Raw genomic sequence first — 85,044 nt, forward strand, 5'->3', positions numbered from 1 at the left:
GGCGGCCGCTCGCAGGCGCGCGCCACCGCACTGCGTCGTCGATTATAATCCGTCGTCGCCGTCTCCGTCGTCCGATCCCGCCACCTCGAAGTACCGGTCGCGGTGCTTCCGACAGCCGGGGTTGAACGCGGCACCGCACGCGGGGCACGTGTCGTCGCCGGACTGCGTCCGGCTGCCAGAGGCGCCTTGCGCCTCGCTGTCACAGTCGAGGTACGCCCTCGCGGTGAGTGTCGTCCCGCAGCCGCCGCACAGCACCGCCGGCTCGTCGAAGCGCTCGCGGGGCCACGGGACCGCCTCGTGGTCGGTCGCCGCGTCGTGACAGGCGTCGCAGGGGTAGTACGTCTCACAGCAGCCGAACCGGAGCGCGACCACGTCGACGGGGTCGTCCCAGTGTGCGCAGCGCGTCTCGGGGTCGACGTCGATTCCGCGCAGGGGGACCCCGAAGCGCGGATCGGTGTCGGGCGCGGTCGTCGTCTCTCGGTCGGACGAATTAGTCGACATCGAAATTGCGGTCAGTAAGCGGTGTACCCGTCGGTGTCGAGCCAGTTGTGGACCACCGTGATCGCGTGGTCAGCGTGGAGCAGTTCGGGGCCGACGCGTAGCCGGCGTTCGGATCGGTCGGCGACGGCGGCCGCCTCCTCACTCGTGAAGTCGTGATGGTCCGAGAGAACGAACACCGGATGGTCCGGGGGCTCGGCGTCGACGAGCGGGTCGCCCTCCTCGTGGAGCTGGACCAGCGTCCCGTCCGGGCCGCGGCCGTCCGCGCCGACGAGCCGGTCGAGCGTCGCGTCGAGGCCCATCCGGCGGAGTTCGACGCCCTGCGAGACGTCCGCGGGCATGTGCCCGATGGCGTCGTCTTTGGCGTCGAGCGCGTCGCGGACCCGCGCGGCGACGTTGCGCTCGTCGGGGTGGAGGTGGCGGAGCGTGTCGGAATCGAAGGTGACGGTGAACTCGTCGGCGATCACGAGGTGGATCCGAACCGACTCGCGGATGCCGTGCGAGAGGAAGACGCCCGCGCTCACGCACCGACAGCAGAGGTCGAGCCGCCCGGCCCCCGGGATGTCCGACAGCGAGACCGCGTCGGGGTCGGTGGGCACGTCGCGGCCGATGACGACGAACTGGCGCATATCCGGGGCTCGCCCCCGATCCTCATAAGGCGTGCGACCCGATCCGCCGCCGTGAGCCTCACCGGACTCTGCCAAGTCTGCGAGGCGGCGACCGCGAGTCACTCCTGCGACCGCTGCGGCCGCGCCGTCTGCGACGACCACTGGGACGAGACGGCCCGCGCCTGCTCCGGCTGCGCCGCCGGCCGCGGATGAGGGGCGCCGCTGGTCGCAGATGAGGAACGCCGCTGCCGCTCGACGGCGGCGCGCTGCCGCCGCTACCGGTGCCGGTTCAGCCGCTTCTTGAGCCGCTTCGCCGCGTCGCCGGCGGCGCCGAAGTACGTCGCCTCGTCGCCGGGTCGGCTCGACTCCTCGCCGGCGAAGATGATCCCGCGCGATGAGTTCACGAGCCCGACGTCGACCGGGAGGTCGGGGCGCTCGGCGAGCCCGTGTTCGACCGCGGCCTCCGCGTCGCCCCCCTGCGCGCCGACGCCGGGTACGAGGAATGGGATCTCGGGAACGATCTCGCGGACCGTCTCCAGCTCGTCGGGCGTCGTCGCGCCCACGACGAGCCCGACGTTGCCGTTCGCGTTCCACACGTCCGCGAGCGCGGCGACGCGCTCGTAGAGCGGTTCGCCGGAGGCGAGTTCGAGGTCTTGGAGGTCCGCGCCGCCCGGGTTCGAGGTGCGACAGAGCGCGAACACGCCCTTGTCCGCGCGGTCGAGGAACGGCTGGAGCGAGTCGCGGCCGAGGTAGGGGTTCACTGTGATCGCGTCGACGTGGTCGAGCACCTCGGCGTAGCGCCGCGCGGTGTTGCCGATGTCGCCGCGCTTCGCGTCGAGCAGGACGGGGACGCCCTTCCCCTCCGCGTACGCCGCGGTCTCGCGGAGCGCGCGCCAGCCGTCGGGGTCCTCGTAGAAGGCGGCGTTCGGCTTGTAGCAGGCGGCGTGTTCGTGGGTCGCGTCGATGATCCGGCGGTTGAACGCCCACCGCGGGAGGTCGGCGTCGGTCACGGTCTCGGGGAGCCGGCTCGGATCGGGGTCGAGTCCGACCGAGACGACGCTGTCGACGGCGTCGATCCGGTCCGCGAGCGTCTCGAAGAAGTCCATACGCGCACTGTGTCGAGGGGCGCACTAATCGTTGTGTTCCGCGTCGGTCGGGCCCCCTACCGGCCAGACGATCCGGTGTATGTGCCGATCGGGGGATCCCGTAATAACAGGATACTCCCCTCGGCTCCCCGTCGGTCGCCACACGCATGGCCGGTAGCACTGGCGGCGGCTTTCGGGCGTCGCTCTCCGGACCGATCCTGAAGTACTACGCCTACAAGGCGACGAAGGCGGTCGAGTTCTACCGGCCGATCATGTACCTCTTCTTCCTGGCGCAGGGGCTCTCGTTCACACAGATCGCCGTTCTGGAGGCACTGTATAACCTGACGACGCTGTTCGGCGAGATCCCGACCGGCTACGTCGGCGACCGGGTCGGGCGACGCAACAGCCTCCTCGTCGGGACCGCGCTCATCTCCGTGACGCTCCTCGGAATCGGGCTGTCGAGTTCGTTCCTCCCGCTGGCCGGCCTCTACGTCTGCTGGTCGCTGGGGTACAACTTCCGCTCCGGAAGCGAGGACGCGTGGCTCTACGACACCCTCACCGACGACCTCTCCGAGGACGAATTCGCCAGCGTTCGGGGACGCGGGGAGTCGGCGGCGTTGGCCGTCGGGGCCGTCGCGGCGGTCTCGGGCGGTTATCTCGGAAGCGTCGACCTCTCGTACCCGTGGTTCGTCGCGGCGGGCGTGACGAGCCTCGGCGTCCCGGTGCTGCTCACGCTCGACGAGCCGGAGACGTACGAGGAGACCGCCTCGGAGGACCTGAGCCTCCGACGGACGGTCCGCATCGTGCGGGACGTCCTCTCGCGTCGTCGGCTGCGGTCGCTGCTGCTGTACTACTACGTCCTGTACGCCGCGGTCACGTACCTCGTGTTCGTCTTCCTCCAGCCGATCTTCGAGACCGTCGTTCTCGACCTCGGGGTCCCGAAGCCCCAGGTCGAATCCCTGCTGGGGTGGTTCTACGCGGCGTACAGCCTCGTCGGCGCGGTGCTCACCTACTACACGGGAGCGATCCGGGAGCGGATCGGGCTGCGGACGTGGTTCCTCGTCCTCCCGTTCGCCGTCGGCGGCGCGCTGGTCGGCATGTACTTCGTCCCGGTGCTCGCCGTTCCGACGTTCCTCCTGATTCGGGGCGTGTCGGACGTCACGCGGTCGTTCGCCGGCCAGTACGTCAACGACCGGGTCGAGTCGCTCGGCCGCGCGACCGTCCTGAGCGCGATGGCGATGGTCAGCGGCCTCGCGGTCGTGCCGTTCCAGCTCGGGAGCGGCGTCGTGTCCGACGCCGTTTCTCCCCTGTTCGCGCTGGGCGTCGCCGGGGTCGTCCTCGTCGTCGGGGCCGCCGCTATCCTCGTCTGGGAAGCCCCCGTCGGGGACGACTCGGTCGGCGATCAGGTCTGACCAGCTCTCCCGTTCGGAACGCCGTCGCCTAACAGGAGCAGTAGTACTCGCGGTCGACGAACTCCGTCTCGAACAGCTTCGCCGCCGGTCCCGGGTCCGCGGGGCGGTAGACGCCCGTCGTCAGGTCCCCCTCGCGCTCGAACGCGCCGGAGACGAGCCGCCGCCAGTCGGCGGCCGACAGCTGGTCCCAGAAGGCGTCGTCGCCCGCGAGCAGCGAGAGGTAGTCGCGGAGGTACACCCACCGGGTCGGCTCGACGCCGTCGGACTCGTAGCTCGCGTCGGTGACCGCGGCGTAGGCGGCCATCGGGAGGTTCGCGCCCGCGGCGACCGGCATCGAGATCCACTTCCACGGCCGGGTGTTGACGTCGAGCAGCAGGAACTCCTCTCGGGCCTCGTCGTAGACGAACTCCGACTCGCTGATCCCGTGGTAGCCCGCGTCGTCGAGGACGGCGAGCGCGCGCTCCTCGATCGCCGGCTCGTCCGCGGTCTCCACGAGACAGGACGTACCGAAGTTGCGCGGGTACCGCACCGCGGCGTTGCCGACGACCGCGAGCGCGTCGTCGCGCCCGGACGGGGGGACGTAGGAGGCCAGCGAGTGGTCCTTCCCCGTCGCGATGTCGACGCGCTTCTGCGCCATCACCGCGATCCCCTCCTCGCTCGCGGCCGCGACGACGTCGGCGAACTCCTCGCGGTCGGCCACCTCGATCACGTTGGTGCCGAACGCCTCCTCGAAGTCGCGCTTGAGTTCGGGCTTGACCACCAGCGGGAAGCCGAGTTCCGCTGCGACCTCGTCGACCGACGCGTCCGCCTCGCGCGTCCCCGCCGCCGCGGTCTCCGCCAGCCGGTACGTCTCCGGGTAGGGTACGCCGAGCCGCTCGCAGGTCGCGTACAGCGCCGACTTGTTCAACACGTCGTCGAGCGTGTCGCTCCCGGCGAAGGGGAGCCGGACGCCGTCGGGGTCGGCCTCGGCGTACGAGAGCGCCCACTCGTCCATACAGCCGAACGCGACGGCCTCCGTGCCCGCGGCGTCGACGACCGCCTCCACGTCCTCGCGGAACCCGTCGAGGTCGTCGAGCGGGTACGTCACCGCCCCCGCGAAGTCGACCGCGTCCGACGGGGGCGCGAGCCCGTCGTGGGGGACGGCGTTCCCCGCCCCCGCGTCTCCCCCGCCTGCGCCGCCCGCCCCCGCGCCGCCAGCGCGGTCGAGCGCGATGACGGGCACGTCGTGGGCGTCGAGCGCGCGGGCGACGCCGAGGCCGGTGATGTGCGCGTTGCTGACGAGCGCCGGCGGCCGGTCGAACTCGGCGTCCGCGAGCGCGTCGATCAGTCCCTCCGTGGACCGAAACGTGTCTGCCATACCCGGTGTCGACGGTCGACGCACAAAAGCGTCCCACGTACCGGCCCCGAATGCCCGTATCGGTGACGGCTCTCTCGCGGAGATCGGTGACGACCGTCTCGCGGAGAAGAGAGCGGTCCCGGGGGCGACGCGAGCGGCTTTTCAGGCCGCGTCGCCTCCGGGTCGATATGAGCGAAACCGAAGACGACGCCGAGCGCGCCGACGGGGACGAGCCCGACCCGACCGACGAACTCCCCGACCGGGTCCGGCGGGCGTTCGCGGACCACGGCTCCTTCGAGCGCGACGGCGACGGCTGGGTCTCGACGACGACCGCGTTCGACGGGCGCGTCCGCGCCGAGTCGGCCGTCGAAGGACGAGTCCGGTTCGCCGTCACCGTCCGCGTGCCGACCCTCTCGGCGGTCACCGCCGACGAGGTCGCCGACGTGGTCGAGGACGGCTGGGCCGACACGTTCGAGCGCCGCGCGGTCGACGTCGGCGGCGTCACGCGAAAGGACCGGGAGTTCGACCCCGCGATCGAGCGCGGGGGCGACGAGATAGCGGTCACGTACGCGTTCGAGGATATCAACGAGCGGCGCGGCGTCGACGACGCGGGCGCGCTGATCGACTTCGTCGAGGGGACGTACGTCCAGGGCGTGATCCCCGGCTACGAGTACACGCCCCCGGTCTCCGACCTGCTCTCCGCGGCGCGACAGCAGGGCGGCGGCGGCCCGGTCTGAGAGGCGGCCCGGGCTGAGCGACGGGCCGGTCTGAAGGGCGGTCCGGTCCGAGGCCGATAGGGGCAAGTGTCGGCGGCCCGTACGGCGACCATGCTCGCGCTGTTCGGGTTCGGCAGCCTCCTCGCACTCGTCGCGTTCCACACGTTTCTCGCCGGGGTGGCGACCCGGTTCTTCCGGATTCAGCTCTCGACCTCGTGGGGGTCGGTCGTGTACACGGTCGTGTTGACCCCCCTGCTGCTGCTCGTCTCGACGCTCGTGTTCACCGGCGCGCTCGGCGTCGGGACCGGGATCGACGTCGGGAGTTCGACCATTCTGCTGGCGCTTTTGATCGCGCTCCCGCTGGCGCTCGGCGTCGCGATAGACTACCTCTACGTCCCGTCGCCCGACGAGTACGAACTGCCCGACACGCGCTGACGCGGTCCGGGCTCGGGCCCGAGTTCCGGGCGGACCGCGGCGGTCAGCGGTCGACGAGCCCGGCCACGATATCTTCGACCCGCGCCACCACGTCCTCCGGAGCGCGCGTCGCGTCGACGCGGTGGAACCGAGCGGGGTCCGCGTCGATCAGGCGCTCGTAGTTGTCGCCCACGGCCGCGAGGTAGCCGTCGCGCTCGAACTTGTCCGTTCGCCCGGCGCGCTCGGCCGCGGTCTCGGGGTCCAGATCGAGGTAGATCGTCGCGTCCGGCGGGCGCGAGAACGCGGCGTGGATCCCCCGGACGTACTCCAGCGGGCGCCGGATCCCGGCGTCGGCCCGCGCGAGCGTCGCCCCCTGATAGGCGAACCGCGAGTCCGAGTAGCGGTCGGAGATCACCAGCCCGTCGTCGGCGAGCGCCGGCCGGACCGTCTCCGAGAGGTGGTTCGCGTGGTCGGCGGTGTACAGGAACAGCTCCGCGAGCGGGTCGGCGTCCGGGTCGCCCATCGAGCGTCCCACCGCCTCCCCGTACCAGCTGTCGGTGGGTTCGCTGGTGAACGTCGCGTCGGGGTACACGTCGTGGAGCGCCTCCCAGACCGTCGTCTTGCCGCTGCCGTCGAGCCCCTCCAGCGTGATCAGCATGGTGGCGTTCCGCCGCCGCGAGGAATAAACGGCGCGGGTCCGGCCCGGGCGTCAGGGACTCCCTCGGTCCGAGCGCGGCTCCGCCCGCCCTTTTTAGTGACCCCTTCCCAAACGACGGCCATGGTCGTCGATTCGTCAGCCGCTCACGCGCGCCGAGGGGACGGATGGTAGCCGTCGCCGTCTCGCTCTCGCGGGTGGCGGCCGCCCTCGTGTTGGTCGCCCTGAACGGCTTCTTCGTCGCCTCGGAGTTCGCGTTCGTCAGGATCCGGGCCACCTCGGTCGAGCAGCTCGTCGAGGAGGGGAAAGCGGGCGCGGACACGCTCCAAGAGGTGATGACCAACCTCGACGACTACCTCGCGGCGACCCAGCTCGGAATCACGCTCGCGTCGCTCGGGCTCGGATGGATCGGCGAGCCCGCCGTCGCGGCGCTCATCGAACCCGTCCTCGGCCCGCTCCTGCCGGAGGGGCTGGTCCACCTCGTCGCGTTCGCGATCGGGTTCTCGTTCATCACCTTCCTCCACGTCGTCTTCGGCGAGCTGGCGCCGAAGACCATCGCCATCGCGCAGGCGGAGCGCATATCGCTGTTGCTCGCGCCGCCGATGAAGCTCTCGTACCTGCTCTTCAGGCCCGGCATCGCGGTGTTCAACGGCACCGCGAACGCCTTCACGAGCCTGATCGGCGTCCCGCCCGCCTCCGAGAGCGACGAGACGCTCGAAGAGCGGGAGATCCGGCGCGTGCTGGCGCGGGCCGGCGAGGCCGGCCACGTCGACGAGTCCGAGGTCGCGATGATCGAGGGGGTCTTCGAACTCGATGACACCGCGGCCCGAGAGCTGATGGTTCCCCGTCCGGACGTCGTCTCGCTGCCCGCGGACGCGTCGCTGGCGGCGATCCGCGAGACGGTCCTCGACGCCGGCCACACGCGGTATCCGGTCGTCGAGAACGACGACGCCGACCGCGTCGTCGGGTTCGTGGACGTGAAGGACGTGCTGCGCGCGACCGAGGCGGGCGACGACGGCACCACCGCGAGCGACCTGGCACGGGAGATACTCGTCGTCCCGGAGACGACGAGCGCCAGCGACCTCCTCGTCCAGTTCCGCGACGAGCGCCGGCAGATGGCGGCGGTGATCGACGAGTGGGGCGCCTTCGAGGGGATCGCGACCGTCGAGGACGTCGCCGAGGCGCTCGTCGGCGACCTCCGCGACGAGTTCGACGTCGTCGACCGCCGCCACACCATCCGGCGGACCGGCGACCGGACGCACGAGGCCGACGGGTCGGTCGCGCTCGACGGCGTCAACGACGCGCTCGGTACCGACCTCAGCGGCGACGGCTACGAGACGCTCGGCGGGTTCGTCCTCGACCGTATCGGGCGCTCTCCCGAGGTGGGCGACGTCGCGGAGACCGAGGCGTACGCCTTCGAGGTCACCGCGGTCGACAGAGCGCGCATCTCGACGGTACGCGTCACGCGGCGCGACGACTCGGACGAGTCGGGCGCCGACGGAGACGGCGCGGACGCCGGTGCGGGTTCGACCGACGACGCGGCGTGAGCCGCGCCGCCCGGGTTCTCCCATCAGCGGAACCGGACCGCCCCACGCCGCGACCGACGCGAGCGTTTTTCACCCGCGGCCGCGACCCGCCTGTATGTTCGACCGAATCTGCGTCCCCACCGACGGCAGCGACGCGGCAGCGGCGGCCTTCGAACACGTGCTGGCGATCGCCGCCGACCACGGCGCGACGGTCCACCTCCTCCACGTCGCGGACACGACCCGCGACAGCGTGACCCGGATCGGCGGCGACGTGGTCGACGTGCTGGAGCGCGAGGGCGAGTCCATCGTCGAGGCGGCGGCCGCCCGCGCCGCCGAGGCGGGCGTCGACGCGGAGACGGCGGTCCGACAGGGCGGCGTCCCGGAGACGGTCGCCGCCTACGCCGAAGAGGTCGACGCCGACCTCGTCGCGATGTCGACCAAGGGGCGGCAGGGCGTCGAGCATCTCGTCGGCAGCACGACGGAGCGCGTCGTCCGGGAGTCGCCGGTGCCGGTGCTGGCGCTCCGGCCGGGAGACGAGACCGTCCCGTACCCGTACGAGGACATCCTCGTTCCGACCGACGGGAGCCCGGCCGCGACCGCCGCGCTCGACCGCGCGCTTCCGATCGCGGAGCGGGCGGGCGCGACGGTCCACGTTCTCTCGGTCGTCGACACCGGCGGGATCGGTATCGGCGACCACGTCGAGGTGGACGTACTCTCGGAGTACGCCGACGACGCGGTCGCCGAGGGCGTCGAGCGCGTCGAGGCCGCCGGGCTGGAGGCGGTCGGCGCCGTCGAGGCCGCCCCCTCGGCCGCGCGCGGGATCCGGGCGTACGTCGACGACCCCGGCGCCGACCTCGTGGCGATGGGGACGCACGGCCGGACCGGCGTGGGGCGGTACCTGCTGGGGAGCGTCGCCGAGCGCACCCTCCGGACGGCCCCCGTGCCGGTGCTGACGGTTCCGGTTCCCGAGGAGGAGTGATCCCGAGCGACCGGGGGACGCCGACCGACGGGACGTGCGTCTGACGCCGCGGTAGGTTTACGGGGCTTCCACGCGACATAGTTCGCATGAAAGTGTTGGTAGCCGGGGGGACCGGCTTCATCGGATCGTACCTCTGTCGCGCGCTCGCCGACGACGGCCACGCGGTGACCGCGCTCTCCCGCTCGCCCGAGGAGGCGCCGGAGGGCGTGACGGGCGTCAGCGGCGACGTGACCGACTACGACTCCATCGCGTCGGCCGTCGACGGCCACGACGCGGTCGTGAACTTAGTCGCGCTCTCGCCGCTGTTCGAACCGGACGGCGGTAACCGCATGCACGACCGAATCCACCGCGGCGGGACCGAGAACCTCGTCCGCGCGGCCGAGGACGGCGGCGTCGACGGGTTCGTCCAGTTGAGCGCGCTCGGCGCGGACCCGAACGGCGACACCGCCTACATCCGGTCCAAGGGCGAGGCGGAGGGGATCGTCCGCGAGAGCGAGCTCGACTGGACGATCTTCCGCCCCTCGGTCGTCTTCGGCGACGGCGGGGAGTTCGTCTCGTTCACCAAGCGGCTGAAGGGGATGTTCGCGCCGGGCGTCCCGCTATACCCCCTCCCGGGCGGCGGGAAGACGCGGTTCCAGCCCATCCACGTCGAGGACCTCGTCCCGATGATCGCCGCCGCCGTGACCGACGACGAACACGCTGGCGAGACCTACGAGGTCGGCGGGCCGGAGGTGCTCACGCTCCGGCAGGTGACGGACCTCGTGTACGAGGCGGAGAAGAAGGGCGTCACCATCGTCCCGCTGCCGATGCCGCTCGCGAAGATCGGCCTCTCGGTCCTCGGGGCGGTCCCCGGGTTCCCGATGGGCGCGGACCAGTACCGCTCGCTGAAGTTCGACAACACGACCGCCGACAACGACGTCGGCGCGTTCGGGGCCGACCCGGCCGAGCTGACGACGCTCGGCGAACACCTCGGGATCCGATGACCGGGAACGCGGACGTGTCAACTGTGCTAATCTCAACGCTGGTAACGGCAACCGAAGGCTTATATATGAGATCGCGTTCTGTTCAGTTCAAACGCGGAGGGAGCACACGATGAAACTCGCAATGATCGGATTCGGACAGGCGGGGGGCAAAGTCGTTGACAAGTTCTTGGAGTATGATAAGCGGACGGGCTCCGAGATCGTTCGGGCCGCAGCAGCCGTCAACACGGCGAAGGCGGACCTCATGGGGCTCGAACACATCACCGAGGACCAGCGCGTCCTCATCGGCCAGTCGCGCGTGAAGGGCCACGGCGTCGGCGCGGACAACGAACTGGGCGCGGAGATCGCCGAGGAGGACATCGACGAGGTCCAGGGCGCGATCGACTCGATCCCGGTCCACGAGGTCGACGCGTTCCTCGTCGTCGCCGGGCTCGGCGGCGGCACGGGCTCCGGCGGCGCGCCGGTGCTCGCGAAACACCTCAAGCGGATCTACACCGAGCCGGTGTACGGGCTCGGCATCCTGCCGGGCAGCGACGAAGGAGGGATCTACACCCTCAACGCGGCCCGGTCGTTCCAGACGTTCGTCCGCGAGGTGGACAACCTGATGGTGTTCGACAACGACGCCTGGCGGAAGACGGGCGAGTCCGTGCAGGGCGGCTACGAGGAGATCAACGAGGAGATCGTCCGGCGGTTCGGCATCCTCTTCGGGGCCGGCGAGATCCAGCAGGGCCAAGAGGTCGCCGAGAGCGTCGTCGACTCCTCGGAGATCATCAACACGCTCTCGGGCGGCGGCGTCTCCACGGTCGGCTACGCCGAGGAGGAGGTCGAGGAGCGCTCCTCCGGCGGACTGCTCTCGCGGCTGCGCGACGACGGCGACGACGAGGAGCTCGACAGCGCCCACACCACGAACCGGATCACGAGCCTCGTCCGCAAGGCGGCGCTCGGCCGGCTCACGCTCCCCTGTGAGATCGAGGGCGCGGAGCGCGCGCTGCTCGTGCTCGCGGGCCCGCCGGAGTACCTCAACCGGAAGGGTATCGAGCGCGGCCGGAAGTGGCTCGAAGAGCAGACCGGATCGATGGAGGTCCGCGGCGGGGACTACCCGTACCGCGGCGCCGGCTTCGTCGCGACCGTCATCCTGCTCGCGGGCGTCACGAACGTCCCGCGGATCAAGGAGCTCCAGCAGGTCGCCATCGAGGCGCAGGACAACCTCGACGAGATCCGCGAGGAGAGCGACGAGAACCTCGACGAACTCGTCAGCGACGACAGCGACGAGCTGGAATCCCTGTTTTAGGGCCCGCCGTCGCTCGCGATGGAAGTCATCGTCCCCTTTTCGACCGACCGCCCGAAATCTCGACTCTCGGGCGTCCTTTCGCCCGACGAGCGCCGCGGATTCTCGCGCGCGATGCTCGACGACGTGCTCGACGCCGTCGTCGCCGCGGGCGGCGACCCCCGGGTCCTCGCCACCGACGCGGTCGACGTCGACCGGCCGGTCACCGTCGACGACCGCCCGCTGACGGAGGCCGTGAACGCGGCGCTCGACGCGCGGTTGGGAGCGGGCGGTGAGGCGGGGAACGGCGACACCCCCGAACCGGTCGCCGTCGTGATGGCGGACCTCGCGCTCGCCACTCCGGCCGCAGTGGAGCGCCTGTTCGCGGCCGGCCAGAACGCCGACGTCGCGATGGCGCCGGGTCGCGGCGGCGGGACGAACGCGTTCGTCGCCTCGCACCCGGAGTTCCGCGTGGACTACCACGGCGCGTCCTACCTCGACCACCGCGAGATAGCGAGCGAAATCGGCGCGGCGTTCGCCGCGGTCGACTCGCAGCGGCTCGGCACCGACGTCGACGAGCCCGCCGACCTCGCGGAGGTCCTGATCCACGGCGAGGGGCGGGCGGCGGCGTGGCTCCGGGAGGCCGGCTTCGCGCTCGACGCGTCCGAGGGTCGCGTGGCGGTCGTCCGAGAGTGAGCGCGCCGAAACCGACCGCTCGGCTATTCGATCGCCGACGTAACCAAATACGGGTTCATCGGGGGATCCGCAACCGCGATTCTTTTTAAACGTCGACCGCGAGTGACGGCCGTGTTCGCCGGGGCCGACGAGTACGACGTTGACGTCGCGGTCGACGAGCTGGCGGTCGAGCGACTGCTCTCGGTCCGCCCGAGCGACGTCGACGCCGCCGACCGGCTCACCTTCGCGCGAAACGTCTTCATCCCGCTCACCACCGCGTGCCGGTACACCTGTACGTACTGTACCTACTATGATGTCCCCGGCGAGGCGTCGCTTCTCTCGCCCGAGGAGGTGCGCGAGCAGTGCCGCGTCGGCGCCGACGCCGGCTGTACGGAGGCGCTGTTCACCTTCGGCGACGAGCCGGACGACCGGTACACCGAGGTCCACGAGACGCTCGCAGAGTGGGGGTTCGACTCGATCCACGAGTACCTCTATCGGGCCTGCGAAATCGCCTTGGAGGAGGGGCTGCTCCCGCACTCGAACCCGGGCGACCTGACCGAATCGCAGTTCGCCGGCCTCCGGGAGGTGAACGCGTCGATGGGCGTCATGCTGGAGACGACTGCCGACGTCGACGCGCACAGCGGCGGGCGACGGAAGACGCCCGGTCAGCGGCTCAACACGATCCGGGCGGCGGGCCGGCAGGGTGTCCCGTTCACGACCGGCATCCTGGTCGGTATCGGTGAGGACTGGCGCGACCGCGCCGAGAGCCTGCTCGCGATCCGCGAACTCCACGAGCGACACGGTCACGTCCAGGAGGTGATCGTACAGAACGTCGTCCCGAACGAGCGCTCCGACTTCCCGAAGCCGGACCTCGCGACGATGCGCCGGGTCGTCGCGATGGCCCGCGCGGCGCTTCCGCCGGAGGTGTCCGTTCAGGTGCCCCCGAACCTCTCGCCGGCGGCGGACCTCGTCGACTGCGGGATCGACGACCTCGGCGGCGTCTCGCCGGTGACGGACGACTACATCAACCCGGCGTACGAGTGGCCGGACCTCCGTGGGCTCGAAGCGGTCGCGGACGCCGGCGGCGTGCCGCTCCGCGAACGCCTCCCGACGTACGCCCGGTTCCTTCCCGAGGAGTTCCGACCCGCCGGCATCGACCCGGCGCCCGAACCCGACGGGCGCGACGCGTGGATCCCGCCCGCCGTCCGCGAGCGGATCGCGGCGGACGACGTCCACGGCCGACGGCTGCGCGCGGTCGCTCGCGGCGACGGACCGCTCGCGGTGCGGAGCGACTGACTCGGTTTCCCGCCGGGGACCAGTGCCCCGTGCGAGCGACCGGTTCCTCACGCGGCCGTCCGTCCACCGAACGTAAACAACCGCGCCGCCAGTAGCTTCTTTATATAGTCTCGTGAAGGGGCGGGTGGTGTATCCCTTACAGCTCGACGCGGTCACGAACGCGGTCGACGTCGCGGCGATAGCGACGTCGGTGGTCGGGTTCGTCGCCGGGTTCCTGGCCGTATTGCTGCTCGGCAAGTACGTCGTCATCCCGGGGCTTCGGCGGATCGGCAGGTCGCGCGGGTTCGACGAGGCGGTGGTGAGCCTCGGGACGAACGTGCTCAACGCCGTGGTCTGGGTGGCCGCGATCGCCATCGGCTTCGCCGTGGCCGGCTACGGCGGCTTCCTCTCGGCGTTCGCGGTGTTCGGCGGCGCCATCGCGCTCGCGGTCGGCTTCGCGGCGCAGGACCTCCTCGGCAACTTCGTCGCCGGCGTGTTCATCCTGAAGGACAAGCCGTTCGAGGTCGGCGACTGGATCCAGTGGGACGGTGAGTCCGGCCGCGTCGAGGAGATAGACCTCCGCGTGTCGCGCGTCCGGACCTTCGACAACGAGCTCGTCACCGTCCCGAACGGTGACCTCGCCAACAGCGCGGTGACGAACCCGGTCGCGTACGACACGCTCCGCCAGAAGTTCGTCTTCGGCATCGGCTACGACGACGACATCGCGGAGGCGACCGACATCATCGTCGAGAAGGCCGAGGCCCACGAGGAGGTTCTCGACGACCCGGGCGTCTCGGTCCGCCTCGTCGAGCTCGGTGACTCCGCGGTCGGGCTCCAGTCGCGCTGGTGGATCGCCGACCCCGACCGCGGCGACTTCGTCCGCGTGCGCTCCGAGTACGTCACCGCGGTGAAGGAGGCGTTCGACGACGCCGGCATCGACATGCCGTACGTCCACCGGCAGCTCACCGGGAGCGTCGAAGTGATCGAAGACGTCGCCGCCGACGAGTAGGCCGCACCCGCGTCCGCACGCCCCTATCCGACCTCTTCCTCCGCGTCCCCCGCGTCGGGCCGGTACTGCCGGCTGACGGCCTGCCACCGGTTCGACCGGAACCGGAACCCGTTCAGTCCGGCGGGCACGAGCTTCTCCGCCACCAGCGCCGCGTACAGCCCGCCCACCCCGAGCGGCGTGACGAGGCCGAGGAGCGCGACGGGGAGCGCGAAGACGTACAGCCCGACCATCGACGCGAGGAAGGGCCAGCGCGTGTCGCCAGCGCCGCGCAGCGACCCCGTGATCGACCCGTCGACGCCGAGCGGCACCGCCGAGACCGCTGCGGCGACGACGAACGCTGCGGTCGCGCTCACCGCGGCCGGGTCGTCGACGAAGGCGCCGGCGATCGGCGTGGCGGCGGCGATCACCGCGGCCGACGCGAGGACGTAGACGACCGCCGACAGCGCGATCACGTCGCGGCCGTACGCGGTCGCGAGCGACTCCTCGCCCGCGCCGAGCCGCTGGCCGACGAGCGTGCTTGCGGCGATGGAGAACCCCCAGCTGAAGCTCCCGAGCAGCGCCCGCACCCGGCGGCCGACCTCCAGGGCGGCGACCGTCGCGTCGCCGAACGACGACGCGATCCACAGGAGCGGGAAGACGACGACTCCCTCGGCGACCCGCCGCGCGATGAGCGGCGCGGAGACACGGAGCAGTTGCCGGCTCAGCCCGGGGTCGAACCACGGGCCGGAGCGCCCGACCGGGACCGGCGAGGCGCCGCGGCCGAAGTACGACCGCCCGGACATCCCCCACGCGAGGAGGAGCCCGACGGCGGCGATGGAGACGGCGGTGCCGAGCCCGGCGCCGAACACGCCGAGGCCCGCGCCGAGGACGAGCCAGACGGTGAGGACGACGTTCAACAGCGCGCCGCCGGCGCGCGCGACCATCGGGGTGCGGGTGTCGCCGACGCCGGCGTACGTCCGGCTGGCGATCATGTTGAAGAACTCGAAGGCGAGCGCGGGCGCCGTGACCGCGAGGTAGGTGGTCCCGGCGGACAGCGCGGCCCCGTCGCCGCCCACGAGGGCGATCAGCCGCTCCGCGCCGAGGACGTACCCCGCGACGATGGGGGCGACGAGCAGCGCGGACACGATCAGCGACTGCTTGACGACGAGCCCCGCCCGGCCACGCTCGTCGCCGCCGTAGTTCTGCGAGACGAGCGAGACGGTGCCGCCCGCGAGCCCGATGGAGACGAACTTCGCGAGCTGCCAGAACGCGAAGGCGTACCCCATCCCGGCGACCGCCGAGACGCCGACCGCGTAGCCGATCACCGCGAGGTCGACGGTGTTCTTCGACATGATCGCGAACCCAGTCACGATCCGGGGCCACGCGAGCCCCATCGTCTCGTCGAGCCGCGACCGGTCGATGACGCCGGCCCGGTCGAGCGCGCCCGCGACCGCCTCGCCGACGCGAGCGACGCCCTCCCGGAGCCGTGATAGCATTGGACTTCGATACGGGTTGAGTCGGCTTGTGTCTGTCCGTCCGCGTCACGGAAGAGGCGTCCGTCGACTCGGGGTCAGTCTCGTTCGAGCAGCGATCGCGCCCGCCGGACGTAGCTGTTCGCGTCCCAACTGCGAGCGTCGCTGACCGCGTCGAGTACCGCCGTCGCGTCGGCGGTCGAGAGCGCGCCGGGCCGGACGAACGCCGAGAGGAGCGTCGGCGTCGTGACGAGCCGGGTGTCGGCGAGCGACGCGTGAATCAGGCCGAGCTGATTGAACTCGTCACAGAGTAACAGCGCGGCGTCGAGGGCGTTCGCGAGGGCGACGGCGGCGTTCTCACCGTCGTCGAGCGGGAACGCCTCGTCGAGGTCGACCGACCGGGTCGAGATTGCTCCGGTTCGGTCGAGGACAGCGGTCGCGGCGCGACCGTGTACGTCGTCGTACGAAGCGGTCTCGCGGAGCTCTTCGACGACCACCGTCGGAACGACGACCTCGTACCGATCCACGCAGATCGAGAGGGGGTCGGGGTCGTCGCGGGCGGCGATCCCGAGGCTCACGAGGCCGGGGGTGTCGGCGACGAGCCGAGACATCTACGCGTCGGCGACCTCGTCGACGAACCCCTCGTCCAACTGCCGTTTCAGCACCCGGAGGTTCGCGGCCTCCTCGGCGCCGACGAGCGCTTTGAGCTGCTCGACGGAAATCTCGTCGTCGTAGTAGGCGGCGGCGATCTCCTGGGTGAGCGCGTCGTCGTGGGCCGCCTCTTGGAGGTACTCCCGCAGCGCCGTCACGAGGATGTCCGTCCGGTCTTCTCCGAGCACGTCCGCGAGCGCGTCGGTCCGGTCGATGAGCCGGTGCGGCGCCCGGAACTGGACACGCTTCTTGTCGCTGCTCATCATGTGTACGATGTGAGCCAACGCAATTATCGCTTGGCGTGTGTACAACGTGAGCCTCCGGGTCGGTTCGGGGAGCCGCCTCGGTGGACCGCTTCCGGAGCGCAATCGTTTTCACCGAACCACCGACGCATACCACGTATGAATACCAGTGAGTGGCGGACGTATCTCGTCACCGCGTCGAGCCGCTCCGCCGGGCGGACGACCCCCGAGGTCGTCGCGGCCGCGCTCGACGGGGGCGTCGACGTTGTCCAGCTTCGCGACAAGGGCGTGAGCGACCGCGAGCGCTACGAAACCGGGCTGCGGCTGCGCGAGCTGACCGCCGAGGCGGGGGTCCCCCTGATCGTGAACGACCGGATCGACCTCGCCGCCGCGGTCGACGCGGACGGCGTCCACCTCGGACAGACGGATCTCCCGGTCGCGGTCGCCCGCGAGCGACTGGGGGAAGACGCCGTCGTCGGCGTCTCCGCGTCGACGGTCGAGCAAGCCGAGGCGGCCGAGACCGCGGGCGCGGACTACCTCGGCGTCGGGGCCGTCTACGGCACCGACTCGAAGGCCGTGTCCGGCGACCGGGACGGGATCGGGACGGAGCGGATCGCCGCGGTCGCCGACGCTGTCGAGGTTCCGGTGATCGGAATCGGCGGCATCGACGCGGGAAACGCCGCGCCCGTGGTCGGGGCGGGCGCGACCGGCGTGGCGGCGCTGTCGGCGATCACGGCCGCCGACGACCCGGAAGCGGCGACCGCGGCGCTGCGAGCGGCGGTCGCGGAGTGAGGGGTGACGAGAAGGCGAGCCCTCAGACCTCGCGCTCGAACTCGGGCGCGAACAGCCGCGCCGACATCGGCGCCGGGTCGCCCTCGGTGACGTTGTACGCGGAGAAGTCGGTGACGCCCGCCTCGCGGAGCAGGTCCTCGTCGTAGAAGCTGTTGCCCGTACACTCCGCGGGGTCGCGTGCGAGAATTTCGAGCACCGCGTCGGAGACGACCTCGGGGGTCCGCCAGTCGTCCTCGGTCCCGAGCCCGAAGTAGCGCGTCGCGCGGGTGTCGATGGTCGTCACCGGCCAGAAGGTGTTACAGCCGACGTCGTCGCTCGCCAACTCCTCGGCGAGCGAGAGCGTGACGAACGACATCCCGAGCTTCGACCACGCGTACGGCGCCTTCCCCGGCGAGCGGTCGGTCACGATCGGCGGCGAGTTCGACAGCAGCCACGCCTCGTCTTGGTCCGCGAGGTGGTCGGCGAACGCGTGCGCGACGAGGTGGGTCCCGCGGACGTTCACGTCCGTCAGGAGGTCGAACCGGTCGGCCGGGAGGTCGGCGATATTGGCCAGTTGGATCGCGCTCGCGTTGTTGATGACGATGTCCACCTCGCCGAACTGTTCGATCGACTCCTCGACGACTTCTTCGACGCGGTCCTCGTCGCGGAGGTCGAGTTCGAGCGCGAGCGCCTCGGGCCCGCGCTCGCGCACCTCGCGGGCCGTCTGCTCGATCGACCCCGCAAGCTCGGAGTCGTCGCCGTCCGTCGTCTTCCCCGTCGAGACGACGTTACAGCCGCGGTCGGCGAGCGCGAGCGCTATCTGCTTACCGATGCCGCGAGTCGTCCCGGTGATGAACGCCGTCGAGCCCGAGAGGTCGAGATCCGCGAGTGCCATATCTCTCGTTCGACCGACCGAGGGATAATTCTCGGTGGTCGAGCGTGGAATCGATGATGCGATAGCACCGATCGTTCACAAGTGACGACTGCGGTGGCGCGTGCCGACGAGCGGCCGGAGGCCGCGAGTCGCACGCGCGAGGGAGTCGGCCGACCACAGGGAGGCCGACGAGGTTGGGGAGGCGTGAGGCTGTGGTGCGGTTGCGGTGGGTGGGACTCAAAGGGGCAGCCGCGAGGACGAAGCACGGCGACGCAAGCACTGGAGGGAGCGAACGGAGTGAGCGACCGAAGCGCGCAGCGAGCCGCGCGAGTCCTCGCGGCTGGGGCTTTGGAGTTGGTCCCCGCGGACGCAACGACATATAGCCGAGCAGTTGGGGATTTGGAGGTGTTCGCCGCCGATCCGAACTCAATCCAGTCTTATCGCGTCGCGGACTTCCACTCGCGCAACCCGATCCGGCCGCCGTTCAGGTCCTCGACGGGCGCCTCGGTGGCGGCCCAGACGAACAGCGGCGCGACGCTCTCGGGGTCGCGGGCGCGCTCCTTGCCGGTGAGGTCGGTGGCGACGAGACCGGGGTCGACGACGCCGACGGTCGCGTCGAGGTCGGCGGCGAAGCCGCGCGCGACCCCCTCAGCGGCCGCCTTCGAAACCGCGTACGCGCCCATCCCGGGCTTCGACTCGGCCGCGACCGCGCCCGACGGGACGACGACGCGCGCGTCGTCGGCCAGGTGGGGAACGGCCTCGGTGATCGTGGCGAACACGCCGCGCGCGTTCGTCCGCATCGTGTCGTCGAAGTCGGCGTACGTCACCTCGGTCGTCGGCTGCTCGCCGGGCGCGCCGTGGAACACGCCGGCGTTCGCGAACACGACGTCGACCGGCCCGGCCTCGCGGGCGACGCGCTCGAAGAAGCGTTCGAGGTCGAACTCGTCGCGCACGTCGACGCGGTCGCCCCACGCGGTGCCGCGCTCGGCGTCGTCGTCGGCCTCGGCGTCCTCGTCGCCGCCGGCCTCGGCATCGTCGTCCGTCTCGCTCTCGTCGCCCGCGCCGTTCAGCGCCGCGACGGTCCGATCGACCGCGTCGCCGTCCCGTCCGGAGACGGCGACGAACGCCCCCTCGTCGACGAACGCCTCGGCGACGGCTCGCCCGATCCCGCTCGTTGCCCCGGTGATCGCGACCGTCAGATCCATGTGGAAACGAGTACGCGCGTCGGCGACTTAGTGGTACCCACTCGGCGCGACCCCGCGCTTCGCCCGGCCGCATCTGACCGGATTTATACCGCCGCCGCCCCTACGATCGCGTATGGACGTGGTCCCGGACATCGGCGGTGTCGCCGGCGAGTCCGTCGTCGTGATCGGCGGCGGATTCGGCGGCCTCTCGACGGCCTGTTACCTCGCGGACGCCGGCGCGGACGTCACCCTGTTGGAGAAGAACGAGCAGCTCGGCGGCCGCGCCAGCCGGCTCGAAGTCGACGGCTTCAAATTCGATATGGGGCCGTCGTGGTACCTGATGCCGGACGTGTTCGAGCGGTTCTTCGGTCACTTCGGCCGGTCGCCCGACGAGTTCTACGAGCTGGAGCGGCTCGACCCGCACTACCGCGTGTTCTGGAAGGACGGGGACAAGGTCGACGTGCTGCCGGACCGCGAGAAGAACAAGGAGATATTCGAGTCGTACGAGCCGGGCGCGGGCGAGGCGTTCGACGCGTACCTCGAGGAATCCCAGCGCACCTACGAGATCGGGATGGAACACTTCGTGTACGAGGACCGCCCGCGGCTGCGCGACTACGTGGACAAAGACGTCCTCCGCTACTCGTGGGGCCTCTCGCTGCTGGGCAAGATGCAGGGGCACGTCGAGGACTACTTCGACCACCCGAAGCTCCAGCAGCTGATGCAGTACACGCTCGTGTTCCTCGGCGGCTCGCCGACGAATACGCCGGCGCTGTACAACCTGATGAGCCACGTCGACTACAACATGGGCGTCTACTACCCGGACGGTGGGATCGGCGCGGTCGTCGACGGCATCGTCGACCTCGCCGAGAAGCTCGGCGTGGAGTTCGTCACCGACGCCGAGGTGACGGGGATAGAGGGCCGGTACGGCGCGTTCGCGGTCGACACGGAGAACGGCGAGCGCTACCTCGCCGACCGCGTCGTCTCTGACGCCGACTACGCGCACACCGAACAGGCGCTCCTGCCCGAGCGCAAGCGGCAGTACACCGAGGAGTACTGGGAGTCGCGGACGTACGCCCCCTCCGCGTTCCTGCTGTACCTCGGCGTCGAGGGCGACGTGCCGAACCTCGAACACCACACGCTCGTCCTCCCGACCGACTGGGACGAGCACTTCGAGCAGATCTTCGACGACCCCGAGTGGCCCGACGACCCGGCCTACTACCTCTGTGTCCCCTCGGAGACCGACGACTCGGTCGCGCCCGAGGGGCACAGCAACCTCTTCGCGCTCGTCCCGATCGCGCCCGGGCTGGCCGACACCCCCGAGATCCGGAACCGCTACCGCGACCTCGTGATCGACGACATCGCAGAGAACACCGGCACCGACCTTCGCGGCCGGGTCGTCGTCGAGGAGACGTTCTCGGTCGACGACTTCTCCGACCGGTACAACAGCTACGCGGGCAGCGCGCTGGGGCTGGCGCACACGCTCACGCAGACGTCGCTGCTGCGCCCGTCGCACGTCTCTGACGCGGTCGACGGGCTCTACTTCACGGGGTCGACGACGACGCCCGGCATCGGCGTCCCGATGTGTCTCATCAGCGGACAGGTGACCGCGGAAGCGATGGCCGACGACGACGTGTGATCTCCGCCGTGAGCGACCAGAACCGATCCGCCGAGGACGGGCAGCCTCGATCCGCCGGCGACGAACAGCCCCGATCCGCCGGGAGCGGGAGCGAAGGGCTCCGCTACCTGCTGGTGCTGTCGCGGCCGCGCTTCTGGCTCTACCTCGCCGGCCCGGTCGCGGTCGGCGTCACCTACGGAATCGACGCCGTGAGCGGCCTGTTCACGCCTACGACGGTCGCGCTCGCGGCGTACTTCCTCGTGCCCGCCAACGTGTTCCTCTACGGCGTCAACGACGTGTTCGACGCCGACATCGACGAGCTGAACCCGAAGAAGGATGGCCGCGAGGCGCGGTGGCAGGGGAGCCGACTCGTGGTCGCTGCGGTCGTCGCGTCGGGGTTCCTCGGACTCGCGACGCTCGCGATCACTCCCCGGGTGGCGTGGCCGTACCTGCTCGGCTTCCTCGTCCTCGCGGTCGGGTACAGCGCGCCGCCGGCCCGGTTCAAGACGACGCCGTTCCTCGACTCGCTGTCAAACGGGCTGTACGCGCTCCCCGGCGCGGCGGCGTACGCGACGTTGGCGGGCACGCACCCGCCGCTCGCGGCGCTCGCCGGCGCGTGGCTCTGGACGATGGGGATGCACACGTTCTCCGCCATTCCGGACATCGAACCGGATCGCGCGGCGGGGATCGACACGACCGCGACGCTGCTCGGCGAGGCGCGCACGTACGGCTACTGCTTCGTGGCGTGGACCGCCGCGGCCGCGGCGTTCTGGCTGGTGGACGCCCGCCTCGGGGCGCTGCTCGGGGTGTACCCGCTGTTCGTCGCGTGGGTCGCCCGCTCGTCGATCTCGGTCGACCGCGCCTACTGGTGGTTCCCGGCGCTGAACACCGTCGTCGGCACGCTGCTGTCGATGGGCGGCCTCTGGCGGGTGTACCCGCTCTGGGAGGCGCTGCCGTGAGCGACGGCGACCGAGCGGGGTCGACGGGGACGACCGCGGCCGCGACGACCGGCTCCCGACTCGACGCGCTCCGCGAGCGCACGCCCGACACGCGCCGCGAGGCCGAGGCGCTGCTCGACCGCCTCGTCCGCGAGAACCGCTTCACCATCGCGGTCGTCTTCCCGCTCGTCGGGGCGATCGCGCTCGTCGGCAGCGCCGAAGGGTGGGTACCGGAGCCGTTCGCGTTCCACCCGTGGTTCGTGCTGTTCGGCGTGATCGTGATGCGCTCGCCGCTCGTCGTCGGCGTGCTGCCGACGATCGACCGCCGCGCGCTCGGCTGGATCGGCGCCCTGACGGCGTACACGTACCTCATCGAGGGCGTCGGCGTCGCGACCGGGTGGCCGTACGGCGAGTTCGCGTACACGGTCGACCTCGGGCCGATGCTCGCGGGCGTGCCGGTGGCGCTCCCCGTCTTCTTCATCCCGCTCGTGATGAACGCCTACCTGCTCTGTCTGCTCCTGCTCGGCCCGCGCGCCGACAGCGTCTGGGTCCGGCTGGCGACGGTGATCCCGGTCGTCGTCGCCATGGACGTGGTGTTGGACCCCGGCGCGGTGTCGCTCGGCTTCTGGAACTTCGGCGGCGGCGCGTTCTACGGCGTGCCGCTCTCGAACTACGCCGGGTGGGTGCTGTCCGCGGTGGTCGCCGTCGTCACCCTCGACCGCGCCTTCGCGGCGGTCGGGATCCGCGAGCGCCTCCGCGACTGCGAGTTCATGCTCGACGACATGGTGAGCTTCGTGATCCTCTGGGGCGGGATCAACGTCTGGTTCGGGAACCTGCTGCCCGCGGCGGTCGCGGCCGCGTTCGGCGTCGGCCTCGTCCGCGCCGACCGGTTCGACACGCGGCTGTTCACGGAGTGGCGGCGATAGCGAAGGACGAATCGACTCGGCTGCGCTTATATACCGGGCGGTCCTCTTTCCGACTGTGACTGACGGCGGCAATCGCAGCGGACGACCGGACCGGGAGGAGCGACGGCGATGAGCGACCTCGCCATCGAGTACGGCGACCACGAGCGGGTCCGCGAGGTGGTCGACCGGCTGACCTACTGCGTCGAACACGTCAGCGTCTCCTTCGACGGGTGGGAGGAGCCGCACGTGAAGGGGCCGGGGCTGTACTTCGCCGTCATCGGCGACAGCGACTACGGCACGTACGCGGACGCGATGGGCGACAACTGCTGGCCCCGCGACACCGCCCCCGCCGTCTTCGACGGGGACGCGCTCGCGGCCGCGGCCGAGTCGGTGAGCGTCGCGCAGGACGGCGGCGTCGTCGTCGCGGTCGACGGGGAGATCGAGAGCCAGATGGTCCGGTTCCGCGACCTCGGCACCCGCGACGAGGAGGCCGACCTCGTGGACGACGTGAGCTACGAGCCGTGGATGGGGTCGCGGCACATGAGCGCCATCGAGACGTCGATCCGGCCGGAGGTCGTCGCGACGGTGACCCTGAGCGAGGAGACCGGCCGCGTCAGCGTGTTCCGCGACGGCGAGGCGAACAGCATGCGGCGCGAGGAGATCGGCGGCCGCTGGCGCGGCGAGTAGCGCGCTTCGCGTCCAGCGGTTACAACGGTAGCGAAGCGAAAGCCCACGGCTTTAGCCGTGGGATGAAGCCGACAAATGGGAAGCAAACCACCGGGTATTAGCCCGCCCGATATTCCCACGTTTTAATCCGCTCCAATCGTTCATTACAACCGTAATCGTGGTCACGACGACTGTCACCACGACGTTCCATAATCCATCCCGCGACCGCCGCAGAGAGTGGCAACGCGCCACCCACTTGTACCGCGACACCAAGCAATTCTGTATCGACGGGTGGGAAACCGGCGAGTTCGGGATGAGTGTGACCACGGCCAGCATTGACAACGCCCTCTACTCGGCTATCCAGAATCAGGCAATCCGCGAAGCCAAATCCGACTAGAAGAAAGACGGCATCGTGGAGTATCACGCCAGCCAGCCGTTCGCGGTCAACAACCAGAACTGGGAGATCGACCGCACCGACAACGGCACGCTCGTCGTTGGCTTCCCCTGTATCTCGGGGTGGTGGTACACGCCGATCGACGTGTACGACGACATCGCCGACGACGTTGCCCGGCTCGTGGATGGTGAGGTGGACAGATCCCGGTTACAGGTGTACCGCCGGGGCGACGACTGGTACTGTACGTTCACCGTCGAGTACGATGCCGAGATGGGCGACGAGACAGTGATTGGTGTGGATATAGGCCACAACCAGCTGCTCGCTGCCGACGCCGAAACTGGCGAGTCGATGCTGATGTCCGGCCGTGAGGCGAAATACGTCCGACGCAAATATCGTTCCCTACGTGAGTCGCTTCAACAGGCGGGTGCGCTTCGCGCACGCAACCGCGTGGGTGACAAAGAGGAGCGTCGGATTCGTGACCTCAATCACACTGCCTCCCGTCGCCTCATCGACTGGGCCACACAATTCGAAAATCCTGTTCTGAAGATCGAGGATTTGGAGGGGATCAGGCAGGGAAGCGACTGGCGTGGCGTTCATTCGTGGCACTTCCACCAGTTACAGGAGTTCGTCACCTACAAAGCCGAGCAAGTAGGAATTCGCGTCGAGAAAGTAGATCCGTTTGAGACGAGTCAACGCTGTTCGGCCTGTGGTGGCGAGGGGACACGGGATGGCTACCACTTCTCGTGTGTTGAGTGCGACCGTGGCCGTCACGCCGACCTGAACGCCGCCGAGAACATCCGTCAACGGGAGGGAGAACCATGTACGGCCTAACGCTTCGGGCGAGGCGAACCGTGCGACCTCGTAGACTGAACACTCCACCGTCTGCTTCGCAGACGCCCGGCGTGACCGGGGAGGAAGGCCGCTTTGACCCGGCTGTATGCGCTGGAAAGCACGTCTGGGGTCGTAACCGGACGGCGACCGCTGACGTTCCACGCGAAAGCGTTCTTGAGAACCGAGGAAACGCGCAACCTGAATATCCCCGTCGGGGAATCCCACCCCTTTAGATGTGGGAGGAGGTCAACACGGGCGCGGCGCTCCCGGAGACCGACACCGAGGCCCCATCGTTAAGCCCCGGCCGGGCGAACGCAGACATATGTACGACGATATTCTGGTGCCGACCGACGGGAGCGAGGCCGTCGACCGCGCGCTCGACCACGCTACACGGCTCGCGACGGACCACGACGCGACGCTCCACGCGCTGTACGTCGTCGACCGGCGGGTCACGGCCGCCAACTCGGGCGACCTCCACGAAGAGGTCGTCGAGGACCTCGAATCGCAGGGCGAGGCGGCGGTCGGCGCGGTCGCCGACGCGGCGAGCGAGGCCGGCCTCGACGTCGAGACCCACATCGCACACGGAACCCCGGACACGGAGATCGTCGAGTACGCCGACGAGTTCGGTATCGACGTGATCGTGATGAGCCCGGAGGGGAAGTCGCCGCGCGAGCGGATCCGGTCGCTCGGGAGCGTCTCCGACCGCGTCGCCGACGACGCGTCCGTGCCGGTGTTCCTGATCAAGTAGCCCGGTCGTCGGGCGGCGCCGACCGGGCCCGCTCGCGGGCGATCGCGGTCGACCGCGACCATGCGACGCGCGTCCGAGCCAATTAGGTGGGCCCGGGTCCGACGCTCCGGCATGGAACTCACCGTGCTCGGGTCCGGCAGCGCGATGCCGGTCCCCGACCGCGCGCAGGCCGGGTACCTCCTCGACGACGGCGACCGGTCGCTGCTCGTCGACTGCGGCAGCGGCGTCCTCCAGCGCCTCGCCGGGACGGAAACGGGCTACGAGGGCGTCTCGACCGTCCTCCTCACCCACCACCACCTCGACCACGTCGCGGCGCTTCTTCCACTCCTGAAGGCGCGCTGGCTCGCTGGCGAGGAGCATCTGGAGGTCGTCGGCCCCGCGGGCACGAAATCGCTCGTCGACGGCCTGCTCGACGTCCACGACTACCTCGACGGGCGGATCGACCTGGCGGTCCGCGAGGTGTCGGCGTCGCGCTCGTTCGCCGCCGGCGGGTTCGGCGTGACCGCCCGCGAGGCGCGCCACTCGATGGACGGGTTCGCCTACCGGTTCTCGCCGCCGAGTTCGGACGCCGCGCCCGCCGACGGCCCGCTCGCGCTCTCGGGCGACACCGAGGCGTTCGCGGGGATGGCGCGGTTCGCGGACGGCGCCGACTGCCTCGTCCACGACTGCTCGTTCCCGGACGACGTCGACGTGTCGAACCACCCGAACCCGACGAGCCTCGGCGAGTCGCTCGCGGGCGCCGAGATCGGGACGCTCCTCCTCTCGCACCTCTACCCGCACACCGGCGGCCGCGAGCGCGAGATGGCCGAGAGCGTCCGTGAGGCGGGGTTCGACGGCGAGGTGAACGTCGCGGCCGACGGGCTCCGCGTGTCGCTGTAAATACGCTTTGGGGCGAGATCGTAACCGCCGTTCGCCCGGGTTTCGGTCGCGACGTAACCGTCTACTGTTACGCACTCGCACGATCGACCCGGATATTTAAACGCGCGTAGTCGCTGCGATCCCCTATGGCCGGCCCACTCGCGGACGACTTCGGACGGGAGGTGACGGGGGTTCGGATCTCGCTCACCGACCGGTGTAACTTCGACTGCGTCTACTGCCACAACGAGGGGCTCGGGGACACGCGCGGGCCGATGGAGCCGAGCGAGTCGGAGATGAGCGCGGACGACGTGGTCCGCTTCTTGGAGGTCGTAGAGGGGTACGGCGTCGACGCCGTGAAGTTCACCGGCGGCGAGCCGATGCTCCGGCAGGACTTGGAGGAGATCATCGAGCGCACGCCCGACTCGATGGAGGTGTCGATGACGACGAACGGCACGTTCCTCCCCGGGCGCGCCGAGGACCTGAAGGCCGCCGGCCTCGACCGCGTCAACGTCTCGCAGGACGCGCTCGACCCGGACGACTTCGCGGAGGTGACGAAGTCCGGCGCCTACGAGAAGGTCCTCGAAGGCGTGAAGGCCGCCGTCGACGCCGGGCTCGACCCCGTGAAGCTCAACATGGTCGTGTTCACGCACACCGCGGGCTACGTCGAGGAGATGGTCGAGCACGTCGCCGACAACGAGGGGCTCCAGCTCCAGCTCATCCAGTACATGCCGGAGCTGACCGGCAAGCCCGAGTGGAACGTCGACATCGGGCGCGTCCACGACTGGCTCGCGGAGAAGGCGGACCGCGTCGAGCGCCGCGAGATGCACGACCGGAAGCGCTACTTCGTCGGCGAGGCGAGCGACGACGGCACGGGCGGCATGGTCGAGATCGTCGACCCCGTCGAGAACGAGGAGTTCTGCGCCAACTGCGGCCGCGTCCGCGTCACCCACGAGGGGTACCTGAAGGGGTGTCTCAACCGCAACGACGACCTCCGGTCGATGGGCGAGATGAGCCGCGAGGAGATCGCGGAGACGTTCGAGGAAGTGGTCGCGAATCGGGTGCCCTACTACGGCGAGTACCTCGTCGAGAGCGAGGACGGCGAGTACGAACTGAACGAGAAGTACCTCGGGACGCCGAGCGCGGCGGACTGAATTGGAATTTTGAGAGGCAACTATATACGAGTCATTATCTGCCTCATTTTAGGCGTTGAATCCGATTGTTTCCTTGACATCTGACACAACACTTGGACAATTTGTTAAATAATATTTTATTTTTCTTCTCCAATTTTCTCTTTGGTTACTATCTTGGATGTGTGTGATATCTTCCAGAGATTGTTTAAATGCGATAAGATCAAAAGAGCCAGAATTTGTATTTTGGATTATAACATCAACAGAAAAGAAAACAAAATGCGGATTTTCAGATGTCTCATTATACTCCAAACGTAGATCTCCTCTATATTGTTCATCCAACTTTGCTTGAAGAGATGTTTCAAACGGGTTCTTTCCGTTCCCATCAAAATCAACGAGTAGTATAAGATTCAAATCATCAATTTCGGTTGCGATCGTGCGGAATTGTTTAATTACTTCTGACTTCCCACCTTCTGACTTATACAGGTAGTCAATCTGATCACCTACCTGATGCTGTCTGATACGAGTACTCTGGGATTCAGTGGCTAGTTGAGCATTAAAAGTATCATAATCGGAACCTCTATTATATTTATGTAAGAGTTTAAGAAACTCTAAGTCGTGTTTTCCCTCACTAAAAATTATAGTGGACATCCTATATCCCCCTGAGATCTGAATTAAGCTCTTGTACCTCTTCTTTACCTTGTTCATAGCCCAATTCTCTGTGGATTTTTCCGGTCATCTGTATTATTTGGAAGTTGGAACGGAGATATTCTCCATGTGACTCCTCTAAGGGATCGGATAGGAATCCTTCAATCATATCTAAATTATGCGTTGTTATGAATAATTGAATATTTTCTTCCTTGGCGAGTTTAATTAGCTGCCTAATTAATTTTTCAACATATCCTGGATGCATATGAACATCTGGTTCTTCCAAGAGCAGTACGTTCTCAGTCGTCCGATTGTCAAAAAGATGCCATAAACAACCAATGATGCTTTTAAACCCATCTCCCATAAATTCATATGGAACTTCGTGTTTTGAGCCATTCTCTGTGTATACGATCTTATTAAATGAAAAGTCATTCAGATTGTTTATTATATCTGATCTTTTGAGAAAGTCTTCAATGTCACTAGCTATTATAGCTGATCGATCTTCCGAAAGTGAAGTCTTGTGAGAATCCAGTTTGGGATCTCTAATTAATGAAACTCCTTCTACCTCTCTCGGATCATCCCCAACGAACTGATCACCACCAAAGCGCGGCGCAAGTAACCTTCTAAAATCATGTGAGAGTGTATTGCGTATATTCTTGTCATCCTCTTCTGAAAATGATTCAATCTGTATGTTTTGTATTGCCCGATCGATAGATCGGTCTACAGCCTTCCTCCGGATATTATGATATCCATTCCCAAGGTGAATATATGGATACATATCTCCATCAATCTCAAGAACAATCATACTATCTTTCATATTAGATATTATTTCTTCTTCAGAGAGATTCGCAATAACCTCGGACATAATTTCTTCTGTGTCATCTCGTATATTGCTCACTGTCTGAGCTATCTCAAGATTTGTCACTTCTGTTCCAACAGCCATTGGATATCCTTCATTTATTTCAAGAACATCATTTATAATATTCATTGAATAATTAAGAACCTCAGAATCATTTGGTTGCCTCAGACCAATATCATCATGAATTGTATTTGAATTAGAATTACTATCATATGAGTCGAGTGTCATTTGCCCTTTGCGATATTCACATTCAATTGAGCCTGCCCCACTTCCCTCATTTATGATTTTATCAAGGTTTCCGCGTAGCTGTTCAATATTACTTGGATTGAATAGGAGGTCGATTGACTCAAGCAGAGAAGTCTTGCCCACATTATTCCTACCGGTAATTAGGTTGATCTGCGTTGGGTTCAATTCTATCTCATTAATACTTTTTATACCGCCAACTCGAAGGCGCTCAATAGTAGTCATTGACCGAATGATTAGCAAAACAGCTCTTTCAGTTCTTTGGTATTATAAGAAGCAGGAACGAGCACGGTGGGATTCGAACCCACGACCATCGGATTAGAAGTCCGACGCTCTATCCTGGCTGAGCTACGTGCCCTCATCAACTCCTGATCCCCCGAGTCTAAAAAACGCCCGCGGTTCGCCGCGGGGCGCTCGGGACTGCCCAACAGCAGACCTAAGTCCGCGAGCGGAGTAGCCGCCGGTAATGAACGTCATCGGAACCGTCGGCCTCCCCGGCAGCGGGAAGGGGGAGGCGGCGAACGTGGCCGAGGCGGCCGGCATCCCCGTCGTCGTCATGGGCGACGTGATCCGCGCCGAGTGCCGCCGCCGCGGGCTCGACCCGGCGGAACACCACGGACGGATGGCCGGCACGCTCCGCGAAGAGGAGGGCGACGACGCCATCGCCGCGCGGACGCTCCCGCGGATTCGGGAGGCCGCGGCCGAGAGCGCCCGCGACGAGACCGTCCTCGTGGACGGCCTCCGCTCGACCGTCGAGCTGGAACGCTTCCGCGAGGCGTTCGGCGACGACTTCACGCTCGTCGCGATCCGCGCGCCCTTCGAACTGCGCGCCGAGCGACTGGGCGAGCGCGGCCGCGACGACTCCGACTCCGACTTGGAGGCGCTGCGCGAGCGCGACGCCCGCGAGGTCGACCTCGGCCTCGGCGAGACCCTCGAATTGGCCGACGTCGAGATCGACAACACCGACAGCCTCGCCGCGTTCCGCGACCGCGTCCGCGAGGTGCTGGGGGTCGACGACGCTGAACCGCCCGAGGCCGGAGGTGACGGCGCGTGATCTACAGCGTCGACGTCCGGATCGAGGTCCCGGTCAACGACACGGAGGTGACCGACCGGGTCGCGGACGCGGTCGAGAACGTCTTCCCGGACGCCGAGCCGGTCCACGAGGACGGGCGGCTCGTCTCCGAGACGCACAGCCTCGACGCCTTCTCCGACGTGCTCCACGAGCAGGAGATCCTCGACACCGCCCGCCGCGTGTTCCGGCAGAACCGCACCGAGGAGGGGTTCGCCTTCTCGCTGAAGAAGCAGGCGGCGCTCGAGGGCGTCGTCAACTTCGCGGTCGGCGAGCCGGACGAACTCGGCGAGATAGCCGTCGACGTGCGCGTCCGCGAGCCGGACGTGGAGTCGTTCATCGACTACGTCGCGCCCGAGACGGACGAGGGCCAGCCCGTCGACCCGGTCCGCGAGTACGGCGACCGCTTCGATCCCGAGGACGAGGTGTACTGAAGCCGGTTCGGTTCGTCGGCTATCGACGCGTCGCTCACTCGGCCGTGGCCCCGGCCGCGGCCCCGCCGACGGCGCCGAAGACGGCCGGGTAGACGAGCCCAGCGAGCAGCACCGCCGTGACGAGCGTCGGCGCGACGCTCGCGCCGTCGCCGACGGCGTACCGGAACAGGAAGGCGCCGATCACGGCGAGCGGGAGGTAGCCGGCGACCGCGAGCGCGCCGGACTGCGCCCCGTCAACGGGCGTCGTCGCGCCCGCAGCGCGCGCTATCGCGACACCGGCGACGATGAGCAGCAGCGGCGGCACGACGGACAGATAGGTGAACCCGCCGTCGCTTTGCGAGATGAAGTTCACCGACTGGGCGGCGTCGATCAGCGACGGCACCTCGACGTCGACGAAGTGCGCGTTGTAGAACACCCAACCGACGCCTCGCCAGACGGAGATGGTGTCGCCGCCGAACAGGTCGGCGAAAAAGTTGATCCCGGACAGTCCCTCCTCGACCCGGCCGCTCTGCGTGACGTAGACGACGAGGTAGCCGAGGACGTACGAGATCGCCCCCGCGGCCGCCCCGACGACCGCGCTGCGGCCGAGGTCGCTTCCCGCGCCTGTCGCGCTCGCTCCGCCGCTGGCTGGTGAAGACATGCGCCCGGTATCGTTTCGGACGGCGTAAGTGTTTGTTGGGTCGTAACGAATCCGGAAATCAGCGCCGTGGAGAGTGTAATAAACCCGTTCCCGCCGGAAGCGCGTCGGATCAGGCGGTCGCCTCCCGCCACTCATCTCGCGAGATCGTGTACCGGACCTCGTCGTGGACGCTGTCGTCGAAGAACGTCAGGTGGTTCCGGAGCAACCCCTCGCGCCGGCCGCCGAAGCGATCGACGTACTTCTCGATGGCCCGCCGCGACTGCTCGTTGTCGGGGTGGTGGCTCACGGCGACGATGTCCAGGTCGAGGTCGTCGAACGCGACCTCGACGAGCGCGGCGGCGCGCTCGCCGGAGTAGCCGCGGCCCCAGAACCCCTTCCGAAGCCACGTGCCGAGGACGGCGGTTCGCTTCTCCCAGTCGACCTCGAAGCCGCCGAAGCCGGCGATCTCGCCCGCGCCGTCCTCGCCCTCGCGGGGGCGGATGACGTAGCTCGCGGCCTCGTTCTCCTCGAACCGCTCGCGGCCGCGTTCGAGGAACTCCAGCGTCTCCTTCTTCGTCTCGTGGGGGTCCCACGGGACGTACTCGGCCACCTCGTCGATGCCGGGGTCCGACGAGCAGATCCGGTAGCACTCGTCGAGGTCGACGTTCTCGGGACTCCGCACCGCCAGCCGAAGCCGGTCCGTCTCGATTGTCTCGGGGAACACGTCGAAGGAGTCGTCGTCGCCCGGATAAACTCCATCGCCGGCACGAGGGTCAGTGGCACAGCCACCGCCCGGCGACGACCTCCTCCCCGACTACGCGTCGAGCGCGTCGGCGAGGTCGTCGCCGACGCTCGCGATCGCCTCGCGGGCGCGGTCGACCTCCTGCATCGTCATGAACCCGTGAACCATCGACGGGTAGTTCTCGTACCGCGTCGCGACGCCGTCGGCGACGAGTTTCTCCGCGTACGCCTTCCCGCCGTCGCGGAGGGGGTCGAAGCCCGCGGTGACGACCGTCGCGGGCGCGACGTCAGAGAGGTCGCCGGCGTTGATCGGGTCAGCGTACGGGTTCCGGCGGTGGATCTCGTTCCGGTAGTACGCCGCCGAGAACCACTCGATGTCCGCCTGTGAGAGGACGGTCCCGGCGTGTTCGCGGACCGACTCCTGTTCGGGGTCGGTGCCGACTCCCGGATAGAGGAGGGCCTGATGTGCGATCTCGGGACCGTCCCGCTCGGCGGCCATGAGCGCGGTCACCGCGGCGAGATTCCCGCCCGCGGAGTCGCCGGCGACCGCGAGGTCGCCAGTTCCGCGGAGCCGCTCCGTCGAGTCCGCCGCCCACTCGACGGCGGCGTACGCGTCCTCGACCGCGGCCGGGAACGGGTGTTCGGGCGCGAGGCGGTACTCGACCGACAGCACGGCGAAGCCGCTCTCCCGCGTGAGGTGTCGGCAGAGCCAGTCGTGCGTCTCGACGCTTCCGAGGACGAACCCGCCGCCGTGGAAGAAGACGACGGTCGGAAACGGGGGCTCCCCCTCGGGGCGATACAGCCGGGCATCGAGATCGTCCTCAGGACCTGGGAGGGAGACCGACTCCGTCGCGCCGACGCTCGGCGGGTTGCGGTTCTGAAGCCGCGTCAGGGGGTCGGTCAGGAGTCGGAGCAGTTTCAGCTTGTAGCGTCCGTGCGGGAGGGGAATCCGCGACTGGCGGGCCGCGGCGCGCTTCGCTTGGGGATCGATCTGGTCGGCGCTCACGCCGCGGGAGTCGTCGGCCCGTCGACAAGACGGTTGCGGCGGGGGCAGGGGCGGAGGCGATGCCGGGTGGATCTCGTCGCGGCCGTCAGCCGACGACGCCGGCCGCCCGAAGCTCCTCGCGGATCGCGTCGCGTTTCACTAGCCCGAACCCGACGCAGATGATCAGGAAACCGGCGACCGTAGTGAGGGTGATCCCTTCGTCGAGGAGGAACCAGCCGACAAGGGCGGCGAACACCGGCGCGACGTAGGAGACGAGGTTGATCTCGATCGGGCCGAGTCGGTCGAGCAGGTCGAAGTAGATGAGGAAGCCGAGCCCGCTGGCGACGACCGAGAGGTAGCCCAAGGCGAGCAGCGACTCCGTCGTCCAGACCGCGTCGGCGACCGACTCGCCGAGCGCGAACCCGACCAGGTGAGTGAGGCCGGCGCCGAGCAGCATCGACCACGCCTCCATCGTCTCGATGGCGATGTCGGCCTCGGAGGCGCGCGAGAGGACGGAGCCGAGCGCGAACGAGGCGGCCGCGAGCAACACGAGCAGCTTCGCGACCGTGCCGCCGCCGGTCAGGTTCGCGGGGTCCGGGTTCGCGAGGACGACCGCGCCGACGAGGCCGATCCCGAGCCCGAGCGCGCCGACGGCGGTCAGCCGCTCGGCGGGGAGGAAGGCGCGTGCGAAGACGGTGGTCAGGAGCGGCGAGAGACTGACGATGACGGCCGCGACGGCGCTCGTCACCGCCGGGTCGGTCTCGCCGAGGAACAGGAACGAGTGGTACGCGGCGATGATGAACACGGCGCCGGAGGCGACTTCCAGCCACTGGTCGCGGCCGCGGGGAATCGGGTCGTCGACCGCGTACGCGGCGTAGGCCAGCATCACGACGCCCGCCACGTCGTACCGGAGCGCGGCGAACGTCACCGGCGGGAAGTACGCCAGCCCCGCCTTGATCGCGACGAACGCGGACCCCCACACGGCGGCGAGGACGAGGAACAGCGAGAGGTTTCTGAGGCGGCTCACGTCCGCCCTCTTCCGTCGGCGCGTCAAAAGGTTCCGGAAACGGCCGCGTTCGCTGGATTCGAACGATAGTGTAAGATGTTACCAAACAAGGTAGGAAGCCGCTACCGGACGGGGACCGTCACCGGACCCGATACCCGTCGGCGTCGCGGGCGACGACGCCGACATCGGAGAGCCGGCGGAGGGCGCCCTCGACCGTCGACTCGCGGGCGCCGACCTCGTCTGCGACCGCCGCGGGCGTGCCGTCGGTCTCGACCACGGCGGCGATGACGGCCGCGAAGAAGCGGCTGTCTGCCTGTCCGCCGAGCCGCTCGTCTATCTCGGCGAGAGCGTCCTCGACGCGGCCCTGGACCCAGCGCTGGGCGAGCGAGAGCTCGCGGTCGAGGTCTTGGAGCCGCGCGAACTCTTCGGCGAGGTCCGCGAGGTCGCCGGTCTCGCCCGAGCCGTCCGGGGCCTCGATCGAGAGGTGCGGGCAGCGTCCGGACATGTCGAGGCTGTTCTTCGCCGGGTACGCGCTCTTCGCGCCGAAGCCGTACGGCGAGACGCTCACCTCCAGCCGGAGGCTGCGCGCGATCCGGAAGTACTTCCGCCGCTGGTCGTCCGTCGTCGACTCGACGAGACCGGCCTCGTCCAGCTTCCGCAGGTGGTCGATCACCGCCTTCGGGCTCACGTCGAGGTACTCCGAAATCTCCGTGACGTAGCAGGGTTTGGTGGCGAGAAGCCGGAGGATGCGCCGCCGGTTCTCGTTGCCGAGGAGATCGAGCAGTACCGCGGAGTCCATTAACGTGTGGTTAGCGTTCAGCAGATAAAAGGTTGGCTTCCGGCGACCGCTCGTCGGCGGCGATGATCGACCGATGGAGCGGCCCCGCAGGGAGGACGGCGGGGTGACACCCATCGAAGGGTAGTTACCCGCAGGGCGGCACGCTGGGGTATGGAGACGGCACTCGTCATCCTCGACGGCTGGGGGCTCGGCGACCACGACCGCCGCGACGCGGTGAAGGCGGCCGACACGCCGACGTTCGACGCGGCGACGGAGCGCGGGGCGGACGGCCGCCTCGTCGTCCACGGGCGTCGCGTGGGGCTCCCGGAGGGACAGATGGGCAACTCCGAGGTCGGTCATCTTAACATCGGCGCCGGCCGCGTGGTGAAGCAGGCCTACACCCGGATCACGGACGCGCTCGCGGAGGGGTCGCTCGCCGACAACGACGCCGTTGCGGACGCGCTCGACTACGCGGACTCGACCGGCGGCCGGGTCCACTTCATGGGGCTCGTCTCGGACGGCGGGGTCCACTCGGACGTGGAGCACCTGCTCGCGCTGATCGACGCCGCGGCCGACGCGGGCGTGCCCGCCACGAGCCACGCGTTCACCGACGGGCGTGACACGGTGCCCGAGATCGCCGACGAGTTCCTCGCGAACGTGACCGCGAAGGCCGACGAGCGCGGCACCGGCCACGTCGCGACCGTGACGGGCCGCTACCACGCGATGGACCGCGACGAGAACTGGGAGCGGACGAAGAAGGCGTACGACGCGATCGTCGCCCGCGAGGCCCCGCACGAGGCCGAGAGCGCGGTCGCGGCCGCCCGCGAGGCGCACGCCCGCGGCGAGACGGACGAGTTCGTCGAGCCGACGCTCGTCGCCGACGAACCCGCGCTCGCCGACGGCGACGCGGTGATCTTCTTCAACTTCCGCGCCGACCGCGCCCGGCAGCTGGTCCGGATGCTCACCGGCACTCGCCCCGAGTGGGGGTTCGACCTCGACCAGCCGGACGTCCGAATGACGACGATGACCGAGTACGACGAGACGTTCGACTTCCCGGTCGCGTTCCCGCCGGAGATCCCCGCGAACACGATCGGCGAGGTCGTCGCGGACGCCGACGGCACCCAGCTCCGGATCGCCGAGTCGGAGAAGTACCCCCACGTCACCTACTTCCTCAACGGCGGCCGCGAGGTGGAGTTCCCGGGCGAGATCCGGACGATCGTCGAGAGCCCGGACGTCCCGACCTACGACCTCCAGCCCGAGATGTCCGCGCCCGAGGTGACCGACGAGGCCGTCGAGACGATCGCCGCCGAGGACCCCGACCTGCTCGTGTTGAACTACGCGAACCCCGACATGGTGGGCCACACCGGCGACTTCGACGCCGCCGTCGAGGCCGTCGAGGCCGTCGACGAACAGCTCGACCGCCTGCTCTCCGCGGTCGCCGACGCCGGCGCGCACGCGGTCGTCACGGCCGACCACGGCAACGCCGACGACATGGGAACCGCCGAGGATCCCCACACCGCCCACACGTACAACCCGGTCCCGCTCGTCTACCTGACGCCCGACGGCGGCGACGGCGGCAAGCAGGTCCGCGAGGGCGGGTCGCTGTGCGACATCGCCCCGACGCTGCTCGACTTGATGGACCGCGACCGCCCCGCCGAGATGACCGGCGAGAGCCTGCTGGCCGATAAACGATAAACTCCGGATCGATTCTCGCACGTTCCACGGCGTTTTAATACGCCGTCTGTCCTGTTATCTTTCATGACAGACGAGACCACGCCCGTGATCGCGGCCGCATACCGAACGCCGCAGGGGAAAGACGGCGGCGTCTACGCCGACGTCCGCAGCGAGGACCTCTCGACGACGCTCATCGACCACGCGCTCGACGAGACCGGGCTGACCAGCGACCACGTCGACGACCTGATGTGGGGCGTCGCCCAGCAGCGCACCGAGCAGGACAACAACGTCGCGCGCGTCATCGCGCTCCTCTCCGAGTTGGGCGAGTCGGTGCCCGCCACCTCCATTAACCGGTGGTGCGCCTCCTCGATGCAGGCGGTCATCTCGGCGTCGGACGCGATCGCCGCGGGCAACCGGGAGTGTATCATCGCGGGCGGCGTCGAGAACATGAGCCGCGTCCCGATGGACGGCGACTCCTACGAACACCTCCACCCAGAGCTGTCGGAGCAGTACAACATCTTCCAGCTGCAGATGGGGATGACCGCGGAGAAGGTCGCAGAGGAGTACGACGTGAGCCGCGAGGCGCAAGACGAGTACGCGGCCCGCAGCCACCAGCGCGCCGCCGAGGCGACCGAGTCGGGCCGCTTCGACGACGAGATAGTTCCCGTCGAGACCGAGGACGGACTGGTCGAGGAGGACGAGGGGATCCGCCCGGACACGACAGCCGAGAAGCTGGCGGACCTGCCGCCCGCGTTCACCGGGGACGGCAGCGTCACCGCGGGGAACTCCTCGCAGATCTCCGACGGCGCGTCGCTGACGGTCGTCACGAGCAAGGCGTTCGCGGAGGAGCACGGGCTCGACGTACTCGCCGAGGTCGGCACGAACAACGTCGCCGGCGTCGACCCCACCGTGATGGGGATCGGCCCGGTGCCGGCCACCCGCGGCCTCCTCGAACGCGCCGGCACGGACATCGACGACTACGATCTGGTCGAGCTCAACGAGGCGTTCGCCTCCCAATGCGAGTACTCGCGGCGCGAACTCGGTATCGACGAGGACAGCTACAACGTCAACGGCGGCGCCATCGCGCTCGGCCACCCGCTGGGCGCCTCGGGCGCGCGCCTCCCCGTCACGCTGCTTCACGAGATGCAAAAACAGGACGCCGACCGCGGGCTCGCGACGCTCTGCGTCGGCTTCGGGCAGGGGGCCGCGATCGAGTTCCTGCGATAGGCGCCGCAAGAAGCAGTAAATTTCTGCGGTGGCGCGCGCCTCCGAGCGGCCGCCATCGGCGGCCGCGAGGAGCGCGTGCGAGGGAGTCAGTCGCCGGAGCGAAGCGGAGGCGACTGACGAGGTTGGGGAGGTGTGAGGCTGCGGCGCTGTGCGGTGCGGGGCGGGACTCGAAGGGGCAGTCGCGAGGCGGGCGCAGGCGACGCAAGGACCGCAGGGAGCGAGCGTAGCGAGCGACTGAGGACCACAGCGAGCGTGCGCCCGCCTCGCGGCTGGGGCTTCGGCGGTGGTCGCCGTCAGTTTAGGGTCAATTACTTATAAACGAGCGATCGACCCGTTGACGGCCTACTCGTCCCCGTGCGTGAATCCGCGGTCGGGTAGGGGGTCGCCGTCGGCGAGGACGCGCGGGCCCGCTTCGCCGTCCGGCTCCTCGACCACAGTTCCGATCCGCGTGAGCCCGGACGGACAGCCTTCGCGAACTCCCGCAATCTCCGCTTCCGACACCGCACACAGCAGCTCGAAGTCCTCGCCGAAGTGCGCCGCGAGTTCGAACCGCTCGGCGGAATCTTCGGCCACCGCCTCGACCGCGGGATGAACCGGAACCGCGTCGCGCTCGATTTCGATCCCGACGTCGCTCGCCTCGGCGAGTTGGTGACACGACCGCGCCAGCCCGTCCGAGGAGTCCATCATCGCGGTCGCCGTCCCCGCCAGCGCGAGCCCGTCGGCCACGCGCGGCGTGAACCGGAACAGCTCGTTGGCGCGTTCGATATCGTCCTCGCCGCCCCTCTCGAACAGCCGCAGCGCCGCCGCCGACCGGCCCCACTCGCCGGTGACGCAGAGCGCGTCGCCCGGTCGCGCCCCGCCGCGAGTGACGCTCCCGGCCTCGGTCACGTCACCGATCGCGGTGGTCGCGGTCGTGAACTCGACGTGCTCGTCGAGGTCGCCGCCCACGTACTCGGCGTCGACCGCCTCGCAGACGTCGACCGCGCCCGCGACGAACCGCGACAGTTCCTCGCGGTCGAACGCCGCGTCGGCGTAGACGGCGACCGCGGCGCTCGCCGCGGCGCCCATCGCGGCCACGTCCGACAGCGACGCGCCCACCGCGCGCCAGCCGGCGGTGTACCGCGTCGTCCTGGACGGGAAGTCGGTCCGCTCGTGGAGCATGTCCGTCGTGATGGCCGTCCCGTCGACGACGGCGGCGTCGTCGCCCGCGTGCGGGAGGTCGGCGGTGAGGGCCCGAAGGGCGTCGCGCTCGTTCACTACCCGACGCTCCGCGCGTGGAGCCAATAAGCGATCGGTCCGGGCCGCCGGCGCCAGCGCCATCGACGTCGCACGACGCCCCCGACCGGGGGCGCGCCGGCCCGGCGATCGCCGTGTGTATGTTCCGTGTTGTCATGAAACATTTAATCGAGTAAAACAACATAACGAATATTATCATTATCAATCATTATGTTTATTACTGTCCTCCGAATCTTTCCGGTCGCAATGGGAGTATCCGTACACGGACACGCAGCGACCCGAGGCATCGACTCGATCACCAGACGACCGCCGCAACCGCCCACACGACCCGATGACGACACCTAACGACACGCCCGACGACACGACCCGACGCACCGACAGCACGACCGATCGAACGACCGGTTCGAACTCGACGACCACTTCTCCGCGGACGATCCCCGGCCGCACCCCGCTCACCGAGGCGGCCGGCGCGCCGCTGGTCCCGACGATCGCGACCCGCCGAGCGACCGGAACGCGGACTCCCGGCTCGCCGACGGCGACCGACACCCGCCGGCCGACGCGCCCGCCGACGGACCGCGAGCGCGACGCGCCGCTCGTCCCTGACCTGCGCCCCGCCTCGCGGACGCGGACCGACGGGGGGTCGCGATGACGGCGAACGCGACGCGCCGTCCCCGCGACCGCTCGACCAGACCGGCGGAGTCGTTCCGCCGCACCGTCCCCATGGCGGGGACCGGCGACGGCCCGCGACCGGACGCCACGACGTTCGCGCCGACCGCTCGGGCCGCCGGCGACCGCCGCGACGACCGCCGCACTACCGACGGCCGTGGCACCGCGCTGAACCGCACCGCAGACGACGACTCCACGCAGTAATCCGATGAATCCCAACGAACTCGACGACGACGTCTTCGACAGAGACATCGACAACCCGGCCGGCCGGAAGCTCCGCGAGCTGTTCGACGAGCAGGAGTACACGTTCGCGCCCGGGATCTACCACGCGCTCGACGCCCGCCTCGCGGAGATGGCCGGGCTCGACGCGGCCTACATGAGCGGCTACTCGACCGTCCTCGGCCAGTTCGGCTTCCCAGACCTGGAAATGGTCACTATGTCCGAGATGGTCGAGAACGCGAAGCGCATGGTCGAGGCGACGAACCTGCCCGTCATCGCCGACTGCGACACCGGCTACGGCGGCGTCCACAACGTCCGGCGCGCGGTCCGCGAGTACGAGAAGGCCGGCGTCGCCGCCGTCCACATCGAGGACCAGACCTCGCCGAAGCGCTGCGGGCACATCGCGGGCAAGCAGATCGTCTCCCGCGAGCAGGCGCGCTCGCGGTTCGAGGCCGCCGTCGACGCCAAGCAGAGCGAGGACACCGTCATCATCGCCCGCACCGACGCGTACGGCTCCGCCAACGGCGACTGGGAGGAGCACCTCGAACGCGGGCGGATCTACGCCGACGCCGGCGTCGACCTCGTCTGGCCGGAGATGCCCGACCCGTCCCGCGAGGACGCGGTCGAGTACGCCGAGACGATCCACGAGACCCACCCGGACCTCGATCTGGCGTTCAACTACTCCTCCTCGTTCGAGTGGGGCGCCGAGGAGGACCCGCTCACCTTCGAGGAGCTGGGCGATCTGGGCTACCAGTACATCTTCATCACGCTGTACGGGCTCCACTCGGGGGCCCACGCCGCCTACGAGGACTTCGAGAACATCGCGGAGAACGACGAGCAGGCGCAGTTCGACCTCGAAGAGCGGTACATCGGCCACGAGACCGAGAGCCACCACGAGCTCTCCTTCGTCCCGCGGTATCAGGAGGTCGAGGCCGAGTTCGACCCCGAGGCGCGGCGGCGCCAGGAGGAGTCGGCCGGCTTCACCGAAGAGGAGAACGACCCGATCACGGCCTCGGAGGGCGACGACTGATGGCCGGGCCGGACGACGTCACGCTCCGGCGGAGCCAGCTGGCCACGCCGGGCTCCGACCCGGAGATGATCGAGCGGGCGCCCGACTCCGGCGCCGACGAGGCGTTCCTCGACCTGGAGGACTCCGTCGCGCCCTCAGCGAAGGTCGACGCCCGCGAGAACGTCATCGAGGGGCTGATCGAGTACGACTGGTCCGACACCCGGCCCTGCTACCGGATGAACGGCGTCGACACCCGGTGGTTCTACGACGACGTGATCGAGGTCGTCGGGCGGGCCGGCGAATACCTCGACACGATCATGGTGCCGATGGCGAACAACCCGGAGACCGTCGCCACCGTCGACAACCTCCTGACGCAGGTGGAGGAGAACAACGACCTGCCGGTCGGCGACATCGGGCTTCAGGCGCAGATCGAGTCGCCGGAGGCGATGACGAAGGTCGCCGACATCGCCCGCGCCAGCGACCGGCTGGAGTCGCTCGTGTTCGGCCCGGGCGACTACACCGCCAACGTCGGCGCCGCCGGGCTCACCATCGGCTCCGGCGGTGGCTACCCCGGCCACTACTGGCACTACCAGCTCGCGCGCATCGCTCACGCGGCGAAGGCACAGGGCCTACAGGTGATCGACGGACCCTACGCCGAGATCGAGGATGCGGAAGGGTTCCGCGACTCCTGCCGGTGGGCGAGTCAGCTGGGCTGTGACGGCAAGTGGGCGATCCACCCGAGCCAGATCGGGCCCGCCAACGAGACGTTCGCGCCCTCGCCCGAGGAGGCCGAGAAGGCCCGCCGGATCGTCGACGCCTACGCGGAGGCGAAAGAACAGGGCAGAGGCGCCGTCTCGGTCGACGGCGAGATGGTCGACGAGGCGACCGACAAGATGGCCCGCGGCATCGTCGCGCGCGCCGAGCAGGCCGGCGTCCTGTAGGAGCGCGCCTGCCGCTCGCCTTGTTATTGCGGCTCCGAGATCGCACCGCGTTTCCGGAGTTCGTCGATGTCGCCGTCGTCGTAACCGTACTCGCGCAGAACCGACTCGGTGTGTTCGCCGAGCGCGGGCGGGTGACGGCGGACGGTCGTCGGCGTCCGCGAGAAGTGCATCGGCGAGCCGGGGAACCGGACCGTGCCCGCCGTCGGGTGTTCCGCCTCAGCGAGCATGCCGCGCGCCTCGATCTGCGGGTCGGCGAACACCTCGCTCACGTCGCGGACGCGGCTCGCGGGCACGTCGTACTCGTCCAGCCGGTCGACCGCCTCCTCGGTCGACATGGCCGCGAACGTCTCCTCCAGCTCGCGTTCGAGCTCGTCGCGGTTCCGGACGCGGCCCTCGTTGGTCTCGAACCGCTCGTCCGCGAGCAGGTCGGGGCGGTCGAGCGCCTCGCAGAGCGGCGGCCAGAATCGGTCCGACGAGCAGGCGACGACGACGTAGTCGTCCGCGGTCTCGAACGCTCGATAGGGGACGATGTTCGGGTGTTTGCTCCCCATCCGTCCCGGCGCCTCGCCGCTGGCGAAGTAGTTCGTCGCCATGTAGCTCGTCCAGGCGGCCTGCCCGTCGAGTAAGCTCACGTCGATCTTCTGCCCGCGACCGTCGCCGAGTTCGCGTTCGAGCAGCGCCGCGAGGATCGCCTGCGTCGCGTACATCCCGGCGCCGACGTCGGCGAGCGCGACGCCGATCCGCACCGGCGGGCCGCCCTCCACGCCGGTGAAGGACATGAAGCCGCCGCGGGCCTGCATCATGATGTCGTAGGCGGGCCTGTCGCGGTCGGGGCCCCACTCGCCGTAGCCGGAGATGGCGCAGTAGACGAGTCCGGGGTTCTCCTCGACGAGGTCGCCGTAGCCGAGCCCCCACTCCTCCGTCTTGCCGACCCGGAAGTTCTCGACGAGCACGTCGGCCTCGCGCGCGAGGTCGCGGACGACCGCGCGCCCCGCCTCGGTCGTGAGGTCCAACTGGATCGACCGCTTGTTGCGGTTGACGCTGACGTAGTAGGCACTCGCGTCGCCCCCGTCGTCTTCGTCGCCTCCGGCCTCTTCGTCGCCTCCGGCCTCTCCGTCGCTTCCGGCCTCTCCGTCGCCGTCGTCCTCGCTGAACGCCGGCGGGACCCACGTTCGGGTCTGGTCTCCCGCGCCGGGGCGTTCGACCTTGATCACCTCCGCGCCGAGGTCGCCGAGCTGCATCGTACAGAACGGGCCGACGAGGACGCGAGAGAGGTCCAACACCGTGAGCCCGTCGAGCGGGCCGGTGTCGCTCTCCGGGTCGCGCGCCTCACCCACCACGCGCTCTCGCCTCCGCGGGCCGTCGCCGTGACCGGTTCATGCGTTCCGCGTCGGCGGCCTGCGTAGTGAGTGTTGCGGCGGAACTTCGATCGGGAAAACAGCAGGAAAGGACCGGCTTAGGCCGGAAGCGTGTCGATCCCGTCGATCTCGACGTAGCCGTAGCCGCAGTCCGGGCAGCGCCACTTCGTCTTTTCGCCGAGGTGGAGCGTCATCGCCGCGGTCCGGTAGAACGAACGAGTCTCGCCGCACGCGGGACAGTCTACGTCCTTTTCGAGCGCCATATGCGCCGATCGACCCGGGCCGGTATTGAACCTACTGATTCGGGTTTCGACCGCTCACCACACCGGCGCGAGCAGCAGCGCGACCGTCGCCGCAATGAAGACGAGTTTGAGCGCGGTGTTGACAACGATCACCTTCGTGCCGAACGAGGCGCCCCAGATCCCGTACTGGAACGGGATCGAGCGCCGGAACGTGGAGACGGCGAACGAGAGGATGCTCCCGATCAGCAGCGACGCGACCGCGGTCCGCGTCGTGAAGATACCTGCTTCCGTCCCGGCGAGCGTCGCCGCGCCCGCGGTCGTGTCGAGCGTGAACACCGCGATGACCGGCACCGCGGCGCCCGGCAGGCCCAGCACGCTCGTGATCGGCTCCGCGACGCTCGTCAGCGCGGTCACGTCGTACGTCGTGACGAGCCAGATGACGAGCGTGTACACGACCGCGAGCCGGGGAACGATCCGGCGGAGAGTCCCCCATGACTTTTCGGCGGCGTCGCGCACGCGCTCCCGGTCGGTGCGGTCGTCGGCCTCGGGCCCGGTCGCGTCGACGTCGGCGAGCGCGGACCGGTCGACGTTCGCCTCCGAGAGGAGGAGTCCGCCCGCGACGACGCCCGTCACGGTGATGAGCAGCGCGATGCCGGCGCGCGCGCCGACGTAGACGGCGCCGGTGGTGACGCCGAGGATCGGGATCAACACCGGGACGTAGTAGGTGAACACGTGCTGGACGAAGCCGAAGAACGTGTTCATCACCACGGCGACGAGCGTCGCCCGGTCGTCGAGGAGGCCCGCCTCGCGGTACTCCGCCAAGGTGGCGTAGCCCGCGGTCGTCGACGCCGCGGTCGTGAGGATCGCCGTCCCCACCTCGTCCGGGAGGTTCGCCGGCCGCGTGAGCCACCCCGCGATCCCGGCGACGTACCGGACCAGGCCGAACGCGACGGCGACGTTGGCGGCGAAGACGCCGCCCGCGATGAATGCCGTGATCCGGGCCAGCCGGGGGACCACCTCCGCGACTAGGACCGAGAGGTCGGCGGCGACCGATTGCACGGATCGACGTAGGCGAGGGGCGCTCAAATGGCCGTCGGAACGGGCGGGCGTTCCCGAGGCGTCGGAACGCGCCGCGGTGCTGGAACTCGGGGCCGGAGCGGCGCGCGGGGCTTATGTTCCGCCGCGGAGAACGCCCTCCCGATGGCTCCCGCCGAGGACGACATCTCGATCGACGAAAAGCGCGTGTACGCGGGCAGCGCCGGCCGCACCGACGCCTACGTCGCGACGGGGACCGGGATCGTCCGCCTCTCGCTGTCGGCCGACAAGATCGGTGCGTTCGACATGGTCGCCCGCGACCCCGCCCGCGACGTCGCCGTCCTCGCGCGCGACGGGGGGTCAGACCTCGTCGTCGCGGCCACGCCCGACGGCCTCTCGGCCGCCGCGGTCGGCGACGACCCCGACTTCGCGCTCGCCGACGACGATCCGGCGGTCGCGGTCGGTGTGGCGGGCGGTCGTGCCGAGGTGATCGTCGCGCGCGAAGACGGCGCGATCGAGCGCGTCGAGTTCGAGGAAGGCGGGACGGCGGTCGTGTCGACGGCGCGGCTCGACGCCGTGGCAGACCCGCGGGCGGTGGACGGCGCGCTCGTGGCGGCCGCAGACGGGGTGTACAGAGTCGATGAGGGCGGACTCACGGACGTCGGCCTCGACGACGCGCGCGACGTGGCCGGCATCGGGATGCCGCTCGCGGCGACCGGCGCGGGGCTCTACTGGCTCGGGAACGGCTGGATGACGGCTCGGGCGGGAGATGCGGAAGCGGTCGCGGCCGACGGCGACGGCCACGCGATGGCGGTCGTCGACGGCGAACTGCTGGTTCACGCGGACGCGGCCGGCGAGTGGAACGACGAGACGTGGGAAGCCGCGGACCTGCCCGTGGACGAGACGGCCGTCGCGCTCGGCTACGGACCGGGTGTCTCGGTCGCGGTCACCGACGCGGGCACGCTCTGCGTCGACGCCGGCGACGGGTGGCGACACCAGGTGGTCGGCGTCCGGGACGTGGCGGGCGTGGCGCTCGCGGTCGTGGAATAGATACTTGTCGACGGACTGCCGGCGACCGCCTCCAAAGCCCCGGCCGTGAGGCGGGCGCACGCTCGCTGCGCTCCTCGCTCAGTCGCTGCCGCTCCTTCGCTGTGGTGCTTGTGTCGCCTGCGCCCGCCTCACGGCCGCCCCTTTGAGTCCCACCCCGCACCGCACGCCTCCCCAGCCTCGCGGTTCGCTCGGGGCTCCCTTCGGTCGCCCTCGCTCACCGCGTCCCTCGCGCGTGCGACTCGCGCCCTCCGGGCGCTCGTCGGCACGCGCCACCGCCTCGATCATTTATAAATGAAAAGTTAGATTCCCGCTCTGGGCCGCCTTACGCGCTCGGCAGGTCGATCTCGTCGCCGTCGGCGTACACAGTCGGATTCCGAATGATGCCGTCGAGGTGGAGCGGCGCGTCCGTCTCGCCGCCGATCCCGGCGTTGTCGCCGATGGCGATGTGGACGGTGCCGCCCGCCTTCTCGTCGAGGAGGACCGAGCCGACGAGCGCCTCGACGCCGCCGTTGGTTCCGATACCCAACTCCGCGAGGTTGTACGCCGCGTCGCCGACCTCGTCGGCCGCAGCCTCCACGTCGGCGCGGATCGCGTCGTCGCCGATGTCGGTGACGAACCCGTCCTCGACCTCGAACGCGAGCGTCTGCTCCTCGCCGAGCAGGCCGTGAGGCATCATCGTCCCGTCGACGACGAAGGTCCCGGTCGCGGTCTCCGGAGCGACGAACACCTCGCCGGCCGGGAGATTCGAGAAGTCGCCCGGCTCGCGCACCATGCCGGTGTCGGCGAGCCACTCGCGGTCGCCGATCCCGAAGGTGATGTCGGTGCCGGCGGACGCGGTGACGCGGACCTCCTCGGCGCCCGCGACTTGGTCGAGCACGTCGTCACAGGCGGCGTCGATGGCGGCGTAGTCGGCGTCGAGCCCGGTCGTGAACACGTCCTCGGTGATCCCCGGCAGCGTCGCGCCGCGCGCGCCGGCGTCGCAGGCCGCGCCGCGGGCCCGGGTGTGACTCAGGCTCTTCGTCGTCGGCGCGAGGAAGACGTCCGCTTCCTTCATCGCGGCCGCGACCGGGGCCGGCGGCTCTGTCCCGTGCTGCTCGGCCGGCGGGTACCGCAGGACCGTCGCGTCGTCGGTGACTGCGCTCGCGGCCGCGTAGAGCGCCTCGCCGATCGGCTCGCGCTCGTCGTCCGTGACGATTGCGACCGACTCGTCGGGCGCGACGTTCAGGCACTGTTCGACCGCGGTCGCCGCGGCGTCAGAGAGGTCGGCTGCCATGCCAGCGTCTCGGTCCGGCCGGGCGTTAGGCCTTGTCATCGCCGTGTTTACTCTATTCCGTAATTGAATTATTTACGTCCGGTACCGATCGACGTCGAATTAACCGATCGATTACTCGTGGGGTAGTTAATTTCATTTCGCCTTCCTCGAAAAGATTATACCGGTTCCCGAGCGAGGGGCAGATATGATACGCGTGGGCGTCAATGGGTACGGCACGATCGGGAAACGGGTCGCGGACGCCGTCGCGGCCCAGCCCGACATGGAGCTCGTCGGCGTGACGAAGGCCTCGCCGGACTACGGCGTGGAGGCGGCGGCGCGGCGCGGCTACGACCTGTACGCGGCCGTCGAAGACCGCACCGACGCGTTCGCGGCCGCCGGCGTCGACCTGACCGGGGCCTTGGACGACCTGCTCGACGCCGTCGACGTGGTCGTCGACTGCGCGCCCTCCGGCGTCGGCGAGCGCAACGCCCCCGTCTACGAGGCGCACGACACGCCCGTCGTGTTCCAGGGCGGCGAGGACGCCGCCGTCGCCGAGACCTCGTTCAACGCGCGCGGTCGGTTCGAGGCGGCCCGCGGCGCCGACTCCGTCCGCGTCGTCTCCTGTAACACGACCGCGCTCTCGCGGCTGCTCGCGCCGCTCGACGAGACGTACGGCGTCGAGAAGGCGCGCGTCACGCTCGTGCGCCGCGGCGGCGACCCGAGCGAGACGGACCGCGGGCCGATAAACGACATCGTCCCCGACCCGGCGACGGTCCCCTCCCACCACGGCCCGGACGTGAACGAGATACTCCCCGACGTGCCGGTCGACACCGCGGCGCTGAAGGCGCCGGTCACGGGGATGCACACCCACAGCGTCAACGTCACCTTGGAGACCGACCCCGACTCGGCGGCCGTCCGCGACCTGCTCGCCGACGAGAGCCGGATCTTCCTCGTCCCCGAGGGCGCTGGCATCGACGGCGCGGGCGCGCTGAAGGAGTACGCCGCCGACGCCGGCCGCCCCCGCAGCGACCTCTGGGAGAACTGCGTCTGGGAGGAGTCGATAAGCGTGTCCGGCCGGGACCTGTACCTCTTCCAGAACGTCCACCAAGAGGCCGACGTGGTTCCGGAGAACGTCGACGCGGTCCGCGCGGTGGCGAGCGACGTCGACGCAGCCGAGTCGGTCGCGCTTACAAACGAAACGCTCGGCGTCGGCCTCGTGAGCCGGCTCGGGGGCGGCGACCGCGCGCACGTGGAACTGCCGGCCGACGACTGACCGCCGCTGTCGAGCCCGGTTCCAGTGTTACCACCCGGAAGCGGCGGTCACTCGCTCGGTCGCGTGACGAGGAACGTCCGCCCGCCGCGCCGTTCGAGGTGGACCTCGCTGCCGTCGACGCGGTTCGATCGGATCCGGTCCGGGAGGCGGTCGGTTCGACAGTCGGTGACGTCCACGCGCGTCGGCGTCGCGTACCGCGGTCGGTCGGCGGTGACTGCGCTCATACCTCTCCGTTGCGTCGGATCGCACGTATAAGCGAGCCATGCGCGGAGTGAAAGTGAAAGTGGACGGCTCGGGGTCGCTGTCGACCGGAAAGTCGCGGCCGCGTTATCGCCGCAGGTCGGTCGCCTCGTCGTCCTCGACGAACCGCACCGTGAAGTAGTCGTAGCCGCCGTATGCGGCGTCGAGCGCGCCCATCCACCAGTTCCACCGCTCGACCAGCGAGGAGCCGTCCGGCGCGTCCTCCAAGTGGCCGATCACCCCAGTCACGGTCAGTCCGTGGCCGCGGTCCTCGGAGGGCCGCCCGGAGTCGACGAGGTCGCGGGCCGACCGCGAGACGGCGCGCCGCTCCGCCTCGGTCCCGCCGAACTCGTCTTCGAGCGCGCGTTCCAGACGCTGTCTGTCCATGCTCACGCTACGTACCGCGGGTATATGAGTCGCGTGGTAGGGGGTGTCACAACCGGTGTCGAAGCCGGGGTGTCGGCCGAACTCCCCCGACTCACAGCCGCGCGGCGAGCGCCAGGAACAGCAGCGAGAACGGAGCCGTGAGCAGCGCCAGCGCGACCCCGCCGGCCCCTTCGCCGGCCGCGACGGCCATCAGGAGGCCGACGACCAGTGAGAACGACCCCAGTACCGCGAGGGTGAGTCGCTCCGGGACGCTCGCTCGGTCCGGGCCGTCGCTCTCCGCGAGCACCGCGTCGAGCGCCGACTCGACGTCGGCGGCGCGCTCGACCGGAACGAACAGCCACGGCGTGGACCGGAACCACGCGTTCCCCCGGTACGCGAGCAGGAACAGCGTCGTCCACCGGAGGTCGACTCGCCGCGTCCGGACCACGGCCCCGAGGTCGTCGCTCCGGGTCCGGTCGTGACCCGGATACGTCCGCTCGACGACCCGTTCGGCCGGGTCGAGTCGGACGACCATGCCGTTCGACTGGACGACCGCCGGCACGAACCAGACGAGCCAGAACAGCGGCCAGAGGGCGGACAGGAAGTCGAACGGGAGCGCCAGCGCCGCGGCGACGACGGCCCCGAATCCGGCGAGCGTCCAGCCCGGGGTGAGCGCGCCCGCGGCCTCGCGGAGGCGGGAGACGGTCAACTCGCCGACCGAGGTCTCGCGGTACCAGACGTACAGGGAGGGAAGGGTGGCGACCGCGAGCGCGAACAGGAACCCGACGGCGGCCTCCGCGAGGTCGACGCTCGGCAGTGCGAGTTCACCGGCGGCGGCGCCCGTGAGTACGGCGACTCCGACGGTGCCGATCGAGACGAGGACCGCGCCGACGATCCCGACCGTCGCCCCGGCCGCGAGCGAGCGGAGGCGGTCGTGACGGACGGGCCCCCATTCGATCGAGTCGCGTTCGGCAGTCGCCCCGGGGTCGCGCGACTCGGCACCGTCGTCGGGTTCGCCGCGGTCGTCGTTCGAGAGGACGCGGTCGACGGAATCGACGGTGTCCGCGGTGGAGGCCGCGGGTCCGCTGTCGGAGGGCATACGGCCCGATTTATCGTCGATTCAATAAAAGCGTGCGGCCGATGAGCTTCGGTGGCCCGAACGACTACGCGCTCGACTCGTCGGGTTCCGCGTCCGCGGTCGGCGGCTCCGCCGGTTCGACGTTGCCGAGGCGGAGCGCGTTGCCGGTGACGCCGAGACTCATGCCCATGTCGCCGACGACCACGGCCATCGCGACGCTCACGTAGCCGAGCGGGGCGCCGGCGGCGAGCAGCGCCTTCACGGCGAGGGAGGCGCCGATATTGGTACGGATCGTCTCGCTCGCGCGGGAGGCGAGGTCGACGACGTACGGGAGCCGCGAGAGGTCGTCGGCCATCAGTGCCACGTCGGCGGTCTCGATGGCGGTGTCGGTGCCGGCTGCGCCCATCGCGATCCCGACGTCCGCGGCCGCCAGCGCCGGCGCGTCGTTGATCCCGTCGCCGACCATCGCGACGCCCCCCTCAGTCTCGGCCGCGAGTTCGCGCACGGCCGCGACCTTCTCGTCCGGGAGCAGTTCCGCGCGGACCTCGTCGACGCCGACGCGCTCGCCGATCGCCCGCGCGGTCCGCTCGTTGTCCCCGGTGAGCATTGCGACGCGGTCGATCCTGAGTTCGTGGAGCCGGTCGACGACCCACGCGGCCTCCGGACGGACGGTGTCCGCGACCGCGACGACGCCCTCCAGTTCCGTCTCGGTACCCACGAGGACGACCGTCTTCCCCTCGGCCTGAAGCCGCGGGATCGTCTCGCTCGCCAGGTCGAGGTACCGTCCGTGGTCGCAGGATTCGGGCTCCGCGACGGCGTCCGATTCGGTTCCGTTCCCTCCGTCTGCGTCGCCCTCCGCGCCGTCGCGCTCGCGGACCACGCCGCCGTCCGAGCGGACGTGCGCGTGGCTCAGGTCGAACCCGAGGTCCGCGAACAGCGAGGGTTTGCCGGCGTAGTGGGTCTCGCCGTCGAGGTCGGCGCGGACGCCCTCGCCGGTCAGCGCCTCGAAGTTCGTGACCTCGACGTCGTCGGCCGCGTTCTCGTCGTCTGGTTCGGGACCGGCCTCTTCGCCGCGCGCGACGATCGCCGCCGCGACCGGGTGTTCGCTCCGGCGCTCGATGGCGGTCGCGCACGCGAGCACGTCGGCGGCCTCGCGATCGCCGAGCGGGACCACGTCGGTCACCGACAGTTCGCCGCGCGTGAGCGTCCCGGTCTTGTCGAGCGCGACGGCGTCGACGTCGCCGGCGGCCTCCAAGTGTTCGCCGCCCTTGATCAGGACGCCGTTCCGGGCGGCCGCGGTCACGCCGGAGACGACGCTGACGGGCGTGGAGATGACGAACGCGCACGGGCACGCGACGACGAGGAGCGTGAGCCCGCGGACGAACCACGTCTCCGCGCCGCCGCCCACGAGGACCGGGCCCAGCGCGGCGGTGGCGACCGCGCCGACCACGACGATCGGGGTGTAGACGCTCGCGAAGCGGTCGACGAATCGCTCGGCGCGCGTCTCCTCGCCGTTGGCCGCCTCGACGAGTTCGACGACCCGCGCGATGGTCGACTCCGACGCGGGCGCGGTCGCCTCGATTTCGAGGTAGCCGGCCTCGTTGATCGAGCCGGCGTACACCTCGTCGCCGGGCTCCTTCTCGGCCGGGACCGACTCGCCGGTGATCGGCGACTCGTCCACCGCGCCGGAGCCCTCGCGAACGACTCCGTCGAGCGGCACGCGCTCCCCCGGACGCACCGCGAGCCGCTCGCCCGTCGCGACGCTGTCGGCGGGCACCGTCTCCTCGTCGCCGTCGCGGATGACGACCGCCTCGTCGGGCGACAGCTCCATCAGCTCGCGCAGCGAGGTGCGCGCCCGGTCGATGGAGTAGCGTTCGAGCAGCTCCGCGACCGAGAACAACACCGCGAGCGTCGCCGCCTCGAACGGCAGGTCGACGAGCAGCGCGGCGAGGACGCCGACGCTCATCAGCAGGTCGATGTCGAGGCTCAGCCCCCGGAGCGAGTAGAAGCCGTTCCGCAGGATCGGCGGGCCGGCGACCGCGACGGCGAGCAGGTACGCGACCGACGCGCCGGTGACGGCCCACGGGCCGAGGAAGCCGACGCCGCCGAGCGTGGCGAACGTCGGGTCGAGTCCCGGGAGCAGCCACTCCAAGACGAGCCCGACCGCGAGGAAGGCGCCGCCGACCGCGGTGGCGACCGCCCGGGGGCTCGTGAACAGGTCGTCGGCGACGCCGTCGGACTCCGCGTCCGCGACCGCGTACCCCGCGCCCTCGACGGCGGCCGTCAGCGCCTCGACGTCGGTCCGGTCGGAGTCGTACGTGAGGACGACGACCCCCGTGGTCGGGCGCGTGTCGACCGAGAGGACGCCCTCGCGGTCGAGCGCGCCCTCGACTTTCCCCGCGCACGACGAGCAGTCCATGTCCGGCACCGCGAGGCGGAGTTCCACGCCGTCGGGAGAGCTATCGGTTCCCCTGCCGGAACCGTCGGATCCGCGTGAATCGCTCATTGGCTCATCGTAGCGGTCCCATCGTTATTAATTCGGCTACCATTTTTGGCCCCTAATTTATCAACTGTTGTTAAAATATTTTAAGTATCTACTAACTGAGGCGACGAAGTATTTATCCGCAGGTGGGCTACCTCGGCGCATGACAGATTGGCGCGCCGTCGGCTACGGCTTCGTCGTGATGCTGATCGCCGGGCTACTGGCGACGTTCGTCCCGGTCGTGGGCCACGTTGGCGCGGGGCTCATCGGCGGGTTCGTCGCCGGCTACGTCGCCGGCGGCGGCCTGCTCTCCGGCTTCTGGCACGGGCTACTGGCGGGCTCCGTGAGCGGCGTCGTGGTCACGGTCCTGCTCGCCGCCTTCGGCGGCCTCGTCGGACTGGTCGGCGGCCCGTTCGGGAGCATCCTCGGCGGCGCGGGCGTCCTCGTCGTCGGGCTGTTCCTGACGCTCCTGTTCGCGATCGACTCGGCGCTGGCTGGCGCCATCGGCGGCGTTCTGGGGGACTGATCAGCGTTCGCCCGCAGTCGGCGCGTGTCTGCGAGCGGCCGCCTCCGGCAACACCGCAGCGAAGGCACGTAGTGACTGAGCGAGGAGCGTGGTTCGAGACGCCTTTGGCGTCTCGTCATCACGAAAGGCGCGCAGCGCCTTTCGAACGACAGCGAGCGTACGGTCTCCTCGCGACTGGGGCTTCGGTAGTGTTCGTGTCGATCGGCGGCGTACCCGTGACGAACGAAAAGCGTGGACCGAATCGCAGCGAACCGTTCGTCTCCCGACTGGTCTCTTCTTAAGCGCTCTCGACGGCGTCGAGGACCGCCTCGTAGTCCGGCTCGTTCGTCGGATCCTCGGCGACCCAGTCGAAGACGACCTCGCCGTCGTCGTCGATCACGAACACGGCGCGGTTCGCGATGCCGTGGAGACCGAGGTCCGCGATGTCCATCTCCAAGCCGTACGCCCGGATCGCGTCGCCGGCCATGTCGCTCACGAGGTCGAACTCGATCCCGTGTTCATCGCGGAACGCGCCCTGCGAGAACGGCGAGTCGGCGCTGACACCGAAGATGGTCGCGCCCGCGTCCTCGAACGCGTCGGCGCGCTCTTGGAACGCGATCATCTCGTTCGTACACGGCGGCGTGAACGCGCCGGGGAAGAACGCGAGCACGACCGGCCCGTCGCCGACGTGGTCGTCGAGGTCGAACGGCTCGTGGTCGCTCGTGCCGACCGTCGCGGTGAACGTGGGTGCGTCGTCGCCTGTGGATACCATCGGCTCACGGTACGGCCGATTCACGCAAAAGACTTGTCGCGACTCCGTTCGGTGCCGGTTTCGGTCCGGGTCAGGATCGGGCCGCCCCGGGTCGTCACGGGCCGCCCTGTGTCGCCTCGGGCCACCCCGGACCACCTCGCGGCTAGTCGCGGTCGAGGTACTCCTGTTGAATCGCGACGATTTCCGCGGAGTCCTCGCAGTCGGCGTACCGCCGGAGCGGCTCCGCGTTGAGTTCGAGGAACGTCTCGCCCCACGTGAACTTCGACAGCGCGCGCTCCGCGTGGTCGCGCTCGCCGAGGATGATCAGCGCGGCGGCGAACGCCTCGACCGTCGTGAGCCGCATCGGGCGCCCGAAGTTCACGGGGTTGGCGGCGACGAGGTACGGGAGCGCGCGGTGTTCGCCCGGGAGCGAGAACATCTTCTCGCCCGCCGACTCCCACGAGCAGTCGAGCGCGACCAGGGCGTTCTCGCGGGCGAGGTCGGCGTCCGCCGGCGAGAGCGCCCGCTCCGCGTGGGGGTTGAGGACGACCCCGTACGGCGTTGCCCGGTCCGAGCGGTGGAGCTCGGCGAGGTCGAAGCGCGCGAGCTTCCGGGCCGTACACTTGTCGGGGTCGTCGTCGCCCTCGTACCGGACGTGGAGGTCCACGCTACGAGGTTGTCCGAGCCGGGTATAAGCTGTGCGGACGGAACCGCGAAAAAATGGTGGGCCGTCGGCCGCGCTCGCTCACGGGGCGCGGGTCTGCGTCACTATCGGATCAGGTTCGTCCTCCTCGGACGGAACACGCGTCTGCGTCTCGATCGGAGCCGATTCGCCTTCGGTTGTCGGTTCGTTCATCGCGTGTCTCAATATTTACTCGTCGCGTAAAAAATTTTGGCTGAAATACCTATTACTCTCTCTTTGGACTTGTATTCACATGGTTTTTTGGCATTTATATCAGCGAATGTTTTAGAAAATGATCTTTTTGTGCCTGATTGAACGTACTACTTGTTCGGCAGTCCGCCGCGAACCGGACTCCGGCGCTTCGTCCCGATACCGTCAAACCGGCCCGGTACCGGCGGGGTTTTTCCTCGTCGCCGCGCAGGGGATAGCATGGAGCTGTTCGCGGTCCCGGACCTCCCGGAGATCAGGGAGGGAGACGACCTCGCCGGCATGATCGACGAGCGCGTCGACCTCCGCGCGGACGACGTGATCGTCGTCGCGAGTACGGTCGTCTCGAAGGCGGAGGGGCGCGTCTTCGACCTCGACGACTTCCCGGCGAGCGAGCGCGCGGAGGCGGTCGCCGACCGGCTCGCGGAGATCGCGGGCGAAGAGAAGGACCCGCGCTTCGCGCAGGCCGTCATCGAGGAGTCGACGGAGCTCCTGATGGAGGCGCCGTTCCTACTCACCGCGACGCGCTTCGGACACATCGGCGTGAACGCCGGCATCGACCGCTCGAACGTCCCCGACGGCGACCTGCTGCTGCTCCCGGAGCGCCCCTCCGAGAGCGCCGAACGGATCCGCGACGGCGTCGCGGCCGACCGCGTCGTCGTCAGCGACACCTGCGGGCGCCCGTTCCGCCACGGCCAGCGCGGGGTCGCGATCGGCTGGGCCGGGATGCCCGCCAGCCGCGACTGGCGCGGCGAGCGCGACCGCGACGGCCGCGAGATGGGCGTCACCGTCCAGAACGTGATCGACGAGCTCGCCGCCGCCGCCAACCTCGTCGCCGGCGAGGGCGACGGGGGCACCCCGGTCGTCGTCGTCCGCGACTGGGCGTTCGGCGACCACGACGGCTCGGACAACCACTTCCGCGAGGTCGAGGGCGACTTCGTCCGGCAGGCCCTGCGGGAGTGGACCTTTCAGGAGTAACCATGCTCGGAATCGAACTCACCCCCGAACACGAGTTGTCCCGCCTCGTCGACCTCGGCGTCCGCGCCGAGGACGCCGGCTACGACGCCGTCTACTCGACGTGTCACTACAACAACCGCGACCCGTGGGCGTTCCTCTCGCGGCTCGCGACCGCCACCGATTCGGTCCGGCTCGGCCCGGGAGTCGCCAACCCCTACGAGACCCACCCGGTGACGCTCGCCTCGAAGGTCGCCACGCTCGACGAGCTGTCTGGGGGCCGCGCCGTCTTCGGACTCGGCCCGGGCGACCCCTCGACGCTGGCGAATCTCGGGCTCGAAGACGAGCGCGGGCTCCGCCCCGTGCTGGAGGCGTTCAAGACCGCCCAGAAGCTGTGGGCCGGCGAGCGCGTCGACCACGAGGGCGCCTTCGACGCGACGGACGCGGGGCTCAACTACGAGCCCCCACAGGGCGCGTCGATCCCGGTCCACGTCGGCGGCGAGGGACCGCACATGTGCCGGATGGCCGCGAAGCACGCGGACGGCCTCCTGTACAACGGCTCGCATCCGAAGGACCTCGCGTGGGCCCGCGAACAGGTCGACGACGGCCTCGGCGACAGGCCCGATCACCGCGGCGAGTTCGACCTCATCGCGTACGCCGCGGTGTCGGTCGCCGAGGACGAGGCCGCCGCCCGCGAGGCCGCCCGCCCGCCGGTCGCGTTCATCGCCGCCGGCGCGGCGCCGCCCGTCCTGAAGCGCCACGGGATCGACCCGGACGCGGCGGCGGAAATCGGCGAGCGCGTCTCGGCCGGCGAGTTCTCCGCCGCCTTCGAGCGCGTGACCCCGAAGATGATCGACGCGTTCTGTATGGCGGGCACCCCCGAGACCGTCCACGAGCGCGCCGCCGCCGTCGCCGACCACGCCGACGGCCTCGTCGTCGGGTCGCCGCTCGGCCCGGACCTTGAGACCGCCGTCGACCTCGCGGCCGAGGCGGTCGGCGGCGCCTTCTGAGACGCGCCCGGCGGCGCCGCCTCGACCATTCGGGCGTCGGAGCGGATTTTCACGCTCCGGGAACCGAGAATCGATCGTGATAGCGGCGACCGGGGTTTCATAACCCGCTCCGGTCGAGAGCCGAACATGTCCACGACACGACATCGCCGCCCGGGGATTCGCGGGCGGTACGAGGCTCTCCTGTGGCAGACGATGGACGCGCTCGGCGTCACGGAGTCGATAGAGCGCAAGGTCGTCGCGGCGGTCGGCATCCAGTTCCTCGTCACCGTCGGCATCTTCCTCACGCAGTTCGTCCTCTCCGGGACCGCCGCGTACGTCGTCTCCGGCGCCCTGTTCCTCGGCGCGGTCGTCGCCATCTACAACACGCTGCTCATCGTCCGACACGACTTCGTCGCCCCGATCCGGGCCTTGGAGCGTGAGGCGGAGGCGATCGCGGCGGGGGAGATCGAGCGAACGAGCGACGTCGACGCCGCCGGTCCGTCGGACGGCGACGCCGCGGACGCGCTCGACCCGACACAGCCCGACGAGGTGGGCAGCCTCGTCGGCGCGTTCGGCGAGGTCCGCGGCTACCTCACCACCGTCTCGGCGCAGGCGGAGGCGCTCGCGGCACAGGAGTTCGACGACCCGGCGCTCGACGAGGACGTCCCCGGCTCCTTCGGCCAGTCCCTCGACGAGATGGCCGAGAACCTCGCCGCCTACACCGCCGAGCTGGAGGCGCTCGTCGACGCCTTCGGCGACGCCGCGGAGCGCGCGCAGGACGGCGACCTGACCGCGACCATCGACGCGGAGGCGCTGGCGACCGACGAGGAGCGGTACGCCGAACTCGTCGACAACTACAACCGACTCGTCGCGACCCTCGGGGAGACGCTCGGCGACGTCGGCGCGTTCACCGCGGACGTGGCCGGCACCGCGGACGACGTGCGCGCGAGCATGGACGAGGTCGACGACGCGAGCGGCGAGGTCGCCCGCTCGGTCCAAGAGATATCCGACGGCGCGGCCGAACAGACCGACGAGCTGGAGGCGATCGCCGGCGAGATGAACACGCTGTCCGCGACGGTCGAAGAGATCGCGGCGAGCGCCGACGACGCCGCCGAGACCGCTCGCGACGCGGCCGAACGCGGTCGATCCGGCCGTGAGGAGGCGGCCGAGGCGATCGCGGAGCTGGAGACGCTCGAAACCCGGATCGGCGAGACGGCGGACGCGGTCACCGACCTCGCGGAGCGGGTGGGCGAGATCGACGAGATCGCGGCCGTGATCGACGAGATCGCCGAAGAGACCAACCTGCTCGCCCTGAACGCCTCCATCGAGGCGGCGCGCGCCGACGGCTCCGGCGACGGGTTCGCGGTCGTCGCGGACGAGGTGAAGTCGCTCGCGGAGGAGACCCGCGAGTCGGCTGCGGAGATCTCCGGCCGCATCGAGGCGGTCCAGGAGGCGTCGGCGGAGACCGCGGCCGACGCGGAGCAGATGGAGACGCAGGTCGCGGAGGGCGTCGGGACCATCGAGTCGACGCTGCGGGAGTTCGAGGGGGTCGTCGAGGACGTGACGACGGTCGACGAGACCGTTCAAGAGATCAGCGACGCGACCGACGACCAGGCGCGCACGACGCAGGAGGTCGTCGACATGGTCGACGGTGTCGCGTCCGTGAGCGGACAGACCGCGACTGAGGCCGAGACCGTCGCGGCGGCGGCCGAGGAGCAGACCGCGACCGTCTCCGAGGTGACGGGGCAGGTCCACACCCTCTCGGACCAGTCCGACGAGCTACTGGCGCGGCTGAACGAGTTCGAAGTGCCGGAAGGTGACGGCGGGAGCGCGAACGCGGTCGGGGGTCTGGAGAGCGGGCTCGGTGCGCGGTCGGCGACCGGCGCAGACGACGATTGAGCGGCTCGCCGACCGATCCGTCCGGGTCTCGTCGTCTATTCGGAACGGCCGCGGCCGCCGAGCGCCGGGAGGTTGACGCCGATTTCGTTGAGCAGCGCGCCGACCGCCGCGTAGCCCAACACGGCCACGGCACCGACGAGCAGCACCTGTCCGGTGACGACGAGTAGCGCCGACAGCGGGTCGCCCGCGCCGAGTATCAGGTCGTTCAGGAAGATGTCGACGAACCGGCCGACGTCGCCGACCAGCCGCGAGACGAAGTCGATGAGTGCGATCATGGGCCACGGTTGGGCCGGGGGGTACTTGGGTGTTGAGTTCGCGGCGGCGATTCGCCTCGTCCGGTCGCGTCACGAACGGCGCGAGGGCTACGTTTCCGCTGTCGCCGGCTCCGGCGACGAAGCCGCCTCGTCGTCAGCGCGCGCGTACCGCAGCGCCCAGCCGATCAGGACGCCCTGAAACGGCAGCCGGATCAGCGCCGCGAGCCGCGCCGGGCCGACGAGCCGGTCCGGGACGAGGTCGTTCAGCGTGTCGCTCCGGGCGAGATGGACGTTCGCCGGGAACACCGCGACGAGGAGGGCGGCGATCCCCCACGCGGACGGGCGTCGCGTCCGGGGTATCGCGACCCCGATCCCGAGGAGGATCTCGGCGATCCCCGAGAGGTACACGAGCGCGACCGGCCGGGGGAACGAGGGCGGGATCGCCTCGGCGAACCGTTCCGGGATCAGGAAGTGGGCGATGCCGGCGACGACGTACGTCGCACCCATCACCGGGGCGAGCGAGCGGCCGGACTCCGTGTCGTCTGCGTCGGTCATACCTCGCCACACGAGCGGGAGGCGTATCAGTCCTCGGCGGCGCGGGGCTCGCGGCGGACCGACCGACTCGCGCGGCGCGTCGGGACCCGAGAGTTCCGGGAACCGAACCCCTTACGAACGGCCGAGCCCAACGTCGTCGTAATGAACACGTTGTTCTGGGTACTCACCGGGATCCTCGCGTACGCCGCGGTCGCGATGTGGCTGCGGAACGAGGGGGTCCTCCCGGACGCGTTCAGGGTCTCCGGACCGGTGTTGACCCTCCGGACGCTCCGCGGGCGCGCCTTCCTCGGCCGGCTCGCGGCGCCGAAGCGGTTCTGGCGCGCGGTCGCCAACCTCGGGCTCGGGGGGGCGTTGGTGGCGATGGTGGCGTCGTTCGCGCTGATCCTCTCGTCGGCGATGTCGGCGTTCACGAACGCGCAGCCCTCCGCGATCCAGCAGCCGCAGAACTTCCTCATCATCCCCGGCGTCAACGATTTCCTCCCGCTGTCGGTCGCCCCCGAGATCATCGCCGGCCTCGCCGGCGCGATGGTGGTCCACGAGGGCGCCCACGGCCTGCTCTGCCGGGTCGAGGACATCGACATCGACTCGATGGGACTCGTCTTCTTCGCGCTGCTCCCGGTCGGCGCGTTCGTCGAACCGGACGAAGAGGCGACCCAAGAGGCCTCCCGCGGCGCCCGCGCCCGGATGTTCGCGGCCGGCGTCACCGCGAACACGGTGCTGACGATCGTCGTCTTCGCGCTCCTCTTCGGTCCCGTCGTCGGCGCCATCTCGCCGGCGGCCGGCTACGCGGTCGGCGAGGTGAACCCCGGCTCCCCGGCGGCCGCGGCCGACCTCTCGCAGGGCGACCGCGTCGTCGAGGTGGGGGGGACGCCGATCGAGACGAGCGGCGAGTTCGAGGCCGCGATCGCTGACGCCGGCGACTCCGTCGCGCTCACCGTCGACGACGGCGAGACGCGGGAGACGGTGACGGTCGACCGCGAGCTACAGGTGGTCGGCTCCGCCGGCGGCAACCCCCTCGGGGTGATGATCGAGGGGAAGCCCGTGACGATCGCGGCCGTGAACGGCGAGTCGGTCGCGACCGAGTCCGGCTTCTTCGACGCGGTCGGCGGCGACGAGCGCGCGACGCTGACGGTGACGGGCAACGCCACCGTCCTCGATCAGGTCCGCGATGCGCCCGGCGCGGAGAACGCCTCGGGCGTCGGGGCCGCGGACGGCGAGGGGGCCGTCACCGTCCCCGACGTGCCGGTCGGCGCCTACGTCGTCGGCGTTCAGGAGGACGGGCCCATCCACGACGCGGGCGCGGCCCTCGGCGAGCCGCTGACGATCGTCTCCGTGGACGGCGAGCGCGTCGTCGACAACGCTGCGCTCTCGGCCGTCCTCGGCGAGCGAGAGCCGGGCGAGACCGTCCCGGTCACCGTGTTCGACGCCGACGGCGAGCGCGACACCTACGACGTGGAGCTCGACCCGCACCCGACCCGCGGCGGCGGGTTCATCGGCGTCAGCGTCTTCCCCGGCACGAGCGGGCTCGCGCTCGACGACGTGGGCGTCACGGAGTACCCGGCGGGCGCGTACCTCACGCTGCTCGGGGGCGACGGCGGCGAGGGGACGAGCGACGGGCTCCCACTCGGGGAGATCACGGACTCGCCGCTCGGCCTCGTGTTCGTCGCGCTCATCCTCCCGCTCGGCAGCCTGTTCGGGCTCCCGTTCAACTTCGCGGGCTTCACCGGCGACCTGACCAACTTCTTCGTCGTCGAGGGGCCGCTCGCGGCGCTCGGCGGCGGCGTCTTCCTGCTCGCGAACCTCCTCTTCTGGTCGGGGTGGATCAACATCCAGCTGGCGCTGTTCAACTGCCTGCCCGCGTTCCCGCTCGACGGCGGCCGCATCCTCCGGATGGTCGCCGAGGCGGTGATCAGTCGGGTCCCGATCAGCGACCGGCACGCCGCCGTGCGGACGATCACCGTGTCGTCCGGGTTCGTGATGCTGACCGGATTGATCGCGATGATCTTCGGCAACCAGATCCTCACCGCCCTCGGACTGATCTGAGGCGGTGGCGCGTGCCGGTGAGCGCCCTTCGGGCGCGAACCGCACGCGCGAGGGAGTCGGCCGACCGCAGGGAGGCCGACGAGGTTGGGGAGGCGTGAGGCGCTGTGCGGTGCGGGCCGGGACTCAAAGGGGCAGCCGGGAGGCGGGCGCAGGCGACGCAAGCACCGCAGGAGCGAGTGAAACGAGCGACGAGGAGCGCAGCGAGCGTGCGCCCGCCTCCCGGCTGGGGCTTTGGAGGTGTCTACTGTCGGTCTGTAGTCTCCACGGAGTTCGGGATGTATCAGAATGGCTCTGCCGAAATCCTCAACTAATGATCTCCTGAAGATACTATGCTGAATACACCGAACGTATTTTGAGAGTATTCCCTATCTAATATTGGTTGAATCAACCAATTCTGTCATAACCTAGCACTATAGTCATGTGTCTGGATTGATTAACGACGTACCAGATGGATATCTGGATTTCCTCGGGCACACGTTGGCAGTATCGCTGAACGTGAGAAACGAATTAGGGAGCAACTCGAAAATCCAGATATCATATTTGCTGAGGGTGTAGAAAAGTCAACTGAACGAAAGCAAATTCTATCTATTCTTAAAATCATTCCTGTCGCTCCACTACTCGCTGCTGCTGTTATTTTCCATATATACATCTCAGTCGAAATACGCGGAATAATAAAATCGAAGGTAAGCGGTGGAGAGAGTGGGAGAGACGTTGAGATGGTTGAAGACCTAACCTCCCGCCACGATATTGAGTGGTGCGAGATTGACAATGAACCACTCGGAGAGTATATTTATTCTCGTGTAATCTTCTGGGGAATAGTTAATTGGGCATCTCTATTTGGAATTACAATTTTCATGTGGCCTTCTACACCGACTCTGTGGAACGCGATACAATACAGTGCTGTGTTGCTTTTAACAGGCTATATTCTTCTTATATCCCTGCTTGCGGTTGCTAACTATGCTCGTGAGGAAACAACGGCCGAAGTAATCGGCAGCTATAGCCGAAAATACGATCAGGCCGTCGTCGTCATAGGAGAAGCTCACCACCTTGGAGTAGGCAGAAGATTGACTGAAAAATCAGAACTCAATGTGATGAATCCGGAGCCGGTGAATCTGGACTTGGGGGTGCGATAATACTCTGGATTTTTGAGCAATACGAGCGGTTAAAACGTTAAGAAGACATAATTATGGTCGTTACTTAGGTGCTCTCACAGACCGAGGGAAACGGGTTTCCGCGGCGGGCGCGACGCCCCCGTATGACCCACTCGCGGACGGTCGAACTCGAGGGACACCTCATCGACAGCGGGACGATGCAGCGCTGCTTCGGCGCGGTGATGGACCTCGGCGGTTCCTTCGACGTCGAGCAGTTCGATGTCGGGAAACACGAGACCGAGGAGTCGTACTGCCGGCTGACCGTCTCCGCCGACGACGCCGAGACGCTGCGGGACATCCTCCACGAACTCCACCAGAACGGCGCGGTGCTGGAGAACCCCTCCGGGGTGGACCTCGTCGCAGCGCCCGCGGACAAGGTCGTGCCGCCGGACTTCTACTCGACGACGAACCACCCGACCGAGGTGCTGTACGACGGCGAATGGATCGACGTCGAGCGGATCGAGATGGACTGCGCGCTGGTGGTGGAGCCGGAGGGCAACCAAGACGGCTCTCCGCGCGCCTACACGAAGACGCTCAACGCGGTCGAAGAGGGGGACCTGATCGCCACCGACCGGTCCGGGGTCCGGGTGAACCCGCCCGAGCGTCCGCGGAGCGGCGGCAGCGCGTTCGGCTTCATGCAGGGCGGCGTCTCCGCCGAGCGCCCCTCCGAGTCGACTATCCGCGAGGTCGCCAAGGAGCTGCGCGCGGTGAAAGAGGACGGCGGGAACGTGATGGTCGTCGCGGGCCCCGCGGTGATCCACTCGGGCGCCGGCGACGCGCTCGCGGACTTGGTCGCCGCTGGCTACGTCGACGCGCTCTCCGCGGGCAACGGGTTCGCCACCCACGACTTGGAGCGCTCGCTCTACGGCACCTCGCTCGGGATGAACGTCGAGACGCTCGAACACCCGCGGAAGGGCCACAAACACCACATCTGGACCATCTCGGAAATCATCCGGGCGGGCGGAATCGAGGCCGCCGTCGAGGAGGGGATCGTCACGGAGGGCGTGATGTACGAGTGCGTCGAGAACGACGTCGACACCGTCATCGCGGGGTCGATCCGCGACGACGGCCCCCTCCCGGACACGATCACCGACGCGGTCGAGGCGCAGAACGCGATCCGCGAGCAGGCCCACGACGCCGACATCGTGATCATGCTCGCGACGCTGCTCCACTCCGTCGCCGTCGGCAACTGCCTCTCGTCGACGACGAAGACCGTCTGCGTCGACATCAACCCCGCGACGGTCACCCAACTGCTCGACCGCGGCTCGGCGCAGGCGATCGGCATGGTCACCGACATCGGGACGTTCGTCCCGACGCTCGCGGAGTTCGTGCTGGAGGGCGACGCGTGAGCGTCGAAATCCGCCCGTACGACCGTGATCGCGACGCAGACGGGCTGTACGCGCTGAAGACCGCCTTCGAGCGCGGCCTCGGCGAGCACACCGGGGGCGACGAGAAGGCGGCCGCCTACGAGGGCAAACTCACCGACGCGTACCGCGACCGCTGGCTCGACTGGGTCGACCGCTGCGTCGACGACGATCCGCGGTGCGTGACCGTCGCGGTCGAGGAGGGCGAAGAGAGGCCCATGACCGCCGACGCGGTGGTCGGCTACGTCTTCGTCCTCCCCGAGCGCATGGCGATGGTCTGGGACGCGGCGGTGTTGAACGAAATCTACGTCACCCCCGAGCATCGGGGAACAGGCCTCGCCGACGACCTGATCGACGCCGCCCTCTCGCTCGCGGCCGATCAGAGCCTCCCGCTCGACCGACTCGTCCTCGACGTCGACCCAGCGAACGAGCGCGCGAAGCAGTTTTACGACCGCCACGGCTTCGAGTCGTGGGGCGAGATGGTGGCGCGGCCGCTGGCGGAACGCTGAGACCCCGAACCGACGCCGTCCCGACTGCCGAATCCACGTTCCGACTCCCGAAGCTACAAGCGCGTCCGCCCGCTCTCGACGGCCGTGATACAGATCGGCATCGTCGGCTGCGGCGTCATCGGCAACCGACTCGCGGGCGCCATCGCGGACCACGACCGCTACGAACTGGCGGCCGCCTGCGACCTCGACGCCGACCGCGCCGCGTCGCTCGCGGCCGACCACGGCACCGACCGCACCGCGACGACGACCGACCACGCATCCCTCGTCGAGCGCGACGACCTCGACGCGGTGTACGTCGGCGTGCCGCCGCTCGCCCACCGCGAGGTCGTCGCCGACGCGCTCGCGGCCGACAAGCACGTGATCTGCGAGAAACCCATCGCGGCCGACGCGGAGACGGGTCGCGAACTCGTCGCGCTCGCCGAGGAGACCGACCGCGTCACGGCCGTGAACCTCCCCTTCCGCTACACGCCCGGGTTCGTCCGCCTGCGGGAGGCGGTCGCCGCCGGCGAGATCGGTGAGCCCCGCCGCGTCGAACTCCGCTTCAGGTTCCCGCAGTGGCCCCGCGAATGGCAGGACGTAGCGTGGCTGGAGTCGCGCGAGCAGGGCGGCCCGCTGCGCGAGGTCGGGACGCACTTCCTGTTCGGCGTTCAGGAGCTGTTCGGGCCGATCGAGACGGTCTCGGCGGACGTCGGCTACTCCGGTCCCGAGACCTACGAGGACGACGTCGTCGGAACGTTCCGAGCCGACGGCGTCCGGGGGACGATCGACTTGCTCTGCGACCACGAGGGCGACGAGGAGAACAGCATCACCGTCGTCGGCGACGAGGCGTCGCTGTCGCTGACGGAGTGGTATCGGCTCGTCCGGAATCGAGGGCGCGAGGGCGAGGAGACGCTCGTCGACGAGCGCGGCGACACCGTGCGCGCGCTCCTGACCGAGTTCGCGGGCGCGGTCGACGGCGACGGTGGCGACCTCGTCTCCTTCGCGGCGGCGACCCGCGTTCAGGAGGTCCTCGACGCGATCCACGCCTCCGAGGGCGACCGCGTTCGGCCGGGAGCGGCCGCTGGCGGACGGTAGCCCGGAGCAGCCGCCGGCGGACGGTAGCTCGGCGCGGGCCCGCGGGCCGGGAACGCCCGACAGGAATTATGTGTCTCTCGGGTCCATCTCCGCGTATGAGCTACCTCGTTGCGACCGACGGGTCGACGGAGAGCGACGAAGCCGTCCGGTACGCGGCGCGACAGGCGGTCGCGTTCTACGAGACGCTCGAGATCGCCCACGTGCTGACGCCGGACTCGGAACTCGTCGACGGGACGATCGTCCTCCCGGGCGAGGAGGCCGCCGTCGAGGCCGGACAGGGGGTGTTGGAGAGCGCTCGGAGCATCGCCGAGGAGGCGGTCGACGACGAATCGATCGACGTCGAGACCCAACTCCTCACCGGGCGTCCGGCCGACGCGCTCACCGAGTACGCGGCCGAGGAGCCGGTCGACGCGATCTACGTCGGCCACCGCGGGCTCTCGGAGGAGCGCGAGCAGGTCGTCGGCAGCGTCGCGAAGAGCGTCGTCGACAAAGCCGACGTGCCCGTGACGGTGATCCGGTAGCGTCAGAGACGCTGGCAAGGACCTCCGTTATCCGTCCTTCACAAGTGGTTGGGAGCGTAACGTGTACGTGATGCCAGAAGACGTACTCGTCACGGCGGACTGGGTCGAATCGAACCTCGACGCGTTCCAAGACGACGACTCGGACCTCCGGCTCGTCGAGATCAACAACCCGACCGTCACCGACGAGTCGGAGTACACGCCCTACGAGGAGGGCCACATCCCCGGCGCGCTCAACTTCGAGTGGGACGCGGTCTTCACCGACGAGACGGAGCGCGACATCGTCTCGAAAGAGGACTTCGCGGCCCGAAACGGCGAGGGCGGTATCGACGCCGACACGACCATCGTCGTGTACGGCGGCGGCCGCGTGCCGAACTGGTTCGCGCTGTTCGGCTACTGGATCTACAAGTACTACGGTCACGACGACATCCGCGTGATCGACGGCGGGAAGGGGTACTGGGTCGAGAACGACTACCCGCTCTCCACCGAGGAGCCCGACTTCACGCCCCGCGAGTACGCGGCCCGCGGCCCCTTCGAGTCCGTCCGCGCGTACAAGGACGACATCGACAAGGCGATCGAGGAGGGGATCCCGATGGTCGACGTCCGCTCCCCCGAGGAGTTCTCCGGTGAGGTCATCGCCCCCGAGGGGCTCAACGAGACGGCCCAGCGCGGCGGCCACATCCCCGGCGCGAGCAGCGTCCCAATCGGCACCACGCTCAACGAGGACGGGACGTTCAAGAGCGCGGACGAACTCCGCGAACTGTACAGCGACGCCGGCGTCGACGGCGACGAATCCACGATCACCTACTGCCGCGTCGGCGAGCGCTCGTCGATCGAGTGGTTCCTCCTGCACGAGCTGCTCGGCTACGACGACGTCCGCAACTACGACGGCTCGTGGACCGAGTGGGGGAACCTCGTCGGCGCGCCGATCGAGACGGGCAACTGAGCGAGCCCCGCAGTCACCCTCCCGTTGCGACCGGTCCCCCGCTTTTCGCACCCGGCCCGTGACCACCGTCGATATGTGTCCGGGGGCGGAAGGAGTCCCATGACAACAGCTCACGTCCTCGTCCCGCTCGACGGGTCACCGCTTGCCGCCGACGCGCTCGACGAGGCGCTCGAACGCTTCGACTGCCGGGTGACGGTGTTGAACGTGGTGACGCCGCTCGACGCGCCGATGAGCGAGGGCGGAATCCTCGGTGTCGACGAGGACCGCCGCGAGAGCGCCCGCGACCGGGCCGACCGGATCGTCGAACGGGCGACTACCCGGGCCGCCGAGACCGACCGCCGCGTCGAGACGGCGGTCGAGACGGGCGACCCGGCCGAGACGATTCTCGAGTACGTCGACGACCACGATGTCGATCACGTCGTCATGGGCGGCCACGGCGGCGAGCGGGGACGGGTCGCCCGACGGCTGCTCGGCACCGTGGCGACGAGCGTGGTCGGCGACGCCCCCGTGACCGTGACGGTCGTGCGCTGAGTCCGCCGGTCACCCGCCGAGCACGGCGGCGAAGGCCGCGTAGAGGCCGTACCCGATCGCGATCGAGGCCACGAGCGTGATCGCCCAAAAGAGGAGCGTGACGCCGATTTTCCGCCGCGAGACGCCCGCGGAGCCGCCGGCGAGCCCGCCGCCGATGACGCCGGAGATGATGATGTTATTAAAGGATATCGGGATCCCGAGCCCGATGGCCAGTTGCGCGATGATGAACCCGGGGACCAGCGCGGCGATCGACCGCCGTGCGCCCAGTTGCGCGTACTCGCGCGAGGTGGCCTACAGCAGCTTCGGCGCGCCCATCCACGCGCCCATGAGGATGCCCGCCGCGCCGAGCGAGAGCAGCACGATACCGGGGAGCCCGAGTTCGACCCCGTAGAGATTTTCGAGCGGTCCGGTCGCCAGCCCCACCTGACTGCCGCCGCTGGAGAAGGCGACGACGCTCCCGAGGACGAGGAGGAACGTCCGGATGCCTCCCTCGACCGACGCCTGCGTCCGTCGGCGGACGGCGAGGAACCACGCCGCGGCCGCGAGCAGGGTAACGAACACCGCCGCGGGATCGATCCCGACGACTGTCGGCGTGTCGATCTGCCGGGCGATGAACCCTGCGAGGGAACTCTGGGCCGCGTGGGGCGGCGAGGGGATGACCCCCAGTCGGACGTTGGCGACGATCCCGCCGACTATGGCGGCGAGCAGCGGGACCCCGACCGTCTCCGGGATGTCGTCGCGCCGGAGGACGGTGGCGGTGACGTACGCGAGGCCGCCGGAAACGGGCGGAACGAGCGCCCAGAACAGCCCGATGCGGCGGTAGGTGTCGATCGCGGGGTCGCCCCCGAGCGAGAGCCCGACGCCGACCATCGCTCCGGTCGTCGCGAACGCGGCCGGGACCGGGTACCCGGTGTAGACGCCGAAGGCCATGAACCCGGTCGCGGTGAGCAGCCCCGCCGTCGCGGCCAGCGAGGTTATCTGAACGCCGTTTATCAGCCCCGCCCCGACCGTCTCGGAGATCTCCCCGCCCTGCGTGAGCGCGCCGAGCGCGGCGAGGATGCCGATGAGGAAGGCGGCCCGCATCGTCGAGATAGCGTTCGCGCCGATCGCCGGCGCGAACGGCGGCGAGTTGCTGTTCGCACCGAGCGCCCACGCCGTGGCGAGGCTGGTCAGCGTCGCCAGCGCGACGGGGACCCAGAAGCCGACGCCGGCCACGGTCATCCGCCTCCGCCGCCGAGAAGTCGAGCCATATTACCCGGTTTGACGGCGGCGGCGATTAAATAACCCCCGTCGGACGGGTGTCGTCGAAAGTCCCGAGAGCTATCGGCGAACTCAACTGACCCGCGGCGTGTCCCTCGCGCTCGCTCGCGCCGGCGTCCGCGACGCTCTCTGGACGGTTTCTGTCGAGAGTTCGACCCCCGACGAACGGCGACGCAGGAGCCTCGATCAGTCGACTCGTTCGAACCCGGTGATCTCGAAGCGCGCACCGCCGGTCTCGCTCTCGGTGAGCCGGACCGCACAGTCGTGCGCTTCCGCTATCTCCCGGACGATAGCGAGCCCGAAGCCCGTTCCATCCTCGTGAGTCGAGTAGCCGGAGTCGAAGACGCGGTCGTGCTCGTCGTCCGGGATGCCCGGACCGTCGTCGGCGACGTAGAATCCGTCGTCCACGTCACCGACCGTGACTGTCACGTCGTCGCCGCCGTGTTCCACGCTATTCCGGATCAGGTTCTCCAGCAGCTGTGCGAGCCGGCTCCGATCGGCCCGGACCGTCGATTCGGCGTCGACGTCGAACGTCGCCGCGGCGGTGTCCACGTTCCCCCAGCACTCCGCGACGAGGTCGGCTATGTCGACCGGCTCGGAGTCGGCGGCGTCGGCGCCCTCCCGAGCCAATTCCAGCAGGTCGTCGACGAGCGCGCCGATCCGCTCGTGCGCTCTCGCCACCGCGTCGAGGTGTTCGTCGTCGCGCTCCGCCCGCGACAGTTCGAGGTGGCCCTCCGCCACGTTCAACGGGTTCCGCAGGTCGTGGGAGACGATGCTGGCGAACTCCTCCAGCCGCTCGTTCTGTCGTTTGAGTTCCCGCTCGTGCTCGATGCGGTCGAGTGCGGTCGTCGTGTGCGCGGCGACGGTCTTCGCGAGCGAGAGGTCGACATCGTCGAACGCGTCGGTCTCCGTCGACCCGATGAGGAGGACGCCGTGGCGGTCGAGCGGGAGGATGATCTCGCTCCGGATCTGCGTCCCCTGATTGAACCGCTCGGGGACGGTCGAGAGGTCGTCGTAGATCTGCGGTTCTCCCGTCTCGAACGACTCCCACGCGACCCCCTCGCCCGAAGAGAAGGTCGGCGGGGTGCCGATCAGCTCTCGGGTCGCCTCCGTCCACGCCACCGGCACCAACTCGTCGTCCGACTCGTCGTAGAGGTGGATCGCGCTCGCCGGCATGTCGAGCACGTCGTTGACCGTCTCGATGGCGATCTCTCCGGCCCGCTCCGCCGTCTCGGCCCGCATGACCGACCGCGCGGTCTCGTGTAACGCGTTGACGACTCGCTTGTGTCGCTCTCGGTCGGTGACGTCCGTGATGAACCCCTCCAGCACCGTCGCCTCGCCGTCGGTCGAGTAGGTCGCCCGGCCGCGCTCCCAGACCCACTTCGTCTCCCCGGACTCAGTGCGGATCCGGTAGGTGATCTCGAACGCCTCTTGCCCGCCGATCCCGTCCTGTATCGCGTCCCACACCGCCTCGCGGTCGTCGGGGTGGATGACCTCCTCGCCGTATCTGTGAGACCCCTCCAGTTCGGCCGGATCGTATCCGGTCAGCTCCGCCACCTCCCCTCTGAGGTCCTCCATCGGCCAGCCGGGCTCGTTCCGGCAGCGATACACCATGCCCGGGAGGTTGTCGATGAGTCTGGTCAGGCGTCGCTCGCGCCGTTTCCGCTCGGTGAGGTCCCGCGCGATCCCGATGAGCCCCTCAAGTTCGCCGTCGCGGTCCGTCAGCGTCGACCCGACAATCTCGAACGGGACGCGTTCGCCGTCCGCCGTCGTCGCTTCGGCCTCGAACGACACCTCGCCGGTCTCGATCGTCTCCGTTATCGCCGCCGCGACGCGCTCTCGTTCCCCCTCGGGAAAGAGGTCGGTCGCCCCCATCTCGCCGATCTCCTCGTCGGTGTAGCCGAGGGCCTCGACGAGGCGGTCGTTCCACCGACGGAACGTTCCGTCGGTGTCGAGCACGTAGAAAACGTCGTTGAGCGAGTTCACCGTCTGTTGGATGAAGTCCCGCTCCTCGCGGAGCGCGGCGCGGACCTCGAACGAGTGGACGACGTGTGCGACGTCGTCGGCGATCTCCGCCAGCAGGTCGCGCTCGGTCGCGTCGAAGGCGTCCGGCCGCCCGGCGTAGACGGCGAGCAAGCCGTAAAGGGTGTCCTGATACCCGAGCGGAAGGGCGGCCACCGACTGGAAGCCGCGTTCAAGCGCGTCCGACTTCCACGGGTCGAAGTCTTCGTCCTCGGCGATGTCCTGTGAGACGACGACCCGACGCTCGCGGATCGCCGTGCCGCCAGGCCCGCGTCCGGTGGGGTGTTCGTCGGTCCTGACGGTGATCCCGTCGAGGTACCCGCGTTCGGCGCCAGCGGACACCTTCGGTTCGACGTGGCCCGCCTCGGGATCGACCTCGCCGATCCACGCGAAGCGGTACGGGTCGGACTCGCTGATGATCTCGCAGACCCGCGTCTCGGCCGCGCGCCGCGAGTCCGCCCTGACGATCGCTTGGTTGATCTCGCTGGCGAGGGTGCGGATCCGGCCGAGTTCGGCGGCCCGCTGGCCGGTTCGGAACTGCTCGACGGCGTTGGTGACGCGGTTCGCGAGGACGGCGTACTGGCCCGTCCCGCTCTCCTTCTGGAGGTAGTCGGTGACCCCGGACGCGATCGCGTCGCCGGCGACCTCCTCGCTCCCCTTGCCCGTGTAGAGGATGAAGGGCAGATCCGGGTGCGAGTCGCGGACGGCTTCGAGGAACTCGATCCCGTTCCGGCCGGGCATGTCGTAGTCGGAGACGACGCAGTCGAAGTCGCTGTCTGCGACCCGACCGATCCCCTCGGCCGCATCCGTCGCGGTCTCGATCTCGAGCCGGTCGTCCTCGCGTTCGAGGTAGGTCGCGGCCAGGTCCGCGAGCTCCGGCTCGTCGTCGACGTGAAGAACCCGGATCGCGTCTTCGTCTGTGCTCATGTGCCGCCTGATACCAACACCTCCGACCCACGATAAATAATGTTGGGCCGATCCGCCGCGTTCGTCCCCCGGGTCGAACGCCGTGCCGTTCGGCGTCGGTCAAGCGTGGATGTCGAGAGATGAGAGTCGACTGCGGGCGGTCGACCGCGCCGCCTCGTCAGTCGTCCAGCGACGCGACCGCGGTGCGCTCCGCGCCGATCCGGCGGTCGAGGAAGTCGTCGAGCAGCTCCAGCGACCGGATATTCTGGTCGATGTCGCCGGAGCCGTGGCCCTCCTCGCCGAGCTCCTCGTACTCGTAGTCGGTCCCCTCCTCGAAGCCGGCATCGTCGAGCGCGTCGCGGAGGATTCGGGCCTGCGAGACGGGCACCCGCAGGTCGTTGACGCCGCGGACGATCAGCAGCGGCGCGTCGACGTTCTCGACGTAGTTCACCGGGCTGCGCTCGCGGTAGATGGCCTCGTTCTCGTCCGGCTCGCCGAGGTTCTTCACCATGAGCTCCGTCCGGAAGTGGGGCATGGTGTTCTCGTACATGTCGAACAGGTCGCTGACGCCGACCCACGTGATCCCGGCGGCGTACAGGTCCGGGTACTGGACCATCTGCCAGTTAGCCGAGTAGCCGCCGTATACGGCGACGCACTCCTCGTCGAGCCAGTCGTACTCGTCGAGGACGTGCTCGGCACCGGTCGCCACGTCGCCCTGCTCGGCGCCGCCCCAGTCGTCGTACAGCTCCTGAACGACTCGCGCCCGCGACCGGACGACCCGCGGTAGTTCACCTGAAGCACGGAGTAGCCGCGCGAGAGCAAGAACTGGACGCGGTAGTTGAACCGCTGGAGGTCGAGCGCGCGCGGCCCGCCGTGGGGGTTTACGACCAGCGGTGAGGGGCGGCGGCCGGAGTCGAACAGCAACCCCGCGATTTCGAACTCCTCGTCGGGGTCGTGGTCGACCGCTCGCGCCGGAGTCTCGGGAACGCCGTCGGAGGTGAACGTCACGGTCTCTGGCTCGACGAAGTCGTCGGGGTCGAACGGACCGTACTCCGCCCCGAAAACGCGCTCGAATTCGTCCGTGTCGAGGTCGTACGCGACCAGTTCCGGCCGGCGGCTCGACGTCGTGAGGGACATCAAGAGGCGCCCGTCGGCGAGCGGTTCGCCGACGAACGGCCGGACGACCCCGTCCGGGAACGAGAGCGCGCTCGACTCGCCCGCCTCGGCGTCGTAGACCACTGGGACGACGACGGTTCCCTCTACCCGGTTCGCGACGAAGCGCTCGCCGTCCGGGAGGAACTCGGTCGGCGATTCGGTGTGCTCGTCGCTCCCGAACCACGTCACCGTCGCGTCGTCGACGCCGTCGGCAAGGTCGACGACCCCGCTTCGACTCACGTCGGTCGTGTTGTCGCTGACGAGGAGTCGGTCGCCCTCGGGACCCCAGTCGATCGGTCGCGCCTCGGCGCCGACGGCACCGATCTCCAAGTTCCGGGCGTTCGACCCGTCGCCGTCGGCAACGTAGACGTCGCTGTTCTCGTAGGCGTCGGTCTCGTTGGTCGCGTACGCGATCCGGCCGCCGTCGGGGGAGAGCTCGCCGGCCGCGACCGCGCGCTCGTAGTCGGTGAGCTTCGTCGTCTCGCTGCTCGGCACGTCGTGGCGGTAGAGGTTCATCTGCCCGTCTCGGCTGGAGCCGAACAGGAGCGTCTCGCCGTCCTTGCCCACGTCGTGGAGGTGGACCTGCCCAGCCATCTCGACGATCGGCTCGCTCTTGCCGTCGAGCGACATCGCCTACACGTCGTGTTGCTCGTCGCCGTCCTCGTCGCGGTGGTAGAAGAGGCGGTCGCCGCTCGGGTCCCACTCGAAGCCGGCGCGGACCGAACGCGGCACGTCGCCGTCGCTGAGTTGCTCCAAGGACCCGTCATCGGGGTCACAGAGGTGAAGGTCGTTGCGACCGGTGACATCGTAGTAGAGGGCGACGGTCGCTCCGTCCGGGGACACGCGCGGGCTCGCGATCGTCGGCAGCGAGGCGAGTTCGCGCAGTACGTCGGGCTCGTCTGTGTCGGACATCCGTGATGACGCGGCGTCGGAACCCTATTCAACGTTTCCGCCGCGGAACCCGCGGCGGCCGACAGGTCCTTGCGCCGCGGATCCGTACGATCCGTTCACATGACCGCGGGCGACGACGCCGCGCTCTCATCGGCTCCCGAGGCGGAGACCGTCCGGTCGCTCGCGGGCCCACCGGGGACCGTCGTCTGGCACCGGAAGGACCTGCGGATCGCGGACCACCCCGCGCTCGCGGCGGCCGCCCACGAGTCCGACCGGATCCTCCCGCTGTTCGTCTTCGACCCCGCGTTCTACGACGAGCGCGGGGCTGCCTGCGACGCCCGGATCGAATTCCTCCACGACTGCCTGCGCGACCTCGACCGCCAGTACCGCGACGTGGGCGGGGCGGGGCTGACGTACGGTCACGGCGACCCGCTCGACGTGCTCGCGCGGTTCGTCGACGCCGGGTGGGACGTCGTCGCGAGCGCGACGCCGACCGGTCGATACGGCCGACGACGCGACGAACGCGCCCGCGAGCGGCTCGGCGTCGACTTCGCCGCGGGCGATGGGCTCGTCCGCGACGCCGCCCGCACGCGGGAGAACTGGAGCGACCGCGTCGAGTCGTGGTTCGCCGCCGACCCGTTCGACTGGGACCCGCGGTCGGTCGCGGTCGAGCGCGTCGAGACGGGCGTGGATCCCGACCGCGTGAGCGACGCGTACGGCGTCGCCTCGACGAAGACCGGGGTACCCACCGGCGGACGGGAGGCGGCACGCGAGCGACTCCGCGAGTTCACCGAGTCGATCGCGGAATACCCCGGATCGATCTCCTCGCCGCTCGACGCCCGGGAGGGGACGAGCGGCCTCTCGGCGTACCTGCGGTTCGGCTGCCTCTCGGTCCGGGAGGTCCACCGGTACGTCGACGAGCGCGCGCCGGACGGGCGCGGGAAGTCGATGTTCGTCTCTCGGCTGTTCTGGAACCGCCACTACACCCAGAAGCTGCTCGACTGGCCGGGGTGGCTCGACCGCGCGGTGAACCCGGTCTACGAGGGATTCAACCGCGACCGACACGACCCGGACCTCGTCGCGGCGTGGAAGCGAGGGGAGACCGGGTTTCCGATGGTCGACGCGAGCATGCGGTGCCTGCGCGAGACGGGCTGGCTCAACTTCCGGATGCGGGCGCTCTGCGCGAGCGTCTACTTTCACATCCTCCAGCAGCCGTGGCGGATCGGCGCCGACCACTTCTACGAGCACCTGATCGACGGCGACGCGGCGATCAACTACACGCAGTGGCAGTCACAGTGCGGGCTGGTCGGCCGTCCCGGACTGCGATTGTACGATCCGCGCAAACAGGTCCGCGATCAGGACCCGGACGGCGAGTTCGTCTCGCGGTGGGTTCCCGAACTCGACCCGCTCCCGACGGCGCACCTCGACGCGCCCGAGAAGACCCCGCTCGCGGTCCAGCGCGAGGTTGGCGTGCGGATCGGCGAGGAGTACCCGTACCCCGTCGTGGAGTACGAGTCAGCCCGGGGGGAGTTCCGCGAGCGCTACGGCGCGGTCTACGGCGCGGCCGCCGCCCGACTCGGCGGCGAGGCGATCGCGCGCCGCGCGTCGCTGTCGGGCGGGATCGAGGCCGCGCGGTCGATAGCGGCCGAACACGGCCAGCCGGCGGCTCTGCGCGGAGACGACGTCGCGGAGTCGCAGCAGACCGGGCTCGACGACTTCGAGTGATTCGCGGCGAAGCGAGGCGAGGCGGCGGTGGAAAGCTTCATACGACTGTGCGCCGTATTGTGACGTATGAACCAAAACGTCGGTGCGACGGACAAGCTGGTCAGAATCGCAGTCGGTGCCGTCGCCGGTGTCGCCTCGATAGCGACTCTCGCGGGCGCCGCGCCACTCCCCGCCCTCGCGGCCCCGGTGCTCGGCGTCGTCGCCATCGCGATGCTCGCGACTGCCGCGACCGGAACCTGCGGCCTGTACGCACTCCTCGGCGTCGACACCTGCCCCGCCGACGCCGGCGGCTCGCGCTGAGACGCCGTCGCGGCCGGATCCGGAATTCGGCCGATAACACCCTTTCGAAACCGGTTTTCCCCCTCGTTCGACGGCAGTCTCAAGTGCGCGGAATGCGTATGTATAGCATGATCGACAGTGATTGGAATCGACGGCGTCTCGCGGCGGAGCACGCTCCCGCGCCAACCCGGGTGACCGTCGCGTGAGCGACGACCCGACCGTCCTGGTGATCGGCGGCGGCGCGACGGGCGCCGGGGTCGCCCGCGACCTCGCCACGCGCGGCGTCGACGCGACGCTCGTCGACCGCGGCGGGCTCGGGAGCGGCACCTCCGGGCGCTCGCACGGGCTCCTCCACAGCGGGGCCCGGTACGCGGAGGCCGACGCCGAGGGGGCCAGCGAGTGTATCGAGGAGAATAAGACACTCCGCGACGTCGCCGGGGCGTGCGTCCGGGAGACCGGGGGCCTGTTCGTCCGGCTCGACGGCGACGACCCCGACTACTTCGAGGAGAAGATCGCGGCCTGCGAGGCGATCGGGATCGAGACGGAACGGCTCGACGGCGACGCCGCCCGCGAGGCGGTGCCGGGCCTCGCCGACGGGGTCGCGGAGGCGTTCCGCGTCCCGGACGGCGTCATCTACCCGTCCCGACTGGTCGCCGCGAACGCCGCGGACGCCGAGCAGCACGGCGCGACCGTCCACCCACATGCGCCCGTCGAGGACGTGACGGTCCGCGACGGCGCGGTCGAGTCCGTCGAGGTCGGCGGCGCGGTCGACGCGACGCTGGAGCCGGAGGTCGTCGTCAACGCCACCGGCGCGTGGGCCGACTCGATCGCCGAGATGGCCGGCGTCGAGGTCGGAATGGCGCCGAGCCGCGGTGTGATGGTCTCCGTGGAGTACGACGGAGCGCCGCCCGTGCTGAACCGGTGTCGCGACCCCGACGACGGGGATATCGTCGTCCCGCACGACGGCGAGGTCGTGTTGGGGACGACGAGCGTGCCGGTCTCCGACCCGGACGACTACGAGACGGAAGACTGGGAGGTCGAGCGCTCGGTCGAGGAGTGCGCCGCGATGCTCCCCGCGGTCGCCGACGCGCCGACGGTCCGGACGTGGTGGGGCGTCCGGCCCCTGTACGCGCCCGACGAGTCCGGGTCGAACCGGCGGGGGATCTCGCGCGGCTTCACGCTGCTCGACCACGAGCGCGACGGCGCCGCCGGCCTCTACAGCGTCGTGGGCGGGAAACTGACCACCTACCGGCAGATGGCCGAGACGACCGTCAACGAGATCTGCGACCGCCTCGGCGTCGACGCCGCCTGCGAGACGGCGACCGAGCCGCTGGCCCACGCCGACGACCCCGAGCGGCTGGACGAGCTGGTCGAGGCGTACGGCGGGGCGAACCCCACCGACGCGGACGTGGTCGGCGTTCGGATGAGCGACTGAGCCGGAAGGGGTCGCGGTCGCGCAGCGATTCGAGCGCGTCACGCCGCGGGTTCGAGGCTGAACCACGGGATTGAGGCGGACGGCGCGCGTCTCATCGGTATGCCAGTCGCGGCGGTCGGCGAGACGGTAACCCACGAGGTAGCGATCACCGAGGAGACCATCGAGGCATTCGCGGAGCTGTCGGGCGACGAGAACCCCATCCACCTCGACGACGAGTACGCCGCCGAAACGATGTTCGGCGGTCGCGTCGCGCACGGGATCCTCTCGGCGGCGGTCGTCTCCGGAGCGCTCGCGCAACTCTCAGGCGACATCGTCTACCTCTCGCAGGAGATGTCCTTCGAGAAGCCGGTGTACCCGGGCGAGACGGTCGAAGCGAGCGTCAGCGTCATCGACGACCTCGGCGGCGACCGGCTCGTAGCCGAGACGACCGCGACCGTTCCCGAGCGCGACGAGCGGGTCCTCTCCGGCGAGGCGACGGTGCTGTCGGTGCCGCACGGAAACGGCGACTGATCGACGAAGGCGGATATCCGGCCGAGAGGATTTATAAATGGTGCCTCAATGCGGCGGACGGTGTTCAGATAAGGTTTGAAAGGTGAGGCGGTGCGTTTTCAAAGTGATTCATGCCCGAAAACGACCGCCTCGGCGGCTGTTTAGACGATATCAACTTAGAGTTTGTGGAGCGAGAGGCAACACCGAAGTTGTTGATGAAGCTCAGTATTCAGCTCCACCTTGCTGTATTATCGATTTCGGATACTGTTTCATTTCTTGAGGTATTTGGTGTTGATCGGGTTCGATCTACTGTTCATAACTGGGTTCACAAGGCCGAGCTACAGCCGGAATCTGGTCGCAGCCCGAATCACGTTGCGGCCGATGAAACTGTGATTCAGCTTGACGATGAACAGTATTGGCAGTACGCCGCCGTCGATCCCAGTTCAAACGATTTGCTCCACACGAAGCTTGAAACGACAAGAACGAACGTGATCGCGGATCAGTTTTTCGCGGAAATCCGCGAAAAACACGACGTGGACGACGCGATCTTTCTCGTTGGTGGTGCGGTTCCACTTCACCGAGCATGTGAAAAACACGGTCTCGATTTCAGATACGAACGACATGGAAATCGGAACAGCGTCGAACGTATTTTTCGTTCGATAAAACGCAGAACTACCATTTCTCAAACTGTTTCAGCAACGCCAAAGCAGAAACTGCTGACGAGTGGCTGAGATCGTTCGCTTTCGCATGGAATCAGCTTATCTGAACACGAGGGTTGAAACAGCGCTCACTGTCTTGTCTATGTAACATAGTTCAGAAAAAGTTGATTACAGCACCGAGAGCGAATCCGAATCCCAACACGATGGTTGAATAAACGGTTTGTTTGGGTGTGACATGAAAAATGCCGGAACACGATATTCCAACCGAACACCCGAAAAGGAACCCATGAACCGCTGTTCCGAAAGTTCCGACCGGCCCTGATAGAATAAATTCAACGATCAAGATACCGCCGAAGCCGATTAGAAAGAGAGAGCCATCTCGCCAAACGTCCCGTTTTTGCTTTTCAATCATACGTACTGTGAGTGATTGTTTGGCCACAGTGGATGTAGGTCCGTGTACGCTCACTCGGCCGTGATTCAGGGTGATTCGTGGCTGCGTCGAACTGGATTGGAAGGCCAGCGCCGATGTACGGGAACGAATGATCCTGTACGTGAAAATGAAGGTGTGGTTCACTTGAGTTCCCTGAGTGGCCACAGCGACCGATCTCTTGCCCTCGCTCAACGCGTTCGCCTGATTCGACACAGAGACTTCCCTGTTTCAGATGCGCAAGGAAGCTGTACTCGTTTTCAGCGTGCTTGATGACGACGTAGTTCCCGGCGAGGCGATACTGGAGTGGGTCAATCCACCCGGTAGTCCGATGGTGATCACGATGACCATCCTTCGCCTGTACTACAGTTCCACCAGCAGGTGCCAGAATCGGCTCGTCGAAACAGTAGAACGACTCAACCCCATCACCGGCATCGTGCGTACTGCCAGCGTCATCAGTGATGACGAAATCGTACGCGTACCGTTGCCGAACCGGAAACCACGAGTGCGAATACCGCCTATCCGGGCTCCCGTTCATTACGGTCCACTCGCCGTCGAACGGGAGACGGTACTCGACAGTCGACTCGAACGTCTGCGGACGCGGAAGCCGCCCACCGTGCCTGAGATAGGCGACGATAGCGCCGAACGTCTGGAGCAGGCCGCGGATCGCGGTATTCGGATGAACGAGCACCACCAGCAACTGGAGCGTCTTGAGCGGCCCCGGCTCGTATCCCATTTCGATCCACGAACGCGGATCGTTATCATCATGTGTCGATGTCGCTCCTTGTTCCGTTCCGGTCCCCTGTCGGAGTACTGAACGGATTTGAGTCCAGAGACCACGCAGCAACACGAGGGCTGGGGGGACGAAAAAAAGCAAGAAAAATAGGTAAAATAGCTCTGCGATCTCGAACACCCAGTGAACTTCTTCGAGCCATCCAAAAAATCCAAGAAATCCTAAGAGGCCAAAAAGCAGTGAGACCCGGGCAACCCGATCGACGAGGGACTCCTCCGCCGAGGGATCAAGAGGATGAGTCACGGACAATGTCATTGATTTCGCTCGTCCAATGGTGTCTGCTTAGTGTATCTTCCGTGGAACGCGACCAGATCGATGCCCATCGCGGTAAGCGAGAGGCCGCCGAGGCCCGTGACTAATAGGAATATCGAGTCCCATGAGGTACCGACGAAGCCAAGCGGGAGCGACAGTCCCAGCAAGATATTTCCGAGGCCACCCCAGCGGTACCACGCCCAGCCGCCGAGACCGCCGGTGGCCGCGACGAGATCACAGATGCCTGCTAAAACAATCATCAAGACCTGTATGGTTAGTACTGAAGCCGCAAGCAGACCGCCGCCGAGCAGCACGGCCACAGCAGCCGCAACCGCGGTCAGGAATGCGCCCGAAAGCGCGTAGAGCCGTCGCTGATTTTGGTAGCTACTCATGCTTTCTAGTCTGGGGAGGAGCGGTACTCGTATCGGTCTGTCCAGAGGGCAGATGGAGGTTGGTCAGGGTGTCGCAGTACAATTCGGTGGGGGCTCATTCTCTATCGACCAGCCGCGAGAGTGCGGCGCCAATCGCGACGATGATACCCACAGGTCCAATCGCGTTGGCAAACCGTTTGAACGCGGCTGTCAGTCCTGACTGATCGTCCGTAGTGCCGAGAAAGAGTATATACGGCTCCGTCGACGGTCCATAGATGCTCATTTCCCGTCCCTTTTCTGAGTAACACATGTCGAGCACTTCGATTAACCCGGCGTCTTGGAGGTTATCAACGTGGTAGGAAACCGCTTGTACTGACATATCCAATTCGGCCGCGAGGTCTTTCACAGGCTTCGGTTCCTCGTTGAGTTCACAGAATACTGCTTGGCTCGTATCCGAAGAGAGCGTCGAGAGAATTTTGCGAGCCCGTTCATCGTCGATACACAGGAGACTCGGATCTTCGGACCGGTCGATGGTTGCGTCCGAGTGGGTTGGGAGTAGCCCAGACATGGGATCAGTGTGGCAGAGATATGTCTGAAGGGGAAATAGTGATTTGGGTGACTAAAGCTGAATTTTCAGTAGCTATCCCCAATAGATTGAAGAATTCATCATCACATGTGCTGCTAGGAGCCTCGATGATCCCTCCGCGTGACGACATCGACGGGTGTGGGTGTATTCGCTGCCGCGGTATTGATCCAGCGATTCTCGGGCGATCAACGGCAGGTGATCTTCGGTGGAGTATTGACCTGCTCCAGAAGCGACTGTCAGTCCCGGCAACAGCCATGACATTCGTCGTCGTGCTGGCAGCACTCGAACTCATACTGGCGCCGTTTGAGCCGACGGTCGGGTGGGTCGATACTCCAATTCACAATCTAATCGGAGGTGTGCTGCTGGGTATCCTGCTCCGGGGGTACATCTCCACCGTCGTCGCAAGCGAACTGACCGACCAGCAGATGACGAGGCGGGAGACAGTCGCATTCGTCACACGCCGTCTTCTACCCTTGTCAGCGACACTACTCGGGATGATAATTATCGCTGCGATAGCATTTGCGCTGTCGCTCATGGTTGTCTCGTTACTCGTCTTCGACACAGGAGTGCTCGGACCAAGCGTGTTCGAAGGGGTCACGCCGACACTCTTGTTCGGCTCGGTTGTGGCGGTCATATTCTACAAGTTCTGGCTAGCGCCGGATATCGCGGTTGTCGGTGGTGTAGGGCCCGTAACCGCCCTTCGGATGAGTTGGACCACCACGACCACCCAGTGGCTACGAGTCGCGTCCCTGCTAGTGAGTTTTGTTGCAACTGTCGCCATGCCCGATATCTTCGGCGGCGCGCTCGCGGCAACTAACGTGGAATTCATGCTCGGCGCCCCCGGAAGCGAGACTCTCGTTAGCGGATTTCGATGGTTGACCACGTCTGTCTGGTACTGCGTCGGTGCCCAGATATACGTCCGGTCGATTCTCAGCGGCCCTGTAACATCGTAAGTGCTGTATCCGCGGAATATTGGCAGTCACTAGCGAAAGCAATCACGCCGATTACCGCCGATGACGCCAGACAGCAGCAGGAGCCGCTTCTGTGCCGCTATCACCCACTATTGCTCCCTGAACGACCAGTATCCGATTAGTATCGAAGCAACAACCCAGGTTAGTACAACGACAACTCCGGCTGGTTCCGAGAGATAGAATGGTGTATCTCCCTCGATCAGATCTGATGTTCGACGGACTGAGACGTACTCCGCATTGCGCATCCACTCGAATCGTGCGACGGTAATGTCGCCGATGGCTGTTCCAGGATTTAGTCGTGTCAGGAATGCGAACCAACTAGGCCGGGTGTCTCCACCCGGGAACGACCTATTAACGAGCCAGTATACCGCCTGCGGAATCCTTTCCCAGAAGAAAAACAGTACGACGTAGGCGCCGAACGCACCGCCGACTGCACCAGTAGACGAGTCGACACTCGCAGAGATAGCGACACCGACAACCGCGTAGACGACGCCCACCGTGATCAGTCCAAGCACTACTAGAAGCGGCGGACCCAACGGAACTGAATCATACAATCCAACCAACATAAGTAGGCCGACGATACCGCCGCTCCCCGCGACGCCAATCGTCGCAGCCACCCGTGATAGTGCCATTCCGAGGACAATATCAAGTCGACGGTTTGGAAGTCCGAGAAGGAATCGCATCGTACCGGATTCGCGTGCGCCAGCGATGACACGATGGCCGAGACCAAGTGCGACAAATGGCACCACAGTACCGAGCGCAATGAACAGCGTCTCTACGCCGAGTGTATAGCTCAGACTGGGGCTATCAGTAACTAATGCCGGAACCGCTGTAGCTAATCCGCACACCCCGGCAACAATAGCGGTCGCCAGCCAGATTAGCTTTGATCGAATAAGCCCGCGGAGATCGGTCCGAGCAACATAGTGCCAGTTCATGCGTCACCTCCTGTCGCGGCGGCGATTGCGGACATCTCGTTGTGGGCCACTTCCCCGTCTTGATCCGTCACCGCCGCGAAGAACTCTTCTAGCGAGGGGGTGTACGTTTCGATGTCGATCACAGTCGCACCCGCGGCCTCTGTAGCGTCGATAACTGCGGCTTTTCGGCTAGCCACCGTCAGCGAGATCGTGAGAGTTGTGCCGTCAATCTGGACATCGGAGACAGCGTCGAGTCCACCGAGTTGATCAGGCAGGCCGTCCGGTACCCTCTCGACTGTGAGAGCGATTTGGTGGTCATTGAGGCGGGTTCGGAGCATCTCGACATCACCTTCAGCCACGAGTTGCCCATCCCGGAGTACACCAACGCGGTCACAGACCGACTCCACCTGTTCCATGCTATGGCTAGAGAAGAAGACGGTTGCCCCGCGCTCAACCTCCTCACGTACGATGGATCTGACAGTCCGGGCGCCGTTCGGGTCTAGCCCTCGTGTTGGCTCATCAAGCACGAGTAAGTCCGGATCGCCAGTCAGTGCCATCGCAAGTGCGAGCCGTCGTCCCATCCCCGTTGAGTAGCCACTTGCCCGCTGGTCTGCGACGTCAGCAAGGCCGACTCGAGCAAGGATGTCGTCTGGACTCTCGGTCACATCTTTACAGTTTTGTGCGAATACGACGTGTTCACGCCCAGTCAGTCGCTCAAACAGCCCGAACTCGCCCGGAAGGAGCCCAACCGCCTGTCGGATCGAGCCCGAGGCCGTTTGGGCCTCGTACCCGAGTACGGACACAGACCCAGACGTGGGTTGGGTCGTCCCAATTAAGATGTTAATCGTAGTTGATTTTCCAGCACCGTTCGGCCCAAGAAACCCGTACACTTCACCCTGTTCGACAGTGAGGTCGAGGTCATTGACGGCGACGATGTCGCCGTACCGGTGTGTCAATCCGTCCACCTGGATCGCTGGATCGGAAGGGGTCATCAACGAGAACTGGAAGTTGAAGTATACTATCACTATGGGATATTCAAATTCAGCTTTGAACACCGTACTGCGGGAGAATGCTGTCTACGACGCTTTGGGATGGTCAGGTGTCGAATATACGTATATTTGGGCACCAACACAGGCGGGTGAAAATAAGATCGAAAGATAGGACGGTGAAAAGATCGAGTAATTCGTAATCAGTTCCGTCCTAACGGCGATAGCGAACACCCCGCTACAAGTCATGATTTGAGGGGTCACAAAGGGCGATACGCGCCTCATCAGCAGAAACGCTGATTATCACGACTTCCAGCCCGTGTTCAGTGGCGATGCTGCGTATGCTTTCCGGGGCGTTTTCTGGAGCAGCATCCACAGCACCACCGTCTCCTGGCAATGCGTCGAGAATACATATCAATAGCGATTGGTTCTCGTGTCTCAATGCTCCCTCGCGTGCGATTTTACCGGATACCCACTCACCGGACAATCCCGACACAGCCGTATCGCCGCTATCGAACTCAAATCCAGAATAGCCTGCCTCTGTCAGTTCTTGTTTCACACCCTCCCAGTCCGTCATTAACAGTCTAATCGAAAATACGGACGTAAGTATTCCCTGTATTCAGCAGGCGCTCTTCTGTATGAGGTTGTTGATACTGCTGAGCTGTCGCTGTGGAGTCGAAGAGGACAAGAACACCGCGTCAGCGGTGTCCGACACGAATGATTCTGCTAGATGCGTTTGGGTCGGAATCGGTCGCAGCGGACCTGCTCCAACAGGTTCGCTGGCGTGACGGTGTTTCCTGTCCTCGCTGCCGTTCTGACCGAACGGTCAGAAACGGCAGCTACGGGCATTTTCAACGGTATCTGTGTAAGGATTGCGACCGCACGTTCAATGATAAGACTGGCACGATCTTCGCTCATTCGAAGATTGCGCTCCGCAAGTGGTTGTTCTCGATCTACGCGTTTTCGCGGTTTAACACGAGTCTCAGACAGTTACAGTGCCAAATCGAAGTCACCTACAAAACGATCCACAGGCGTGTCGAGCGCTTCATAGTGCCTAGTAGAAGTTATGAAGGTAGAGTTTGATGTGTAGCTATGTCTGGGGATCGCCGTAAAGAGATCGTCCGTCACCTCAGCNCTACGGATGAAAAACTCACTGAGCGGTTGATTTTCGTTAAGCGGCTCTACAAGGGGGCAACCTTGGAGGACGCTGCCGACGACGTCGGCAGGTCCTCCGCGACGGGAACGCGTTGGGCTCGCCGATGGAACAAGGGCGGGCTCGGACTTCTGATGCCGAACTTCGGGGGCGGCAGGCCCCCGAAGCTCGGCGAAGAACAACAGCAACGCCTCTTGGAACTGCTCCGTGAGGGGCAACCGTGGAAGAAACAGGAGATACAGCACTTCATCAACGAAGAATTCGGCGTTGAATTTCACCCAGCTCATCTTACTACGTTCCTCAAAAGTCTCGGCCTCTCCTACGCAATTCCGCGGACTAAGCGCCCATCACGGCCAGAAAATGCCGAAGAGATCCTCGACGAACGCGTCAGCGACGCGTTCGACGAGGGGCCTGATGA

General features: G+C 67.9%; 84 protein-coding genes, 1 tRNA gene and 5 pseudogenes. 50 read left to right on the plus strand and 40 right to left on the minus strand.

Going from position 1 to position 85,044, the window contains the following annotated elements:
- Positions 1-42 precede the first annotated feature (42 nt).
- Both C463_RS11245 and trmY read right to left on the minus strand, forming a co-directional pair.
- On the minus strand, positions 43-501 hold the full coding sequence (locus C463_RS11245) for a CHY zinc finger protein (RefSeq protein WP_008443843.1): 459 nt from the start codon (positions 499-501) through the stop codon (positions 43-45).
- An 11-nt stretch (positions 502-512) separates the two neighbouring features.
- Positions 513-1,127, minus strand: a complete 615-nt coding sequence (trmY, locus tag C463_RS11250; RefSeq protein WP_008443844.1) for a tRNA (pseudouridine(54)-N(1))-methyltransferase TrmY — start codon at positions 1,125-1,127, stop codon at positions 513-515.
- 51 nt (positions 1,128-1,178) lie between these two features.
- Between trmY and C463_RS19235 the strand changes: the two genes are divergently transcribed.
- Entirely contained in the window at positions 1,179-1,319 is a 141-nt protein-coding gene (locus C463_RS19235) for a hypothetical protein (protein WP_167539450.1), read from the plus strand.
- A gap of 62 nt (positions 1,320-1,381) precedes the next feature.
- Here the strand turns inward: C463_RS19235 and pyrF are convergent, their stop codons facing one another.
- Positions 1,382-2,212 carry an orotidine-5'-phosphate decarboxylase gene (pyrF, locus tag C463_RS11255; RefSeq protein WP_008443845.1) on the minus strand — a complete coding sequence of 277 codons (831 nt, stop codon included), beginning with the start codon at positions 2,210-2,212 and terminating at the stop codon, positions 1,382-1,384.
- Between the two features lie 146 nt (positions 2,213-2,358).
- On the opposite strand from pyrF, the gene C463_RS11260 reads away from it, so the two are divergent.
- Complete coding sequence (locus C463_RS11260) at positions 2,359-3,603, plus strand: MFS transporter (RefSeq protein WP_008443846.1); 1,245 nt, start codon at positions 2,359-2,361, stop codon at positions 3,601-3,603.
- 28 nt (positions 3,604-3,631) lie between these two features.
- On the opposite strand, the gene C463_RS11265 is transcribed toward C463_RS11260, so the two are convergent.
- Entirely contained in the window at positions 3,632-4,960 is a 1,329-nt protein-coding gene (locus C463_RS11265) for a carboxylate--amine ligase (RefSeq protein ID WP_008443847.1), read from the minus strand.
- A gap of 167 nt (positions 4,961-5,127) precedes the next feature.
- Between C463_RS11265 and C463_RS11270 the strand changes: the two genes are divergently transcribed.
- Both C463_RS11270 and C463_RS11275 read left to right on the plus strand, forming a co-directional pair.
- On the plus strand, positions 5,128-5,676 hold the full coding sequence (locus tag C463_RS11270; RefSeq protein WP_008443848.1) for a DUF5813 family protein: 549 nt from the start codon (positions 5,128-5,130) through the stop codon (positions 5,674-5,676).
- 90 nt (positions 5,677-5,766) lie between these two features.
- On the plus strand, positions 5,767-6,090 hold the full coding sequence (locus C463_RS11275) for a hypothetical protein (protein WP_008443849.1): 324 nt from the start codon (positions 5,767-5,769) through the stop codon (positions 6,088-6,090).
- A 43-nt stretch (positions 6,091-6,133) separates the two neighbouring features.
- On the opposite strand, the gene tmk is transcribed toward C463_RS11275, so the two are convergent.
- Positions 6,134-6,727 carry a dTMP kinase gene (gene tmk / locus C463_RS11280; protein WP_008443851.1) on the minus strand — a complete coding sequence of 198 codons (594 nt, stop codon included), beginning with the start codon at positions 6,725-6,727 and terminating at the stop codon, positions 6,134-6,136.
- A 164-nt stretch (positions 6,728-6,891) separates the two neighbouring features.
- Here tmk and C463_RS11285 point away from each other — a divergent pair, with 164 nt between their 5' ends.
- From C463_RS11285 to C463_RS11315, 7 genes are all read left to right on the plus strand, one after another.
- Positions 6,892-8,271 carry a hemolysin family protein gene (locus tag C463_RS11285; RefSeq protein ID WP_008443853.1) on the plus strand — a complete coding sequence of 460 codons (1,380 nt, stop codon included), beginning with the start codon at positions 6,892-6,894 and terminating at the stop codon, positions 8,269-8,271.
- 94 nt (positions 8,272-8,365) lie between these two features.
- Positions 8,366-9,229, plus strand: coding sequence for a universal stress protein (locus C463_RS11290; protein WP_008443854.1), 864 nt, complete (start codon positions 8,366-8,368; stop codon positions 9,227-9,229).
- Between the two features lie 86 nt (positions 9,230-9,315).
- Entirely contained in the window at positions 9,316-10,212 is an 897-nt protein-coding gene (locus tag C463_RS11295; protein ID WP_008443855.1) for a complex I NDUFA9 subunit family protein, read from the plus strand.
- Between the two features lie 109 nt (positions 10,213-10,321).
- A complete protein-coding gene (locus C463_RS11300) occupies positions 10,322-11,500 on the plus strand; it encodes a tubulin/FtsZ family protein (RefSeq protein ID WP_193365866.1) in 1,179 nt (392 codons plus the stop codon).
- An 18-nt stretch (positions 11,501-11,518) separates the two neighbouring features.
- Positions 11,519-12,172, plus strand: a complete 654-nt coding sequence (gene cofC, locus C463_RS11305; protein WP_008443857.1) for a 2-phospho-L-lactate guanylyltransferase — start codon at positions 11,519-11,521, stop codon at positions 12,170-12,172.
- A 111-nt stretch (positions 12,173-12,283) separates the two neighbouring features.
- Positions 12,284-13,447: a 7,8-didemethyl-8-hydroxy-5-deazariboflavin synthase subunit CofG gene (gene cofG / locus C463_RS11310; RefSeq protein WP_008443858.1), complete on the plus strand. Its 1,164-nt coding sequence runs from the start codon at positions 12,284-12,286 to the stop codon at positions 13,445-13,447.
- Between the two features lie 127 nt (positions 13,448-13,574).
- Positions 13,575-14,435 (plus strand): mechanosensitive ion channel family protein, encoded by an 861-nt coding sequence (locus tag C463_RS11315; RefSeq protein WP_049905851.1) that lies wholly within the window; start codon positions 13,575-13,577, stop codon positions 14,433-14,435.
- A 23-nt stretch (positions 14,436-14,458) separates the two neighbouring features.
- On the opposite strand, the gene C463_RS11320 is transcribed toward C463_RS11315, so the two are convergent.
- The 3 genes from C463_RS11320 to C463_RS11330 form a co-directional block, all read right to left on the minus strand.
- Complete coding sequence (locus C463_RS11320; protein ID WP_008443862.1) at positions 14,459-15,910, minus strand: MATE family efflux transporter; 1,452 nt, start codon at positions 15,908-15,910, stop codon at positions 14,459-14,461.
- 74 nt (positions 15,911-15,984) lie between these two features.
- The gene (locus C463_RS11325; RefSeq protein ID WP_008443865.1) at positions 15,985-16,497 is read right to left on the minus strand and encodes a hypothetical protein; all 513 of its coding nucleotides are present in this window, start codon (positions 16,495-16,497) and stop codon (positions 15,985-15,987) included.
- Positions 16,498-16,800 (minus strand): hypothetical protein, encoded by a 303-nt coding sequence (locus C463_RS11330; protein ID WP_049905859.1) that lies wholly within the window; start codon positions 16,798-16,800, stop codon positions 16,498-16,500. It abuts the gene before it with no gap.
- A gap of 138 nt (positions 16,801-16,938) precedes the next feature.
- Here C463_RS11330 and thiE point away from each other — a divergent pair, with 138 nt between their 5' ends.
- A complete protein-coding gene (thiE, locus tag C463_RS11335) occupies positions 16,939-17,571 on the plus strand; it encodes a thiamine phosphate synthase (RefSeq protein WP_008443868.1) in 633 nt (210 codons plus the stop codon).
- Between the two features lie 22 nt (positions 17,572-17,593).
- On the opposite strand, the gene C463_RS11340 is transcribed toward thiE, so the two are convergent.
- Both C463_RS11340 and C463_RS11345 read right to left on the minus strand, forming a co-directional pair.
- A complete protein-coding gene (locus tag C463_RS11340; protein ID WP_008443870.1) occupies positions 17,594-18,445 on the minus strand; it encodes an SDR family oxidoreductase in 852 nt (283 codons plus the stop codon).
- A gap of 416 nt (positions 18,446-18,861) precedes the next feature.
- Entirely contained in the window at positions 18,862-19,629 is a 768-nt protein-coding gene (locus C463_RS11345) for an SDR family oxidoreductase (protein WP_008443872.1), read from the minus strand.
- Positions 19,630-19,741: 112 nt separating this feature from the next.
- On the opposite strand from C463_RS11345, the gene C463_RS11350 reads away from it, so the two are divergent.
- The 8 genes and pseudogenes from C463_RS11350 to moaA all read left to right on the plus strand — a co-directional run bounded on the left by C463_RS11350 (position 19,742) and on the right by moaA (position 27,714).
- Entirely contained in the window at positions 19,742-21,244 is a 1,503-nt protein-coding gene (locus C463_RS11350; RefSeq protein ID WP_008443873.1) for a phytoene desaturase family protein, read from the plus strand.
- Entirely contained in the window at positions 21,241-22,182 is a 942-nt protein-coding gene (locus C463_RS11355) for a prenyltransferase (protein WP_008443874.1), read from the plus strand. Before C463_RS11350 ends, C463_RS11355 begins: the two co-directional genes overlap by 4 nt.
- The gene (gene cruF, locus C463_RS11360) at positions 22,179-23,087 is read left to right on the plus strand and encodes a bisanhydrobacterioruberin hydratase (RefSeq protein WP_008443875.1); all 909 of its coding nucleotides are present in this window, start codon (positions 22,179-22,181) and stop codon (positions 23,085-23,087) included. Before C463_RS11355 ends, cruF begins: the two co-directional genes overlap by 4 nt.
- A 108-nt stretch (positions 23,088-23,195) precedes the next feature.
- The gene (locus C463_RS11365) at positions 23,196-23,753 is read left to right on the plus strand and encodes a diadenylate cyclase (protein WP_008443876.1); all 558 of its coding nucleotides are present in this window, start codon (positions 23,196-23,198) and stop codon (positions 23,751-23,753) included.
- A 157-nt stretch (positions 23,754-23,910) separates the two neighbouring features.
- A pseudogene (locus C463_RS11370) lies at positions 23,911-24,957 on the plus strand (RNA-guided endonuclease TnpB family protein).
- A 322-nt stretch (positions 24,958-25,279) separates the two neighbouring features.
- Entirely contained in the window at positions 25,280-25,705 is a 426-nt protein-coding gene (locus tag C463_RS11375) for a universal stress protein (protein ID WP_008443877.1), read from the plus strand.
- A 111-nt stretch (positions 25,706-25,816) separates the two neighbouring features.
- Positions 25,817-26,584 (plus strand): MBL fold metallo-hydrolase, encoded by a 768-nt coding sequence (locus C463_RS11380; RefSeq protein WP_008443878.1) that lies wholly within the window; start codon positions 25,817-25,819, stop codon positions 26,582-26,584.
- A gap of 125 nt (positions 26,585-26,709) precedes the next feature.
- Positions 26,710-27,714: a GTP 3',8-cyclase MoaA gene (gene moaA, locus C463_RS11385; protein WP_008443879.1), complete on the plus strand. Its 1,005-nt coding sequence runs from the start codon at positions 26,710-26,712 to the stop codon at positions 27,712-27,714.
- 48 nt (positions 27,715-27,762) lie between these two features.
- Here moaA and C463_RS18675 read toward each other — a convergent pair whose 3' ends face one another.
- The 3 genes from C463_RS18675 to C463_RS11390 form a co-directional block, all read right to left on the minus strand.
- Entirely contained in the window at positions 27,763-28,341 is a 579-nt protein-coding gene (locus tag C463_RS18675; RefSeq protein WP_137695688.1) for a hypothetical protein, read from the minus strand.
- 1 nt (position 28,342) lies between these two features.
- Entirely contained in the window at positions 28,343-29,665 is a 1,323-nt protein-coding gene (locus C463_RS17860; RefSeq protein ID WP_080510826.1) for an ATP-binding protein, read from the minus strand.
- 58 nt (positions 29,666-29,723) lie between these two features.
- Positions 29,724-29,798 (minus strand) — tRNA-Arg (locus C463_RS11390).
- 108 nt (positions 29,799-29,906) lie between these two features.
- On the opposite strand from C463_RS11390, the gene C463_RS11395 reads away from it, so the two are divergent.
- On the plus strand, positions 29,907-30,494 hold the full coding sequence (locus C463_RS11395) for an AAA family ATPase (RefSeq protein WP_008443881.1): 588 nt from the start codon (positions 29,907-29,909) through the stop codon (positions 30,492-30,494).
- Positions 30,491-30,943: an RNA-binding domain-containing protein gene (locus C463_RS11400; RefSeq protein WP_008443882.1), complete on the plus strand. Its 453-nt coding sequence runs from the start codon at positions 30,491-30,493 to the stop codon at positions 30,941-30,943. The genes C463_RS11395 and C463_RS11400 overlap by 4 nt, the downstream gene beginning before the upstream one ends.
- A 34-nt stretch (positions 30,944-30,977) precedes the next feature.
- Here the strand turns inward: C463_RS11400 and C463_RS11405 are convergent, their stop codons facing one another.
- The 5 genes from C463_RS11405 to C463_RS11425 all read right to left on the minus strand — a co-directional run bounded on the left by C463_RS11405 (position 30,978) and on the right by C463_RS11425 (position 35,093).
- Positions 30,978-31,583, minus strand: coding sequence for a hypothetical protein (locus tag C463_RS11405; protein ID WP_008443888.1), 606 nt, complete (start codon positions 31,581-31,583; stop codon positions 30,978-30,980).
- Between the two features lie 109 nt (positions 31,584-31,692).
- On the minus strand, positions 31,693-32,286 hold the full coding sequence (locus C463_RS11410) for a GNAT family N-acetyltransferase (RefSeq protein WP_008443891.1): 594 nt from the start codon (positions 32,284-32,286) through the stop codon (positions 31,693-31,695).
- A 90-nt stretch (positions 32,287-32,376) separates the two neighbouring features.
- Positions 32,377-33,309, minus strand: a complete 933-nt coding sequence (locus C463_RS11415; RefSeq protein ID WP_008443893.1) for an alpha/beta hydrolase — start codon at positions 33,307-33,309, stop codon at positions 32,377-32,379.
- Between the two features lie 85 nt (positions 33,310-33,394).
- On the minus strand, positions 33,395-34,315 hold the full coding sequence (locus C463_RS11420; protein WP_008443895.1) for a DMT family transporter: 921 nt from the start codon (positions 34,313-34,315) through the stop codon (positions 33,395-33,397).
- Between the two features lie 118 nt (positions 34,316-34,433).
- Positions 34,434-35,093, minus strand: coding sequence for an ArsR/SmtB family transcription factor (locus tag C463_RS11425; RefSeq protein WP_008443896.1), 660 nt, complete (start codon positions 35,091-35,093; stop codon positions 34,434-34,436).
- A 150-nt stretch (positions 35,094-35,243) separates the two neighbouring features.
- On the opposite strand from C463_RS11425, the gene gpmI reads away from it, so the two are divergent.
- Complete coding sequence (gene gpmI / locus C463_RS11430; protein ID WP_008443898.1) at positions 35,244-36,767, plus strand: 2,3-bisphosphoglycerate-independent phosphoglycerate mutase; 1,524 nt, start codon at positions 35,244-35,246, stop codon at positions 36,765-36,767.
- A gap of 63 nt (positions 36,768-36,830) precedes the next feature.
- Entirely contained in the window at positions 36,831-37,973 is a 1,143-nt protein-coding gene (locus C463_RS11435; RefSeq protein ID WP_008443900.1) for a thiolase family protein, read from the plus strand.
- A 342-nt stretch (positions 37,974-38,315) separates the two neighbouring features.
- On the opposite strand, the gene thiL is transcribed toward C463_RS11435, so the two are convergent.
- A complete protein-coding gene (gene thiL / locus C463_RS11440) occupies positions 38,316-39,230 on the minus strand; it encodes a thiamine-phosphate kinase (RefSeq protein WP_008443901.1) in 915 nt (304 codons plus the stop codon).
- 310 nt (positions 39,231-39,540) lie between these two features.
- Between thiL and C463_RS11445 the strand changes: the two genes are divergently transcribed.
- The 4 genes from C463_RS11445 to C463_RS11460 are packed head-to-tail and all read left to right on the plus strand — an operon-like array spanning position 39,541 to position 42,044.
- Positions 39,541-39,858, plus strand: coding sequence for a hypothetical protein (locus C463_RS11445; RefSeq protein WP_008443902.1), 318 nt, complete (start codon positions 39,541-39,543; stop codon positions 39,856-39,858).
- On the plus strand, positions 39,855-40,079 hold the full coding sequence (locus C463_RS11450; RefSeq protein ID WP_008443903.1) for a hypothetical protein: 225 nt from the start codon (positions 39,855-39,857) through the stop codon (positions 40,077-40,079). The genes C463_RS11445 and C463_RS11450 overlap by 4 nt, the downstream gene beginning before the upstream one ends.
- Before the next feature lie 4 nt (positions 40,080-40,083).
- On the plus strand, positions 40,084-41,124 hold the full coding sequence (gene aceA / locus C463_RS11455) for an isocitrate lyase (RefSeq protein WP_008443904.1): 1,041 nt from the start codon (positions 40,084-40,086) through the stop codon (positions 41,122-41,124).
- On the plus strand, positions 41,124-42,044 hold the full coding sequence (locus C463_RS11460; RefSeq protein ID WP_008443905.1) for an HpcH/HpaI aldolase/citrate lyase family protein: 921 nt from the start codon (positions 41,124-41,126) through the stop codon (positions 42,042-42,044). Before aceA ends, C463_RS11460 begins: the two co-directional genes overlap by 1 nt.
- Before the next feature lie 23 nt (positions 42,045-42,067).
- On the opposite strand, the gene C463_RS11465 is transcribed toward C463_RS11460, so the two are convergent.
- From C463_RS11465 to C463_RS11470, 3 genes are all read right to left on the minus strand, one after another.
- The gene (locus C463_RS11465) at positions 42,068-43,384 is read right to left on the minus strand and encodes a CaiB/BaiF CoA transferase family protein (protein ID WP_008443906.1); all 1,317 of its coding nucleotides are present in this window, start codon (positions 43,382-43,384) and stop codon (positions 42,068-42,070) included.
- A gap of 116 nt (positions 43,385-43,500) precedes the next feature.
- A complete protein-coding gene (locus C463_RS19240; protein ID WP_007345976.1) occupies positions 43,501-43,665 on the minus strand; it encodes a DUF7838 family putative zinc beta-ribbon protein in 165 nt (54 codons plus the stop codon).
- A 54-nt stretch (positions 43,666-43,719) separates the two neighbouring features.
- Positions 43,720-44,703 carry a nucleoside recognition domain protein gene (locus tag C463_RS11470; RefSeq protein ID WP_008443907.1) on the minus strand — a complete coding sequence of 328 codons (984 nt, stop codon included), beginning with the start codon at positions 44,701-44,703 and terminating at the stop codon, positions 43,720-43,722.
- Positions 44,704-44,844: 141 nt separating this feature from the next.
- Here C463_RS11470 and C463_RS11475 point away from each other — a divergent pair, with 141 nt between their 5' ends.
- On the plus strand, positions 44,845-45,729 hold the full coding sequence (locus C463_RS11475) for an HVO_0234 family beta-propeller protein (RefSeq protein WP_008443908.1): 885 nt from the start codon (positions 44,845-44,847) through the stop codon (positions 45,727-45,729).
- A 322-nt stretch (positions 45,730-46,051) separates the two neighbouring features.
- Here the strand turns inward: C463_RS11475 and C463_RS11480 are convergent, their stop codons facing one another.
- Positions 46,052-47,002, minus strand: a complete 951-nt coding sequence (locus C463_RS11480) for an aminopeptidase (RefSeq protein ID WP_008443910.1) — start codon at positions 47,000-47,002, stop codon at positions 46,052-46,054.
- Positions 47,003-47,186: 184 nt separating this feature from the next.
- On the opposite strand from C463_RS11480, the gene C463_RS11485 reads away from it, so the two are divergent.
- Entirely contained in the window at positions 47,187-48,254 is a 1,068-nt protein-coding gene (locus C463_RS11485) for a type II glyceraldehyde-3-phosphate dehydrogenase (protein WP_008443912.1), read from the plus strand.
- A 47-nt stretch (positions 48,255-48,301) separates the two neighbouring features.
- On the opposite strand, the gene C463_RS19245 is transcribed toward C463_RS11485, so the two are convergent.
- The 4 genes from C463_RS19245 to C463_RS11500 form a co-directional block, all read right to left on the minus strand.
- Entirely contained in the window at positions 48,302-48,478 is a 177-nt protein-coding gene (locus tag C463_RS19245; protein ID WP_008443914.1) for a hypothetical protein, read from the minus strand.
- A 103-nt stretch (positions 48,479-48,581) separates the two neighbouring features.
- Positions 48,582-48,881, minus strand: coding sequence for a hypothetical protein (locus C463_RS11490; RefSeq protein ID WP_008443916.1), 300 nt, complete (start codon positions 48,879-48,881; stop codon positions 48,582-48,584).
- Between the two features lie 91 nt (positions 48,882-48,972).
- Positions 48,973-49,959: a hypothetical protein gene (locus tag C463_RS11495; protein ID WP_008443918.1), complete on the minus strand. Its 987-nt coding sequence runs from the start codon at positions 49,957-49,959 to the stop codon at positions 48,973-48,975.
- A 64-nt stretch (positions 49,960-50,023) separates the two neighbouring features.
- Entirely contained in the window at positions 50,024-52,444 is a 2,421-nt protein-coding gene (locus C463_RS11500; RefSeq protein WP_049905852.1) for a heavy metal translocating P-type ATPase, read from the minus strand.
- A gap of 139 nt (positions 52,445-52,583) precedes the next feature.
- Between C463_RS11500 and C463_RS11505 the strand changes: the two genes are divergently transcribed.
- Positions 52,584-52,946: a DUF5518 domain-containing protein gene (locus tag C463_RS11505; RefSeq protein ID WP_008443920.1), complete on the plus strand. Its 363-nt coding sequence runs from the start codon at positions 52,584-52,586 to the stop codon at positions 52,944-52,946.
- A 277-nt stretch (positions 52,947-53,223) separates the two neighbouring features.
- Here C463_RS11505 and C463_RS11510 read toward each other — a convergent pair whose 3' ends face one another.
- A complete protein-coding gene (locus C463_RS11510) occupies positions 53,224-53,697 on the minus strand; it encodes a redoxin domain-containing protein (RefSeq protein ID WP_008443921.1) in 474 nt (157 codons plus the stop codon).
- Positions 53,698-53,839: 142 nt separating this feature from the next.
- Positions 53,840-54,343, minus strand: a complete 504-nt coding sequence (locus C463_RS11515) for a DUF367 family protein (protein WP_008443922.1) — start codon at positions 54,341-54,343, stop codon at positions 53,840-53,842.
- A 444-nt stretch (positions 54,344-54,787) separates the two neighbouring features.
- On the opposite strand from C463_RS11515, the gene C463_RS11520 reads away from it, so the two are divergent.
- From C463_RS11520 to C463_RS11530, 3 genes are all read left to right on the plus strand, one after another.
- A complete protein-coding gene (locus C463_RS11520) occupies positions 54,788-55,543 on the plus strand; it encodes a coenzyme F420-0:L-glutamate ligase (protein WP_008443923.1) in 756 nt (251 codons plus the stop codon).
- Positions 55,544-55,545: 2 nt separating this feature from the next.
- Positions 55,546-56,529 carry a 5,10-methylenetetrahydromethanopterin reductase gene (locus C463_RS11525; RefSeq protein WP_008443924.1) on the plus strand — a complete coding sequence of 328 codons (984 nt, stop codon included), beginning with the start codon at positions 55,546-55,548 and terminating at the stop codon, positions 56,527-56,529.
- A 192-nt stretch (positions 56,530-56,721) separates the two neighbouring features.
- On the plus strand, positions 56,722-58,407 hold the full coding sequence (locus C463_RS11530; RefSeq protein ID WP_008443925.1) for a methyl-accepting chemotaxis protein: 1,686 nt from the start codon (positions 56,722-56,724) through the stop codon (positions 58,405-58,407).
- A 35-nt stretch (positions 58,408-58,442) separates the two neighbouring features.
- Here the strand turns inward: C463_RS11530 and C463_RS11535 are convergent, their stop codons facing one another.
- Both C463_RS11535 and C463_RS11540 read right to left on the minus strand, forming a co-directional pair.
- Positions 58,443-58,682 (minus strand): hypothetical protein, encoded by a 240-nt coding sequence (locus tag C463_RS11535; protein ID WP_008443926.1) that lies wholly within the window; start codon positions 58,680-58,682, stop codon positions 58,443-58,445.
- 87 nt (positions 58,683-58,769) lie between these two features.
- Positions 58,770-59,216 carry a DoxX family protein gene (locus C463_RS11540; protein WP_008443927.1) on the minus strand — a complete coding sequence of 149 codons (447 nt, stop codon included), beginning with the start codon at positions 59,214-59,216 and terminating at the stop codon, positions 58,770-58,772.
- Positions 59,217-59,357: 141 nt separating this feature from the next.
- On the opposite strand from C463_RS11540, the gene C463_RS11545 reads away from it, so the two are divergent.
- The 8 genes from C463_RS11545 to C463_RS11575 all read left to right on the plus strand — a co-directional run bounded on the left by C463_RS11545 (position 59,358) and on the right by C463_RS11575 (position 67,352).
- Positions 59,358-61,259: a site-2 protease family protein gene (locus tag C463_RS11545; RefSeq protein ID WP_008443928.1), complete on the plus strand. Its 1,902-nt coding sequence runs from the start codon at positions 59,358-59,360 to the stop codon at positions 61,257-61,259.
- 716 nt (positions 61,260-61,975) lie between these two features.
- Positions 61,976-62,392, plus strand: coding sequence for a hypothetical protein (locus tag C463_RS18680; protein ID WP_137695726.1), 417 nt, complete (start codon positions 61,976-61,978; stop codon positions 62,390-62,392).
- Positions 62,393-62,514: 122 nt separating this feature from the next.
- The gene (locus C463_RS11550) at positions 62,515-63,759 is read left to right on the plus strand and encodes an ornithine cyclodeaminase (RefSeq protein ID WP_008443929.1); all 1,245 of its coding nucleotides are present in this window, start codon (positions 62,515-62,517) and stop codon (positions 63,757-63,759) included.
- Positions 63,756-64,283, plus strand: a complete 528-nt coding sequence (locus C463_RS11555; RefSeq protein WP_008443930.1) for a GNAT family N-acetyltransferase — start codon at positions 63,756-63,758, stop codon at positions 64,281-64,283. The genes C463_RS11550 and C463_RS11555 overlap by 4 nt, the downstream gene beginning before the upstream one ends.
- 84 nt (positions 64,284-64,367) lie before the next feature.
- Positions 64,368-65,357: a Gfo/Idh/MocA family protein gene (locus C463_RS11560; RefSeq protein ID WP_008443931.1), complete on the plus strand. Its 990-nt coding sequence runs from the start codon at positions 64,368-64,370 to the stop codon at positions 65,355-65,357.
- A gap of 95 nt (positions 65,358-65,452) precedes the next feature.
- Entirely contained in the window at positions 65,453-65,878 is a 426-nt protein-coding gene (locus tag C463_RS11565) for a universal stress protein (RefSeq protein ID WP_008443932.1), read from the plus strand.
- Between the two features lie 70 nt (positions 65,879-65,948).
- On the plus strand, positions 65,949-66,821 hold the full coding sequence (locus C463_RS11570; RefSeq protein WP_008443933.1) for a sulfurtransferase: 873 nt from the start codon (positions 65,949-65,951) through the stop codon (positions 66,819-66,821).
- Positions 66,822-66,920: 99 nt separating this feature from the next.
- The gene (locus C463_RS11575; RefSeq protein WP_008443935.1) at positions 66,921-67,352 is read left to right on the plus strand and encodes a universal stress protein; all 432 of its coding nucleotides are present in this window, start codon (positions 66,921-66,923) and stop codon (positions 67,350-67,352) included.
- Between the two features lie 9 nt (positions 67,353-67,361).
- Here the strand turns inward: C463_RS11575 and C463_RS11580 are convergent.
- The 3 genes and pseudogenes from C463_RS11580 to C463_RS11590 all read right to left on the minus strand — a co-directional run bounded on the left by C463_RS11580 (position 67,362) and on the right by C463_RS11590 (position 73,607).
- Positions 67,362-68,567: pseudogene (locus C463_RS11580) on the minus strand (anion permease).
- 231 nt (positions 68,568-68,798) lie between these two features.
- Positions 68,799-71,561 carry a GAF domain-containing protein gene (locus C463_RS11585; RefSeq protein WP_008443938.1) on the minus strand — a complete coding sequence of 921 codons (2,763 nt, stop codon included), beginning with the start codon at positions 71,559-71,561 and terminating at the stop codon, positions 68,799-68,801.
- Positions 71,562-71,718: 157 nt separating this feature from the next.
- Positions 71,719-73,607 (minus strand): annotated as a pseudogene (locus tag C463_RS11590) (S9 family peptidase).
- A gap of 99 nt (positions 73,608-73,706) precedes the next feature.
- On the opposite strand from C463_RS11590, the gene C463_RS11595 reads away from it, so the two are divergent.
- From C463_RS11595 to C463_RS17865, 5 genes and pseudogenes are all read left to right on the plus strand, one after another.
- Positions 73,707-75,311 (plus strand): FAD-binding domain-containing protein, encoded by a 1,605-nt coding sequence (locus C463_RS11595; protein WP_008443940.1) that lies wholly within the window; start codon positions 73,707-73,709, stop codon positions 75,309-75,311.
- 66 nt (positions 75,312-75,377) lie between these two features.
- Complete coding sequence (locus C463_RS11600) at positions 75,378-75,611, plus strand: YgaP family membrane protein (RefSeq protein ID WP_008443942.1); 234 nt, start codon at positions 75,378-75,380, stop codon at positions 75,609-75,611.
- Positions 75,612-75,792: 181 nt separating this feature from the next.
- Positions 75,793-77,025 carry an FAD-dependent oxidoreductase gene (locus tag C463_RS11605; protein WP_008443944.1) on the plus strand — a complete coding sequence of 411 codons (1,233 nt, stop codon included), beginning with the start codon at positions 75,793-75,795 and terminating at the stop codon, positions 77,023-77,025.
- A 99-nt stretch (positions 77,026-77,124) separates the two neighbouring features.
- The gene (locus tag C463_RS11610; RefSeq protein WP_008443946.1) at positions 77,125-77,535 is read left to right on the plus strand and encodes a MaoC family dehydratase; all 411 of its coding nucleotides are present in this window, start codon (positions 77,125-77,127) and stop codon (positions 77,533-77,535) included.
- A gap of 110 nt (positions 77,536-77,645) precedes the next feature.
- Positions 77,646-78,280: pseudogene (locus C463_RS17865) on the plus strand (IS6 family transposase).
- A gap of 297 nt (positions 78,281-78,577) precedes the next feature.
- Here C463_RS17865 and C463_RS11620 read toward each other — a convergent pair.
- From C463_RS11620 to C463_RS11630, 3 genes are all read right to left on the minus strand, one after another.
- The gene (locus C463_RS11620; RefSeq protein WP_008443949.1) at positions 78,578-79,648 is read right to left on the minus strand and encodes a M23 family metallopeptidase; all 1,071 of its coding nucleotides are present in this window, start codon (positions 79,646-79,648) and stop codon (positions 78,578-78,580) included.
- The gene (locus C463_RS11625) at positions 79,645-80,037 is read right to left on the minus strand and encodes a hypothetical protein (RefSeq protein WP_008443951.1); all 393 of its coding nucleotides are present in this window, start codon (positions 80,035-80,037) and stop codon (positions 79,645-79,647) included. Before C463_RS11625 ends, C463_RS11620 begins: the two co-directional genes overlap by 4 nt.
- Before the next feature lie 94 nt (positions 80,038-80,131).
- Positions 80,132-80,584, minus strand: a complete 453-nt coding sequence (locus C463_RS11630) for an ArsR/SmtB family transcription factor (RefSeq protein ID WP_049905856.1) — start codon at positions 80,582-80,584, stop codon at positions 80,132-80,134.
- Between the two features lie 272 nt (positions 80,585-80,856).
- On the opposite strand from C463_RS11630, the gene C463_RS11635 reads away from it, so the two are divergent.
- Complete coding sequence (locus C463_RS11635) at positions 80,857-81,555, plus strand: hypothetical protein (protein WP_008443954.1); 699 nt, start codon at positions 80,857-80,859, stop codon at positions 81,553-81,555.
- 107 nt (positions 81,556-81,662) lie between these two features.
- Here the strand turns inward: C463_RS11635 and C463_RS17875 are convergent, their stop codons facing one another.
- From C463_RS17875 to C463_RS17880, 3 genes are all read right to left on the minus strand, one after another.
- Positions 81,663-82,508: an ABC transporter permease gene (locus C463_RS17875; protein WP_080510828.1), complete on the minus strand. Its 846-nt coding sequence runs from the start codon at positions 82,506-82,508 to the stop codon at positions 81,663-81,665.
- Positions 82,505-83,479 (minus strand): ABC transporter ATP-binding protein, encoded by a 975-nt coding sequence (locus tag C463_RS11640; RefSeq protein ID WP_049905861.1) that lies wholly within the window; start codon positions 83,477-83,479, stop codon positions 82,505-82,507. The genes C463_RS17875 and C463_RS11640 overlap by 4 nt, the downstream gene beginning before the upstream one ends.
- 232 nt (positions 83,480-83,711) lie before the next feature.
- Positions 83,712-84,050, minus strand: coding sequence for a hypothetical protein (locus C463_RS17880; RefSeq protein ID WP_008443956.1), 339 nt, complete (start codon positions 84,048-84,050; stop codon positions 83,712-83,714).
- Positions 84,051-84,190: 140 nt separating this feature from the next.
- Between C463_RS17880 and C463_RS17885 the strand changes: the two are divergent.
- Both C463_RS17885 and C463_RS11645 read left to right on the plus strand, forming a co-directional pair.
- Positions 84,191-84,520 (plus strand): annotated as a pseudogene (locus C463_RS17885) (transposase); the annotation flags it as partial.
- 45 nt (positions 84,521-84,565) lie between these two features.
- Positions 84,566-85,044 (plus strand): IS630 family transposase (locus tag C463_RS11645; protein ID WP_008443958.1); only part of this gene is annotated, 479 nt, incomplete at its 3' end.

Origin of the sequence: Halorubrum californiense DSM 19288, from assembly GCF_000336875.1 — an archaeon.
Classification (GTDB): Archaea; Halobacteriota; Halobacteria; order Halobacteriales; family Haloferacaceae; genus Halorubrum; species Halorubrum californiense.

What these genes read in the sequence shown, in the direction of transcription:
- C463_RS11245 (WP_008443843.1), bottom strand. Translation starts at nt 501, where the DNA reads ATGTCGACTAATTCGTCCGACCGAGAGACGACGACCGCGCCCGACACC.
- trmY (WP_008443844.1), bottom strand. Translation starts at nt 1,127, where the DNA reads ATGCGCCAGTTCGTCGTCATCGGCCGCGACGTGCCCACCGACCCCGAC.
- pyrF (WP_008443845.1), bottom strand. Translation starts at nt 2,212, where the DNA reads ATGGACTTCTTCGAGACGCTCGCGGACCGGATCGACGCCGTCGACAGC.
- C463_RS11260 (WP_008443846.1), top strand. Translation starts at nt 2,359, where the DNA reads ATGGCCGGTAGCACTGGCGGCGGCTTTCGGGCGTCGCTCTCCGGACCG.
- C463_RS11265 (WP_008443847.1), bottom strand. Translation starts at nt 4,960, where the DNA reads ATGGCAGACACGTTTCGGTCCACGGAGGGACTGATCGACGCGCTCGCG.
- C463_RS11270 (WP_008443848.1), top strand. Translation starts at nt 5,128, where the DNA reads ATGAGCGAAACCGAAGACGACGCCGAGCGCGCCGACGGGGACGAGCCC.
- C463_RS11275 (WP_008443849.1), top strand. Translation starts at nt 5,767, where the DNA reads ATGCTCGCGCTGTTCGGGTTCGGCAGCCTCCTCGCACTCGTCGCGTTC.
- tmk (WP_008443851.1), bottom strand. Translation starts at nt 6,727, where the DNA reads ATGCTGATCACGCTGGAGGGGCTCGACGGCAGCGGCAAGACGACGGTC.
- C463_RS11285 (WP_008443853.1), top strand. Translation starts at nt 6,892, where the DNA reads ATGGTAGCCGTCGCCGTCTCGCTCTCGCGGGTGGCGGCCGCCCTCGTG.
- C463_RS11290 (WP_008443854.1), top strand. Translation starts at nt 8,366, where the DNA reads ATGTTCGACCGAATCTGCGTCCCCACCGACGGCAGCGACGCGGCAGCG.
- C463_RS11295 (WP_008443855.1), top strand. Translation starts at nt 9,316, where the DNA reads ATGAAAGTGTTGGTAGCCGGGGGGACCGGCTTCATCGGATCGTACCTC.
- C463_RS11300 (WP_193365866.1), top strand. Translation starts at nt 10,322, where the DNA reads ATGAAACTCGCAATGATCGGATTCGGACAGGCGGGGGGCAAAGTCGTT.
- cofC (WP_008443857.1), top strand. Translation starts at nt 11,519, where the DNA reads ATGGAAGTCATCGTCCCCTTTTCGACCGACCGCCCGAAATCTCGACTC.
- C463_RS11320 (WP_008443862.1), bottom strand. Translation starts at nt 15,910, where the DNA reads ATGCTATCACGGCTCCGGGAGGGCGTCGCTCGCGTCGGCGAGGCGGTC.
- C463_RS11325 (WP_008443865.1), bottom strand. Translation starts at nt 16,497, where the DNA reads ATGTCTCGGCTCGTCGCCGACACCCCCGGCCTCGTGAGCCTCGGGATC.
- C463_RS11330 (WP_049905859.1), bottom strand. Translation starts at nt 16,800, where the DNA reads ATGAGCAGCGACAAGAAGCGTGTCCAGTTCCGGGCGCCGCACCGGCTC.
- thiE (WP_008443868.1), top strand. Translation starts at nt 16,939, where the DNA reads ATGAATACCAGTGAGTGGCGGACGTATCTCGTCACCGCGTCGAGCCGC.
- C463_RS11340 (WP_008443870.1), bottom strand. Translation starts at nt 18,445, where the DNA reads ATGGCACTCGCGGATCTCGACCTCTCGGGCTCGACGGCGTTCATCACC.
- C463_RS11345 (WP_008443872.1), bottom strand. Translation starts at nt 19,629, where the DNA reads ATGGATCTGACGGTCGCGATCACCGGGGCAACGAGCGGGATCGGGCGA.
- C463_RS11350 (WP_008443873.1), top strand. Translation starts at nt 19,742, where the DNA reads ATGGACGTGGTCCCGGACATCGGCGGTGTCGCCGGCGAGTCCGTCGTC.
- C463_RS11365 (WP_008443876.1), top strand. Translation starts at nt 23,196, where the DNA reads ATGAGCGACCTCGCCATCGAGTACGGCGACCACGAGCGGGTCCGCGAG.
- C463_RS11375 (WP_008443877.1), top strand. Translation starts at nt 25,280, where the DNA reads ATGTACGACGATATTCTGGTGCCGACCGACGGGAGCGAGGCCGTCGAC.
- C463_RS11380 (WP_008443878.1), top strand. Translation starts at nt 25,817, where the DNA reads ATGGAACTCACCGTGCTCGGGTCCGGCAGCGCGATGCCGGTCCCCGAC.
- moaA (WP_008443879.1), top strand. Translation starts at nt 26,710, where the DNA reads ATGGCCGGCCCACTCGCGGACGACTTCGGACGGGAGGTGACGGGGGTT.
- C463_RS18675 (WP_137695688.1), bottom strand. Translation starts at nt 28,341, where the DNA reads ATGTCCACTATAATTTTTAGTGAGGGAAAACACGACTTAGAGTTTCTT.
- C463_RS17860 (WP_080510826.1), bottom strand. Translation starts at nt 29,665, where the DNA reads ATGACTACTATTGAGCGCCTTCGAGTTGGCGGTATAAAAAGTATTAAT.
- C463_RS11395 (WP_008443881.1), top strand. Translation starts at nt 29,907, where the DNA reads ATGAACGTCATCGGAACCGTCGGCCTCCCCGGCAGCGGGAAGGGGGAG.
- C463_RS11405 (WP_008443888.1), bottom strand. Translation starts at nt 31,583, where the DNA reads ATGTCTTCACCAGCCAGCGGCGGAGCGAGCGCGACAGGCGCGGGAAGC.
- C463_RS11425 (WP_008443896.1), bottom strand. Translation starts at nt 35,093, where the DNA reads ATGGACTCCGCGGTACTGCTCGATCTCCTCGGCAACGAGAACCGGCGG.
- gpmI (WP_008443898.1), top strand. Translation starts at nt 35,244, where the DNA reads ATGGAGACGGCACTCGTCATCCTCGACGGCTGGGGGCTCGGCGACCAC.
- C463_RS11435 (WP_008443900.1), top strand. Translation starts at nt 36,831, where the DNA reads ATGACAGACGAGACCACGCCCGTGATCGCGGCCGCATACCGAACGCCG.
- C463_RS11445 (WP_008443902.1), top strand. Translation starts at nt 39,541, where the DNA reads ATGACGACACCTAACGACACGCCCGACGACACGACCCGACGCACCGAC.
- C463_RS11450 (WP_008443903.1), top strand. Translation starts at nt 39,855, where the DNA reads ATGACGGCGAACGCGACGCGCCGTCCCCGCGACCGCTCGACCAGACCG.
- aceA (WP_008443904.1), top strand. Translation starts at nt 40,084, where the DNA reads ATGAATCCCAACGAACTCGACGACGACGTCTTCGACAGAGACATCGAC.
- C463_RS11460 (WP_008443905.1), top strand. Translation starts at nt 41,124, where the DNA reads ATGGCCGGGCCGGACGACGTCACGCTCCGGCGGAGCCAGCTGGCCACG.
- C463_RS19240 (WP_007345976.1), bottom strand. Translation starts at nt 43,665, where the DNA reads ATGGCGCTCGAAAAGGACGTAGACTGTCCCGCGTGCGGCGAGACTCGT.
- C463_RS11475 (WP_008443908.1), top strand. Translation starts at nt 44,845, where the DNA reads ATGGCTCCCGCCGAGGACGACATCTCGATCGACGAAAAGCGCGTGTAC.
- C463_RS11480 (WP_008443910.1), bottom strand. Translation starts at nt 47,002, where the DNA reads ATGGCAGCCGACCTCTCTGACGCCGCGGCGACCGCGGTCGAACAGTGC.
- C463_RS11485 (WP_008443912.1), top strand. Translation starts at nt 47,187, where the DNA reads ATGATACGCGTGGGCGTCAATGGGTACGGCACGATCGGGAAACGGGTC.
- C463_RS19245 (WP_008443914.1), bottom strand. Translation starts at nt 48,478, where the DNA reads ATGAGCGCAGTCACCGCCGACCGACCGCGGTACGCGACGCCGACGCGC.
- C463_RS11490 (WP_008443916.1), bottom strand. Translation starts at nt 48,881, where the DNA reads ATGGACAGACAGCGTCTGGAACGCGCGCTCGAAGACGAGTTCGGCGGG.
- C463_RS11495 (WP_008443918.1), bottom strand. Translation starts at nt 49,959, where the DNA reads ATGCCCTCCGACAGCGGACCCGCGGCCTCCACCGCGGACACCGTCGAT.
- C463_RS11500 (WP_049905852.1), bottom strand. Translation starts at nt 52,444, where the DNA reads ATGAGCGATTCACGCGGATCCGACGGTTCCGGCAGGGGAACCGATAGC.
- C463_RS11505 (WP_008443920.1), top strand. Translation starts at nt 52,584, where the DNA reads ATGACAGATTGGCGCGCCGTCGGCTACGGCTTCGTCGTGATGCTGATC.
- C463_RS11510 (WP_008443921.1), bottom strand. Translation starts at nt 53,697, where the DNA reads ATGGTATCCACAGGCGACGACGCACCCACGTTCACCGCGACGGTCGGC.
- C463_RS11520 (WP_008443923.1), top strand. Translation starts at nt 54,788, where the DNA reads ATGGAGCTGTTCGCGGTCCCGGACCTCCCGGAGATCAGGGAGGGAGAC.
- C463_RS11525 (WP_008443924.1), top strand. Translation starts at nt 55,546, where the DNA reads ATGCTCGGAATCGAACTCACCCCCGAACACGAGTTGTCCCGCCTCGTC.
- C463_RS11530 (WP_008443925.1), top strand. Translation starts at nt 56,722, where the DNA reads ATGGACGCGCTCGGCGTCACGGAGTCGATAGAGCGCAAGGTCGTCGCG.
- C463_RS11535 (WP_008443926.1), bottom strand. Translation starts at nt 58,682, where the DNA reads ATGATCGCACTCATCGACTTCGTCTCGCGGCTGGTCGGCGACGTCGGC.
- C463_RS11540 (WP_008443927.1), bottom strand. Translation starts at nt 59,216, where the DNA reads ATGACCGACGCAGACGACACGGAGTCCGGCCGCTCGCTCGCCCCGGTG.
- C463_RS11545 (WP_008443928.1), top strand. Translation starts at nt 59,358, where the DNA reads ATGAACACGTTGTTCTGGGTACTCACCGGGATCCTCGCGTACGCCGCG.
- C463_RS18680 (WP_137695726.1), top strand. Translation starts at nt 61,976, where the DNA reads ATGGTTGAAGACCTAACCTCCCGCCACGATATTGAGTGGTGCGAGATT.
- C463_RS11550 (WP_008443929.1), top strand. Translation starts at nt 62,515, where the DNA reads ATGACCCACTCGCGGACGGTCGAACTCGAGGGACACCTCATCGACAGC.
- C463_RS11565 (WP_008443932.1), top strand. Translation starts at nt 65,453, where the DNA reads ATGAGCTACCTCGTTGCGACCGACGGGTCGACGGAGAGCGACGAAGCC.
- C463_RS11570 (WP_008443933.1), top strand. Translation starts at nt 65,949, where the DNA reads ATGCCAGAAGACGTACTCGTCACGGCGGACTGGGTCGAATCGAACCTC.
- C463_RS11575 (WP_008443935.1), top strand. Translation starts at nt 66,921, where the DNA reads ATGACAACAGCTCACGTCCTCGTCCCGCTCGACGGGTCACCGCTTGCC.
- C463_RS11585 (WP_008443938.1), bottom strand. Translation starts at nt 71,561, where the DNA reads ATGAGCACAGACGAAGACGCGATCCGGGTTCTTCACGTCGACGACGAG.
- C463_RS11595 (WP_008443940.1), top strand. Translation starts at nt 73,707, where the DNA reads ATGACCGCGGGCGACGACGCCGCGCTCTCATCGGCTCCCGAGGCGGAG.
- C463_RS11600 (WP_008443942.1), top strand. Translation starts at nt 75,378, where the DNA reads ATGAACCAAAACGTCGGTGCGACGGACAAGCTGGTCAGAATCGCAGTC.
- C463_RS11610 (WP_008443946.1), top strand. Translation starts at nt 77,125, where the DNA reads ATGCCAGTCGCGGCGGTCGGCGAGACGGTAACCCACGAGGTAGCGATC.
- C463_RS11620 (WP_008443949.1), bottom strand. Translation starts at nt 79,648, where the DNA reads ATGACATTGTCCGTGACTCATCCTCTTGATCCCTCGGCGGAGGAGTCC.
- C463_RS11625 (WP_008443951.1), bottom strand. Translation starts at nt 80,037, where the DNA reads ATGAGTAGCTACCAAAATCAGCGACGGCTCTACGCGCTTTCGGGCGCA.
- C463_RS11630 (WP_049905856.1), bottom strand. Translation starts at nt 80,584, where the DNA reads ATGTCTGGGCTACTCCCAACCCACTCGGACGCAACCATCGACCGGTCC.
- C463_RS11635 (WP_008443954.1), top strand. Translation starts at nt 80,857, where the DNA reads ATGACATTCGTCGTCGTGCTGGCAGCACTCGAACTCATACTGGCGCCG.
- C463_RS17875 (WP_080510828.1), bottom strand. Translation starts at nt 82,508, where the DNA reads ATGAACTGGCACTATGTTGCTCGGACCGATCTCCGCGGGCTTATTCGA.
- C463_RS11640 (WP_049905861.1), bottom strand. Translation starts at nt 83,479, where the DNA reads ATGACCCCTTCCGATCCAGCGATCCAGGTGGACGGATTGACACACCGG.
- C463_RS17880 (WP_008443956.1), bottom strand. Translation starts at nt 84,050, where the DNA reads ATGACGGACTGGGAGGGTGTGAAACAAGAACTGACAGAGGCAGGCTAT.